107 protein-coding genes (1 of these 107 running past the window's edge) are annotated in these 113,347 nt (G+C 63.5%); 66 read left to right on the top strand and 41 right to left on the bottom strand.

The features are described from left to right. Positions 1-86: 86 nt before the first annotated feature. The 4 genes from ABFX19_RS00775 to ABFX19_RS00760 all read left to right on the top strand — a co-directional run bounded on the left by ABFX19_RS00775 (position 87) and on the right by ABFX19_RS00760 (position 7,206). The gene (locus tag ABFX19_RS00775) at positions 87-911 is read left to right on the top strand and encodes an SURF1 family protein (RefSeq protein WP_277359257.1); all 825 of its coding nucleotides are present in this window, start codon (positions 87-89) and stop codon (positions 909-911) included. Next, positions 908-1,372: a DUF3817 domain-containing protein gene (locus ABFX19_RS00770; RefSeq protein ID WP_277359258.1), complete on the top strand. Its 465-nt coding sequence runs from the start codon at positions 908-910 to the stop codon at positions 1,370-1,372. Before ABFX19_RS00775 ends, ABFX19_RS00770 begins: the two co-directional genes overlap by 4 nt. A gap of 45 nt (positions 1,373-1,417) precedes the next feature. Beyond that, positions 1,418-3,004, top strand: coding sequence for a glutamine-hydrolyzing GMP synthase (guaA, locus tag ABFX19_RS00765; RefSeq protein ID WP_277359259.1), 1,587 nt, complete (start codon positions 1,418-1,420; stop codon positions 3,002-3,004). Positions 3,005-3,123: 119 nt separating this feature from the next. After that, on the top strand, positions 3,124-7,206 hold the full coding sequence (locus ABFX19_RS00760; RefSeq protein WP_346027148.1) for a DUF4011 domain-containing protein: 4,083 nt from the start codon (positions 3,124-3,126) through the stop codon (positions 7,204-7,206). A gap of 69 nt (positions 7,207-7,275) precedes the next feature. On the opposite strand, the gene cpaB is transcribed toward ABFX19_RS00760, so the two are convergent. From cpaB to ABFX19_RS00745, 3 genes are all read right to left on the bottom strand, one after another. Beyond that, on the bottom strand, positions 7,276-7,956 hold the full coding sequence (cpaB, locus tag ABFX19_RS00755) for a Flp pilus assembly protein CpaB (protein WP_277359261.1): 681 nt from the start codon (positions 7,954-7,956) through the stop codon (positions 7,276-7,278). 133 nt (positions 7,957-8,089) lie between these two features. After that, positions 8,090-8,434, bottom strand: coding sequence for an FmdB family zinc ribbon protein (locus ABFX19_RS00750; RefSeq protein WP_277359262.1), 345 nt, complete (start codon positions 8,432-8,434; stop codon positions 8,090-8,092). 99 nt (positions 8,435-8,533) lie between these two features. Beyond that, a complete protein-coding gene (locus ABFX19_RS00745; protein ID WP_346027147.1) occupies positions 8,534-9,205 on the bottom strand; it encodes a 5-formyltetrahydrofolate cyclo-ligase in 672 nt (223 codons plus the stop codon). Between the two features lie 72 nt (positions 9,206-9,277). Here ABFX19_RS00745 and galU point away from each other — a divergent pair, with 72 nt between their 5' ends. The 4 genes from galU to ABFX19_RS00725 all read left to right on the top strand — a co-directional run bounded on the left by galU (position 9,278) and on the right by ABFX19_RS00725 (position 13,089). Further along, entirely contained in the window at positions 9,278-10,180 is a 903-nt protein-coding gene (galU, locus tag ABFX19_RS00740) for a UTP--glucose-1-phosphate uridylyltransferase GalU (RefSeq protein WP_056544238.1), read from the top strand. Positions 10,181-10,188: 8 nt separating this feature from the next. Then, positions 10,189-10,812 (top strand): GNAT family N-acetyltransferase, encoded by a 624-nt coding sequence (locus tag ABFX19_RS00735; RefSeq protein WP_277359264.1) that lies wholly within the window; start codon positions 10,189-10,191, stop codon positions 10,810-10,812. 78 nt (positions 10,813-10,890) lie between these two features. Next, positions 10,891-11,847, top strand: coding sequence for a hypothetical protein (locus ABFX19_RS00730; RefSeq protein WP_346027146.1), 957 nt, complete (start codon positions 10,891-10,893; stop codon positions 11,845-11,847). A gap of 27 nt (positions 11,848-11,874) precedes the next feature. Next, positions 11,875-13,089, top strand: coding sequence for a phosphotransferase (locus tag ABFX19_RS00725; protein WP_346027145.1), 1,215 nt, complete (start codon positions 11,875-11,877; stop codon positions 13,087-13,089). Between the two features lie 214 nt (positions 13,090-13,303). Here the strand turns inward: ABFX19_RS00725 and ABFX19_RS00720 are convergent, their stop codons facing one another. The 4 genes from ABFX19_RS00720 to ABFX19_RS00705 all read right to left on the bottom strand — a co-directional run bounded on the left by ABFX19_RS00720 (position 13,304) and on the right by ABFX19_RS00705 (position 16,612). Continuing rightward, on the bottom strand, positions 13,304-13,975 hold the full coding sequence (locus ABFX19_RS00720; protein WP_277357684.1) for a response regulator transcription factor: 672 nt from the start codon (positions 13,973-13,975) through the stop codon (positions 13,304-13,306). After that, positions 13,972-15,639 carry a sensor histidine kinase gene (locus ABFX19_RS00715; protein WP_346027144.1) on the bottom strand — a complete coding sequence of 556 codons (1,668 nt, stop codon included), beginning with the start codon at positions 15,637-15,639 and terminating at the stop codon, positions 13,972-13,974. The genes ABFX19_RS00720 and ABFX19_RS00715 overlap by 4 nt, the downstream gene beginning before the upstream one ends. Beyond that, on the bottom strand, positions 15,632-16,051 hold the full coding sequence (locus ABFX19_RS00710) for a hypothetical protein (RefSeq protein ID WP_277357682.1): 420 nt from the start codon (positions 16,049-16,051) through the stop codon (positions 15,632-15,634). The genes ABFX19_RS00715 and ABFX19_RS00710 overlap by 8 nt, the downstream gene beginning before the upstream one ends. 66 nt (positions 16,052-16,117) lie before the next feature. Then, positions 16,118-16,612, bottom strand: coding sequence for an Lrp/AsnC family transcriptional regulator (locus ABFX19_RS00705; RefSeq protein ID WP_277357681.1), 495 nt, complete (start codon positions 16,610-16,612; stop codon positions 16,118-16,120). Between the two features lie 149 nt (positions 16,613-16,761). On the opposite strand from ABFX19_RS00705, the gene ABFX19_RS00700 reads away from it, so the two are divergent. The 3 genes from ABFX19_RS00700 to ABFX19_RS00690 all read left to right on the top strand — a co-directional run bounded on the left by ABFX19_RS00700 (position 16,762) and on the right by ABFX19_RS00690 (position 18,893). Next, on the top strand, positions 16,762-18,009 hold the full coding sequence (locus tag ABFX19_RS00700) for an MFS transporter (RefSeq protein WP_277357680.1): 1,248 nt from the start codon (positions 16,762-16,764) through the stop codon (positions 18,007-18,009). Positions 18,010-18,075: 66 nt separating this feature from the next. Next, positions 18,076-18,702, top strand: coding sequence for a winged helix-turn-helix domain-containing protein (locus tag ABFX19_RS00695; protein ID WP_056544257.1), 627 nt, complete (start codon positions 18,076-18,078; stop codon positions 18,700-18,702). Then, entirely contained in the window at positions 18,699-18,893 is a 195-nt protein-coding gene (locus ABFX19_RS00690; protein WP_277357679.1) for a hypothetical protein, read from the top strand. Before ABFX19_RS00695 ends, ABFX19_RS00690 begins: the two co-directional genes overlap by 4 nt. Here ABFX19_RS00690 and ABFX19_RS00685 read toward each other — a convergent pair. Next, the gene (locus ABFX19_RS00685; RefSeq protein ID WP_346027143.1) at positions 18,890-19,378 is read right to left on the bottom strand and encodes an Lrp/AsnC family transcriptional regulator; all 489 of its coding nucleotides are present in this window, start codon (positions 19,376-19,378) and stop codon (positions 18,890-18,892) included. The two genes, ABFX19_RS00690 and ABFX19_RS00685, sit on opposite strands and share 4 nt — an antisense overlap. Before the next feature lie 89 nt (positions 19,379-19,467). Here ABFX19_RS00685 and ABFX19_RS00680 point away from each other — a divergent pair, with 89 nt between their 5' ends. From ABFX19_RS00680 to ABFX19_RS00640, 9 genes are all read left to right on the top strand, one after another. Then, a complete protein-coding gene (locus ABFX19_RS00680; RefSeq protein WP_346027142.1) occupies positions 19,468-20,373 on the top strand; it encodes an N-acetylglucosamine kinase in 906 nt (301 codons plus the stop codon). Between the two features lie 27 nt (positions 20,374-20,400). Then, positions 20,401-20,850 (top strand): NUDIX hydrolase, encoded by a 450-nt coding sequence (locus tag ABFX19_RS00675; RefSeq protein WP_056544268.1) that lies wholly within the window; start codon positions 20,401-20,403, stop codon positions 20,848-20,850. A gap of 200 nt (positions 20,851-21,050) precedes the next feature. Then, positions 21,051-22,136, top strand: a complete 1,086-nt coding sequence (rsgA, locus tag ABFX19_RS00670) for a ribosome small subunit-dependent GTPase A (protein WP_346027141.1) — start codon at positions 21,051-21,053, stop codon at positions 22,134-22,136. Positions 22,137-22,419: 283 nt separating this feature from the next. After that, positions 22,420-23,538 carry an ABC transporter ATP-binding protein gene (locus ABFX19_RS00665; protein WP_346028014.1) on the top strand — a complete coding sequence of 373 codons (1,119 nt, stop codon included), beginning with the start codon at positions 22,420-22,422 and terminating at the stop codon, positions 23,536-23,538. 1 nt (position 23,539) lies between these two features. Beyond that, positions 23,540-24,253 (top strand): ABC transporter permease, encoded by a 714-nt coding sequence (locus tag ABFX19_RS00660; protein ID WP_277357674.1) that lies wholly within the window; start codon positions 23,540-23,542, stop codon positions 24,251-24,253. Then, the gene (locus ABFX19_RS00655; protein WP_346027140.1) at positions 24,253-25,002 is read left to right on the top strand and encodes an ABC transporter permease; all 750 of its coding nucleotides are present in this window, start codon (positions 24,253-24,255) and stop codon (positions 25,000-25,002) included. Before ABFX19_RS00660 ends, ABFX19_RS00655 begins: the two co-directional genes overlap by 1 nt. After that, positions 24,999-25,970 carry an ABC transporter substrate-binding protein gene (locus ABFX19_RS00650; protein WP_346027139.1) on the top strand — a complete coding sequence of 324 codons (972 nt, stop codon included), beginning with the start codon at positions 24,999-25,001 and terminating at the stop codon, positions 25,968-25,970. The genes ABFX19_RS00655 and ABFX19_RS00650 overlap by 4 nt, the downstream gene beginning before the upstream one ends. Before the next feature lie 78 nt (positions 25,971-26,048). Next, positions 26,049-27,266 carry a pyridoxal phosphate-dependent aminotransferase gene (locus ABFX19_RS00645; RefSeq protein WP_346027138.1) on the top strand — a complete coding sequence of 406 codons (1,218 nt, stop codon included), beginning with the start codon at positions 26,049-26,051 and terminating at the stop codon, positions 27,264-27,266. Positions 27,267-27,304: 38 nt separating this feature from the next. Continuing rightward, the gene (locus ABFX19_RS00640; protein WP_277357670.1) at positions 27,305-28,159 is read left to right on the top strand and encodes a polyphosphate kinase 2 family protein; all 855 of its coding nucleotides are present in this window, start codon (positions 27,305-27,307) and stop codon (positions 28,157-28,159) included. Here the strand turns inward: ABFX19_RS00640 and ABFX19_RS00635 are convergent, their stop codons facing one another. Then, complete coding sequence (locus ABFX19_RS00635; RefSeq protein ID WP_346027137.1) at positions 28,160-28,414, bottom strand: exodeoxyribonuclease VII small subunit; 255 nt, start codon at positions 28,412-28,414, stop codon at positions 28,160-28,162. It lies immediately after the preceding gene. Then, positions 28,411-29,739, bottom strand: a complete 1,329-nt coding sequence (xseA, locus tag ABFX19_RS00630) for an exodeoxyribonuclease VII large subunit (protein ID WP_277357669.1) — start codon at positions 29,737-29,739, stop codon at positions 28,411-28,413. The genes ABFX19_RS00635 and xseA overlap by 4 nt, the downstream gene beginning before the upstream one ends. 256 nt (positions 29,740-29,995) lie before the next feature. Between xseA and ABFX19_RS00625 the strand changes: the two genes are divergently transcribed. Together ABFX19_RS00625 and ABFX19_RS00620 are read left to right on the top strand one after the other, a co-directional pair. Further along, positions 29,996-30,838, top strand: coding sequence for a hypothetical protein (locus ABFX19_RS00625; protein WP_346027136.1), 843 nt, complete (start codon positions 29,996-29,998; stop codon positions 30,836-30,838). 101 nt (positions 30,839-30,939) lie between these two features. After that, positions 30,940-32,025, top strand: a complete 1,086-nt coding sequence (locus tag ABFX19_RS00620) for a 4-hydroxy-3-methylbut-2-enyl diphosphate reductase (RefSeq protein ID WP_346027135.1) — start codon at positions 30,940-30,942, stop codon at positions 32,023-32,025. A gap of 22 nt (positions 32,026-32,047) precedes the next feature. On the opposite strand, the gene ABFX19_RS00615 is transcribed toward ABFX19_RS00620, so the two are convergent. After that, complete coding sequence (locus ABFX19_RS00615; RefSeq protein ID WP_346027134.1) at positions 32,048-33,304, bottom strand: DNA recombination protein RmuC; 1,257 nt, start codon at positions 33,302-33,304, stop codon at positions 32,048-32,050. Between the two features lie 97 nt (positions 33,305-33,401). Here ABFX19_RS00615 and ychF point away from each other — a divergent pair, with 97 nt between their 5' ends. Next, positions 33,402-34,487 (top strand): redox-regulated ATPase YchF, encoded by a 1,086-nt coding sequence (ychF, locus tag ABFX19_RS00610; RefSeq protein WP_277357666.1) that lies wholly within the window; start codon positions 33,402-33,404, stop codon positions 34,485-34,487. 101 nt (positions 34,488-34,588) lie between these two features. Further along, a complete protein-coding gene (locus ABFX19_RS00605) occupies positions 34,589-34,960 on the top strand; it encodes a hypothetical protein (RefSeq protein WP_346027133.1) in 372 nt (123 codons plus the stop codon). Positions 34,961-34,981: 21 nt separating this feature from the next. Here ABFX19_RS00605 and arfB read toward each other — a convergent pair whose 3' ends face one another. Then, positions 34,982-35,422: an alternative ribosome rescue aminoacyl-tRNA hydrolase ArfB gene (gene arfB, locus ABFX19_RS00600; protein WP_346027132.1), complete on the bottom strand. Its 441-nt coding sequence runs from the start codon at positions 35,420-35,422 to the stop codon at positions 34,982-34,984. A 291-nt stretch (positions 35,423-35,713) separates the two neighbouring features. On the opposite strand from arfB, the gene ABFX19_RS00595 reads away from it, so the two are divergent. The 3 genes from ABFX19_RS00595 (at position 35,714) to ABFX19_RS00585 (ending at position 40,238) form a co-directional block, all read left to right on the top strand. Continuing rightward, entirely contained in the window at positions 35,714-37,480 is a 1,767-nt protein-coding gene (locus tag ABFX19_RS00595; RefSeq protein WP_277357663.1) for an ABC transporter family substrate-binding protein, read from the top strand. A 197-nt stretch (positions 37,481-37,677) separates the two neighbouring features. Beyond that, a complete protein-coding gene (locus ABFX19_RS00590; protein ID WP_277357662.1) occupies positions 37,678-39,219 on the top strand; it encodes an ABC transporter permease in 1,542 nt (513 codons plus the stop codon). Continuing rightward, the gene (locus tag ABFX19_RS00585; protein ID WP_056544313.1) at positions 39,216-40,238 is read left to right on the top strand and encodes an ABC transporter permease; all 1,023 of its coding nucleotides are present in this window, start codon (positions 39,216-39,218) and stop codon (positions 40,236-40,238) included. The genes ABFX19_RS00590 and ABFX19_RS00585 overlap by 4 nt, the downstream gene beginning before the upstream one ends. A gap of 53 nt (positions 40,239-40,291) precedes the next feature. Here ABFX19_RS00585 and ABFX19_RS00580 read toward each other — a convergent pair whose 3' ends face one another. Beyond that, entirely contained in the window at positions 40,292-40,921 is a 630-nt protein-coding gene (locus ABFX19_RS00580; RefSeq protein WP_346027131.1) for a PH domain-containing protein, read from the bottom strand. A 101-nt stretch (positions 40,922-41,022) separates the two neighbouring features. On the opposite strand from ABFX19_RS00580, the gene ABFX19_RS00575 reads away from it, so the two are divergent. From ABFX19_RS00575 to ABFX19_RS00565, 3 genes are all read left to right on the top strand, one after another. Next, complete coding sequence (locus tag ABFX19_RS00575; protein ID WP_277357660.1) at positions 41,023-42,858, top strand: ABC transporter ATP-binding protein; 1,836 nt, start codon at positions 41,023-41,025, stop codon at positions 42,856-42,858. Positions 42,859-43,044: 186 nt separating this feature from the next. Then, complete coding sequence (typA, locus tag ABFX19_RS00570; protein ID WP_056544321.1) at positions 43,045-44,961, top strand: translational GTPase TypA; 1,917 nt, start codon at positions 43,045-43,047, stop codon at positions 44,959-44,961. Positions 44,962-44,989: 28 nt separating this feature from the next. Continuing rightward, complete coding sequence (locus ABFX19_RS00565; RefSeq protein ID WP_346027130.1) at positions 44,990-45,475, top strand: hypothetical protein; 486 nt, start codon at positions 44,990-44,992, stop codon at positions 45,473-45,475. A 20-nt stretch (positions 45,476-45,495) separates the two neighbouring features. On the opposite strand, the gene ABFX19_RS00560 is transcribed toward ABFX19_RS00565, so the two are convergent. Both ABFX19_RS00560 and ABFX19_RS00555 read right to left on the bottom strand, forming a co-directional pair. Continuing rightward, positions 45,496-45,990, bottom strand: a complete 495-nt coding sequence (locus tag ABFX19_RS00560; RefSeq protein WP_277357658.1) for an ArsR/SmtB family transcription factor — start codon at positions 45,988-45,990, stop codon at positions 45,496-45,498. Between the two features lie 26 nt (positions 45,991-46,016). After that, positions 46,017-46,289, bottom strand: a complete 273-nt coding sequence (locus tag ABFX19_RS00555; protein ID WP_277357657.1) for a putative acetyltransferase — start codon at positions 46,287-46,289, stop codon at positions 46,017-46,019. Between the two features lie 122 nt (positions 46,290-46,411). Here ABFX19_RS00555 and fdxA point away from each other — a divergent pair, with 122 nt between their 5' ends. The 3 genes from fdxA to ABFX19_RS00540 all read left to right on the top strand — a co-directional run bounded on the left by fdxA (position 46,412) and on the right by ABFX19_RS00540 (position 49,300). Continuing rightward, a complete protein-coding gene (fdxA, locus tag ABFX19_RS00550) occupies positions 46,412-46,738 on the top strand; it encodes a ferredoxin (protein ID WP_056544327.1) in 327 nt (108 codons plus the stop codon). Between the two features lie 7 nt (positions 46,739-46,745). Further along, on the top strand, positions 46,746-47,885 hold the full coding sequence (gene dapC, locus ABFX19_RS00545) for a succinyldiaminopimelate transaminase (protein WP_346027129.1): 1,140 nt from the start codon (positions 46,746-46,748) through the stop codon (positions 47,883-47,885). A gap of 131 nt (positions 47,886-48,016) precedes the next feature. Further along, positions 48,017-49,300: a citrate synthase gene (locus ABFX19_RS00540; protein WP_277357655.1), complete on the top strand. Its 1,284-nt coding sequence runs from the start codon at positions 48,017-48,019 to the stop codon at positions 49,298-49,300. 94 nt (positions 49,301-49,394) lie between these two features. Here the strand turns inward: ABFX19_RS00540 and galE are convergent, their stop codons facing one another. Beyond that, positions 49,395-50,408: a UDP-glucose 4-epimerase GalE gene (galE, locus tag ABFX19_RS00535; RefSeq protein ID WP_346027128.1), complete on the bottom strand. Its 1,014-nt coding sequence runs from the start codon at positions 50,406-50,408 to the stop codon at positions 49,395-49,397. Between the two features lie 146 nt (positions 50,409-50,554). Here galE and ABFX19_RS00530 point away from each other — a divergent pair, with 146 nt between their 5' ends. Then, positions 50,555-51,166, top strand: a complete 612-nt coding sequence (locus ABFX19_RS00530; RefSeq protein WP_277357653.1) for a hypothetical protein — start codon at positions 50,555-50,557, stop codon at positions 51,164-51,166. A gap of 6 nt (positions 51,167-51,172) precedes the next feature. On the opposite strand, the gene ABFX19_RS00525 is transcribed toward ABFX19_RS00530, so the two are convergent. After that, entirely contained in the window at positions 51,173-52,042 is an 870-nt protein-coding gene (locus ABFX19_RS00525) for a hypothetical protein (protein ID WP_346027127.1), read from the bottom strand. A gap of 8 nt (positions 52,043-52,050) precedes the next feature. Next, positions 52,051-53,019 carry a 2,3,4,5-tetrahydropyridine-2,6-dicarboxylate N-succinyltransferase gene (dapD, locus tag ABFX19_RS00520; protein WP_277357652.1) on the bottom strand — a complete coding sequence of 323 codons (969 nt, stop codon included), beginning with the start codon at positions 53,017-53,019 and terminating at the stop codon, positions 52,051-52,053. A 118-nt stretch (positions 53,020-53,137) separates the two neighbouring features. On the opposite strand from dapD, the gene dapE reads away from it, so the two are divergent. Continuing rightward, a complete protein-coding gene (gene dapE / locus ABFX19_RS00515) occupies positions 53,138-54,229 on the top strand; it encodes a succinyl-diaminopimelate desuccinylase (protein ID WP_277357651.1) in 1,092 nt (363 codons plus the stop codon). A gap of 50 nt (positions 54,230-54,279) precedes the next feature. Here the strand turns inward: dapE and ABFX19_RS00510 are convergent, their stop codons facing one another. The 4 genes from ABFX19_RS00510 to ABFX19_RS00495 all read right to left on the bottom strand — a co-directional run bounded on the left by ABFX19_RS00510 (position 54,280) and on the right by ABFX19_RS00495 (position 57,574). Continuing rightward, entirely contained in the window at positions 54,280-55,158 is an 879-nt protein-coding gene (locus tag ABFX19_RS00510) for an amino acid ABC transporter permease (RefSeq protein ID WP_346027126.1), read from the bottom strand. Continuing rightward, entirely contained in the window at positions 55,155-55,832 is a 678-nt protein-coding gene (locus ABFX19_RS00505) for an amino acid ABC transporter permease (protein WP_277357649.1), read from the bottom strand. The genes ABFX19_RS00510 and ABFX19_RS00505 overlap by 4 nt, the downstream gene beginning before the upstream one ends. 68 nt (positions 55,833-55,900) lie before the next feature. Further along, positions 55,901-56,743: a glutamate ABC transporter substrate-binding protein gene (locus ABFX19_RS00500; protein WP_277357648.1), complete on the bottom strand. Its 843-nt coding sequence runs from the start codon at positions 56,741-56,743 to the stop codon at positions 55,901-55,903. A gap of 42 nt (positions 56,744-56,785) precedes the next feature. Then, positions 56,786-57,574: an amino acid ABC transporter ATP-binding protein gene (locus ABFX19_RS00495; protein WP_277357647.1), complete on the bottom strand. Its 789-nt coding sequence runs from the start codon at positions 57,572-57,574 to the stop codon at positions 56,786-56,788. Positions 57,575-57,691: 117 nt separating this feature from the next. Between ABFX19_RS00495 and ABFX19_RS00490 the strand changes: the two genes are divergently transcribed. From ABFX19_RS00490 to ABFX19_RS00475, 4 genes are all read left to right on the top strand, one after another. Continuing rightward, complete coding sequence (locus tag ABFX19_RS00490) at positions 57,692-58,474, top strand: LOG family protein (RefSeq protein ID WP_277357646.1); 783 nt, start codon at positions 57,692-57,694, stop codon at positions 58,472-58,474. 3 nt (positions 58,475-58,477) lie between these two features. Beyond that, on the top strand, positions 58,478-58,807 hold the full coding sequence (locus ABFX19_RS00485) for a DivIVA domain-containing protein (protein ID WP_277357645.1): 330 nt from the start codon (positions 58,478-58,480) through the stop codon (positions 58,805-58,807). Next, positions 58,804-59,382 carry a DNA-3-methyladenine glycosylase I gene (locus ABFX19_RS00480; RefSeq protein ID WP_277357644.1) on the top strand — a complete coding sequence of 193 codons (579 nt, stop codon included), beginning with the start codon at positions 58,804-58,806 and terminating at the stop codon, positions 59,380-59,382. The genes ABFX19_RS00485 and ABFX19_RS00480 overlap by 4 nt, the downstream gene beginning before the upstream one ends. 147 nt (positions 59,383-59,529) lie before the next feature. Beyond that, the gene (locus ABFX19_RS00475; protein ID WP_081737717.1) at positions 59,530-59,697 is read left to right on the top strand and encodes a DUF3117 domain-containing protein; all 168 of its coding nucleotides are present in this window, start codon (positions 59,530-59,532) and stop codon (positions 59,695-59,697) included. A 25-nt stretch (positions 59,698-59,722) separates the two neighbouring features. On the opposite strand, the gene ABFX19_RS00470 is transcribed toward ABFX19_RS00475, so the two are convergent. Continuing rightward, positions 59,723-60,361 carry an O-methyltransferase gene (locus ABFX19_RS00470; RefSeq protein ID WP_277357643.1) on the bottom strand — a complete coding sequence of 213 codons (639 nt, stop codon included), beginning with the start codon at positions 60,359-60,361 and terminating at the stop codon, positions 59,723-59,725. A 304-nt stretch (positions 60,362-60,665) separates the two neighbouring features. Here ABFX19_RS00470 and sigE point away from each other — a divergent pair, with 304 nt between their 5' ends. From sigE to ABFX19_RS00455, 3 genes are read left to right on the top strand one after another with little or no spacing between them, the layout of a single operon-like run. Continuing rightward, entirely contained in the window at positions 60,666-61,301 is a 636-nt protein-coding gene (sigE, locus tag ABFX19_RS00465) for an RNA polymerase sigma factor SigE (RefSeq protein WP_277357642.1), read from the top strand. Positions 61,302-61,305: 4 nt separating this feature from the next. Continuing rightward, entirely contained in the window at positions 61,306-62,277 is a 972-nt protein-coding gene (locus tag ABFX19_RS00460; protein WP_277357641.1) for an anti-sigma factor family protein, read from the top strand. Positions 62,278-62,318: 41 nt separating this feature from the next. Continuing rightward, entirely contained in the window at positions 62,319-62,768 is a 450-nt protein-coding gene (locus tag ABFX19_RS00455; protein ID WP_277357640.1) for a twin-arginine translocase TatA/TatE family subunit, read from the top strand. 36 nt (positions 62,769-62,804) lie between these two features. Here the strand turns inward: ABFX19_RS00455 and ABFX19_RS00450 are convergent, their stop codons facing one another. The 3 genes from ABFX19_RS00450 to ABFX19_RS00440 are packed head-to-tail and all read right to left on the bottom strand — an operon-like array spanning position 62,805 to position 65,798. After that, positions 62,805-63,929 carry an Mrp/NBP35 family ATP-binding protein gene (locus ABFX19_RS00450; protein ID WP_277357639.1) on the bottom strand — a complete coding sequence of 375 codons (1,125 nt, stop codon included), beginning with the start codon at positions 63,927-63,929 and terminating at the stop codon, positions 62,805-62,807. Continuing rightward, the gene (locus ABFX19_RS00445; protein WP_277357638.1) at positions 63,926-64,525 is read right to left on the bottom strand and encodes a DUF1003 domain-containing protein; all 600 of its coding nucleotides are present in this window, start codon (positions 64,523-64,525) and stop codon (positions 63,926-63,928) included. Before ABFX19_RS00445 ends, ABFX19_RS00450 begins: the two co-directional genes overlap by 4 nt. After that, positions 64,518-65,798 (bottom strand): magnesium transporter MgtE N-terminal domain-containing protein, encoded by a 1,281-nt coding sequence (locus ABFX19_RS00440; protein ID WP_277357637.1) that lies wholly within the window; start codon positions 65,796-65,798, stop codon positions 64,518-64,520. Before ABFX19_RS00440 ends, ABFX19_RS00445 begins: the two co-directional genes overlap by 8 nt. A gap of 130 nt (positions 65,799-65,928) precedes the next feature. Between ABFX19_RS00440 and ABFX19_RS00435 the strand changes: the two genes are divergently transcribed. Then, positions 65,929-66,819 carry a YflT domain-containing protein gene (locus ABFX19_RS00435; protein WP_346027125.1) on the top strand — a complete coding sequence of 297 codons (891 nt, stop codon included), beginning with the start codon at positions 65,929-65,931 and terminating at the stop codon, positions 66,817-66,819. Between the two features lie 144 nt (positions 66,820-66,963). Here the strand turns inward: ABFX19_RS00435 and ABFX19_RS00430 are convergent, their stop codons facing one another. After that, positions 66,964-68,538: an aminopeptidase P family protein gene (locus ABFX19_RS00430; RefSeq protein WP_277357691.1), complete on the bottom strand. Its 1,575-nt coding sequence runs from the start codon at positions 68,536-68,538 to the stop codon at positions 66,964-66,966. 117 nt (positions 68,539-68,655) lie between these two features. Between ABFX19_RS00430 and ABFX19_RS00425 the strand changes: the two genes are divergently transcribed. Continuing rightward, the gene (locus ABFX19_RS00425) at positions 68,656-69,501 is read left to right on the top strand and encodes a PHP domain-containing protein (RefSeq protein ID WP_346027124.1); all 846 of its coding nucleotides are present in this window, start codon (positions 68,656-68,658) and stop codon (positions 69,499-69,501) included. Here the strand turns inward: ABFX19_RS00425 and ABFX19_RS00420 are convergent. The 3 genes from ABFX19_RS00420 to ABFX19_RS00410 form a co-directional block, all read right to left on the bottom strand. Next, complete coding sequence (locus ABFX19_RS00420; RefSeq protein ID WP_428831017.1) at positions 69,491-70,375, bottom strand: DNA-methyltransferase; 885 nt, start codon at positions 70,373-70,375, stop codon at positions 69,491-69,493. The two genes, ABFX19_RS00425 and ABFX19_RS00420, sit on opposite strands and share 11 nt — an antisense overlap. Further along, a complete protein-coding gene (locus tag ABFX19_RS00415; RefSeq protein ID WP_346027122.1) occupies positions 70,375-71,991 on the bottom strand; it encodes a DEAD/DEAH box helicase in 1,617 nt (538 codons plus the stop codon). Before ABFX19_RS00415 ends, ABFX19_RS00420 begins: the two co-directional genes overlap by 1 nt. Positions 71,992-72,286: 295 nt before the next feature. Continuing rightward, complete coding sequence (locus ABFX19_RS00410) at positions 72,287-73,801, bottom strand: RNB domain-containing ribonuclease (RefSeq protein ID WP_346027121.1); 1,515 nt, start codon at positions 73,799-73,801, stop codon at positions 72,287-72,289. Between the two features lie 68 nt (positions 73,802-73,869). Between ABFX19_RS00410 and ABFX19_RS00405 the strand changes: the two genes are divergently transcribed. Together ABFX19_RS00405 and ABFX19_RS00400 are read left to right on the top strand one after the other, a co-directional pair. Next, on the top strand, positions 73,870-74,595 hold the full coding sequence (locus tag ABFX19_RS00405; protein ID WP_346027120.1) for a ferritin-like fold-containing protein: 726 nt from the start codon (positions 73,870-73,872) through the stop codon (positions 74,593-74,595). A gap of 136 nt (positions 74,596-74,731) precedes the next feature. Continuing rightward, positions 74,732-76,207, top strand: a complete 1,476-nt coding sequence (locus ABFX19_RS00400; RefSeq protein WP_346027119.1) for an HNH endonuclease signature motif containing protein — start codon at positions 74,732-74,734, stop codon at positions 76,205-76,207. An 82-nt stretch (positions 76,208-76,289) separates the two neighbouring features. On the opposite strand, the gene thiE is transcribed toward ABFX19_RS00400, so the two are convergent. Then, positions 76,290-76,940, bottom strand: a complete 651-nt coding sequence (gene thiE / locus ABFX19_RS00395) for a thiamine phosphate synthase (RefSeq protein WP_277357630.1) — start codon at positions 76,938-76,940, stop codon at positions 76,290-76,292. A 147-nt stretch (positions 76,941-77,087) separates the two neighbouring features. On the opposite strand from thiE, the gene thiO reads away from it, so the two are divergent. The 3 genes from thiO to ABFX19_RS00380 are packed head-to-tail and all read left to right on the top strand — an operon-like array spanning position 77,088 to position 79,259. Next, entirely contained in the window at positions 77,088-78,221 is a 1,134-nt protein-coding gene (gene thiO, locus ABFX19_RS00390) for a glycine oxidase ThiO (RefSeq protein WP_346027118.1), read from the top strand. Continuing rightward, positions 78,218-78,466 carry a sulfur carrier protein ThiS gene (gene thiS, locus ABFX19_RS00385; protein WP_346027117.1) on the top strand — a complete coding sequence of 83 codons (249 nt, stop codon included), beginning with the start codon at positions 78,218-78,220 and terminating at the stop codon, positions 78,464-78,466. The genes thiO and thiS overlap by 4 nt, the downstream gene beginning before the upstream one ends. A 1-nt stretch (position 78,467) precedes the next feature. Beyond that, a complete protein-coding gene (locus ABFX19_RS00380; protein WP_346027116.1) occupies positions 78,468-79,259 on the top strand; it encodes a thiazole synthase in 792 nt (263 codons plus the stop codon). Positions 79,260-79,312: 53 nt separating this feature from the next. Here the strand turns inward: ABFX19_RS00380 and ABFX19_RS00375 are convergent, their stop codons facing one another. The 3 genes from ABFX19_RS00375 to ABFX19_RS00365 all read right to left on the bottom strand — a co-directional run bounded on the left by ABFX19_RS00375 (position 79,313) and on the right by ABFX19_RS00365 (position 80,556). Further along, positions 79,313-79,618 carry a hypothetical protein gene (locus tag ABFX19_RS00375; RefSeq protein WP_346027115.1) on the bottom strand — a complete coding sequence of 102 codons (306 nt, stop codon included), beginning with the start codon at positions 79,616-79,618 and terminating at the stop codon, positions 79,313-79,315. A gap of 15 nt (positions 79,619-79,633) precedes the next feature. Continuing rightward, the gene (locus tag ABFX19_RS00370) at positions 79,634-79,858 is read right to left on the bottom strand and encodes a DUF3107 domain-containing protein (RefSeq protein ID WP_056549637.1); all 225 of its coding nucleotides are present in this window, start codon (positions 79,856-79,858) and stop codon (positions 79,634-79,636) included. Positions 79,859-79,935: 77 nt separating this feature from the next. Further along, positions 79,936-80,556: a TetR/AcrR family transcriptional regulator gene (locus ABFX19_RS00365; RefSeq protein ID WP_056549639.1), complete on the bottom strand. Its 621-nt coding sequence runs from the start codon at positions 80,554-80,556 to the stop codon at positions 79,936-79,938. Between the two features lie 176 nt (positions 80,557-80,732). Between ABFX19_RS00365 and moeB the strand changes: the two genes are divergently transcribed. Then, positions 80,733-81,923, top strand: coding sequence for a molybdopterin-synthase adenylyltransferase MoeB (moeB, locus tag ABFX19_RS00360; RefSeq protein ID WP_428830997.1), 1,191 nt, complete (start codon positions 80,733-80,735; stop codon positions 81,921-81,923). 89 nt (positions 81,924-82,012) lie between these two features. On the opposite strand, the gene ABFX19_RS00355 is transcribed toward moeB, so the two are convergent. After that, the gene (locus tag ABFX19_RS00355; RefSeq protein ID WP_277357624.1) at positions 82,013-83,341 is read right to left on the bottom strand and encodes a glutamyl-tRNA reductase; all 1,329 of its coding nucleotides are present in this window, start codon (positions 83,339-83,341) and stop codon (positions 82,013-82,015) included. A 198-nt stretch (positions 83,342-83,539) separates the two neighbouring features. On the opposite strand from ABFX19_RS00355, the gene hemE reads away from it, so the two are divergent. From hemE to hemL, 8 genes are all read left to right on the top strand, one after another. Further along, positions 83,540-84,607 carry a uroporphyrinogen decarboxylase gene (gene hemE / locus ABFX19_RS00350; RefSeq protein ID WP_346027113.1) on the top strand — a complete coding sequence of 356 codons (1,068 nt, stop codon included), beginning with the start codon at positions 83,540-83,542 and terminating at the stop codon, positions 84,605-84,607. Then, on the top strand, positions 84,604-86,046 hold the full coding sequence (gene hemG, locus ABFX19_RS00345; protein ID WP_346027112.1) for a protoporphyrinogen oxidase: 1,443 nt from the start codon (positions 84,604-84,606) through the stop codon (positions 86,044-86,046). Before hemE ends, hemG begins: the two co-directional genes overlap by 4 nt. An 87-nt stretch (positions 86,047-86,133) precedes the next feature. Further along, positions 86,134-86,859: a hydrogen peroxide-dependent heme synthase gene (gene hemQ / locus ABFX19_RS00340; protein WP_346027111.1), complete on the top strand. Its 726-nt coding sequence runs from the start codon at positions 86,134-86,136 to the stop codon at positions 86,857-86,859. Beyond that, complete coding sequence (locus tag ABFX19_RS00335; RefSeq protein ID WP_346027110.1) at positions 86,856-88,058, top strand: ferrochelatase; 1,203 nt, start codon at positions 86,856-86,858, stop codon at positions 88,056-88,058. Before hemQ ends, ABFX19_RS00335 begins: the two co-directional genes overlap by 4 nt. Next, entirely contained in the window at positions 88,055-89,011 is a 957-nt protein-coding gene (gene hemC, locus ABFX19_RS00330; protein WP_346027109.1) for a hydroxymethylbilane synthase, read from the top strand. Before ABFX19_RS00335 ends, hemC begins: the two co-directional genes overlap by 4 nt. Further along, the gene (locus ABFX19_RS00325; RefSeq protein WP_346027108.1) at positions 89,008-89,904 is read left to right on the top strand and encodes a uroporphyrinogen-III synthase; all 897 of its coding nucleotides are present in this window, start codon (positions 89,008-89,010) and stop codon (positions 89,902-89,904) included. Before hemC ends, ABFX19_RS00325 begins: the two co-directional genes overlap by 4 nt. A 3-nt stretch (positions 89,905-89,907) precedes the next feature. After that, complete coding sequence (gene hemB, locus ABFX19_RS00320) at positions 89,908-90,891, top strand: porphobilinogen synthase (RefSeq protein ID WP_346027107.1); 984 nt, start codon at positions 89,908-89,910, stop codon at positions 90,889-90,891. Continuing rightward, positions 90,892-92,214, top strand: coding sequence for a glutamate-1-semialdehyde 2,1-aminomutase (gene hemL, locus ABFX19_RS00315; RefSeq protein WP_346027106.1), 1,323 nt, complete (start codon positions 90,892-90,894; stop codon positions 92,212-92,214). It abuts the gene before it with no gap. Positions 92,215-92,311: 97 nt separating this feature from the next. Here hemL and ABFX19_RS00310 read toward each other — a convergent pair whose 3' ends face one another. The 4 genes from ABFX19_RS00310 to ABFX19_RS00295 form a co-directional block, all read right to left on the bottom strand. After that, positions 92,312-93,157, bottom strand: a complete 846-nt coding sequence (locus ABFX19_RS00310) for a MetQ/NlpA family ABC transporter substrate-binding protein (protein ID WP_277357615.1) — start codon at positions 93,155-93,157, stop codon at positions 92,312-92,314. Between the two features lie 123 nt (positions 93,158-93,280). After that, positions 93,281-94,033, bottom strand: coding sequence for a methionine ABC transporter permease (locus tag ABFX19_RS00305; protein WP_346027105.1), 753 nt, complete (start codon positions 94,031-94,033; stop codon positions 93,281-93,283). Then, the gene (locus ABFX19_RS00300; protein ID WP_277357613.1) at positions 94,030-95,010 is read right to left on the bottom strand and encodes a methionine ABC transporter ATP-binding protein; all 981 of its coding nucleotides are present in this window, start codon (positions 95,008-95,010) and stop codon (positions 94,030-94,032) included. The genes ABFX19_RS00305 and ABFX19_RS00300 overlap by 4 nt, the downstream gene beginning before the upstream one ends. Before the next feature lie 304 nt (positions 95,011-95,314). Further along, the gene (locus tag ABFX19_RS00295; RefSeq protein WP_346027104.1) at positions 95,315-96,001 is read right to left on the bottom strand and encodes a 3'-5' exonuclease; all 687 of its coding nucleotides are present in this window, start codon (positions 95,999-96,001) and stop codon (positions 95,315-95,317) included. A gap of 101 nt (positions 96,002-96,102) precedes the next feature. Between ABFX19_RS00295 and ABFX19_RS00290 the strand changes: the two genes are divergently transcribed. From ABFX19_RS00290 to ABFX19_RS00280, 3 genes are read left to right on the top strand one after another with little or no spacing between them, the layout of a single operon-like run. After that, positions 96,103-96,546: an MGMT family protein gene (locus ABFX19_RS00290; protein ID WP_346027103.1), complete on the top strand. Its 444-nt coding sequence runs from the start codon at positions 96,103-96,105 to the stop codon at positions 96,544-96,546. 2 nt (positions 96,547-96,548) lie between these two features. Then, positions 96,549-99,839 (top strand): ATP-dependent helicase, encoded by a 3,291-nt coding sequence (locus ABFX19_RS00285; RefSeq protein WP_346027102.1) that lies wholly within the window; start codon positions 96,549-96,551, stop codon positions 99,837-99,839. Continuing rightward, positions 99,836-103,330, top strand: a complete 3,495-nt coding sequence (locus ABFX19_RS00280) for an ATP-dependent helicase (RefSeq protein WP_346027101.1) — start codon at positions 99,836-99,838, stop codon at positions 103,328-103,330. Before ABFX19_RS00285 ends, ABFX19_RS00280 begins: the two co-directional genes overlap by 4 nt. On the opposite strand, the gene ABFX19_RS00275 is transcribed toward ABFX19_RS00280, so the two are convergent. After that, positions 103,327-104,370, bottom strand: a complete 1,044-nt coding sequence (locus tag ABFX19_RS00275) for a macrolide 2'-phosphotransferase (protein ID WP_346027100.1) — start codon at positions 104,368-104,370, stop codon at positions 103,327-103,329. The two genes, ABFX19_RS00280 and ABFX19_RS00275, sit on opposite strands and share 4 nt — an antisense overlap. A gap of 133 nt (positions 104,371-104,503) precedes the next feature. On the opposite strand from ABFX19_RS00275, the gene nudC reads away from it, so the two are divergent. From nudC to ABFX19_RS00260, 3 genes are all read left to right on the top strand, one after another. Continuing rightward, on the top strand, positions 104,504-105,481 hold the full coding sequence (gene nudC, locus ABFX19_RS00270; RefSeq protein WP_346027099.1) for an NAD(+) diphosphatase: 978 nt from the start codon (positions 104,504-104,506) through the stop codon (positions 105,479-105,481). Continuing rightward, positions 105,481-107,586, top strand: coding sequence for an ATP-dependent DNA helicase UvrD2 (locus ABFX19_RS00265; RefSeq protein ID WP_346027098.1), 2,106 nt, complete (start codon positions 105,481-105,483; stop codon positions 107,584-107,586). The genes nudC and ABFX19_RS00265 overlap by 1 nt, the downstream gene beginning before the upstream one ends. 112 nt (positions 107,587-107,698) lie before the next feature. Next, positions 107,699-108,157 carry a M48 metallopeptidase family protein gene (locus ABFX19_RS00260; protein ID WP_346027097.1) on the top strand — a complete coding sequence of 153 codons (459 nt, stop codon included), beginning with the start codon at positions 107,699-107,701 and terminating at the stop codon, positions 108,155-108,157. A gap of 59 nt (positions 108,158-108,216) precedes the next feature. Here the strand turns inward: ABFX19_RS00260 and ABFX19_RS00255 are convergent, their stop codons facing one another. Next, a complete protein-coding gene (locus ABFX19_RS00255; RefSeq protein ID WP_346027096.1) occupies positions 108,217-109,641 on the bottom strand; it encodes a zinc-dependent metalloprotease in 1,425 nt (474 codons plus the stop codon). A 299-nt stretch (positions 109,642-109,940) separates the two neighbouring features. Between ABFX19_RS00255 and ABFX19_RS00250 the strand changes: the two genes are divergently transcribed. After that, the gene (locus ABFX19_RS00250; RefSeq protein ID WP_346027095.1) at positions 109,941-111,050 is read left to right on the top strand and encodes a YlbL family protein; all 1,110 of its coding nucleotides are present in this window, start codon (positions 109,941-109,943) and stop codon (positions 111,048-111,050) included. Between the two features lie 163 nt (positions 111,051-111,213). After that, a protein-coding gene (locus ABFX19_RS00245; RefSeq protein WP_428831016.1) for a UPF0182 family membrane protein crosses the window boundary here: on the top strand, positions 111,214-113,347 show its 5' portion. It continues 899 nt past the right edge of the window; 2,134 of the gene's 3,033 nt are visible here — the first part of the coding sequence; its start codon is at positions 111,214-111,216; the stop codon falls past the right edge of the window.

Raw genomic sequence — 113,347 nt, 5'->3', positions numbered from 1 at the left:
CCCAATCACTCGCGCGAGAGTGATCTCGGTCTCCTGAGCAGGGCCGCAATTCGTTCCCTTCAGAGGGCACGAAGTACCGTTAAGGGGTGTTGAAAACCGCGCTCAAGCCGCGATGGATCCTTTCTCTGATCCTCGCTCTGGCTATTGCCGCGCTTTTCGTCCTTTTGAGCCAATGGCAGTTCTCGCGCTCGCAGGATTCCGCGCCGCCTCCTCCGAGTACCACCGAGCAGGTTCAGCCCCTCACCAAGGTCTTTCAGCCGGGCATCCCGATGACCGCCGGCGTGGCAGACCAGATGGTCCGGATGGAAGGCCGCTTCCTGCCGGACACCCGCGTTCTGGTGCAGACACGCCTGCAGGGGGACCGCGACGGACTGTGGGTGGTTTCCGCGTTCGAGGTAGCGGACTCCGGGCTGCCGTCCGCTGTTCTACCGGTCGTGCACGGTTGGGTACCTGAGGCACAAGCCGCGTCAGAGGTGCCCGAACGTGAGGGTGTGGCCGTCGTGCAGGGGAGGTTGCTGCCTACCGAAGCCCCGGCGGTTCAGGTGCCCGTTCCCGGTCAGGTTCCCACCCTGTCCGTTGCGCAGCTCATCAACGTGTGGGATGTACCCCTGATGTATTCCGGTTTCGTTGTTTCCTTTGAGACCGTCATGGACGGCAGCACCGTCCAGCCCGAGGCGCCCCTTGAGGCAGTGACCATTGGTCCGCAGCCGCAAGAGACACCGCTCAACTGGCTCAACATTTTTTATGCCGTGGAATGGTTCGTCTTCGCCGGATTTGCCTTCTTCCTCTGGTGGCGGCTCGTGGCTGACGATCACCGCCGCACGCTGGAAGAGGAAGAGGATCAGGACATCGCGTCGGATCAACACTCTCCGCAACAGCTACAACCCACTACCGACGAGGTAAGAACGTGACCGATTCCGCACCCGCCAAGAGCCCGGCCGGCAAACGCCGCTTCGGTGGAACCCACGCCCAGATCCGATCCGCGCTCAGCTTCTACAAGGTGCTGGCGTACGCGACCGGCATCATGCTGCTGCTCGTCGTGGTGGAGATGGTTGCAAAGTACGGCTTCGGTGCGGAGATCATCGCCGGCGGATCCGCTGGGGCGCTCGGCCTGGTTGAAGAAGCCCAGGTGGACGGCGCCGGCGGGTTCAACCTCTCAACAGCCGTGCTCATCGTCCACGGCTGGCTCTACGTGGTGTACCTGATCGCCGACTTCCGGCTCTGGCAGTTCATGCGCTGGCCGTTCTCCCAGTTCGTGATCATTGCACTGGGCGGCGTCATCCCGCTGCTCTCCTTCATCGTCGAGAAACGCGTCCACCGCCGGGTGGAGGAAGAACTCGCGGCCCACCCCCAAGCCAAGGCAAGGTACTGATTCCATGATGTGCAGCCTCACCCGCACTACCACTAGTGTTGACGCGTGACTACGCCCGCTCCTGCTCCAGAACACCAGCCGGTACTTGTTGTCGATTACGGCGCCCAGTACGCCCAGCTGATTGCCCGCCGCGTTCGGGAAGCGGACGTCTACTCGGAGATCGTTCCTCACACGATCAGCACCCAGGAGCTGCTCGCACGCAACCCCGCAGCAATCATTCTGTCCGGCGGACCGTCCAGCGTGTATGCCGAAGGCGCGCCTCGCATAGATCCTGACCTGTTCGACGCCGGTGTCCCGGTCCTTGGCATCTGCTACGGCTTCCAGGCCATGGCATCAGCGCTTGGCGGCACGGTCGCGAAGACGGGCCTGCGTGAATACGGATCCACCGACGTCGCCGTTTCCGAAGGCGCCCGGTCCATCCTCGAGGGAACCCCTGACCATCAGAATGCCTGGATGAGCCACGGCGACTCCGTTCAGGCTGCACCCGAGGGCTTCGACGTCCTGGCCAGCACAGCCGGTGCTCCGGTTGCTGCGATTGCCCACGAGGGCAAGCAGCTCTACGGCGTGCAATGGCATCCCGAGGTCAAGCATTCGGCACACGGTCAGCAGGTGCTGGAGAATTTCCTGTTCAAGGGCGCCCGTCTGAACCCCAACTGGACCACCGGCAATATTGTCGAGGAACAGGTTGAGCGCATCCGCCAGCAGGTGGGAGACGCACGCGTGATCTGCGGGCTTTCCGGCGGTGTTGATTCGGCAGTGGCTGCGGCTCTCGTGCAGCGTGCGGTGGGCGATCAGCTCACCTGTGTCTTCGTTGACCACGGGCTGCTCCGCGAGGGTGAAGCCGAACAGGTGGAACGGGATTTCGTGGCCGCTACCGGCGTGAACCTCTACGTTGCGAATGAGCAGAAGCGGTTCCTTGAAGCACTCGAGGGCGTCGAGGACCCGGAGACCAAGCGCAAGATCATCGGGCGCGAGTTCATCCGTGCCTTCGAGGAAGCAGAGCGGGCCATCATCGCCGACGCCGAAGCCCACGGCGAGAAGATCCGCTTCCTCGTGCAGGGCACGCTGTATCCGGACGTCGTGGAATCGGGCGGCGGCGAGGGTACAGCCAACATCAAGAGCCACCACAACGTGGGCGGACTCCCGGAAGACCTGCAGTTTGAGCTTGTCGAGCCGCTGCGCACCCTGTTCAAGGACGAGGTCCGCGCTGTCGGTGCCAAGCTCGGACTTCCGGCGGAGATCGTAGGGCGCCAGCCGTTCCCCGGTCCCGGCCTCGGAATCCGCATCGTCGGCTCCATCAACGCTGAACGCCTCGAGCTGCTCCGCAAGGCAGACGCCATTGCCCGAGCCGAACTCACGGCGGCAGGCCTCGACAACGAGGTCTGGCAGATGCCCGTGGTCCTGCTGGCAGATGTACGCAGCGTCGGCGTTCAGGGCGACGGGCGTACCTATGGGCACCCCATCGTGCTGCGTCCGGTCTCCAGCGAGGACGCGATGACCGCTGACTGGTCCCGGCTGCCGTATGAGCTACTTGCCCGGATCTCCAACCGCATCACCAACGAGGTCGACGGCGTCAACCGCGTGGTGCTCGATGTCACCAGCAAGCCGCCGGGAACCATCGAGTGGGAGTGACTTCCGGCCGGCAGCTGTTGCCGGCGGTGGAGGGCGCTTAGCTGATAACAGCGTGAAATCCGACGCCGGCCCGCGTTGCTTGCAGCCTCGGTGGGGCAGCGTCGGCTAGCTTGTAAGACATGCCTATCTGGTCAAGATCAGGCCGTGAGGCCGCAGGGAAGAGGACAACCGTGCCAGTGCAGGATGCCGGGGACTCCGCCGAGGATTTCCTGATTCCGTGGCTTCGCAGGCTGGGGCCGCACGCGGGAACAGATACGCTGCTGCATTTCACGCCGTCGCGCTCCAACAGCATAGACCTCACGCATGCGCATCCGTCCGGCCTTGCGCAGCTTCTGGCAGGCCGCCGGACACGCCTGTCCACCCTGCTGCGCGACCCCGATCAGTACGCCGCCGCCATGAAGGCTGCACGCCTGTTGCGTGCCAAGGTCTACGAACTCGCAACCGAGCGCGGAATCGACGTCGGGTATCTTGCTGCGGGCACCGCTTCGTGGCGGACCATGGACGACGGCGGCCGCACGGACTCGCTGACGGCACCGGTCCTGCTGACCTCCGTTGCACTGACTGTGCACGGATCGCAGGATGACTACGAACTTCAGCTGACGGAGCAGGCGCGGCTCAACCCTGCGCTGGTGCGTACGCTGCAGACGGACCACGGGATCGATTTCAACGCAGAAGCCGTTGCTCAGCTTGCCTACAGCACCGCCCGCTTCGACCCGCATCCCGTGCTGGACCGCCTCCGTGCACTGACCGACAACGTGCGCGGAATGACCATCGAGCATCACATCCTCGTGTCAACGTTCGCTGATCTAGCCGATGTCGGAGCGGACTCAGCTGTCAGCCCGGAGCATCCCCTGCTGTCTGCGCTGATGGACGCTGCCCGGGAAGGCATCGACGCTCCAACAGATGCGGAAGCGCCGTCGCGGGACATGCCGCTTGATGACAGGCATCCGTCCACCGAATTCCTGATCCTTGACGCGGACTCCGGGCAGCAGCGGGTCCTTGACGCGGTAACGGCAGGCGGGTCGGTTGTTGTGTCCGCACCTCCGGGAACAGGCCAGACGCAGACTGCCCTGAACGCAGCTGCTGCACTGGCAGAGCAGGGCAAGAGCGTGCTCGTGGTCGCCGAGCGGCGAGGAACCCTCAACCAGTTCGTGCAGCAACTCGACGCGCTGAATCTTGGCTCGCTCGTGCTGCAACTCAATGCCAACAGCAGCTCCACACAGTTGAAGGATCAGCTGGTTCGGGCCATTGTGCGCAATGAGAAGGCCGTGCAGCCGAAGCTCACGTCCCTGCATGAAACCCTCGTGTCCCACCGGCACAAACTGCTTGACCATGTCCGCTCCCTGCACAACGTACGCTCGCGCTGGGGGTGTTCGCCTTACCAGGCCATGCAGTCCCTCGCCGAACTGACGTCACTGAACCCTGCACCGGCCACCACGGTACGGTTGAAGCGCAGCGTCATGGACAGCATTCCGAACCGCACGGAACTGACCACGCGGCTCCGCCGTGCCGCCGAGTTGGGCGGCTTCAGCAAGGAAGCGACCCACAGCCCGTGGTACGGAGCGAAGCTGCGCAACCGCAAGGAAACCGAGCACGCCCACAGCCTGGCGGTGGACCTGGCCCGGGACATCCCGCTCTTGCGCGAGAAGGTCGGGGCGGTTGCGGCGCACTCGCACATCGAGCTGGGAACCACCTTCGAGGAGTGGGGCGGGCAACTGGACCTGCTGGTCGCCGTGCGCGCCAGCCTGGACAAGTTCACACCGGACATCTTCGATCGACCGGTCACGGACCTCATCTCGGCAACGGCGTCCTCGTCCTGGCGGCGGGAACGCACCATCGAGATGAGTTCGATGACGCGGTCCCGTTTGCGCAGGGTCGCCAAGGAATACGTTCGCCCGGGCGTTCATATTGCAGACCTCCACCAGTCCCTCGTAGAGGTACAGGAACAGCGCACACTGTGGACGAAGTACGCCACCACGGAGCGGCACCCGTCAGTGCCGACGGGGCTGGCGGAGATCAACAGCTTCTACCGCGCCATCGATTCCAAACTTACCGAGCTCACGGCGACGCTGGCCGGCACGCCGGGCGAGCCGCAGCTTTCCGGGATGCCGCTGGATGAGCTGGCAACCCGCCTTTCAGAGTTGGCCCGCGACCGGCAGAGTCTGGCTACGCTTCCCGAGCGCACGCTGCTGCTCGATGAGATGCGGGACAACGGCCTGGGTGAGCTGCTCGATGACCTCTCTGCGCGTGAAGTGGGTGCCCGCCAGGTGGGGGCAGAGCTTGAGCTGGCCTGGTGGCAGTCCGCGCTTGAGGCGATGATCAGCGGTGATGATTATCTTGCAATGTCCGACGGCGCCAGCCTCCGCACGCTTGAGGCGGAGTACCGCCTCGCTGACAATGCGCATGTCGCTTCCGGCGCGAGCCGCATCCGCTGGGCACTCGCTCAACGGTGGCGGGCCGCGCTCGAGACCATGCCCGCCGAAGCCGATCAGCTCCGCGGCCTGCTGCGCGAGGGTGAGCCCGGACTGGACGCCCTCAGCGCGCAGGCCGATGAACTAGTCACCGCACTCATGCCGGTCTGGGCAGCCAGCCCGCTGGTCCTGCCGCTGGTCCTTCCCCAGGGCAAAACGTTCGACGCCGTCATTGTGCTCGACGCCGAATCGATCTCCCTCCAGTCCGTGGTTCCCGCTTTGGCGCGGACACGGCAGGTCATCGCCTTCGGTGACGATCGCCTAGGCGGCCCGCGCAGCTTCACGGTTTCGGTCGAGGACGAGCGCCGGAACACACCTGAGCACCTCCCGAGCGCTTACCAGGCGCTGGCGGCAGTCCTCCCTTCGCTGAAGCTTCGGGAGATCTACCGGGGCGTGGACAAGGATCTGGCCGCCTTCCTCAGTGAACGCTTCTACGGAGATGAGCTGACCCGGCTGCCCTCGGCCTCAGAAGTTTCCGCAATGGAGCGCGCGTTCACCGTCGAGTACCTTGCGGACGGAACCGGCATGCCGAGCTCGGATCACGACGGCGTGGAGAGCGTCGCCGCCGAAGTGAACCGCGTAGTGGATCTGGTCTTCGAACACATCCGAAAGCGGCCGAGTTATTCCCTGGCGGTTGTGACTGCAAGCGCTCGGCACGCCCAGAGGGTCGGCGAGGCTGTTCGGCTTACCATGGCTGACGCTCCGTGGGCAACTGACTTCTTCCTGCCGGGCAATGAGTCTTTCCGCGTTGTGCCCATTGATCGGGCAGCAGGCCTCACCCGGGATGCTGTTATTTTCTCGCTGGGCTTCGGCCGGACGCCGCACGGGCGCGCGCTGCACAATTTCGGGCCTCTCTCAGCGCCGGGCGGGCGTGGCAGGTTTGTCTCCGCGATGACCCGCGCCCGCTACCGGCTGCACGTCCTCACGTGCTTCCGGCCGGAGGACCTGGATCCTGAACGCCTGGGACATGGCGCGCTTGACTTCTACGAGCTTCTGCGTCGGGAACTCGGCGAGGAAGCGGTGCAGAGCTCCGAGGTCCCGACGGAAGCCGCCAACGAAGACCCGCTGGTTGCGGACCTGGTGGAACGACTCCGGCAGCGCGGCGCCGTGGTCCGAAGCAATCACGCCGAGGTGCTGGACATTGTCGCAGCACCCGCTCCGGATGTTGCGACGGCCGATCAAGCTCTGCCTTTTGTTTCACCCGTGGCGATCGAGTCGGACGGATCGGACCGCTACCGTGGGATGACCGTGAGGGAGAGGAGCCGGCTCCGGCCACAGTTGCTCGAACGGATGGGCTGGCGCTACCTGCCGTTGTGGACGATCGAGGTGTTCACTGACCCGGAAGGCTGCGCCGACCGTATCTCCGGATATCTTGGTTTGGAGCAGGCTGACCGTCAGCGTTCGCGCCGGTCAGCACAGGAGCCGCCTGCAGGAAACGGGGAGACAATGGAAACCGGAACCGACAGCACCCAGCCCGAAGACAATGGCGATGCAGCCGGTGGCAAGGCCGGACCCGCCGCCGGAGACACGCCCGGCGATTCCGGGAGCGGGCATACTGCCGGCGCCGCATCCCCTGCAGCCCAGCCCAGCTCCGAGGCAACAACGAGTACCGCACCGCACGGAGATGTCATTCCGCAGCGTGCCGGTGAGGATGACCCGCGGTCCTGGAATGACGACGACGGCAACCATGACGAGTGGCTGAAGGAGCAGAAGCCGCCGCACTGGAGCTAGCATCCTCACTGCGGTGCTCGGGCCGGCAGCCACCATGACTCAGGACCAGTGCGCCACACTGGGATTCACTTACCCGCTGCTGTTCGCCGCGGTAAGCACCAGGTGAACCTGACCCGTGCTGGAGGCTCCGGCCAACGCCGCGGCTTCATCAGGGTTTGCAGCGACGACCACCAGCCCGTCTTCGGTCCCTGACGGGGCCGAGAACGGCCCCGTTCCTGATTCTTCGGACGTCCAGAGCACTGGTAGCCCGCGCGCCAGGACGGTGTTCTTCGCTGACACTTCAAAGCCGTTGCCCGTGCTCAGCACCACGTCCACCCGTTGCCCGGCCGCCACTAGCTGCACGGTTGATGCGTCAGCCGGTCGAAGGGGGACAGCCACCGTGCCCTCAGGGCTTCCGACGAGGAGGCCCGCTCCAACCAGGAAGTTCTGGGCGAGGATATCCCCGGCATAGACAGGCGTTGCCAGCTGCTGTCCGGCGACCAGGTCCGGTGAACCGAATGAGTGTTCCGGGACGGCCGCCTCGGGAAGATGAACAACGGATAGCTGGTCCGCAGTAAGTACCGTACCCACGGGAAGGTCCGCTGACGCAGCAACTACCTGCACGGTGGCCGGATCCGGTGGCAGGAACACTTCAACAGCGACGCCGGCGGCAGCGCAGAGGATGCCGGCAGCCAGCAGGCGCCGTTTTCGAAAGATGAACGCGCGGACCCGGTTCCGGGTCCGGTTGGGAGCGCTGGCGGATTTTCTCATGGACCAACGCTAGGCAGGCAGCCGTGCCAGTGGTCCGGAATGAGCCCCTATGTGGAAAAACCGCCCCGGGAGTGCCGGCTGTGCAGGACAACCGGGACTCCCGACGCGGAAAGCACTCGCGAAAAGATCCGGGCTAGGCCGAAGCCGCCGAGCTGGTTGTCGCGGTTCCCTTTGACCTTGCAGACGACGACGTTGCTGACGACGACGCTGGGGAAGAAGAAGGGGCCTTGCCCTCTGACCCCGACGAGCCTCCAGCCGGCTTGGCCGCCGGGCTGCTGCCCGCCTCGACTGAGGAGGACGTGGCACGGGAGTCCGTTCGGTAGAACCCGGAACCCTTGAAGACAACACCCACGCTGTTGAACTTCTTGCGCAGCCTGCCCTCGCACTCGGGGCAGACGGTCAGGGAGTCATCCGAGAAAGACTGCTGGACGTCGAAGGCATGGCCGCAGTCCCTGCAAGCGTAAGCGTATGTAGGCATGGACAATCCTCCTGGAGAAAGTTGTTCAGTGACGGTCCGGTTGCCCTGGTGACCCAGAAACGTTGGCACTCGACCCGTCCGAGTGCCAATTCTACACTGTCAGCCGGTGGGTGAGGAATGCTGCCCGGATACCTGGAAGAGACCCGAGGGCGTGAAAGCGCCGTGCAGCGGCATATCGAGCGGAGTTGCTTCGACCCTCCCGGCAGGTAGTACTTCCTCGTTGTACAGATAGCCGAGCCTGGCGGCATCCGGCTGTTCGAGGACCAATTGAGCCAGGAACCGGTCGTAGTACCCGCCCCCCTGGCCGATCCTGTTTCCCAGCTGATCCATGCCCAGCCCGGGCACAAGCACCAGGCGGAGCGGTAGCAGAGCCGTGAAACTTCGGCGCTCACCGACCGGCTCCCACAGCGGCGCGCGGGGGCTCTTGGCGAGCTCAACTCCGGGTTGCCAGGACACCCAGCTCAACTGGTACCGCGGTTCACACACCGGAACGACGACGTCGTAGCCCGCCTCAATCAGGGCAGGCAACAGCACCTCGGTGCCGGGCTCCGGAGGAGCTGACAGGTAGGCCGCAATGCACCCGGTGCCCCGCACAGTGCCGGAGTTCAGCCAGGTGAGCACGTGCCTGGCCAGCTCGGCTGCTGCTGTTTGTTGCTCCTGTGCCGCCACGTGGCGGCGCCGCTCACGCAGGGAGCGGCGAAGCTCCTCCTTCATCCGGGAGGCCGGCGTCGGGTTCGGCGAAGACTTCGGCAAAGAAGCGGGTGAGTCCATGCTGGCACTGTACAGCGGGCGTCCGACGTTGCATGTGCATCGAAGGAGCGCCCAATTCTGTAGTGTTGTGGCATGACTGAGCGACCAAGAGTGAACAAGGCCGTCATTCCTGCAGCTGGGCTGGGTACCAGGTTCCTGCCGGCCACCAAGGCGATGCCCAAGGAAATGCTGCCGGTTGTGGACCGGCCGGCCATTCAGTATGTGGTCGAGGAAGCGGTAGGCGCCGGTATCAATGACATCCTCATGATCACCGGGCGCAACAAGAGGTCACTCGAGGACCACTTCGACCGGGTGCCGTTCATCGAGCAGACCCTTGAGGCAAAGGGTGATTTCGAGAAGCTCGCCTCCGTGCGTCGCGCCTCGGAGCTCGGAGACATTCACTACCTCCGTCAGGGGGATCCCAAGGGTCTCGGGCATGCGGTGCTGCGGGCCAAGCTTCATGTTGGGGACGAGCCCTTTGCCGTGCTGCTCGGCGATGACCTGATCGATGAGCGCGATGAACTGCTTGAGACCATGATCGATGTCCAGGCCAGAACCGGGGGGTCCGTGATCGCGCTGATCGAAGTTGATCCCGATCAGATCAGCGCCTACGGCTGTGCTGACATTTCCGGGCTCGACGGTGAGGAATACGTCCGCGTCAACAAGCTGGTTGAGAAGCCCGCTGCTGACGAGGCGCCATCCAACCTTGCGGTCATCGGACGCTATGTCCTGCATCCTCGTGTCTTCGGAGTCCTGGAGGAAACCGGACCGGGCCGTGGCGGCGAAATCCAGCTGACCGACGCTCTGCAGACCCTTGCAGCCGCAGAGGGAGAGGGATCCGGCGTTTATGGCGTTGTCTTCCGCGGCCGCCGGTATGACACGGGGGACAAGCTGAGCTACCTCAAGGCAGTAGTCACCCTCTCCTCCGAACGGGAAGACCTCGGTCCTGACCTGAGGAAGTGGCTGCAGGAGTTCACTGGCTCCTTCGACGGCTAACAACTGACATGTGGGGTCGGTTCACCTGGCCGGTCACCCTTGAAGCCGGCAACCTAGTTCTACGTCCGCTCCGGCACCGCGACAAACGCGAGTGGCTGGAATTGCGTCAGCGCAACCTGGACTGGCTTTCGCCATGGGAAGCGTCCAACCCGGCACCGGGCGGATACTTGCCGACCTACCACGAGATGGTGCGGGCGCTGAATTCGCAGGTGCGCTCGGCCAGTGCGCTGCCGTTCGTGATCGCAGAGCGGCCCGAAGGTGGAGGCAGGCCTGCCATGGCAGGCCAGCTCACCGTGTCAGGAATCGTGTGGGGTTCCGCCCTCACAGCGACACTCGGTTATTGGGTGGACAGGGAGCGGGCGGGCCGGGGAATTGCGCCGACTGCGGTGGCGCTGGCAACCGACTACTGCTTCTGGGAACTCGGTCTGCACCGCATGGAAATCAACATCCGGCCGGAAAACGCTGCCAGTCTCCGGGTAGTCCAGAAGCTGGGTTTCAGGGATGAGGGTATTCGTCGGTCCTACCTGCATATCGCCGGTTCCTGGGCCGACCATCGTTCCTTTGCGTTGACGTCGGACGAGGTTCCAGGCGGTCTTTTGCGCAGGTGGCAGGAGAGAGCGCCGCGGCTCTGACGAACTTCTTGATTTCCCCCTCGGACACACCGCCGCGAATGAGAGACCGAAGGGGCAACTGCTCCTAACGTTTTGTAGGTGGACTTCTCTCTGAACAGCTCAGTCGTACTGGCGGCAATCGTCGGGCTCTGGCTCATCTGGGTGGCCCCCTTCCTGATGCGGCGCCGGCAGCCACTGCCCGTTACCGGCCGCGCACCCATCGCATTTCCAAGCACCGCACACGGAGACGCCGGTTTCCAGAGGAGCGTCATGACAATGTCCGCCGCTGACAATTCACGGCCCGCATCCGCATCCCCGTCTGCCGGGCGCGCAGGTTCAGGGTCCTCGAAGGTGTCAGGCGGCGCACCGGGCCTCCGGATTCACTGGGGCAGGCTCACAATCGCGCTGGTCGGCGCGGTTGCGCTCACAACAGCGCTTGTCACCTCGGTGCTCGCCGTCGTCGGCCTGGCCCCTTCAGTCCTTCCTGTGGTTGCGCTCCTGGTGGCGATCGCCAGCGTCGCAGTGCTGCGCACGCTTGCACTGCGCGGGCGCAGCCGCAGTCCCCAGCAGGTCTCGGCTGCACCGCGGGAGCCGGCAGCCGTCCCAGCCCCGGAACGGCACACAGTGCAGCGGCCCACCACGCTGTTCAATGCCGAGGAGCAGGGAAGCCCCAACACGGCGGAAGAAAGCACACCTCACGACGACGGCGCCTCCGCCACGGTCGCTGCCCCGGTCCAGTTCACTGCAGCCGAGCTGCGCGCAGCGGCACTCGCTGTTGCCGCAGAGTCGGGAGAGAATCCCGCCGGCTCAGGAACGCCCTGGCAGCCCGTGCAGGTACCGAAGCCCATGTACATTGAGGCTCCGAAAGCTGAGCGCGAGGATCCGGCTCCGCTGGACCTGCCCGAGGCGCCAAAGCCCGTGGCAAAGACGCCGATCAAGAACGGTGCCGTCGCGCCCACGACTGCTTCCGCGCCCACGACTGCTGCTCCGCAGGCCGAGACATCAGCTACACCCAAGATGAACCTGGACGACATCCTGCAGCGTCGCCGCGCCTAGTCCGCGGCTGAAAGCCCGAGTGTTTCGTTGACGGAGGCGGAAGAGCTCGCGCTGCTGGAAGGACGGGCCATTGGGCCGGCGCTCGAGGCGGCGGCAGCAGCCCTGACCGGTTCGCTCATCCAATGGTCCCTGAGCGGCATCCATCACCGGCCGGGCGCGGGAGTCACGGGTATTTACGCCATCCGATGCGAGGTATCGGGCGAAATACTGAACGGGTTCCTGTGCGTCACCACCCGTCCGGTACCCGGAACGTTTGCCCGTTCCGTGCGCCTGCACGGTCCGGAAGGCCTGCCGCTCCTGGCCTGGAGCCATCCCAATGATCCGCTGCTTCCTGATCTGGACTGGGCGTGCGATGCCCGCTCTGTTGGTCCCGAACTGTTCGGTGTGCCTGCGGCCACGCTGACAACGTTCGGCTATCGCCCCATGAGGCGGGCAGTGCTTCGGGCCGAGGGCGCGGGGGAGACCCGCTTCCTGAAGGTGCTGCCGCGGGGCCGCGCTGCGGCGCTGTACGAGAGGCACCGGCTACTGCTCGATGCCGGCATTCCCGTTCCACAACCTGCGGAGTCCCCGCGCAGGGATGTGCTGGTCACCAGGCAGGCGTCCGGAACACCACTCGCGCAGCGGCTGCTGGAGGATGGCGCAACCGGTTTTGAGCCGGAAGTTGTGGTCGATCTGCTGGAGCGGTTGCCCCGTGCCGTGTGTGACCTGCCGGCGCGGCGGCCGTGGTCTGCGGGAGTCCACCGCTACGCGGGCGCCGCCACAGCCGTGCTGCCTGACCAATCGGAGCGGATCAAAACGCTGGCTTCCAGGGTGGAATATGGCACCCGCGCAGCACCGGCCGGGCCGGTGGTTCCAACCCATGGTGATTTCTATGAGGGCAATCTTCTGGTCGATGGCGGAAGCATCACTGCTGTTCTTGATCTCGACGGGTTGGGTCCCGGCCACCTGATCGACGATTTGGCATGTTTCCTGGCCCACCTTGCCATGCTGCCCTGCGTTGATGAACGCTACACCGCAGTTCCCGCAGCGCTGGCGCGGTTCCAAAGGGTATTCGAGGAGCGGGTCGACCCCACAGCGCTTAGGGCACGGGCGGCAGGGGTGAGCCTGACTCTTGTAGCGGGTGCAAGGAATTCAGGCCGGAACCAGGCCGGCGGCGGCTGGCGGGAAGGCGCGCTGCAGCGGCTGCTGGTGGCTGAGAACTTCCTGGGTCCGGGCCGCGGTCCGGGTCCGGCTGCTGGATGAGAGTTTTCTCATCAGGGCTTCCTCCTGCTCTCACAATGGATCGCCATGATTGAGCAACGGGACCCGTGGCCGGTTCGGACAGCAGTTGTCCCAACCGGTCACTTCCGAAGGACCCGGGTGCGTCTCCCCCAACCGCGCCCGGGTCCGCCCATGCTGGAACCAGGTGGACGGTGGCCCGAGATCCGGACGCTGATCTCGCGGCGGTAGAGGTGTGTCAGGAAACGTCGGCGACGAGCCGGTAGCCCATACCGCGCACGGTCGCGAAGCGCTCGGCGCCCAGCTTGTTCCGCAAGTAGCGCACGTAGACGTCCACCACGTTGGAGCCGGGATCGAAGTCATAACCCCAGACGCGGGAGAGCAGCTGTTCCCGGCTGAGTACCTGGCCGGGATTGCGAAGGAACGCCTCTGCGAGGGCGAACTCCCGTGCTGAGAGATCCACTTCCTTCCCGTTGACGAGCGCCCTGCGGGACCTCAGATCAAGCTGGAGATCGCCGTGGGAGAGCACGGAGTTGTCGGCGGTCGGGGCTTCCTGCCGAAGGCGCAGGCGCACCCGTGCCAGCAGCTCTTCAAATCGGAAGGGCTTGGACATGTAGTCATCCGCACCGCCCTCCAGCCCCGCCACGGTGTCATCGACCGAGCTGCGCGCCGAGAGAATGATGACCGGAGTGCTGTTCTTGGACTCCCGGAGCCGGCGCAGCACGGTGAAACCGTCTTGGTCAGGCAGCCCGAGGTCCAGCACTATGAGCTCGAAGTCTCCCGTCTGCGCGAGCTGGTACCCATCCCGCCCGTTATCTGCCACGGTCGGCACGTAGCCGGCGGAACGCAGGCCCTTGGCCACGAAGGAGCTGATACGGTCTTCGTCCTCAACGATCAGGATCTGGCTCACGGACGTTCTTCCTCAGCGGTGGTCGGGGTGGAGCCCAGCGGCAGGGACGGGATCGCCATAGTGAACGTCGAGCCCTGCCCGGGTGCAGACCGAAGCTCAACGGCACCCCCATGTGCCTCCGTAATAGCGCTGACGATCGTGAGGCCGAGACCGGCGCCTTCGGTGCGCTTGCTGCTCGGCCCACGTTCGAAGCGATCGAAGATCCTCTTCTGGTCCTCACGGGCGATGCCCGTGCCTTCGTCGCGCACCCAGAGCCACGCGCCGTCGTCGTCCTTGCGGGAGCCGATCGCTATGGTGGTTCCTTCCTCCGTGAATTTCACCGAGTTGGCCACCAGCTGCAGCCACGCCTGGGTGATCCTGCGTGGATCCAGCACTGCAATTGCCTCCGCCCGCGAATCGATGATCCAGCGGCGGGCCCCCAGTGTCCGTGCCTTGTCCATCACATCGTCGGTCAGTCTGCCGAGATTTACAGGTTCGGGGCGCACGAAGTTCGGCCCTGCTATGCCGGCGAGGGTTACGAGGTCATCCACCAGCAGGCGCATCCGGTCGAGCTCATCCAGGGCGATGTCGCGCACCGCCTGGACATCCCTCGGGTCTGACGAGTCCTGCAGCTCCAGGTGCCCCTGCACAATGGTGATCGGCGTGCGCAATTCGTGACCGACGTCGTCGAGCAGTTGGCGCTGTGAGGTGAACGAGCCCTCCAGGCGGTCGAGCATGGCGTTGACCGTGCGGGTCAGGTCGGAAAGATCATCATTGCCGGTCACCTCGATCCGCTGCGAGAGGTCCGTGTCCGTGATGCGCTGCGCAGTTGTGCGGACCCTGCGGATAGGATCGAGCAGCTTGCCGACGAGGAGGAATCCTACGACGCCGATGAGCGCCAGCGTGGCGAAGCTGATCAGCGCATAGGTGCCGAAGGTCCGGTTCAGCTGCTGGTGCTCCGCCTCGGCATCAAATCCCAGTACGAAGAAGGTCGGTTGGGTATCATTCGCGAGCATGACCGGGGCCACCAGAACCCGGTAGTCGGTGAAGGCGGTACTTACCGACTGAATGGTTACCTGATCCGGCGGCGCTACATCGGTTACATAGTTGACCAGCTCCGGATCATCCTCAAGGCGGACGTCGACCTCCTCGTTCGCGAAGAAAATCACCTGGTCACCGCGTACCGCCATCATTCCTTCATTGGGCTGGGTCAGCGTGCGCTGCATGAGGAGGTAGACCAGCTGGTCCGCCTCCACGAACGGCTCCAGTGTGTCGGGATCAATACCGGTTGCCAACAGGGTTTCCAGCTCCTGGAAGCTGCGGGCCAGTGATTCATCCATCTCGCTGTTGAGGTCGTTGCGCTGCAGTGCGTAGGCAGTGGCGCCGGCGAGCAGCAGCCCCAGCGCGCTGAGTACCAGCATTGCCGCCAGCACCCGGGTGCGCACCGATGAGTATCCGCGCAGCGACTGGAGGATACGGGTCCGGAGTCCGGGTTTGCCCTCGCGTTCGCCAGCTGCAGCGGGAGCGTCTGGTTCCACCACGTGCGGCAGCTTCACGAGGATCGTCGGTTCAGCGGACGGGGGAGGGCCCAGCGCCATCCGCTCCGTGGGTGGTGCCTCACCCAGTGGCGGCAAGGCCGGGCCCGTTGCGGGACGGGTGGATGCTCCGGCGTCGGGCCTAGTCATCATCTACCTCGCCGTCATCCTCAATGCCGTCATCGCCGCCGCGTCCCCGACCTCTGTCGTCATCGTCGTCCTGGATCACGGGCGGCGGGGCGGGAACAACAGCGGGTGGCGGCGAGGCCGCTTCCGTAGGTTCGACAGTCGCTTCGGCCGAGGGCTCCGGCGCGGGAGGGGCGGGCACTTCCGAGGGGGAAACGGACGGAGCCGCGGTGCTTGCCGGGGTGGGAGTTTGCGTGGGGCTAGGCGAGGGAGTGCCCGGAGGCGCCGGTACCTGCGTGTCGGTCACGCCTACGGCTGGACCCAGGTTCTCCGGTGCAGGCCCGCGCAACGAGCCGATCATCGCCACGCCAACCGCAACAACAGCTCCCGCGCTGGCTGCGGTAATGAGCCAGGTATGCACCTGTGACCGTTTCATGTACCAAGTATCCCCACACATCATGAGATGCAGATGAGAACCGAAGCGGCTATTTCCGGGCGGCGATCAGGATTCCGAAGACGGTTTGGCCTGTGACTTCTCGGCAAGCAGCCGGTCAAGCAGAGGCTCCACGCGGTACGGGATGTGTTCATGCAGGGCGAGCACTGTCTCGGTTCGGATTACGCCCTTGATGCGCAGGACCGACCGTAGCGCTGACTGGAGGTGATGGGTGTCTTTCGCCGCCACCCGGCACCATACGTCGCCACGGCCTGAGATCTCATGAACCTCGAGCACCTGTTCCAGCGTGCGCAGTGCCGAGATGACACCGTCCAGTTCCCGGTGGGTTACTTCGATCGTGACGAAAGCGACGACGTCGTACTCCAGCCGCGCAAGGTCCAGTTCCCTTCCGCTCCTGCGCAGGATGCCTGATCTGAACAGCCGCTGCATCCTCGCCTGCGCGGTGTTGCGGGCCATGCCGAGAGTCTCGCTGAGCTGGCTGACCTGCGAGCGCGGTTCGTGGACCAACTCGCGGAGGAGACGGATGTCTGTTCGGTCCAGCATGCGTACAACTCCTCGTTCAGCCCACCGGGGAGCCTAATCTCCCACGAATTTTGAGCACGATGATCAGAGTATGCCGAATTCAGCTGCCACGCTAACCCCCAGACCTCACCATCAATAGGAGGAATGGTAGGAATCGGCGGAAGGTGTACATGAGCGTCATCAGCGAATTGCGGATGCGTCCTGCAACCGCGCAGTCTCCCCGCTGGGACGCATCAAGGCGCACACGGCTCGGCCTCACCGTCGTCGTGCTGGCCACGCTGCTGGTGGGGGCCAATCTCGCGACCCCGCTATACCCGCTGATCCGCGCCAACCTCGGCCTCAGCGCCTTCGATACGACGGTAGCGTTCTCCGCGTACGTTCTGACCCTTGTCGCGGGCCTGCTCCTGGTCGGTCACTGGTCGGACCATATCGGGCGCCGGGCTGCACTGGTGCTCGCCGTCCTCACCGGCGTAGTGGGTGTTGTTGTGTTCGGCACAGCCACATCGCTGCCCATGCTGGTCCTGGGCCGCTGCCTTCAGGGAGCGGCAGTGGCGTGCGCTACCGGCGCCAGTTCTGCAGCGCTGCGGGATCTGTTGCCGCACCGTCCGGAATGGGCGTCACGCTTTACGCTGGTTGCGTCCGCGGGGGGAGTGGCTGCAGGGCCGATCGTGGGCGGACTCCTGTCCCTGCTTCCCGAGCCGACAAGGGTTCCGTTCGGGATCTACGCCGTCTTCCTCGCGCTGCTTCTGATTCCATTGGTGCGCCTCGATGCCCGCCCCGCGATCAAGCCCGCGCTGCCTGCCCGCCCATTGTCCGCATTGAAGCCAAGACGCCCAGCGGTGTCCAGGACCGCGCGCAGGGCGTTCTGGTCCGCTGCCGCCGTCGGCTTTCTCAGTTTCGCCGTGTTCGGCTTCTCGCTCAGCCTGGCACCGACCTATGTCACCGCCATGGCCGGAGAGGTCAGCAGGCCTTTGGTGGGCGTGCTTGCCGGGCTGGTCCTGGCGGTCTCGGCTGCGAGCCAGCTATTCCCGCAGGGCGCAGCGAAACCCGCGCAGGCCGGAGCAGTTGGGCTGCTCATTATGGCGGGCGGGGTCGCGCTTGTTCCGCTCGCGGGCAGTGTGGGCAGCGTTTCCCTCTTTGTTGCCGCGTTGGTTCTTGCTGGAGCGGGGCAGGGGATCGCCTTCCGAATCCTCTTCAACGCGGTCGCGCAGCAGGTTGAAGGCTCCCAGCATGCACAGATCATCAGCACCGTCTATGTGATCACCTACCTCGGAAGCGCCGTCCCGGTGCTTGGTTTGGGCCTCGCCGTGGATGCACTGGGGCTGATGACTGCGGTCACTTTCTTTTCGGCTGTGATTGCGGCTGCCTGCGTCGGTATGGCGATTTACCTTCGCCGAAGCGCTGCATCAAAGGCCTGAATCTACAAAGAAAATATTTGCAAAGAAAGCATTGCAAAGGAATCTTTGCAGATGTATTCTCCTCTCATGGAGTCTGCCAAACCGAACGATCGCACTGTCGATATCAACGCTTTGAAAGCGCTGACGCATCCACTGAGGATCCAGCTTTTGAACGCATTGTCGCAGTTCGGTCCGCAGACTGCCAGTGCGCTCGCAGCCCGGCTCGGGGAGTCGAGCGGGTCCACCAGCTACCACCTGAGGCAGTTGGCGCGGCACGAGCTTGTCCGTGAAGTGGAAGGTCGGGGATCAGCGCGAGAGCGCTGGTGGGAGCGCCCACCCGGTGCCCTCAACCTCTACTCCAGTGAAATGGCGCATGATCCCGGTACCCGGGAGGTTGCCGCAATCGTCAATCGGGAGTTCAGCCATAATCGGGCCGCGCTGCTCGAGGACTACATGGAACGCGGTCCGTTCGTACTGCCGGAGGAGTGGCTGGATGCCTCGGTCATCTCCACCATCAACGCCCGTCTCACCGCTGCCCAACTCGCTGAGCTGTCGGATGAGCTGATGCGCCTTGCACGCGACCTCTTCGAAAAGTACCGGCCGGACGGCAATGCTTCGCCGGACGCCAAGGCCGTGCAGATCCACCTGAACACCTTTCCGATCGTCCAGGGCCAGTTCCCTGAGCCTGCTTCCCGAAAAGAGCACACGCCATGACCACGCTTGCCGGTCTCTACCCACCAGCACAACCCTCCGGATTCGAAGCCCTGCTCATTGCTGTTGGCCGCTGGCTCGTCAGCACAGGCGAACGGCGCGCTGCGCAGGAACACACGATGGTTGACCACCGTGCACACGAGGACCGTCTCCGCGACGGAACGGCTCTCCGTCATTCAGGGCTGTGGCTCTAGCCCTCTCCGGGCAGCAGGCCCGCGTTGCCCTCCATGCGGTTGAAGATCAGGGTGGTCTCCGTATGTCCTACCACCGGATCGGTGGTGAGGTAGTCCAGTACCCAGTCTCGCAGGGCGTCCGTGTCTGCCACCGCGAGGTGAATGAGGTAATCCACCGCACCTGAAACATGGTACGTGGCGACCACCTCGGGGAGTGCGGGCACGCGGGAGGTGAACCTGTCGATTTCCTCGCGGTTGTGCCCATTGAGCTGCACGGAGATCAGGGCCTGCACAGCACGGCCGATTGCGGCCAGATTCACCTCGGCGTGATAGCCGCTGACGACTCCGCGCTCCGTTAGCTGGCGGGTCCGGAGCAGCGCAGTGGATGGTGCAACGCCCACCTTCTCGGCGAGCTGCGCATTGGTGATCCGTGCGTCAGCGAGCAATTCCTGCACGATTCGACGGTCCACCGGATCCAGTCCGTCCGGTTTGCCACTGTTCGTCATGCGGGTGCTCCTGCCTTGCCTGAGTTCCTGCCTGTGGTCCTGTCTGCGGGAATTCCTCCAGCCTACCGGCGGTGCGTAACCTTGTGCTCATGCCAGAGCACAAGCACGAAAACCCAGCTGCCGACGTCGTCGGTCTCGATATCGGCGGTACCAAGACCCACGGGGTGCGCTGGAGCGCAGGTGTTGTGGCCGCAGAAGCAAAGAGCGGGAGCGCTAATGTCCAGAACGTCACAGCGGAGGAAGCGGCGCGGAACCTCGCAGAGCTCTTCACAGCCTTGGGCGGGCAGGTGGGTCACGTCGTGGCGGGGTCGGGCGGCGTGGATACCGACGACGACGCCGGCGCCCTCCGACAGCTGATCGCCGGGCAGGTGCCGAACGCCCGGATCGACGTTGTCCATGACACCCGCCTGATCCTTGCCGCCGGCGCAGCCTCCACCGGAATTGCGGTCATCGCGGGCACGGGGTCCGTGGCCTGGGGGCTGGACGGCGGGGGTCGGCAGGCGCGCTCAGGCGGCTGGGGGTACCTGCTCGGAGACGAGGGCAGCGGCTACTGGGTGGGCAGGGAAGCAGTGCGCGCAACGCTCCACCGCTTCAACCGCGCAGAACCGCTGGGGGTGCTGGGCGAGTCGGTTCTTGAGGCCACCGGCGCGCAGAAACCCGAAGAACTCATAGCCCTGTTCCACCGGCCGTCGGGTAGGCGCTACTGGGCAGGTCAGGCGCACCTGGTGTTCAAGGCCGCTGGGGCCGGCGACAGCGGCGCCCAAAGGATCATCGACGACGGCGCACGTTATCTGTGTGGGCTGGTTGCCGACGTGGCCTCGGTTCTCGGAGCACACAGTCCGGTCATCATCGGCGGAGGGCTCGCCGTGCATCAGCCAAAGCTGCAGGAATTGATCAAGGCCGGGCTCGAGAAAGACGGCTTCACAGATGTGCGCTTCCTCAGCGTGGACCCGGTGCACGGCGTGGACTACCTCCTGCGAACGGGCGCGCTGTAGCCGGCGGGCAGGTTTACACTGGCGTTCATGGCGCAGGAATGGGACACCCGGGTAGGAGCGTATGCCGTCGTCGTGCGGGATGGAATGATTCTGCTCGCGCACTGGAACGAGCACGGCAGGCAGGGGTGGACGCTACCGGGAGGCGGGCTGGAACTGGGAGAGGATGCGCCAACCGCCGCCGTCCGCGAGGTGCTGGAGGAGACCGGCTACGTCGTCGAACTCGAGGAGCTCCTGGGCGTCGACAGCCTGCACATTGCGCCGGAGGATAGGCTGAACGGTTCCGGCAGGCCGATGCACGCGCTGCGGATTGTCTACCGAGCGCACGCGGTTTCCGGTGAGCTGGTCCACGAACTGGATGGCTCCACTGATGAAGCGGCCTGGGTGCCGCTTGCTGAGGTGCCCAATCTGACACGCGTCGAACTCGTTGACACAGCGATCCGGCTCTCTTACCAAAGCCCGGGCCGGGCGCTACTATAAAACTCTTCCGCTTCCTACCCGGCGGACCACACACGCGATCGATTGCCCTCGAGGCTGACGGAGGTGACGTTATGAACACGGTTTCCATTGCTGCATCCTGCCTGACAGCTGCACGCACCGCCCTCGTCATAACCTCCGCCTCCCGCCCGCAATCGCACTGATTCTTTCCGTGGTGGAAGGCTCCTGAAGAAGGACTTTCCTTGAACACGCTTTCCGAGTACGGCTTTACCGACCGCATCCGCGATCTCTTTTCCTTCACCTTCCCATCCGCCGTTCCAACACCAGGTCACCCTGCGCTCGAACCGGCGCGTGCAATCCGTGCCGACAGGGGGCGGGTCCTGCTCATCACCGCCAACGGACCGCTGCACGTGGACACCGATGGCACAGTGGTCACCGGTGACTGGGTGGCGCTGGCACGAATCTCTGACGACGACGCAGCGCCTCCCGCCGTCGTCGGCCTCCTGCCGCGCTACTCAACTTTGCAGCGCAAGAAAGCGCACGATCCGCTGTCCGAAGCGCAGGTCCTCGCGGCCAATGTTGATTTGGTGGGAGTGGTGGTGCCGATCGACCGTCCGCTCTCGGCCAACCGGCTTGAACGGACCCTCGTGGCCGCGTGGGACTCAGGCGCTGTGCCCCTTGTCATCCTGACCAAAGCCGATCTGAGCAGCCGGTTCGACGAGGTTGTGGGCCAGACCGTCGAGCGCGCCCGCGGCGTGGAGGTCTTCACGACCTCCGCCGAGGCCGGGGACGGCCTTGATGCCCTTCACTCGAGGATCGGCGTGGGAAGCACCCTGGCGCTGATCGGTCCCTCGGGCGCCGGCAAGTCGACACTGATCAACGCGCTGGTGGGTTGTCACGCCCAGGACACCGGGGAGGTGCGTGCGGGTGACGGAAAGGGACGGCATACCACCACGGTGCGGGAGCTCATTCCGCTGGGAGCCGGCTCGGTGCTCATGGACACTCCGGGCGTGCGGGGGTTCGCCCTGTGGGATGCGGAGGACGGGCTGGAGGCGGTCTTCGGTGATATTGAGGAGCTCTTCGGACACTGCCGGTTCACGGACTGTGCGCACGGTTCCGAGCCCGGGTGCGCCGTCCAAAACGCTCTTGGCACGGGTGAGCTGGAGGAGCGCCGCTGGTTGAGCTACCAGAAGATGCAGCGCGAGCTTGCCGGCCTTCACCGCCGCCAGAGCGTCGCAGAGCAGCGCCGGCACGGCCGTTCCTTCCACCGCATGGCAAAGGAAGCGGCGCTCGCGAAGGACTTCCGCAATCGCTTCCGCGAGGGATGAGGCACCCCGAATTGTCGGCTCACAACCGCGCCCGTTAACAGGGAACCGGTTCCGTGTTAACGATTCGAGACAAAGTTTCCGTCCGGGCCATACAAGCGCTTGTGCACAACGAACGCCTAGCTAGACTCAACAAGGTGATGCCCCTGCCAAGCGTTTTCGCGCTTGCCGGGTAAGCAGAATCGCCAGGGAACGGCCGCGGGTCGGGCCCGACGTCGATGAAAGGTATGGCTTCATGACCGGCGAGACTTCAGGCCCCGGCGCGGGCAGTTCCAGCCCCAGGGCAATGATCCAGTTCCGTAACGTGTCCAAGAACTATGGCGGTGGCACGGCCGCTGTGGAGAACCTCAGTATGGACATTGATCGGGGAACAATCACGGTCCTCGTGGGGCCATCGGGCTGCGGCAAAACCACGTCCCTGCGCATGATCAACCGGATGGTGGAACCAACGTCCGGGACCATCCTCGTTGACGGCCAGGACATCGGCGGGCAGCGCGCATCAGAGCTGCGACGATCAATGGGCTACGTCATGCAGTCTTCCGGGCTGTTGCCGCATCGCACCGTGCTGGACAACATCATGACTGTGCCGCGGTTGAATGGCGTGGCCAGGACAGCTGCACGGAAGCGGGCAGCTGAGCTGCTCGACGTCGTCGGCCTCGCGCCGGCCCTCGGAAAGAGGTACCCCGGCCAACTGTCGGGCGGCCAGCAGCAGCGTGTCGGCGTTGCACGCGCACTTGCTGCGGACCCGCCGGTCCTCTTGATGGATGAGCCCTTCAGCGCAGTTGACCCGGTGGTGCGCCACGAACTTCAGGAAGAGCTGCTGCGGCTCCAGCGGGACCTCGCCAAGACCATCGTTTTTGTCACTCATGACATCGATGAAGCCACCATTCTCGGTGACAAGGTGGCAGTTTTTGCCACTGGTGGCCGGCTGGCCCAGTACGCGGCGCCGGAAGAGATTCTGCGCGCGCCCGTGGATGATTTCGTGGCCGGATTTGTGGGCAGGGACCGCGGGTTCCGCCGCCTTTCTTTCCAGGACGGCGGTGGCGTGCAGGTCCACCCCATTGAGACGGTGAGGGTAAGCCGGCTTGCAGATCCGAGCGTCTCCGTCGATTCCTCCTGGACCCTGGCGGTCGACGACGATGGACGCCCCCAGGGATGGGTGCCGAGGGCGATGCAGGACGCCGTCCGATCGGCGCAGGACCTGGTGCCTGGCGGTTCGCTGTACCGCCGTGGTGATTCGCTTCGCCGCGCTCTTGATGCGGCGTTGTCCGCGCCGTCAGGCCTGGGCGTGACAGTCGACGATGATGGCCGGGTCCTCGGTGTGGTCCAAGCGGCCGAGGTCCTTGAGCTCATCGAGGAGGCGCGACTGGACCGCGGCCGTACCGATCACAACACGGCGGTCTGACATGCAGTGGTTCATCGACAACTTCTCCTATATTGCGGAGCTCACGGGATACCACCTCGTGCAGGCCATCCTGCCCCTGGTCCTCGGTGTCATCATTGCGGTTCCGGTTGCACAGGCGGCCCGGCTCAGCAAGCCGCTTGGGGGAGTGATACTCACTACGTCCGCACTGCTGTACACGGTGCCATCGCTTGCCATGTTCGTGCTGCTTCCGCTCATACTCGGAACGCAGGTCCTGGATATGATCAACGTCATCGTCGCGCTGACCATCTATGCGGTGGCGCTGCTGGTCCGGTCAACGTTGGATGCGCTCAATTCCATTGACGACGGCGTCCGCCAGGCAGCGGTCGCAATGGGCTTCACCCCATTGCGCCGCTTCCTGACCGTGGACCTGCCGTTGTCCATTCCAGTGCTGTTCGCAGGCCTGCGGGTGATCTCCGTGACCAACATTTCGCTGGTCAGCGTAGGCGCGCTGATCGGTATTCCAAGCCTCGGCACCCTGTTCACCGACGGGTTGTTCAGATCCTTCCCGACTGTGATCGTGATTGGGATAGTCGTGACTCTCGTCCTTGCCCTCGTCATGGACCTGATGCTGGTGTTGCTCGAACGGCTGCTCACTCCCTGGGCGCGGCTGACGAAGGTCACCGCTGACCCGATGACCGTGACGAATGAAGCGAACCTTTCTGCAGATGCCTCACGTGCGGGAGGTGTCTACTGATGGACTACTCAAGCAGTAACCTGCTGGTCCAGATGTTCGAGTGGCTGACGTTCGGGCCGAACTGGAGCGGACCCGGTGGAATCCCGGTCCGGGTGATCGAACACCTGTGGTACACAGCGCTCACCATCCTTATTGCCGCTGCAATCGCCGTGCCGGTCGGCCTGATCGTGGGGCACACGGGGAAGGGCCGCATCATCATTGTTTCCGGCGTCGGAATCCTGCGCGCCCTCCCCACCCTGGGCGTTCTCATCCTGTTCGTGCTGCTGGCAGGCCTTGGACTGATGCCGCCGATCTGGGCACTCGTGCTCCTCGCCGTCCCGCCCATCCTCGCGGGCGTCTATGCAGGAATCTCATCGGTGAACCCTGCAGTCGTGGACGCCGCCCGAAGCATGGGGATGAACGAAGCGCAGGTCTTGTTCCGGGTGGAGGTTCCCAACGGGCTCCAGGTGATCCTCGGTGGCTTCCGCGCAGCCGTCCTTCAAGTGGTGGCGACGGCCGCCGTCGTCGCTTTCATCAATCTGGGAGGGCTGGGAGTCTTCCTGATCGAAGGCACCCAGCTGCGGGACAACGGGCGCCTCTTCGGCGGTGCCGTGGTGATCGCCGTTGTCGCCATTGCCGTTGACGGCGTGATGGCACTGCTTCAACGATTTGCTGTCTCGCCGGGCCTGCGCACATCGCGCACGCCGGCGGAATCACCAAAGACCGGTGGGCAGGAAGCCCACGTCAGTTCACAAGGAGGAACACCATGACCACAACATCCACGCGCGGCTTCCGCCGCAGTCTGCTCGGGTTGACCGCAGGGCTAACCGCGGCGCTTGCCATGACTGCCTGCGGGGTCAACTCAGACCCGCAGGGTGGAACGGAGAGCGAAGGCGCGGAGGGCAGCAGCGGTCCGCTGACCGTCGGTTCGGCAGACTTTCCCGAGAGCCAGATCATTGCCGAGATCTATGCAGGTGCGCTCAATGCCGCGGGCATCGAGGCTGACACCCAGCTCAACATCGGATCGCGTGAGATCTACTACCAGGCGCTCGTCGACGGATCGGTTGACATCATCCCCGACTACAGCGGAAACCTGCTCCTCTTCCTGGATTCGGAAGCAACCGCGGAGTCGGCAGAGGACATCATCGGCGCGCTGCCCGAAGCGCTGGAAGCGGAGTCGCCCGATGTCAACCTCGGGGTCCTGGAGCCTTCTGAAGCCCAGAACAAGGACGCCATGGTGGTCACCTCTGCAACGGCTGAGGAATACGGTCTGACGTCGATCGAGGACATGGCCGAAGTCTGTGACCAGTTGGTGATCGGCGCGCCGAGCACCTTCTCTGAACGTGCTTACGGCCTGCCCGGCCTGGAAGAGAACTACGGTTGCGTGCCGAAGTCCTTTGAACCCATCAACGACGGCGGCGGCGCAGTGACGCTGGAAGCGCTGCTGAATGACACCATCCAGGTTGCCGACATCTACACCACGACACCGTCGATCGCCGACAATGATCTTGTGGTGCTGGAAGACCCGGCCAACAACTTCATCGCCCAGCAGGTGCTCCCGCTGGTGAACCTGGATACGGTTGGCGAGGAAGCACGGGAGGTGCTGAACGAGGTCTCCAGCATGCTCACCACGGAGGACTTGATCAACCTCAACCGCGAGGTGAGCGGCGACGAAAAGCGCAATCCCGCAGATGCCGCCGCTGACTGGCTCGAGGAAAAGGGTCTGGCCGGCGAGTAACGCCGTTCGCCCGGGCATGCCCCAGTCGCATTCATCACAATGCGGTGGGGCAGGCCCGGGCTATGGCATTCTGGGTTGATGGCCGATTTCAAGCAATCCAACAAGCTGCACAACGTCCTCTACGACATTAGGGGGCCACTGCTTGAGCACGCCAAGTACATGGAGGCGGAAGGCCACCGCATCCTCAAGCTGAACATCGGCAATCCCGCGCCCTTTGGGTTCGAAGCGCCGGACGCGATCCTCGTCGACATGATCCGCCACCTGCCCAATGCGCAGGGCTACAGCGATTCCCGAGGAATTTTCTCCGCCCGAACGGCAGTGGTTCAGTACTACCAGGGCCGCGGGATCCAGAATATCGACGTGGATGACGTCTATCTGGGCAACGGCGTCAGCGAACTCATCACGCTCTCGCTGCAGGCCCTGTTGAACAACGGCGAGGAAGTCCTGGTGCCAACGCCGGACTATCCACTGTGGACCGCTTCGGTCAGCCTGGCGGGCGGAACAGCGGTTCACTACCTCTGCGATGAGAGCAACTCCTGGTGGCCGGACGTCGAGGACATCGAGTCCAAGATCACCCCGCAGACCCGGGGGATCGTTCTGATCAACCCGAACAATCCCACGGGCGCTGTCTACCCGCGCTCAGTGATCAAGCAGATCGTGGATCTCGCCCGGCGCCATGACCTCATCATCTTTGCCGACGAGATCTACGAGAAGATCCTGTACGACGACGCCGTGCACGTGAACGCTGCCTCAGTCACCGGCGACGACGTCCTGTGCCTGACCTTCAGCGGCCTGTCCAAGGCCTACCGCATCGCCGGGTTCCGAAGCGGCTGGATGGCCATCTCGGGGCCCAAGCATCGCGCTGCCGATTACATCGAGGGCATCAACCTGCTCGCTAATATGCGCCTGTGCGCTAACGTGCCTGCTCAGCATGCTATCCAGACTGCCCTTGGCGGATACCAGAGCATCAATGACCTGATCCTTCCGGGCGGCCGTCTCCGCCAGCAGCGTGACAAGGCGCATGAGTTGCTTAATGCAATCCCCGGCGTTTCCTGCGAACTGGCACAGGGTGCGCTGTATCTGTTCCCGCGGCTTGATCCCGAGGTCTACCCCATAAAGAGCGACGAGCAATTTGCGCTGGACCTGCTGAAGCAGCAGAAGATCCTGATCTCGCATGGGACCGCGTTCAACTGGATCAACCCGGATCATTTCCGTATGGTCACCCTGCCGAGCGTCGAAGACATCGAAGACGCGATCGGTCGTCTGGCGGAGTTCCTGAGTACGTACAAGCCCTGATCCGTGCGCCCCGGCGGGCGCCTCAACGAGGAGGTTCCATGCACGTAGTACCCGATTTCAGCGTTTCGCCCACGCAGGCGCTGCTTGCGGGACCGGATGTGGATCTCGCACGGATAGACCCGCACTCGACACCGGGTTTCGACGGCAACAAGCAGGAGGGGAAGGCGCGTCTCGAAGCGGGCAAGAAGGGCTTGTCCGAACTGCAGGAGAAGCTGTTCGCGGAGAGCCGGTTCGGCAGTTCGATCTCCGTCCTGCTGATTCTGCAAGCCATGGACACGGCGGGCAAGGGCGGCATTGTCCGGCATGTGGTGGGGGCAGTGGACCCGCAGGGTGTGGAGCATCATGCCTTCAAGGCACCGACGCCCACTGAGAAGAAGCATGACTTCCTGTGGCGGATCCGGAAGGAGCTTCCCGGTCCGGGAATGATCGGCGTTTTCGACCGGTCACACTATGAGGATGTCCTGATTCATCGGGTGCGCCAGCTGGCAACGCCGGAGGTGATTGAGGCGCGGTATGACGAGATCCGGGATTTTGAGGCGGGCCTGGTGGATTCCGGAACGCGCGTCGTAAAAGTGATGCTGCACCTGAGCAAGGAAGAGCAGAAGGAACGTCTGGCGGAGCGGCTAGAGCGTAAGGACAAACATTGGAAGTACAACCCGGGGGATCTGGACGAGCGGGCGCTCTGGGATGAATACCAGCACGCGTACCAGGTTGCCATCGAACGGACGAGCACTCCGGATGCGCCCTGGTTTGTAGTGCCGGCTGACCGGAAGTGGTATGCCCGGATAGCGGTCCAGCAGTTGCTGACTGACGTGCTTGCCGGAATGCAGCTCAGTTGGCCGAAAGCGACTTTTGACGTTGCCGCAGAGAAAGCGAAGCTCGCCGCTACCTGATCAGCTTTCGGATGCGCCCGGTGCATCGGTCTGGTCGCGTGCCGCCGCGAGCCGTTTGCGTGCGCCCTCCAGCCATCGTTCGCAATGGTCTGCGAGGGCTTCGCCCCGTTCCCACAACGCAAGGGACTGTTCCAGGCTCACTCCGCCTGCCTCGAGCTGGCTGACCACCTTCACCAGCTGCTCACGGGCTTCTTCATAGCTCAGCTGGGAAACATCGGTTGCTGCTTCTGTCACCTTCGCCGGAGATTCGGTCATTTCTGGTCCTCGCTGGTGGGAGATTCGATGATGGGCTTCTTCGAAGTTTCGGAACGGGCGCTGATTCGTCCACCCGCCACCCTGATGGCGAGCAGGGAATCCAATGGTGCCTGATCGGGGGTCCGGACTACATCGCCCTCCTCGTTCTGCACCACTGCATAGCCCCGGTCCAGGGTGTTCTGCGGAGAGAGGGACCTCACGTGGGCGCGAAGGTGGGAAACCCGGTCTGCTTCTCGTGCTACTGCACCTTCAATTGCCATGGTGCTGCGGTCACGCAGCCGTACCAGGTCATCATGGCGGACGCTCACCATTCCGGACGGTTGGGCCAGCACAGGGCGGGAGCGCAGATGTGCCAGCCGCTCAGTCTCGCGGGACATCAGTTGGTCCACGCAGCGTGAAAGCTGCGCCCGTGCCTGCCGGATGCGCTGCAACTCCTCGCTGACGTCGGGGACAACGCGCTTAGCCGCATCCGTTGGCGTTGAGGCCCGAAGGTCCGCCACGTCATCCAGGAGCGGATGATCAGCCTCATGACCGATCGCGCTGACAATCGGCGTGGTGGCCGCTGAGACCGCCCGGACCAGATCCTCATTGCTGAAGGCCAGAAGATCCTCCAGCGAGCCGCCGCCGCGGGCAATGATGATGACATCGACCTCCGGCATATGGTCGAGTTCCAGCAACGCCGAACGAATCTGCGAGACGGCGTTGACGCCCTGCACAGCAACCTCGCGTATCTCAAACTCGACTGCAGGCCAGCGCAGGCGGGCATTCTTCAGCACGTCTTTCTCCGCATCGGAATCGCGTCCCGTGATGAGGCCGATCCGGTGGGGGAGCGCCGGGAGCGCACGTTTCCGATGCGACGCGAAAAGTCCTTCGGCCGAAAGAGCCTGGCGTAGCCGCTCTATTCGCGCAAGCAGGTCACCCAGACCGACCGGCCGAATGTCCCATGCCTGCATTGACAGGCGCCCTGTCTTCACCCAGAAGTCCGCTTTGAGTCTGGCTACCACCCGGGAGCCACGCTCCAGGGGCATGGTGAGCCGATCCAGAACTGTGCCCCAGACCGTGAGCGACAGCGAGATTTCAGCATCAACATCACGGAGGGTGACAAAGCACATGGAACCGCGCTTGTTGAGTTCAATAACCTGCCCTTCAACCCAGGCGGCGGGGGCGCGCTCGATATGGGCTTTCAGCTTCTCGGAGAGCACATGGAGCGGCCAGGGCTGATCAGCCGAGGTTTCCCCCGCCGTCTCGGGAAGGGTTGTCGGATCCGTGGACACGGAGGAGTCAGCTGTGACCACGGTGCCTACCGGCGCGCCGTCGTGGTTCATCAAATACCGCTTCCTTCCAATACAAGACCCGCCCTATCAGCCTGTCCGGCACTCGTCACCTGCCACCCTCGCGTCACACGGAGGGGACGAGCTGGTGCCGTGCCACTGGTTAATGTTTATCAGGTGCTCCTGACAACGGTTGAACCCGGACCGCAATGTGCAGGAAGAAAGTTTCCGCCCGCCGGTGCCGCCGCAACGACGGCCCCCGCGGGCGCAGGCATAATCGTAGGATCGTCAATCAAGGGAACGGGAGCTGATGAGAACAGCCGGATCGGCCTTCTTTGTCCTGTTTGCACTGATGCTTGGTGTGGTGGCCCTGCCCAGTGCCTGGCTCGCTTCCAATGTGGTGGCCGAAGACGGCTTCGTCCAGCTGACCGCGCCTCTTGCTGACGATGCAAAATTCACGGGTACGCTCGCAGGTGCGCTTGCGGAGGAAGCAACAGCCAGTGTCGAGCTGCCCCCGGGAGTGGCGAACGCGGTGGAGCCGGTGGTGCGGGACGTAGCGCAGGGCATTGCACAGTTGCCCGACTTCGATCGGGCCTGGCAGGACACCCTGCGGCGCTCACATGGCCTGACTTTCGGAGGGCAGGAGCAATTAGATGGTGACTCCGGTGGTCCCGCGGTGTTCACCCTCGACGTTGCACCGCTCGTAGGCCTGGTGACTGCCGAACTTGGCGGTCAATTCGGAGTCGATGTACCGGAACCCGAGCGAACTCTGGTAAATATCGGTGGCACAGACCCGTTTGATCTCGGGGAGAGGGCAGAAACTGCCGCCGACCTGTGGCCGGCACTTGCGATCGCGGCCGGCGTGGGAGCCGTTCTCGCCCTTGTACTGGCTCGTCGTCGAAGCACAACGCTCGCTCTCCTCGGACTCGGAATCCTGCTCACTGGTGGGGTGCTGTGGATCGCCTCCGGTTTGGTGCCCGGCCTGGCGAACCAGGTTGGGGATGAAAGTGCAGTGGCCGACGTCTTCAAGGCCGCGCTTGCCGAGCGCGCAGCATCCAGCTTCCAGGAATGGTGTCTCGCGGCGTTGGCAGCGGGGATCCTGCTGCTGGTCGCGGGCGTCGTGGGTCGGCTGCTCAGTGGGTCCCGCCGCTAGCACCGCACCTCCTACTTTTCTGCTCACTGAAGCGCTCGGCTCTGAGCGGACAGCACCCATGCCCCGCCGGGCGGAGATGTGCGGGCCGTTAGCATGGAGGTATGTCCTCCACAGCTGTATCGGTACCCATGCCCATGGTGCCCCGGAACCGGCGCTCGCCGGAAGAAGTCCACGCCGCTGCACCGGTTGCCGGCCAACGCAAGGTACTCCTGGCTGCGCCCCGCGGATACTGCGCGGGCGTTGACCGCGCCGTCATCGCCGTAGAGAAGGCACTGGCACACTACGGGCCGCCGGTGTATGTGCGGAAGCAGATCGTCCATAACCTTCACGTGGTGTCCACGCTGGAGGAGAAGGGCGCCATCTTCGTTGAGGAGAACGACGAGGTTCCGGAAGGAGCGCTCGTGGTGTTTTCTGCACACGGAGTCTCGCCCGCGGTGATCCGGTCAGCAGAAGAGCGCAACCTGCGGACCATCGACGCAACCTGTCCGTTGGTGACCAAGGTCCACCGTGAGGCAGTACGTTTCGCGCGGGATGACTTCGACATCCTTCTGATCGGTCACGATGGCCATGAAGAGGTTGAGGGAACCGCCGGCGAAGCCCCTGAACATATCCAGATAGTTAACGGACCTGAAGACGTGGACAAGGTGACGGTCCGCGACCCGAGCAAGGTGATCTGGCTCTCCCAGACCACGCTCAGCGTCGACGAGACCATGGAGACTGTGGCGCTGCTGAAGGAGCGGATTCCTACGCTGCAGGATCCTCCCAGCGACGACATCTGTTACGCCACGTCGAACCGGCAGGCGGCCATCAAGAAGATTGCGCCGGACGCGGATCTCGTCATTGTGGTTGGCTCGGCGAACTCCTCCAACTCCGTGCGGCTGGTCGAGGTAGCGCTTGAGTACGGAGCGAAGGCTTCACACCGCGTTGACTTCGCCAATGAAGTGGATGAGTCCTGGTTTGAAGGAGTGTCCACGGTCGGAGTCACCTCAGGCGCTTCCGTGCCCGAGAATCTGGTGCAGGACGTCCTGCGGCTGCTCGCCGATTATGGTTACGCGGACGTCGAAGAAGTGGTTACTGCAGAAGAGGACATCATCTTCTCGCTGCCGAAGGAAATACGGGCAGCGCTGAAGGCCATGGGAGATCCCTCGAGCGGGCTCGGCGGCCGGGGACAGCGACCCACTTCCTGACGCCTCTCCAGCAAGCCGTAAGTTACGCCGTTCGCTCTGCGGGTTCGTCCCCCGATTCTGTATCGATGAGTTCCTGCGCGCTCAACAGCCGGGGTGTGGTCTCCACCGGCTTGGTGGTCAGCTCTGAGGCGCTCGCGTCCGTCTCAAATGCGTTGATCCGGCGCGCGGTGGGAAGCACCCGGGATTCCAGTGTGCCGACAAACGAGTTGTACTTCTCGACCGAGCTCTTGAGCGAACTGCCCAGACGGGTGATGTGTGAACCCATGGTGCCCAGCCGTTCATACAGTTCCCGTGAGAGGTCATACAACTCCTTGGCATTTTCCGTGAGGACATCCTGACGCCAGCTGAACGCGACCCCCTTCAGAATCGCGAGCAGCGTCACGGGGGAGGCCAGCACCACATTCCGCGCGAAGGCGTAGTCCAGCAACGCCGGGTCCGTTTGGAGTGCGCTCGACAGCACCGACTCGAGCGGAATAAAGCACACCACCAGATCGGGGGAATTGTCGGTCCCCTCCCAGTACTTTTTCCGCGCCAGCGTATCCACGTGTGAGCGAACCGCCTTGACGTGCTGGGTCAGGAGTTCGCTGCGGCGCGATTCCTCCGCACCATTGCGCTCTTGGTTCTCTCCGCCCGGCTGTCCTTGGGCTTCCAGATAAGCGTCCAGCGGGACCTTTGAATCGACGACGATCTGCTTGTTCCCCGGCAACTGGATGACCATGTCGGGACGGACAAGGTTGGAGGATCCCTCCCGGGACGCGATGGTGAGGGTAGCCTGCTCGGAGAAATCCACACGGGCGAGCATGCCTGCGGCTTCCACAATCCGCCTCAGCTGCACTTCACCCCAATGCCCGCGGGCGGTGGTGCTGCGCAGCGCGGAAGCCAGCGAGTGGGTTGTGGACAACAGCTTCGAATCCGATAGCTGTGCCTCCTGCAGCTGCTGCGCGAGCTGACCAAACTGATGCGCACGCTCCCTTTCCAGGTGACCCACGTGCGCCTGCACTTGACCGAGCTTGTCCGCCAGCGGTGCAATGGCACGCAGAACCGACTGGTCCTGACCGGACTGTTCGAGAAGCTGCCGGTTCTGTGCGAGCAGGATCCGGTTCTCCGCTTCTGCCGCGGCACGGGCAGACACCGCCGTGCCAAGGCGGGTGCCGGCGTCGTCCATGTCATTGCGCAGCCCGGCAAGGACCGGGCGCAAGAGCACGACGGCGATACCCGCACCGAAGACCAGCCCCAGCACTGCGGTGAGAACTACGAGAAGAAGAGTGTTTCCGTCCATTTCTCTACCATGGCAGGTGCCTCCGACAATTCCGGGATAGGTCGGCTCCGCGGGGCTCCGCGCCGACGCCTCGTCCACGACGGTAGACTGTTTTCCCGTGGCTCTTACTATTGGCATCGTCGGACTGCCCAACGTCGGCAAATCAACCCTCTTCAACGCTCTCACCAGGAACAACGTCCTGGCCGCGAACTATCCGTTCGCAACGATCGAGCCGAACGTCGGAGTTGTCAGTCTTCCGGACCCGCGCCTGGGAAAGCTGGCCGAACTGTTCAGCTCTCAGCGCGTGCTGCCCGCAACGGTGTCCTTCGTGGACATCGCAGGCATCGTCAAGGGAGCCTCGGAAGGTGAAGGCCTCGGTAACCAGTTCCTCGCAAACATCCGCGAAGCTGAAGCCATTGCGCAGGTAGTGCGTGTCTTCGACGACCCGGACGTGGTGCATGTGGACGGCGCCGTGAACCCGGTGTCCGACATGGAGACCATCAACACCGAACTCATCCTCGCGGATCTTCAGACGCTGGAGAAGGCAATCCCGCGCGTTGAGAAGGAGGTGAAGATCAAGAAGCGCGAGGCTGCGCAGCTGACTGCAATGCAGGCGGCGCAGGGTGTCCTCGAACGCGGGGATACGATCTTCGCTTCGGTCGCAAGCGACAAGCTCGAGATGGAGCATCTGCGGGAGCTGAGCCTGCTCACGGCCAAACCGTTCATCTACGTGTTCAATGCCGATGACGCCGTTCTCGGCAGCACTGAGCGTCAGAACGAGCTGCGCGCCCTGGTCGAACCCGCTGACTGCATTTTCCTCGACGCCAAGCTCGAAGCCGATCTGGTCGAGCTGGATCCGGAGGAAGCGCGTGAAATGCTGGAGATGAACGGACAGGAAGAGTCCGGACTGGACCAGCTTGCCCGCGTTGGGTTCCACACCCTCGGGCTGCAGACCTATCTCACGGCCGGTCCCAAGGAAGCGCGTGCCTGGACCATCCGCAAGGGCGCGACTGCCCCGGAGGCGGCCGGAGTCATCCACTCAGACTTCCAGCGCGGATTCATCAAGGCCGAGGTGGTTTCCTTCAATGACCTGGTCTCGGCCGGTTCCATGGCCGAAGCCAAGTCTCGCGGCAAGGTCCGTATCGAAGGCAAGGAATACATCATGGTCGACGGCGATGTGGTGGAGTTCCGATTCAACGTTTGATGTCGGGAGGACCGGGGCCGGAAACCGGCACTGGTCCGCCCATTGTGTCGGTGGCCCTTTCCGAGCATCGGGAGACATCCCGCGTCCCATATCCTTAACTGGTGGTTACGCGACGTGAGGCAGCTCAGATCCTTGATATTCCGTTGGAGATGGCACACCGTCACGGAATCCCTGCCCGGCTCTCAGACGCTGAGTTGTCCGAGCTTTTGCACAATCCACCGGTCTGGCTCGTTCAGTCCAAGGAAAACCGGACGAGTAATCGAGCCGTCTGGGTCCACCTGACCTGTGCGGTCTGTGGTTTCTCGGAAGCCGCGCGGCCCAAGAAGTGGTGGCCGCCGTTCACTTACGTTTGTTGCGCCCACCATTCCCTCGATGAAATCCCACCGGTAATTCCGGGTCTGGTTCGCAGCGAGTACGACGGAATTGGCAGCCGGTTCGTCGGCATCGTCGATGTAGCGGTGCCTGTTCCCTGACCTCCCTTGCCCGGAAGTGATTCAGCCGGGACGTGGGCGCCTCCGATTCTGCTTGATCTCGGACCGCCCACGCTTGTCTTCCAGTCGGCGAAGTTGTGACCCTTGTGTACGTCGGGTTGGACGACGGATGGTCGTGGGAGCGACGGCCTCGCGGAGGAGCTCGGCCAGCCGTTTCCTTGCCGCCGTCCGATTGCGTCGCTGGGAACGGTGCTCAGCAGCGCTGATCGTGAGCACGGTGCCCGACAGCCGGGCGGCCAGTCGCGCGAGGGCGAGTTCGCGTTGTACCTCAGTTAGAGCTGTCGTAGTCCCGAGGTCGAGACTGAGTTGGACACGCGAGTCCGTAGTGTTGACGCCTTGGCCTCCTGGTCCAGACGCATGGGAGAACTGCTCGAGCAGTTCTCCAGCCGGCACTGTGAAGCCCTGAGGCGCGCCGGGACCCGGGAGTACGTGCAGGCTATCCACACCTGCAAGTCTGCCGTATTCGGAAGAGTTCAGCCCAGGCTGCGCATGGTATCGGTCGATGACTGTGCCGGGCTGCAACTGGAGCCGCACCGTTGCCATGCCGTGCCCTGATGGGAAAATTTGGTTGCATCTCGGTAACAACCATCAACACGCTTTGCTTTTGATACCAAGCAGTAATAAATACCCCTTAGGCTTTCTGCATGTGAGGCACGCCACTTTGAATCAAAGTGCGTGTCAGTCCTTTGTAAAACCATGAAGGACATCTTCCACAACATGAAACAAGGAGGCGGAATGCGTTTCGGACGTACTTCCAAAGCCGTAGGTGTAGCTGCGATAGCTGCACTTGCACTGAGCGCCTGCGCCGAAAGCGGCGGCGGCGAAGATCCCGGCACAGGCGGCGAGGGCGAAGCATCAGGCGGCGCCGTAACCGTTGCCGAGGTCAACCCTTTCACTTCGTTCAACTCTGACAGCGCCACTGGCAACGTCGACATCAACGGCAAGGTCAGCTACCTGACGCATCAGGACTTCTACTACGTGAATGACGCGCTCGAGGTCATCCGCAACGAAGAATTCGGCACCTATGAGGTGACGTCTGAGGATCCGCTCACCGTTGAGTACACGATCAATGAAGGTGTTGCCTGGTCAGATGGCGAGCCCGTCGATGCCGGCGACCTTCTGCTGTCCTGGGCCGTACAGTCGGGTCATTTCGATGATGAAAACCCGGAAGCTGAAACCGGAACCACCTACTTCGCCTACGCCGGTGCCACCGACGGACTCGGACTGACTGGTCTTCCTGAAATCAGCGAAGACGGTCGAACCATGACGCTCGAATACACCGAGCCGTACGCTGATTACGAAATTGCGTTCGGCATCCTCGACACCCCGGCGCACGTTGTTGCCACCGGTGGCGGACTGGCTGATGAGGACGCCCTGGTCGAACTGATTCAGACCGCTCCCGCAGGAGATCCTGAGAGCCCCGAGGATCGTCCCGAGCTGCAGGCGGTAGCTGAGTACTGGAACACAGCATTCGACACCACCACGCTGCCGTCTGATCCGGCACTCTACCTGTCGAACGGTCCATACATCGTTCAGGACATGACTCCTGACCAGTCCATGACGCTGGTCCGCAACGAGGACTACGCCTGGGGCCCCGAGCCCGCACTGGATGAAATCACCATCCGCTACATCGGTGATGCCAACGCCCAGGTCCAGGCTCTTCAGAACGGCGAGGTTGACATTGTTCAGCCGCAGGCCTCCGCTGACACCCTTGCCTCCCTCGAGGCAATCGACGGAATCCAGATCCTTGAGGGCGAAGAGCTTTCCTTCGACCACATCGACCTGAACTACTCCGGCGTGTTCGAGGATGAGAATGTTCGCCGTGCGTTCATGTACACCATCCCTCGTGATTCCATCGTCGAGTCGGTCATCGGCCCGCTGGATCCCGAAGCTGAGCCCCGCAACTCCCAGATCTTCGACATCGGAACGGAAGGCTACGACGCCGCTGTACCGGTCAACGGATCGCAGGAGTTCGCTGAGCCCAACATCGACATGGCCAAGGAACTGCTGGCAGGTGCAACCCCTGAGGTTCGCATCATGTACAACGCTGACAACCCGAACCGTGTTGACGCCTACACACTGATCGCGGAGAGCGCCGAGCAGGCTGGCTTCACCGTGGTTGACGGCGGGCTTCCCGGCAACGAATGGGGATCAGCCCTCGGCGGCGGAACCTATGACGCAACCATCTTCGGCTGGGTCAGCCCTGGCGTTGGAGTGAACGGTGTGCCCCAGCTGTACGGCTGTGACTCCGCCTCGAACTTCAACGGCTTCTGCGATGAAGAAGCACAGGCCGCCATGGATGAGCTGATTGTCACCATCGATCCGGCAGAGCAGCAGGAACTCCAGATCGTCGTTGATACCCGTCTCTTCGAGACCGGCTATGGTCTGCCCCTGTTCCAGTCCATCGGCATCAACGCCGCGGATGAGGCCGTACAGGGTCTGACCTTCAACCCGGGTCTGGTTGGAGTTTGGTGGAACTTCTGGGAGTGGTCGGTAGCCTAAACAGCTCCGCACCGCCCACGTTCACTAGCTAATCGAAAGCGCTGGGGTCGCACTACTGGCCCCAGCGCTTTCGGGTGCTCAGGCACTTCTGCAGTGATTGGCAAGTGCCAAATTTCGACTAAACGTAACGTGGATTACACTCAGTCCGACATGTCGGGCACAACCCGCTTCCTAAACCCCTGAGGCCAAAAAAGACTATGTTGACGTACATTGTCAGGCGGCTGATCGCCGCCGTACTCATTCTTTTTGGCGCTTCGTTCCTCGTGTACATCCTGACTGCATATTCAGGAGATCCACTCGCGGATCTGCGCCAAAGCAACGCCCCCAATCGTGAGCAGCTCATCCAGCAGCGAATCGATCTACTGGATCTCGATGTGCCGCCCATCCTGCGGTATTTCTCCTGGGTATCCGGCGCAGTTCGCTGCGTCGTCCCGTTCGCACTCACCTGCGATCTCGGCAACAGTGTGACCGGTATTGAGGTGACACAGCTCCTCGGTCGTGCAATGGGGCAGACCATCATGCTCGTCACTGCCGCCACCATCCTTGCCATTGTCATTGGCATCACGCTGGGCATCGTGACCGCGCTCCGGCAGTACAGCGGACTCGATTACGGTGTCACGTTCATGGCGTTCCTCTTCTTCTCGCTGCCGGTGTTCTGGGTTGCTGTTCTCCTGAAGGAGTTCGGGGCAATCGGATTCAACAACTTCCTGAGTGAACCGGACATCAGCTTCTTTGCCACAATGGTGTGCGGGCTGGTTGGCGCATTCCTCTTTTACCTGAGTACGTCAGGATCCCTGAAGCGCCGCCTTCTGTGGGCAGCGATCGGATTTGTCTTCGCCTTCGGCATTATCTGGTTCCTCGACCTCACCGGTTGGTTCCTCACGCCCGGCTTTGGACCGATTGTCGTGGCTCTCCTCTCGGTCGGCATCGCCTACGGCGTGACCCTGCTGACTGCCGGCCTGAAGAATCGCAAGGCCCTCTACAGCTCTCTGATCGTCGTCGCGATCGGAATTGTCGCGTACTTCGCGGTGCAGCCCCTGTTGGACCGTGCAACGCTCCTGATGGTGGTTCTGCTCGGTGTTGCCACCGTCCTGGTCGGCCTCGTCGTCGGATACTTCATGGGCGGTTACGACAAGCGTCAGAACATGACAGCAGCGGGGCTCACCGCGTTCCTGATGGGGTTCCTGATCCTGCTGGACCGCTTCATGCAGGCGTGGCCCTCCTACTTCAACAACAACCGGGTCAACGGCCGTCCAATCGCGACAATCGGTGCCTCCACCCCCAACCTCGAAGGAGACTTCTGGGTGCGGGGACTGGACACGTATACGCACCTGCTGCTTCCCACGATTGCCCTGATGTTGATCTCCCTTGCGGGTTACAGCCGCTATTCACGGGCGTCGATGCTGGAAATCATGAATCAGGACTACATTCGTACCGCAAGGGCGAAGGGCCTGGGGGAACGCACGGTCGTGATGCGTCACGCATTCCGCAATGCGCTCATTCCGCTGGCCACGCTCGTTGCCTTCGACATTGGTGCGCTCATCGGCGGCGCCATCATCACCGAGCAGGTGTTCGCCTTCAGCGGCATGGGCCAACTGTTCGTTCAGGCACTAGGACGGCAGGACCTCAATCCGGTCATGGGAGTCTTCCTGATCACGGGCATTGTTGCCCTGGTCTTCAACCTGGTGGCCGACCTCGTCTACTCCGTTCTTGACCCGCGAGTGAGGGTGAAAGCATGAGCACTGCAGCACAAGAATCAAAGCGATCGAAGCAGCCTGAGGCGAGAGGCCTCAGTCAGGGCCAACTGGTCCGCAAGCGTTTCTTCGGCCACACTGCCGCTGTGGTCAGCATGGTCATTTTTGCGGGCGTCGTCATCATGGCGTTTACCTCAGTGGGCTATGCCGGAATTCCCGGCTGGTGGAAGTGGGACTACGTGGAAACACCGCCACTTGCCAATCCCACGGGTGCACCCACCTGGACACTGCCGTTCAATTTTGGTGACCATCCCTTTGGGCAGGACCGCGTGGGGCGCGATCTCTTCGCCATGACCATGCGCGGTGCGCAGCTGTCCCTGATTGTGATGTTCCTGATTGGACTCGTGGGCGGCATCATCGGCGTCGTTATTGGTGGTGTGTCCGGATACTTCCGCGGCTGGGTGGAAACGCTGCTGATGCGTCTCACTGACGTCATCATCATCATCCCGCTGGTGATCATCGCAGCGGTGCTGGGCACGTTCGGCAACTCCATTTCTGGGCCGGGCACCTTCTTCGGGGCGATCTTCGGCGGCAGCGCCGGCGTGATCCTACTGGGAGTCTTCGTCGGATTCATCATCTGGACCGGCCTCGCGCGTTTGGTCCGCGGTGAATTCCTCAGCCTTCGCGAACGGGAGTTCGTCGATGCAGCCCGCATCGCAGGCGCTTCCAACTCGCGGATCATCTTCAAGCACATCGTGCCGAATGCCGTGGGCGTGATCATCGTTAACACCACGCTGGTCATGGCGTCCGCGATCCTGCTGGAGACGGCGCTGTCCTTCCTCGGACTCGGCGTCCAGGCTCCTGATATCTCGTTGGGTAGCCTCATCAGTGCCAATCAGGCGGCGTTCAGCACCCGCCCGTGGCTCTTCTGGTGGCCGGGTCTGTTCATTGTGATCATCTGCCTGTCGATCAACTTCATCGGTGACGGGCTGCGAGATGCCTTCGACCCCCGGCAGAAGAAGTTCAACGCCAAGAAGGCTGCAGAACCTAAGAAGCCGGCCTGATGAACCGCATACTCTTTGGTGCCCGGCTCAGCGCCGGTCGCGCCGGTCTGCTGTCACTGCAGGGCGAAGGTAATGACGCTCAGCAGCAGCAGGCCGGCGATCACGCCAAGCGGTTGCCAGTTGATGCGGCGCTCCACCCGCGCTGCCTCGGTAGCGTCAACGTCGATCAGACCGCTGTCCACACGCCGTTCCCACTCGGATCGGACCAGCAGGGCAGCAAGGCCGGAATCGGTGTTGCTGAGGTCCCCGGGGCGAACGCTTCCACCCGCTCCGTAGCTGGTGCCCGGAAGGTTCTGCATGTGCTCCGGCTTGCCCGCGTGGGTTCCGCGAACTCCGGGAGCAGGCGCAGCCCAGGCGCTGTAGCTGCCGCTCGGCGTGACGAGCTTCAGTGCGTACTTGGTGTCGACGTGGATGAGGCCGGCCCACGGAACATCAACGGTCTGGACCGGGTTGCGCAGTTGAACGCCGGTAGGCCCGACAACCACCGCCGGAAACCAGAACAACCACCATGCCACGGCCGCTACCGCGAGCAGCGGCGCGGCAGTAGCGAGCGCCTGCAGTCCGGACGTCACAACGGAGGCGATCAGACCCATCGCGACGACGGCGCCCGCAATCGCGAGTATCCAGCGGCTGCTGCGGGGGCGGAAGACAGTGGTCTGGATCGGACCGGTAGGCGAGTTCATCCCCCCATATTTCCAACATTTAGTGTCAGCGCAGTAATCAGCGGGAAAACAGCCCGCCCAAAAGCGCCGTACGCACGGTCACACAGTGGAAGGACAGCACTATGACCCACGACATCATTGACGGCAACGGGAGCAATGATCCAACGGAATCCGCTCGCGGACCGGTGCTCGAAGTTCGAAACCTCAGCGTCGACTTCGGGGTGGAGAAGGAATGGGTCCCGGCGGCCATTGACCTGAGCTACTACGTGAACGCAGGTGAAGTGCTTGCGATCGTCGGGGAGTCCGGGTCAGGCAAAAGCGCAAGCTCGATGGCGCTTCTCGGGCTCCTGCCCAGCAACAGCCGTGTCACCGGAGAGGTGATACTGAACGGCAGGTCAATCCTCAATCTTTCCCCGGGGAAGATGAGGGAGGTGCGCGGCAATGACGTCGCGGTCATCTTCCAGGAGCCGATGACGGCGCTGAACCCCGTGTACACGGTCGGGTTCCAGATCGTCGAGACTCTGCGTCTGCACAACGCAATCTCGCCCGATGAGGCGAGGGAGCGCGCCCTCAAACTGCTGGACATGGTGGAGCTTCCTGATCCCGAGAAAGCCTTCCGTTCCTACCCCCACCAGCTCTCCGGGGGACAGCGGCAGCGCGCCATGATCGCCCAGTCACTCTCGTGTGATCCCAAGCTCCTCATCGCAGATGAGCCCACCACCGCACTCGACGTGACAGTCCAGGCCGAAATCCTCGACCTGATGCGCAACCTGCGCAACAAGCTCGACAGCGCCATCGTGCTCATCACCCACGACATGGGAGTTGTCGCGGACCTCGCAGACCGCATCGCCGTCATGCGTCAGGGCGTCATTGTGGAATCAGGCACGGCAGAGAAGATTTTCAGCCGGCCCGAACATCCCTACACCCAGGATCTGCTCGCAGCTGTACCACACCTGGGCCAGGGAGCAGAGGGCGGCGGTGACGACGTCGACATCACCGCGGCCCTTGCAGCAGCAACCAAATCGGAGCTGGCCGGCGTAGACGCTGAAGAGCTTCAGCGCCGGGAGCGGGTTGTCCTCCAGGGTCTGGAGAAGGAAGTTCAGGCAGAGCGGGAGAGCAGGGGAGAAGCAGTACTCGACCTGGTGAATGTGGCCATCGAGTACCCCAAGCAGGGCCGGGTTCCGGCCTTCCGTGCGGTTGAGAACGCAACCTTGAGCATCCGTCCAGGCGAAGTCATGGGATTGGTGGGGGAGTCCGGATCGGGCAAGACCACCATCGGGCGCGCAGCGGTCGGGCTCCTTCCCGTTGCCGAAGGAGCGCTCAAGGTCGTGGGTACTGACATCTCCGGTCTCAAGCCCACCTCCCGGGAACTCGGCGCAGTTCGGCGCAGCGTCGGCATGGTGTTCCAGGATCCGTCCTCGTCACTGAACCCCCGGCTGCCCATCGGTGAAAGCATCGGCGAACCGATGTTCCTCGCCGGAGAAGCCAAGGGCTCCGCCTTGCAGAAGCGCATCGAGACACTGCTCGACCAGGTGGAGCTTCCGCGTGCCTACCGGAACCGCTACCCGCACGAGCTCTCAGGTGGGCAGAAGCAGCGCGTCGGCATCGCGCGCGCGCTGTCGCTGAAGCCCAAGCTCATGGTTGCTGACGAGCCCACGTCCGCGCTGGACGTGTCCGTCCAGGCCAAGGTGCTAGAGCTGTTCCAGAACCTTCAGAAGGAAATGGGTTTTGCCTGCCTGTTCGTCACCCATGACCTCGCGGTGGTGGACGTTCTTGCCGACCACATCTGCGTGATGCGGCGCGGCAGGATCGTCGAGCAGGGTACCCGCGACCAGATTCTGCGCAACCCCCAGGATCCCTACACGCAGCGGCTCCTTGCGGCTGTGCCGCTGCCGGATCCGGAGAAGCAGCGCGAGCGACGTGAGCTGCGCGCGCAGCTCCTGGCCGCAGCCGAGTAGCCAGCTTCCACGAACGACGACGGCGCCCGCTGCGGTGGGTGCCGTCGTCGTCGTTTAATGTGCCCGTTAGGCCATCTTTTGCCTAGCGCTTAGACTGGTAGTAGTGCGCGCTGTGCTGCCCGCTTCCATTTTCCCCCGGCACCTCCGCAATCCCGACGAAATCCCCGACGAAACGAGTCATTCCGCATGTCTGTATCCACGAGCAACACTGCAATCCGCAGTGACCTTCGCAACGTTGCCATCGTGGCGCACGTAGACCATGGCAAGACGACGCTCGTTGACGCGATGCTGAGGCAGACCAATTCCTTCGCCGCCCACAACCATCTTGAGGACCGGGTCATGGACTCGGGGGACTTGGAGCGCGAAAAGGGCATCACCATCCTCGCCAAGAACACCACCGTGTTCTACGACGGCCCATCGGCTGAGGGCGAAACAATCACCATCAACGTCATTGATACGCCCGGCCACGCTGACTTCGGCGGCGAGGTTGAGCGCGGACTGTCAATGGTAGACGGCGTGGTCCTGCTTGTTGATGCCTCCGAGGGCCCGCTGCCGCAGACCCGCTTTGTGCTGCGCAAGGCGCTGGCCGCGAAGCTGCCGGTTGTCCTGCTGGTCAACAAGACCGACCGTCCGGACTCCCGCATCGACGAGGTAGTCAGCGAGTCCATGGATTTGCTGCTCGGTCTTGCTTCGGACCTGGCCGATGAGGTTCCGGATCTCGACCTTGACCTCGTGCTCAATGTTCCTGTGGTCTACGCCGCAGCGCGAGCTGGAGCGGCGTCTCTGGAACAGCCGGCAGACGGCACCGTCCCGGAGAATGACAATCTTGAGCCGCTCTTCAAGACCATCATCGATCACATCCCCGCGCCGCGGTACAACCCGGAGGGCGTCCTGCAGGCTCACGTCACCAACCTGGATGCCTCGCCGTTCCTTGGCCGCCTCGCTCTGCTCCGTATCTTCAACGGGACGCTCCGCAAGGGCCAGCAGGTAGCCTGGGCCCGCCAGAACGGTGAACTGAAGACCGTCAAGATCACCGAACTGCTCGCCACCAAGGCCCTGGACCGCGTCCCCACCGAATCCGCTGGACCGGGAGAGATTGTTGCTGTAGCCGGTATCGAGGACATCACCATCGGTGAAACCCTGACCGACGTCAACAACCCGCAGCCCCTTCCATTGATCACCGTGGATGATCCGGCTATCTCCGTCACCATCGGTATCAACACCTCGCCGCTGGCCGGGAAGGTCAAGGGCGCGAAGGTTACTGCGCGACAGGTGAAGGACAGGCTTGATAAGGAGCTGATCGGCAACGTATCGCTGAACGTTCTACCCACCGCCCGCCCGGACGCCTGGGAGGTCCAGGGACGTGGAGAGCTGGCGCTGGCCATTCTTGTGGAGCAGATGCGCCGCGAGGGTTTTGAGCTGACCGTCGGCAAGCCGCAGGTTGTTACCCGGACTGTTGACGGGAAAATCCATGAGCCCATGGAGCACATGACCATCGACGTTCCCGAAGAGTACCTTGGCGGTGTTACCCAGCTGATGGCGGCACGCAAGGGCCGCATGACCAACATGTCCAACCACGGCACCGGTTGGGTTCGGATGGAATTCATCGTTCCGGCTCGGGGGCTCATCGGTTTCCGTACCAAGTTCCTGACGGACACCCGCGGCGCTGGAATCGCGTCCTCCTACTCCGAGGGCTACGAGCCGTGGGCAGGGGACATCGAGTACCGCACCAACGGATCGATGATCGCGGACCGCGCCGGGGTGGTCACCCCGTTCGCCATGATCAACCTGCAGGAACGCGGTTCCTTCTTTGTGCAGCCGACCTCCGAGGTGTACCAGGGCATGATCGTCGGCGAGAACTCCCGCGCCGATGACATGGAAGTGAACATCACCAAGGAAAAGAAGCTCACCAACATGCGTGCCGCTTCCTCCGACACCTTCGAGAACCTGACGCCTCCCCGCAATCTCACGCTCGAGGAATCACTCGAATTCGCGCGGGAAGACGAGTGCGTCGAGGTGACTCCGGAGTCCATCCGCATCCGCAAGGTGGTCCTCGATCCCAACGAGCGCATGCGCGCTGCCCGTTCACGCGCCCGCGCCTAGCAGGCGTAGGCAGTTGCCGGCTCCCGGCATGCAGGTGAACAAACAGAAGGACGACGACGGCGCCAATCCGGCCGCCGTCGTCGCTCCTTCTGCCCGTAGCGGCGACCGCCCGCGCGGAGTCCTCGCCTCCGTCCTCGGCGGCTCACTTGCGGCTGTGCTTGGCACCGCGCTTCATGCCCATATCTGGTACGTGAACGGTGTCGGGATTCCGGCCGGTGCGCTTGTCTCTGTAGTGCTTGCGACCAGTATTGCCGTGTTCGTTGCCGTGGCTGCCCGCAGCATCTTTTTCGCAGCCCTGACCGGAGTAGTCGCGTACATCCTGGTGGGGCTCGCGGCTTCTTTGTCCGCCGGTGCCCTTATCGCTGCCGGCGTTGAGGTGGAGGGCGCGCTTCCGCCTGTGGCCATTGCCGGCTATGTCTGGGTGGTGGGACTGGCCGTCGGAACGGTTGCAGCCGTTGCCCTGTCCTGGTGGGCGTTGCGGCCGTCAGCCCGTCCTGAAGCCGAAGCTCTGTAACGAAGCTCTGTAGTACTGTCTCAGTCCGCGGTGCGGTCTATGTGGTGGGCCAGCATGATGGAGGTCGCGGTGCCGTCCTCGTCCGATTCCCGCCGGGCGTATTCCTCGAACACGTGGCGGATCTTCTCCATCATCTCGGCGCGGTTGGCGTCATTGAGCCGCACTCCAAGACGCCACACGTCGATCTCCGAGGGGTTCAGCCCGTCTATTTCCTGAAGGAACGTTTCGACGAGTACAGGGGCCGCGTTGGGCATGCGGCTTCCCCACGACAATCCGGTGGCGCGATAGGGGATTTCCTTCGCGCCGCGATTGCCCGTCCGCGGCTCCTCGGCCTTCAAAAACTCGGTGGCGAGCAGAGTCCGCACATGGTGCAGCGCCGTGGCGGGGTTGAGATCCAACACCTCGGCGATTTCCTTATTGGTGCGTGCCTTATGCAGGCAAAGCCGGAGGATCCTGAGCCGGACGGGGGAGCTCAGCGCCCTGCCTCGTGCCTGGACGTCCTCATCTGTTTCCATGATTTCCAGCATACGTCAGCAGGCGCTTACTGATTGAATTTAGTCAATCGCGAGGTTGGCCCTACTGCGGGAGTTCTCGGACCGCGCCGCGGAGGTGGGGGAGGCACCGGTTTGGCGGCCGTCACGGCAACCAGCGGAACGACGACGTCCCCGCGCCTTCCTGAAATGGTGCAGGACAGATCGTCCCGTGCAGCCAGGTTGCCGAGTGCATCGGTGAGGCCGCCTTCGATCCGATACCGGACAACAACGCGGGTTCCCAACGGCAGGGAAGTCAGCAGGTGTGCGGCGGAGCTGGACATGGGCATAGCCTGTCATATTACGGTGGGCGCCGGTGGATGCCGGTCCCAACTCCTGTTGCGTTAAGCTGGAAGAGCGACGAAGAGCCGTTAGCGGCACCAGAATCCTAGGGAAGGCGTGGGAAGTGACCTACGTAATCGCACAGCCGTGCGTGGATGTGAAAGACAAGGCCTGCATTGAGGAATGCCCGGTTGATTGCATCTATGAAGGTGAACGCTCGCTGTACATCCACCCGGATGAGTGCGTGGACTGTGGGGCGTGCGAGCCGGTGTGCCCGGTCGAGGCGATCTACTACGAAGACGACACCCCCGATGAGTGGGCCGAGTACTACAAGGCCAACGTCGAGTTCTTTGATGATCTCGGGTCGCCGGGCGGCGCCGCCAAGCTTGGCAACACCGGGAAGGATCACCCGATCATTGCGGCCCTGCCGCCGCAGAACCAGGAAGCGTGACGTTAGCGTGACACCCAACCGGGCCTTCGGGCTCGACCTTCCGGACTACCCCTGGGATGCCATGGCACCCTACATCGAGGAAGCCCGGAAGCATCCGGACGGCGGGGTCAACCTCTCAATCGGAACTCCCGTGGATCCCACGCCGGAGGTTGTCCAGCGTGCGCTCCGCGACGCATCGAATGCGCCCGGTTACCCCACCACTCACGGCACGATCGAGCTGAGGGAATCAATCAGCGAGTGGTACCGCCGTCGTCGTTCTGTTCTTGGTCTTGACCCGGCAGATATTCTGCCAACGGTTGGTTCCAAGGAGCTTGTTGCGTGGCTGCCCACGTTGCTGGGGCTGGGAGCGGGCGATGTCGTTGTGCGTCCCACGGTTGCCTATCCCACCTATGACATGGGAGCCCATTTCGCCGGTGCAACACCGGTGGCCGCGGACTCGCTGGCTGAACTGGATCCGGGCACGCGGGCGCGGGTGCGGCTGGTCTGGCTCAATTCTCCATCGAATCCCACCGGCGCGGTCCAGGACGTTGAAGCCCTGCGTGCCATGGTCGACGCCGCCCGTGGACTAGGCGCGATGGTTGCCTCCGATGAGTGTTACGCCGAACTGGGCTGGGGCGCCTGGGATCCTGCCCAGGGTGGGAACCCGGTGCCCAGCATCCTCGATGCACGGGTCAGCGGAGGGTCCACCGAACAACTGCTGTCCGTCTACTCGCTGAGCAAGCAGTCGAACCTCGCCGGTTACCGGGCCGCGTTCGTGGCCGGTGACAGCGCGGTGCTGGCTAACCTCATCAACTCGCGAAAGCATGCCGGAATGATCGTGCCGTATCCGGTGCAGGAAGCCATGCGCGCAGCGCTTTCGGATGACGCTCATGTCGCCGCGCAGAAAGACCTGTACCGGGCTCGGCGGGAGCAACTCATACCGGCTCTCGAGGCCTTCGGGCTGACCATCTCCGCATCCAACGCCGGCCTGTACCTCTGGGCGACGGCGGGGGAAGACACCTGGCTGACGGTGAGGAGATTCGCGGAGCTGGGCATCATCGTTGGTCCCGGCACGTTCTACGGTGACGCCGGGAACGGGTTCGTCCGGGTGGCGCTCACGGGTTCGGATGAGCGGGTCGCTGCCGCGGCTGCCCGGCTCACCGCGTGAGACCGTGTTGCTATTGCACAACAACGCCTCAACCGATTAGTGCTGAAGGCGTTTGTGCCGGTAGCGTTTTAGCTGACTGAGCTGATCCAGCAATTTCGCATGCTTTTCCATAAGCTCCACAAGGAGAGTCAATGACTGAGCACAACGGCGCCTCACTCCAGTATGACGGAGGAAGCCTGAGCCTCCCGCTGATCCAAGCGGCAGAGGGCAACCACGGGTACGATGTCTCGAAGCTGCTCAAGCAGACCGGTGCCGTTACCTTCGATCCCGGTTTCATGAACACCGCGGCCACCACCTCAGCAATCACGTACATCGACGGCGATCAGGGCATCCTGCGCTACCGCGGCTACCCCATCGACCAGCTCGCCCAGCATTCGAGTTTCCTTGAGGTTTCCTACCTGCTCATCTATGGGAACCTGCCAACACCGACTGAGCTCGCCGCCTTCGATAACCGCATCCGCAGGCACACGCTCCTCCACGAGGAGCTCAAGGGCTTCTTCGGCGGATTCCCACGGGACGCCCACCCCATGCCGGTGCTGTCCTCAGCTGTCTCGGCGCTGTCCACGTTCTACCAGGACTCCCTGGACCCGTTCGACGATGAGCAGGTGGAGCTGTCCACGTTCCGCCTGATGGCGAAGCTGCCGGTCATTGCCGCGTACGCGCACAAGAAGTCCATCGGCCAGCCGATGCTGTACCCGGACAACTCCATGAACCTAGTGGAGAACTTCATGCGTTTGTGCTTCGGCCTCCCTGCCGAGCCCTATGATCTCGATCCCACCATGGTTAAGGCGCTGGACCTCCTGCTGATCCTTCATGCGGACCACGAGCAAAACTGCTCCACCTCCACCGTCCGTCTGGTGGGAAGCTCGAACGCCAACATGTTCGCTTCCATTTCCGCCGGCATCAACGCGCTATTCGGCCCGCTGCATGGCGGCGCCAATGAAGCCGTCCTGAACATGCTCCGGGAGATCAAGGCCAAGGGCATGCAGCCCGAGGACTTCATGGAGAAGGTCAAGAACAAGGAAGACGGCGTGAAGCTCATGGGCTTCGGGCACCGCGTCTACAAGAACTATGATCCGCGGGCCAAAATCGTCAAGGCCACCGCCCACGACATCCTTTCAAAGCTCGGCGGCAACGACGAGCTTCTGGACATCGCAATGCGCCTCGAAGAGAAGGCCCTTGCTGATGACTACTTCATCGAACGCAAGCTCTACCCGAACGTGGACTTCTACACCGGCCTCATCTACAAGGCGATGGGCTTCCCGGAGAAAATGTTCACCGTCCTCTTCGCGATCGGACGCCTGCCGGGGTGGATCGCGCAGTGGCGCGAAATGATGCAGGATCCGCAGACCAAGATCGGCCGTCCGCGCCAGCTGTACACGGGCGCCGGGGAGCGGCACTACCCCGCACGCTAGAAGTTCCAAACGCAGTAACAGCACGACGACGGCCGGTTACCTCCGCAAGGAAGGTGACCGGCCGTCGTCGTACTTCACGTTGCCGTGGCCTTGGCTAGGAGGCGTATCCCTGCGGGTTGTTCTTCTGCCAGCGCCAGTGGTCCTCGCACATCTGGTCCAGTGACTTATGCGCGGACCACCCAAGGTCTGCCAATGCTGACGAAGGGTCCGCATAGCTGACGGCTGCGTCTCCCGGCCGCCGGGGAGCGAATTCGTAGGGGATCTCGTGGCCGGCCGCCCTGGAGAAGGCTGCGAGCACCTCAAGCACCGATGAGCCGTTACCTGTCCCCAGGTTCCAGCGGTGCACCCCGGAGTGGGAGGTGAGAAAGTTCAGGGCAGCTACGTGGCCGTCCGCGAGATCCACCACGTGGATGTAGTCGCGGACGCCCGTGCCGTCCGGGGTCGGGTAGTCATTGCCGAAGACCAACACCTTCTCCCGTCTGCCGACCGCCACCTGTGCCACGAAGGGCAGCAGGTTGTTCGGGATACCCGTTGGATCTTCGCCGATCCGCCCTGACTCATGCGCACCCACCGGATTGAAGTAACGCAGCAGCGCGATGTTCCAGCGGGCGTCGGAGGCACCGACGTCGCTCAGGATGTCCTCGATCTGCTCCTTGGTGCGCCCGTAGGGGTTGGTTGCGTCCAGCGGCATTTTCTCGATGAGGGGTACCTCTTCGGAAGCGCCATAGACGGTGGCTGAGGAGCTGAAGACCAGGGTGCGCACGTTGTGGCGGTCCATGGTGCGCAGCAGGTTCAGGGTTCCACCCACGTTGTTGTGGTAGTAGAACAGCGGCTTCTCCACTGATTCACCGACGGCCTTCAGCCCGGCGAAATGGATTACGGCCTCGACGGCCTCGGCTTCGAACACGGCGTCGAGCGCGTGCTCGTCGAGCAGATCCACCTTGCGGAAAGCCACCTCGCGGCCGGCCAGCTCCTCCACCCGCCTCAGGGCGGTTTCGCTTGAGTTGTAGAGGTTGTCCACTACGACGACGTCGTGGCCCGCCTCCAGGAGTGCAAGTGTGGTGTGCGAGCCAATGTAACCGCTTCCGCCGGTGACGAGTATCTTCATGGGTTCAAGCCTACCGACCAGCGGTATTTCGGACCCAAGTGAGTCACCAGGCTCTTGCTCTGGAGACGTCGGGGCTATCGGTCTACCCTTGGAGGATCACGCGCGAGCCGGTTCGGGTTATGCCGGCGGAGAGGCGGGGACACCGCATGCACGTCAATGGAGCGCCCTCCTGGAAAGTGGGAGCCGGTACGTCTCTGGCCATGTGCTTCGCGCTGTATCTGCGGGACTGCGCCGGCCTCGGTGTGATCGGCAAGCCTGCAGTATCGCCGGTGAAGCCGCCTGTCCGCTGCCTGAATCCGCGCCAGGTGGTCCACGCCGCCGGCGGCGTTCCTGCGCTGCGGGTGGAGTGGGAGGCCTGGTGGTACCAACTGGTTGCCGGATACGGAAACGGTACGGTACTTCCTACGCCGCCGGACTTCCCGGAGCTTGACTCCATGCCCGCCCTTCAGCGCCTCACCCACGCTCACTATGGGACCGCATTGGAATGGACGCAGGAGCGTGACGCATCCTGGTGCGAGCGCGAACAACAGCGCATGCACGACGTAGGTCAGCGGCGGTTCGGTGATCTCGTCCGGGAACGCGAACTCGAACTTGGACGGCCCGCGAGGAACTTCTCGCTCTCCGTGGTGGAGCTGCCGCTGAGCGAAGACCGGGCCTGGTATGTCGAACCGGACATGCTCATTCTGAGCGAGGACCTCTACGACGACGAAGCGACCTTCCGGAGCTATGTCCAGCCGGTGGTGGAGATCATCGCGTAGCGCCTGCTAGGCGGCGACCTCGGCAAGGGTGATCAGCACCTGCCCGGTCTCAGTTTCTGCGGTGGTCCAGCCGCCGTCGGCCCGGTTCCACTGCAGTCCCGCATGGGAGACGGAGGTGATGCCCAGTTCCTTGGCATTGGCCACCGCAAACTGTGCCGCGGCCCACCCCTCTGATCCGGAGGCGCTGGTCACGAGACCCTTTTCGGTTGCAGCTGTGGGTAGGGCTGGAAAGACGGCTGCGAAGCGTTCGGTCACCGCTGCCGCGCTGCCTGATGCAACGGGCTTACGCAGTACGCAGTTCAGCGAGGCGGGGGATTGGCCCGTCAGCGCTGAGGCGAACGCGCGCGCCTCAGGCTCGTGATCGGCATAAGCGTCCGGGTAAGCGCTGCGCTGAACGAGCTGCGCGGCTTCCGTGATGGGCAGACTCTGATATCCCGGAACGGTGACCAGCTCATCGTAGAAGGCGCCGGCAGCGTAAATGGGATCCTGCACCTGCTCCTCGGTACCCCAGCCCTGGGACGGACGCTGCTGAAACAATCCCCGGGAGTCCGGCCCCGCCTGGTCACCGTAGTCCAGATTTCGCAGGCCCGATTCCTGGACGGCGGTGGCCAGCGCAATCGATACCGCGCGCGGCGGCAGGCCACGGTTCACGGCTACTCCCGCGATGGTGGATGCGTTTGCGGCCTGCTCCGGCGCCAGCTCATAGGTATCCGTACCGACGACGGCGCTGCACCGCTCACGGACCAGCACCTCAGAGGAGTTCAGTTGACTGACGGCCAGGTAGGCTCCACCGCCGACCACCGCCGTCAACAGCGTGAGGACACCGGCTGCGCGAAGGCGGCGCCGTCGTCGGGCCTGCTTCTTGGTCTGGAGCACTCAAATCCCTAGTTGGCGTGGAGCGCAGCGTTCAGTGCGATGCCCTGCCCCGAGCGCTGCCGGGCTTCGACGACGCCGGTGGTCGAGTTGCGGATGAAGAGCACTCCGGACTGCCCCGAGAGGTCGGCAGCCTTGGCGATCGAGCCATCCGGGAGGGTCACCTTGGTTCCTGCCGTGATGTAGAGGCCGGCCTCCACCACGCAGTCGTCACCGAGGGAGATACCGATGCCGGCCTGTGCGCTGAGGAGGCAGCGCTCGCCGATGCTGATGCGTTCCTTGCCGCCGCCTGAGAGGGTACCCATGATCGAGGACCCGCCGCCGATATCGGAGCCGTTGCCCACGACGACGCCGGCGGAAATGCGTCCCTCGACCATTGAGTGGCCCAGAGTTCCGGCATTGAAGTTGACGAAACCTTCGTGCATGACGGTGGTCCCCTCGGCGAGGTGTGCGCCCAGGCGAACCCGATCGGCGTCGGCGATCCGAACGCCCGAGGGCATCACGTAATCGACCATGCGTGGGAACTTGTCCACGCCGTACACCACCACCGTGCCGCGGGAACGCAGGCGCAGGCGGGTGGTTTCGAAGTTGTTGACGGCGCACGGGCCGAAGTTTGTCCACACGACGTTCGCGAGCAGTCCGAAGAGGCCGTCGAGGTTTATGCTGTTCGGCTGGACGAGCCGGTGCGAGAGCAGGTGGAGCCGGAGGTAGGCATCCGCTGCGTCGGCGGGCGCGTCGTCGAGCGAAGACACGGTGGTGACTACTTCCTGGGTCACTCCGCGCAGCGCGTCCGGCGCTGCAATAGCCGCTAGTTCGCTGCGCAGCGCATCGGCCTCGCCTGAAGCGTCGCCAAGAACCGGCTGCGGATACCAGACATCTAGTGTCGTTCCGTCTTCAGCCAGCGTGGCCAGGCCGACGCCGAAGGCGGTCCGCGTGGAGGTCTCGGAGGGGGTCAGGGAAGCAGAAGCCGTTTCAGTCATGGCTTCCATTCTACCGAGTAGCTGTTACCGGCTCCCGCCACATCGCCCAGTACGCACGCCCGGCTTCCCACCCCTCGCTTCGCTCGGCGCGGGGCGGGAGGCCAGTACGCTGGGGATCATGACAGCTTCCGACAGCGCGCGCCTTGATCCCTTCGCCGATGTGGCTCAGCTCACCGCGGACATCATCGACATCAACAGTGTCTCGGGTAACGAACGGGCATTGGCTGAAGAGGTGGAGGGGATCCTTCGCGCGTGTTCCCACCTGGAAGTGGTCCGGGACGGTGATTCGCTGATCGGCCGCACCAACCTCGGCCGTGCCGAACGGGTCATCCTGGCCGGTCATCTCGATACTGTGCCGCTGCCGCATGTGCCAGGCTCCCGCGGTACCGTCCCGAGCACCTGGGAGGGCGAGGTTCTCTATGGACGCGGTGCCACCGACATGAAGGGCGGAGTCGCCGTCCAGTTGGCGCTTGCTGCCGCGCTGACAGAGCCGTCCCGGGACATCACCTACGTCTTTTATGACCATGAGGAAGTCGAGGCATCCCTCAGTGGACTGGGCCGGTTGGCCGAAAGGTATCCGGACTGGCTCGAGGCGGATTTCGCGGTGCTGCTCGAACCCACCAACGGCACTGTCGAAGGCGGCTGCAATGGAACGGCCCGCTTCAATGTCACGACGACGGGGCGCGCCGCCCACTCTGCACGGGCCTGGATGGGGGAGAACGCCATTCACGCAATGGCGGAGGTGCTTGTTCGGCTTCGGGACCACGAGCCGGCCACGGTATCGGTGGACGGACTGGATTTCCGGGAGAGCCTCAATGCTGTCCTGATCAGCGGTGGCACCGCGGGGAATGTCATTCCCGATCGTGCCGTTGCCGAGGTGAATTACCGGTTTGCTCCGGATAAGACCCCCGAGGACGCCGAAAAGTATGTGCGTGACCTGCTTGCTGGTTTTGAGGTGGAGCGGACGGATGCGGCAGCCGGCGCGCGCCCCGGGCTGAACCATCCAGCTGCCGCTGCCTTCGTCGCTGCAGTCGGTGGGGAGCCGAAGCCGAAGTACGGCTGGACCGACGTGGCGCGTTTCAGCGCACTCGGCATACCCGCCGTGAACTTCGGTCCCGGCGACGCGCTCCTTGCACACTCGGACGACGAACACGTCCATGCAGATGCTGTCCGTACCTGCCTCAAGGCATTAAGCGACTGGCTCGCCTAGACCTGAGGTCGAGGCGAGCCAGTTGTTCGACGGAGGAATCTGCGTTTGGTCTAACCGGCGTTAGTCGGGTCGGTCAAAAGTACTTTCTCGTTCTTTTCCTTACGGGTCTTTCCGCCGGTCCTGAAGCTCAATCGGCCGGAGAGCTTGGTGGCGAAAGTGGTCAACATGAAGTTGATGATGATAAAGATCACCGCAGCGACGATGAGGGCCTGGAAGATGTTTCCCTCGCCCGATCCCAACCGACGGGAGTAGGCGAGTAGCTCGGAGTACGTGATAATGTACCCCAGCGCTGAGTCTTTGAGGATGACGACAAACTGGCTGACTAGTGCAGGCAGCATGGCGACCAGTGCCTGTGGAACCTCGATCGAGCGCAGCGACTGACTTCTCGTCATACCGATCGCCAATCCTGCCTCTCGCTGTCCTTTCGGGAGGTTGAACACGCCGGACCGCACGAGTTCAGCGATGACCGAACCGTTATACAGCGTGAGTCCGAGGACTACCGCAGCGAACGGCGAGTCCTGCGGACGGAGGAGGTCAAGGGTGCCGAGGAGCAACCAGAAGAAGATCATCATGAGGAGCACGGGTACTGCCCGGAAAAATTCGACGACGATTCCGCTGATCCACCGGATGACCGCAACATGGGAAAGTCGACCCAAACCGAAGATCAAACCGAAGACGATAGAGGTGACAACCGAGATAGCGGCCGCACGGAGGGTGTAGAGCAGCCCCTCGAGCAGGAAGAACCGCCAGGTGTCCCACTCCAGGAATGGAGTCCATTTTTCGGGCGCAAACTGCCCCTGAGCGGCCAGTGCCATGATCAGATAGCCGATGAGTCCGACAATCAGAACGGCACCGATGATGTTGCCGATCAGTATATTGCGACGGGACTTCGGGCCCGGCGCATCAAACAGAACCTGCTGTACGCTCATCGTGCCACCGCCAGTTTCTTCGAAGCCCAGGTTGTGAGCAGGCCGATTGGGATGACGAGAATGACGAATCCGAGCGCGAATGTGAAGAAAATTGGATAAATAACGTCGGAGCGGAACTCGATCATCTCCTTCATCACCGTTGAGGTCTCGATGGCAACTGATCCCGCTGCCGCGACCGTCGAATTCTTGATGAGCGCAATCAGTACGTTACCGAGCGGCGCAATCGCCCCTCGGAACGCCTGCGGGAGAATGATCAGGCGGGCAGCCGGCATGAAACTGAGACCTATTGCACGGGCCGCTTCAGCCTGGCCGAGGGGGACCGTGTTCACTCCGCTGCGAATAGCTTCACAAACGAAGGCTGCGTGGTAAATGGCAAGCCCGAGGATAGCGATCCGGAAGAGGCTGACATTGAGGTCTTCAGCAAGCGTGAAGCCGAGTTGGCCGAACAGGCCGAGGAACCCGAAGGCGAGGATGATCGTCAGGGGCGTGTTCCTGAAGATGTTGACGTACGCCGCGCCGAGCCATTGCAGGCTCGCGATGGGTGAGATTCGCATGAGCGCGAGAAGCGTGCCCAGCAACAGCGCCCAAACCCCAGCCCACAGGGTCAGCTGAATATTGACCCAGAATGCCCCGAGGACATCGTATTCGACCAGGAGGGACAGATAGTCCTCCATTTATTCGGCCTCCCATACATAGATGAGCGGTGGGACAGCCGGAGCCGCCCCACCGCGATGAGTGTCAATCAGACGCAGTCATCGGGCGTCGGCGGGTTCAGTTCCGAGTTCGGCTCGTAGTCAACGCCTTCAAGGTTGTTCGCCAGTGCTTCTTCCCAGGCGCCTTCTTCGATCATCTTCTCGATCGCCGCGTTGATGTCCGAGCAGAGCTCGCTCCCCTTGGTGAGGCCGACTCCGTAGCGCTCCTCCGAGAAGGTGTTGCCGACAACCTTGAAGTCGCCGCTTTCCGCATTGGCAGCGAGACCGGCAAGGATGATGTCATCGGTGGTGACGGCGTCAATAGCACCGCTCGCCATGACGGAAACGCACTCGGCGTAGCCTGGCTGCTCGACAAGGTTGACGCCGGGGTACTCTTCCTTGATCTTGGTCGCCGACGTTGATCCGGTGACTGAGCAGAGGTTCTTGCCCTCAAGATCTTCAGGACCGGAGATGTCGCTGTCCGCAGGAACCAGCAGGTCCTGACCGGCAATGAAGTATGGACCGGCGAAGTCGACGGTTTCCTTGCGGGTGTCCGTAATCGAGTACGTTGCGAAAATCATGTCAACCTGCTCGTTGGCCAGCATGTTCTCGCGGTTGGCCGAAGGGGCTTCCACCCATTCAATCTGGTCTTCGCTGTAGCCGAGCTCGCCTGCTACGTACTTGGCCACATCGACGTCGAAGCCGGTGTACTCGCCGCCCTCGTCGAAGCCGAGGCCGGGCTGATCGAACTTGATGCCAATGCGTACGGAATCAGCAGCTGCTTCGCCGGTGCCTTCTCCGCCGCCTTCAGGCTCGCCTCCGCCGCCGCAGGCGGACAGGGTGAGTGCGGCAGCCGCGGCCATCGCCAATGCGCCGTATCGTGTTTTTCGCATGATTTCTCCTCGCGTTATTTCCTGATGGGAATTCGTAGGTGGTCAGTGGGCAAGGATTTTGCCGAGGAAGTCCTTGGCGCGATCACTTTGCGGATTGGTGAAGAACTCTTCCGGGGTGGCCTGTTCAACGATCTGGCCGTCAGCCATGAAGATCACGCGGTCGGCAGCTTTGCGGGCAAAGCCCATCTCGTGGGTGACCACAATCATGGTCATCCCTTCCTTGGCCAGTGCAACCATGGCATCCAGGACCTCATTGATCATCTCCGGGTCCAGCGCGGACGTCGGTTCATCAAACAGCATCACCTTTGGCTGCATGGCGAGGGCCCGTGCAATGGCGACGCGCTGCTGCTGGCCCCCGGATAGCTGCGCGGGGAGCTTCTGTGCCTGGTTGTCCACGCCAACGCGCTTCAGCAGCGACATCGAAAGCTCTTTCGCTGCGGCGGCCTTCATCCCCTTGACCTTCACAGGGCCGAGAGAGACGTTCTCGAGGATGGACTTGTGCGCGAACAGGTTGAAGGATTGGAAGACCATGCCGACATCAGCACGGAGCTTAGCCAGGGCCTTGCCTTCTGCCGGCATTTCCTTCCCGTCGATCCGGATCTCGCCGTTGTCGATGGTTTCCAGACGGTTGATGGCGCGGCAGAGCGTGGACTTGCCTGATCCGGAGGGGCCGATCACCACCACCACCTCGCCGCGGGCAACTTCGAGGTTGATGTCCTTGAGTACATGCAGCTCACCGAAGTGCTTGTTGACGTTCTTCAAAGAGACGAGAGGCTGTGCTGACGAGTTGGACGCGGACGTTGGCGTGCTCGACTGTGTGTCACGAGTCATAGAAAGAAATGTAGCGAAGAATTCCCGACCGGCGATACAGCGGCTGGCCGAAAGTGGAAATCGTGATTCAAGAGCAACCAACGCGGAAGGGTCCCTGCGGCGGTTAGCCTTGGGTATATGAGTCCCCACAGCGGCACAAACGATCAGCACACCGGCCCTCCCGCGGCACCGGCGCGGCGTCGCGGACAGGTAGAACTCCGTCGGGACCAGGCGAGCACGGCGCAGTCCGATCAGTACCTGTTGGACTCCGATGAGGAAACCCCCTTCACCAAGACTGATCCCTGGCGGGTCCTGCGGATCCAAAGCGAATTCGTGGAAGGTTTTGGAACCCTGTCCGAATTGGGTCGGGCGATCAGCGTTTTTGGCTCCGCGCGGACTCCGAGGGATTCCCCGTACTACGCAATGGGTGAAGAAGTGGGACGGCTCCTGGTGGAAGCCGGGTACGCCGTCATCACCGGCGGCGGCCCGGGTGCAATGGAGGCTGCGAACAAGGGTGCCTGCGAGGCCGGCGGTGTTTCCGTGGGGCTCGGCATCGAACTGCCCTTCGAACAGGGCATGAACGAGTGGGTGGATCTCGGCATCAACTTCCGCTATTTTTTCGCCCGCAAGACAATGTTCGTCAAGTACGCACAGGGCTTCATTGTGTTGCCCGGAGGCTTCGGAACCCTGGATGAGCTCTTTGAAGCGATGACGCTGGTCCAGACGCAGAAGGTCACGTCCTTCCCGATCGTACTGATCGGTTCCGAGTTCTGGGGTCCGCTGTGGAACTGGGTGCGGAACACGCTGCTCGCCAACGGAATGATTTCGGAGAAGGACCTGTCACTGGTTCACCTGGTCGATGACCCGGCCGACGCCGTACGTGCCGTACTCGCTGATACAGCACGGCACACCGGGCCCTAAGCCATGACGGTTTTCCTCGTTGTGGTTGCGGTTGCGGCAGTGGGCGCCACTGCGTTCTTCGCCGTCGGGCGTGGGTGGCCCCGCGGGAGCGGGTCTTCAGGAGGAGAGCCCGGAGCCCTTCCCGGCCTGGTTGAACCGACGCCTTCCCTGCCGCCGGTCCTGCTCCCGGAACACCCGAGCGCTACGGACATCGGCAGTGTCCGCTTTTCGCTTGGGCTGCGTGGGTATCGCATGGATCAGGTGGACGAGGTCCTGGACAGTCTGGCAGCCGCCCTCGCCGAACGCGATGCTCTCATTGAAGCACTACAGGAGCAGAACCGGGAGCGCCGGTGAGCGCGGTCAGCGGCAGCGATGGCCGCCTGCGGTGCGGTTGGGCAGTGTCGAGCGCGGACTACGAGGCCTACCATGACAACGAATGGGGACGCCCGGTCACGGGCGAGGCTGCGCTCTTCGAAAGGATCAGTCTCGAAGCGTTCCAGTCCGGGCTGAGCTGGATCACTATCCTCCGCAAGCGGGAGAATTTTCGTGTGGCTTTCGCCGGATTCGAACCGCGGAGAGTTGCCGCTTTCGATGACGACGACGTCACACGCCTCCTCGGCGATGCAGGCATTGTGCGCAACCGGGCCAAAATCCTCGCAACCATTGCGAACGCCCACGCGCTCCTCGCGTTGCCCGCGGGCACAACGCTTGGAGGAATCCTGGACGCGCACCGGCCGGCGCCGAAACCAGCGCCGCAAGCACTCACCGATGTTCCCGCCGTAGTGCCGGAGTCTGTCGCGCTTGCGAAAGAACTCCGATCCCGCGGGTTCCGCTTCGTCGGTCCCACCACCGCCTATGCCATGCAGCAGGCAACCGGATACGTCAACGATCACCTTGCGTCCTGCTGGGTGAGGAACAATTCAGCGTAGCGGTGTGATGGGCGCCGCACCTGCGATTAGCTCGGCACGCACTTCTGCGGGATAATAGGGAAAGGACGAGCGTACGGGGGAGTCTCCGCCGTGCAATGTTGACCGCGGCCTTCGTCCGGTCGCGCACCGTGGAAGGAAACTACTTAGATGGCTGCGATGAAACCCCGTACCGGTGATGGACCCATGGAGGTCACCAAAGAGGGACGCAGCCTCATCATGCGGGTTCCGATCGACGGCGGTGGACGCCTCGTCGTCGAGCTCAACGCTGAAGAAGCAGGCAAGCTCAAGGATTGCCTGCTCACGGTAACGGGTTAGAGAACCAGGGTTTTCAGGCGGAAGTTCAGGCCGGCATCTTGACGGCCATCAGGAGACCATTCCCGGCCGGCACCAGCGTGCTGACCAACTGATCGTTAGTGCGCAGCGTCTTGCCTACCTGCCGCAAGGTGTTCGTGGAGGCGTCCCGTACCGCGGGGTCGGCAACCTTGCCACCGTCAAGGGCGTCGTTGATCAGAATCAGTCCTCCGCGCTTCAACAGACGGACTGCCTGGTCAGCGTAGAGCGGAAGGTTGGCCTTGTCCGCATCGATGAAAACAAGGTCGTAGGCAGCATCGGTCAAGCGGGGAAGTACGTCGGCTGCCCGCCCGGAAATAGTCCGGGTGCGGTTCGCCGGAATTCCTGCCTCGGCATAGGCCTCGCGTGCAGCCCGAAGATGGTCTACATCCGAATCGATAGTTGTCAGCACTGAGTTCTGGCCCATGCCGCGCAGCAGGCATACGCCGGAAACACCCGCCCCGGCGCCGACTTCCACCACGGTCATCGCTTTTGACGCAGCAGCGAGTACCGTCAGAGCCGCCGCAATTCCCGTACTGACGGGGGAAACTCCGAGCTCGTGGGATCGGTCCCTCGCCCGGAGCAAAACATCATCTTCAACGGGCAGGCCTTCCGTGTAGGACCAATTCGCCTGCTTCTGCGCGCTCATGATGTTCCGTTCTGTCCAGGAGCCAAAGGGTGATCGTAGCCGTCCGGGCTACCGGACGCCGCCGCTTCCAGCCTACTGCCGATCCGGCATGGGCACCGGTAACGCCGTTTCCGGACAGCCCCGCGCCCCGGAGACTCGCGCCATTTATTCAGCGGGCTCTCAGCTACATCCGGCACCATGAATATGCAAGAGATGCGATCCGAGGCATCCAAAAGAGGCAAAGCCCCGAATACCATATGCACGCGGTTCCGGCTCTATAGGCGGGCATCGCGCACATTCAATCGAGGGCGAGAGGAGAAGGTCGATGTCTACTTCGCGCATAGTGGCACCAGCAGGGAACGCCACCACCGGAGAGCACGATCAGGAGGTATCCGACTGGGTCCCTCCAACATGGGAGGAAGTGGTCAGGGACCACTCACCAAAGGTCTACAGGCTTGCATACCGGCTGACTGGCAACAAGTATGATGCCGAGGACCTCACGCAGGAGGTTTTCGTGCGTGTCTTCCGTTCGCTTGCTAACTTCAAGCCCGGAACGCTGGACGGCTGGCTTCACCGCATCACCACCAACCTCTTCCTGGATCAGGCACGGCGCAAGAATCGCATCCGCTTCGATGGGCTTGCCGATGATGCCGAGAATCGCCTGCCCAGCACCCACCCCAGCCCGGAACGCAGCTTCGAATTCAACAACCTCGACCTCGACGTACAGGCGGCCCTTGAGGAGCTGCCGCCGGACTTCCGTGCTGCTGTTGTCCTGTGTGACCTGGAGGGACTTCCGTATGACGAAGTTGCGCGCGCGCTCGGCGTCAAGCTCGGTACTGTGCGCTCTCGGATCCACCGTGGCCGCACCATCCTTCGGGAGAAACTTGCCCACCGGGATCCCCGGCAGTCCGAATCCGCCCCACCCCGCCTCAGCCTGCCGCGCATAGCAGGTGCCCGCTAGATCCATGCGCCACCCAACCCGTTTCCTGATCGACTATGTGGCGGGCGAGCTCAGTCTGGCTCGTCAGTGCGCCGTCGAGAAGCACCTGCTTCGCTGCAACCAGTGCCACGAAGTCGTGGAGCAGGAACAGGCTATCCGCCGGCGGCTGAGGAGCACATCCACCCCGGGACCGTCCGAGGAGCTGTTCGAGCGTATTCTGCGCAGATCCACGGAGCAATCGGGTGATGTGTCTCAGCCTCGAGCTGCTGGAATTTCGGCGACTCACCTCACTCTCGATGAGAGCGTCCCCGTCGACGAGCCGTTCATGCACCGCAACCGTGCCGTCATCGCCGTGGGCAGCGCACTCGCCGTCGCCGCAGTAGCAACGCTCACGGCCGCGTACGCGCTTGGATCGGAGGTGAACGCCGGTGACCTGACGGCTGCAGGCGGTTCAGCGTCGGTGACGGAAAGCTTCCAGACCGTGGCAACAGCCGCGCCGGCCACTTTGACCTCCACGCAGATTGACCAGCTGCGTGACGACGGCTGGTTCTGTCCCGAGTTGCAGACGCTCGGTTTCGATCTCGTCCGCGCTGAAGCGCTTGAGATCGAAGGCAGGCCCACCCTGCAGTTGGAACTCTCCGACGGAAGCCATTCCCTGACCATTTACGAACAGCGCGGCGGGACCGAGGGCATGGAGGCCGCTCCGGTCAATGCGGCAACCGGCAACACCGTCGAAGAGGATGGATTCGAGGAGATCGGCGGGGCAGAACAGACGGTTTGGCTGCATCCGGGTCGCGCGTGGCAGCTTGTGATCGATTCCGGTTCCGCCACGTACACAGTGGTCTCCACCCTGCCCGTCGCCGACATGCCGCGTGCGGTCAGCCAGTTGATGTTCAATGAACACTCCCAGCTGGCCTATTCACGCCCGGATGCACCGAGCGACCCCCTGAGCCGCATCCTCCGCGGGCTTGGGAAGCTGGCGCAGCCGGCGCCGTGACGTAAATAGATTCAGGGTTGTCCTGCAGGTAGGCTTCGAAGGTGTTTGGAATCAACGGATACGAGTTCCTTCTTTTGGCGCTCATCGCTGTCATCGTCCTTGGTCCCGAACGGCTGCCCGAATACGCTTCCCAACTTGCGCAATTGGTCAAGGGGCTGCGCCGGATGGCCACCGGAGCCCGCGAACAACTTCGTGAAGAAGTAGGCACCGAATTCGACGACGTCGACTGGCGCAAGCTCGACCCACGCCAGTATGATCCGCGGCGCATCATCAAGGAGGCCCTTCTTGATGACATCGAAGACGCCATCAAACCCGTCAGTGAAAACGGCTCGAAACCCCAGTCCCGCTCAATCGCAGCTTCATCCGGAGCAACGGCGAACGGTGCAGCTTCAGTCAACTCGCCGGAGGGCACCGCACCGGCGCAGACTCCGGTCAGCTCCCCACGCCTGAGCGCCGGTCAGGCCGCCCCTTATGATCACGAGGCCACTTGAAGCGCTCCCCAGGGAATTTTTGCGTCGTCGAACGGCTCAGGTTCCCTTAGGAGTAACCTTCAGCAGTTTCTCGCTCAACCCGCGGGGCCGCACGGCCAGGGCAGAAGCAATCCGGTTCAACTCCTCTGACGCTCCGGTACCCCGTGCCAGAACCACGGGCTGCCCCTTGTCCCCGCCCTCCCTCAACGCAGGTTCAAGCGGGATACTGCCGAGAAGAGCGACGTCATACCCGACCGTCGTGGTGAGTCGGCGCGCAAGCTCGGCGCCGCCGCCGCTGCCGAACACCTCCATACGCTCACCGGAGGGAAGCTCGAGCCATGACATGTTCTCGACGACCCCCGCAACCTTCTGCCCAGTCTGCACGGCCATGGAGCCCGCCCGTTCTGCGACGTCCGCAGCCGCGGACTGGGGAGTCGTGACGATCAGAAGTTCGGCGTCAGGAAGTAGTTGCGCCACGGAGATAGCGATGTCGCCTGTCCCGGGCGGCAGGTCCAGGAACAGAACATCAAGATCACCGAAATACACATCCTGCAGGAACTGCTCCAGAGCACGGTGCAGCATGGGTCCACGCCATGCAACAGCCTGGTTTCCGGCGACGAACATGCCGATCGAGATTGCCTTGACCCCATACGCCACCGGAGGCAGGATCATCTCGTCCACCCTCGTGGGAGACTGGCTGATCCCCATCAGTCCCGGTACCGAGAATCCGTAGACGTCCGCATCCACGATTCCGACCCGAAGGCCCCGCGCAGCCATCGCCGTCGCAAGGTTCACCGTAACGCTCGACTTGCCAACTCCGCCCTTGCCGCTTGCAACGGCAAGAACCCGCGTGAGCGAGCCCGGCTCATTGAAAGGGATCCCACGTTTCGCTCCGGGGCCGCGCAGCCGCTCTTTCAGCGCGTCGCGCTGGTCCTGGGTCATCACGGCCAACTCCACCGATACTCCGGTGACGCCGGGCAGTCCACCAACCGCGGCTTCGACATCCCGGGTAATTGTGTCGCGAAGCGGACATCCCGCGATGGTGAGCAGGACGCGTATGGTGATGGCGCCGTCGTCGTGCGTTGTAATGCCCTCCACCATGCCCAGCTCGGTGATAGGACGCCGAAGCTCCGGATCAAGAACCTTCCCCAGCGCAGCGAGGACCGCAGATTCCTGCGTCACTGCCGGTCCTTGCGCACCGGCGGCACCTGAGGGAGGGAAACGGTGGCGTCGGAGACCCTGCGTTTGGACCTGCGCTGGGGCGGTGCATCCTGCCCGTCTGCTGACTCGAGCAGTTCTTCCATGACCGAGCGCAGCTCGGATCTGACGAAGTCCCGTGTGGCTACCTCGCGCAGGGCGATGCGCAGTTCCGCAATTTCCCGCGTGAGATATTCAGTGTCCGAGAGGTTGCGCTCCGCGCGCTGCCGGTCCTGCTGCAGCGAGACGCGGTCGCGGTCATCCTGGCGGTTCTGGGCCAGCAACAGGAGCGGAGCGGCGTAGGAGGCCTGGAGGGACAACATCAGCGTGAGCAGCGTGAAGCCGATCGCTGCGCTGTCGAATCTCCAGTCCTCGGGAGCCCAGCTGTTCCAGGCCAGCCACACGGCGACGAACACCGTCATGTAAAAGAGGAACTGCGGCGTGCCCATGAATCGCGCGAAGTTCTCGGTTGCACTTCCGAATGCGTCAGGGTTGGGGCGCAGCCTGGGCAGCAACCGGGCGCGGCTTTCGCGCGGTGTGTCCAGGCCGCTCGTGGTCGCAGTTCTGGTTCTCTCAGCCATTTGTGCCTCCCCGCGTCAGGTCAGGCGTGACATCCTGGGCACGCCAGTCTTCGGGGAGCAGGTGATCCAGAACGTCGTCAACGGTCACCGCCCCCACCAATCGGCCATCGCCGTTGACAATCGGCAATGAGTTCAGGTTATAGGTTGCGAGAATCCGGGAAACCTCGCTGATATTCGCCTGGTCGCTGACGGGCTCCAGATCGGTATCGACGATATTGCCCAGGGGCTCCGGCGGCGGATAACGCAACAGCTGCTGGATGTGAACCACGCCGAGGTAACGGCCGGTCGGAGTTTCCAGCGGCGGGCGGCAGACGAAGATGGAGGACGCCAGCGCCGGTGTCAGCTCCTCCCGGCGCACGTGCGCCAGAGCCTCGGCAACGGTGGCTTCCGGAGGCAGGATGACCGGGACGGGCGTCATGAGGGATCCCGCAGTGTCCTCTTCGTACTGCAGGAGGCGGCGGACGTCCTTCGCGTCATCCGGCTCCATAAGCTGAAGCAGCTCCTCTTTCTGATCCTCCGGCAGTTCATTCAGGAGGTCGGCGGCGTCGTCAGGATCCATTTCTCCCAGTACGTCGGCCGCCCGTTCCCGGTCGAGCGACGACAGAATCTGTACCTGGTCGTCGTCGGGCAGTTCCTGGAGAATGTCAGCGAGGCGCTGGTCCTGGAGCTCGCCCGCCACTTCAATGCGGCGCTTGTCGCTCATTTCATGGAGCGCGTCAGCGAAGTCTGCGGCCTTCAGGTCATCATGCTGGGCCAGGAATGTTGTTGCGGCCTGCGGCTCATCTGCAGCGCCATGGTAGGCGTCGAGCCAGTCGATGATGAGCCGCTCACCGCGGCGCAGGCCCCGAAGCCGTGACTGCGGGCCGCCGCGGCGAACGAAAATCTGGGACACGTGCCAGTCGCCGGAGCGGTCCTTCTCCATGGCGACGTCTTCAATTGTGGCTTCACCGCTGCCGTCGCGGAGTGTGATCCTGCGGTCGAACACCTCGGCGACCACGAGCCGCTCCGCGCCGCGCTGGTCAAAGCGGCGGAGATTGACCAGTCCGGTGCAGATGATCTGCCCTGCGTCGATGGACGTGACGCGTGTCATTGGCACGAAGACGCGCTTTTTCCCGGGAACCTCGACCACCAGGCCCACCACCTGCGGCACAACCGCTGGTCCGCGGTCCAGCACGACGGCGTCACGAAGGCGCCCGAGACGGTCTCCGAGCGGGTCGAAAACGTCCAGGCCCAGTAGGCGTGCCACGAATACGCGCGTTGGGTTGCTGCTCACATCCTCAAGGCTACTGCCGTTGCGGCACCAGAGCCGTATCGCGTGACAGCCCGCACAGCGCAGCGCCGGGAGAAGTTCACCGCGAGCGATACGGCGACACGGTGGGAGGTATCTAGGCAACAATGAAAGTATGTCAAACGTTTTTGGACGAACTGCCTCACGCGATGAGGGCCGTACGCTGCCGAAGGGCGAGACCATTGGCCGGTACGACTCCTATCTGGATGCGCAGAAGGCGGTGGACTACCTCGCAGACAGCAAGTTCCCGGTGCAGCAGGTTTCGATCATCGGCAATGACCTCAAGACCGTGGAACGCGTGACCGGACGGCTCAGCTACCCGCGGGTTGCACTCGCCAGCGCAGCGACCGGCGCGTGGTTTGGCCTGTTCGTCGGTTTTATCCTGACGCTTTTCGGCGGGGACTCGACGTACCTGCCGATCCTGTCCTCCATGGCGCTCGGCGCCGTTTTCTGGGTGCTGTTCGGCGTGATCGCCTATGCGTTCCAGCGGGGTAAGCGTGACTTCACCTCCACCAGCCAGGTTGTGGCCACCAGCTACGACGTTCTCGTCGATCCCGCCGTTGCAGGCGAAGCGCGGCGGATGCTCCAGCAGCTTCCCATGAACTCGCGTCCACAGGGAGGTGCGGGCGTGTCCTCACAGCCGTGGGGAACGCCGCCTCAACACAACCAGCACCCGCAGCAGGGCCAGCCGCCGGTCCAGCCTCCGCAGCGTCCGGAAGGCTGGAGCCAGCCGCCGGCCCAGCCGCCGCATGTGCAGGCACCGGAGTCCGCGAACGGCGCCACGTCCGCTGAAACGTCCGAATCCGCCGAAGGTGGCGAGGAACAGCAGGCCGCCAACAAACGCTCCACCCGCGGCCAGTTCCCCGATCTGCCGGACGGCAGGCCGCAGTACGGAGTGCGCGTAGAGGCCCAGCCCGTCAAGGAGCAGCCTGAGCAGGCCGAACCGGCAGGTCAGGACGCGCAGGATGGGCAGGACACGCAGCCACAGGAATCCCGCAAGGAATAGCTGGAATGCGTCGCGTGAAAACCCGGCGCTTACGAACAAGGAAGGCGGACAGCTACGGCTGTCCGCCTTCTTCTTTTCGTGCGTTCTTCGTTTTACGCCATGTTCGTTGAATCCGCATTCATCGAGTGGGTGCGGATCCAACCACTACTCGCCGGTCGGGCTGTAGATGCCTTCCATCCAGGCTTCGACATCGTCGGGCTCACGGGGGAGCGCCGAGCTGAGGTTGACCGGACCGTCCGCCGTCATCAGGATGTCGTCCTCGATCCGGACGCCGATGCCTCGGTACTCCTCGGGAACTGCAAGGTCCTCGTCCTTGAAGTACAAGCCGGGTTCGATGGTGAAGACCATCCCCTCCGTCAGGGTCCCGTCCAGGTAAAGCTCACGTTTGGCCTGGGCGCAGTCGTGCACGTCCATACCGAGGTGGTGGCTGGTGCCGTGCGGCATCCAGCGGCGGTGATGCTGGCCTTCTGGCGAGAGCGCCTCCTCCAGCGGAACCGGAAGGAAACCCCACTCATCCAGCCGTTCAGCCAGGACGGCCACAGCGGCGGCATGCACTTCCCGGAACTTCACGCCAACCTTTGCGGCGGCGAAACCGGCGTCCGCGGCGTCCAGTACGGCCTGGTAGACCCTGCGCTGAATCTCCGAGTATTTCCCATTGACCGGCAGTGTCCGGGTTATGTCCGCGGTATACAGGCTGTCTGCTTCGACGCCGGCGTCCAGGAGCAGCAGGTCCTCAGCGCCCACCTGCCCGTTATTGCGGATCCAGTGGAGGATCGTGGCATTGTTTCCCGAGGCTGCGATGGTGTCGTAACCGAGGTCATTGCCTTCCTCCCGGGCGCGCGCGAAGAAGGCTCCTTCGACAACGCGCTCGCCGCGGGGATGCGTGATGGCGCGCGGCAGTTCCTTGACCACCTCGTGGAAGCCGTTCACCGTTGCCTCCACAGCCTTGCGCATCTGCGCGATCTCCCAATCGTCCTTGATCAGGCGGAGCTCGGACAGGGCCTCCGCGAGCTTTGCGTCGAGCTCGTCGGAGGCCTCCAGGTCCACGGAGGTGTTGATTCGGGAGGTGTCCACCAGGGCGTCCGCGTTCAGGTCTACTTCACGCAGCAACCGGATCCGGATGCCACCGATTTCGACAGCACCCGCGTCCTTCGTGATTGCCGCTTCAAGATCGGCAAGGTCGGCTGTTTCCAGGACCAGCAGCGCGCGCACTTCCGCGCGGGAGAGCCGGGAACCGATCCAGAATTCGCCGTAGCGTGCGTTTGCATAAAATTCCGCGCTGTCCCGGCCGGCCAGTTCACGGAAGTAAAGCGTGGCATGGTGATTGCCGCCGTCGTCGCCCTTGCCCTCTTCGGCAGGTTCCATCACCAGCACTGCGTCCGGCTCGTGATCCAGGCCGAGCCCGGTCAGGTGGGCAAATCCGGAGTGCGGCCGGAAGCGGTAATCGGTGTCGTTGGAACGGACCTTCAACGGCCCGGCGGGAATGACAAGGCGCTCACCCGGGAACTGGCGGGAGATTTTCAGGCGACGCTGGGCGGCGTACCGCGCAACCTCAGCCTCCGCGGGGAGATCAGTACCTTTTGCGGCCCAACTGGAGCTCATGAAGGCCTTGAAAGCATCAGAATCCGGGCGTTGGGACCGGTTCTCGTTGCGACTGGACAGCGGCTGTTCCTCCGGTGTGACAGGTGTGGCGTCACTGCCGGTGCCGGTCGGGGTCATGGTTACTGCCGATGGGGTGTTCTCTGCTGTACTCACCACACCATGGTCCCACCGGCGGAGAAATGAGCCAAACATCCGGCACCGCCGACACGAGCGGAGCGGGCGTACAGTTGTTTGGTGAGAATTGACCTGCACGCCCATTCCAACGTCTCAGACGGCACTGAAAGTCCTGCGGACCTCATGCGCGCTGCCGCGGCTGCCGGTCTGGATGTCATCGCGCTGACCGATCATGATGCGACCGCCGGATGGGCAGCGGCCACGCAGGAGGCACGGAATCTGTCGCTGGTACTGGTGCCCGGGATGGAGGTGTCCTGCCGCACCGATACGGGTATCAGCGTGCACGTGCTGTCCTACCTGCATGACCCGGAGCACCCGGGCCTGCTCGCTGAGATCGGACGCTCCCGGGACGCTCGGCTTACCCGGGCCGAGCGCATGGTCGAGAAACTCGCCGCCGACTATCCCATTTCCTGGGCGCACGTGCTTGAACATGTTGCTGACGGCGCGACTATCGGGCGGCCACACATTGCGGACACTCTGGTGACGCTGAACGTTGTCGGCACGCGGAGCGAAGCATTCGCGAACATGCTCAGTGCACGCTCGCCCTACTGGGTGAGCCACTATGCACCCCACCCGGCAGACGCCGTCGCACTGGTCCGCGAAGCCGGCGGGGTTCCGGTGTTCGCCCACCCCGTGGCGTCCGCACGTGGGCGGATTGTGGATAGTGCAACCACCGGCGAGATGATCGATGCTGGTCTGCTCGGCCTGGAAATTCATCACAGGGACAATCCTCCGGAGGGGCGGGAGGAGCTTCAACGCATCGCTGCCCGGCACAATCTGCTGGTGACGGGATCCAGTGACTACCACGGAACGGGCAAGCCGAACCGGCTGGGGGAGAACGTTACGAGTCCGGAGATGTTCGCACGCCTGGAGGAGATGGCGACCGGAAGCAGCGTCATCCGGTAGGGGGTGCCAACCATGGGCCGAGGCGCCGGGTCATCACGTCGATTGCCTGTTCATTGCTGTCCACGCAGACGAAGCGCCGCTCAAGTTTGCCTGCGACTGCGCCAAGCGTTCCGGAGCCCGCGAAGAAGTCCAGGACCCAGTCTCCCGGCCGGCTGCTGGCAGCCACCGCACGGCGAACCAGGCCCTCAGGCTTCTGGGTGGGATAGCCGGTCTTTTCCTTGCCCGTCGGGGAAACGATGGTGTGCCACCAGACGTCAGTGGGCAGCTTGCCGAGGGCGACCTTCTCCGGTGTGACGAGACCCGGCGCCATGTACGGCTCACGATCCACCTCGGCACTGTTGAAGTAGTACCCGGACGAGTCCTTCACGTACACCAGGATGTTGTCGTGTTTGGCGGGCCAGCGGCTCTTCGCGCGGGCACCGTAGTCGTAGGCCCAGATGATCTCGTTGAGGAAGCATTCGCGACCGAACAGGGCGTCCAGCATCACCTTGGCATAGTGCACTTCGCGGTAGTCCAGATGCACGTAGAGTGTTCCGTCCGTTGCCAGCAGCCGCCACGCCTCCGCCAGGCGGGGCGCAAGGAACTCCCAGTAGTCCTCGAACGCATCGTCGTAGCTCGCGAGCATGCCCTTGACGGTGGAGTAGCTGTGCCCCTTGAATCCGACGCGGTCCCCGGCTCCGGGCGCGCTGCGGACCATCGAGGTCTGCTGCCGGCGCTGAGCGCGGCCGGTATTGAACGGCGGATCCACGTAGATCATGGCGAAGGAGTTGTCCGGCAGCCGGGAAAGGTATTCCAGGTTGTCTGCCTGCACCACAAGGTTGGGTCCATCCGGCCGCCAGGCCGGATGGACCGGTGTTGCTTCCACGCTATTGATCAGCTGTCTGCAGCGGGCTTGGGGATCACTTCGCCGTTGCGCCGACGCGTACGGGACCGGTTGCGTTTGGGCCGCTCGGACCCTTCGGTCCGGTCCGCTTGCCTTGGACCGCTGTCCGCAGAGCGGTCCTCACCGGCTGAGCCGGATCCACCGGTACGACGACGACCGCCTGCCTTTTCATCGGAACCCCGCCGCCCGCTGTTGCCGCCGGAGCGCGCGCGGTCGTTTGTGCGGTTCTTTTTGCCGGTCTCGCCGAGATCCTCGAGCTTCTCGGCGTTGATGCCGGCCAGCTTCCGCTGCGCGCGGGGCAGCCGGCCCTTGGTGCCCTCGGGGATGTCAAGGTCCGTGTACAGGTGCGGTGATGAGGAGTAGGTTTCAACCGGTTCCGCCTGGTCGAGGCCGAGGGCCTTGTTGATCAGGCCCCAGCGCGGAACATCATCCCAGTCCACGAAGGTGACGGCGGTGCCCTTCTTGCCGGCTCGCCCCGTACGTCCCACGCGGTGCAGGTAGGCCTTCTCATCCTCCGGGCACTGGAAGTTGATGACGTGGGTGATGTCCTCTACGTCGATACCGCGGGCCGCAACCTCGGTGGCCACCAGGACATCGATTTTGTCACCGCGGAAGGCCCGCAAGGCCTGCTCGCGCGCTCCCTGGCCGAGGTCGCCGTGGATGGCGCCGGCCGCGAAGCCGCGGTCGATCAACTCCTCCGAAAGCTTGGCGGCCGTGCGCTTGGTCTTGGTGAAGATGATGGTGCGTCCGCGTCCGCGGGCCTGGAGGATGCGGGCGACCACCTCGTCCTTGTCCAGGTTGTGCGCACGGTAGATAACCTGGCGGATGTCCTTCTTGGTGGCGCCGTCGTCCTCGGGGTCAGCGGCGCGGATGTGCGTCGGGTGGGACATGTAGCGGCGCGCCATGGCAACGACCGGGCCGGGCATAGTGGCCGAGAACAGGAGCGTCTGGCGCACCGAGGGCGTTGCTGACATCAGGGTCTCGACGTCCGGGAGGAACCCAAGGTCCAGCATTTCGTCGGCTTCATCCAGCACCACGATGCGGACGTTCTTGAGCGACAGGATCTTCTGGCGGTACAGGTCGATCAGGCGTCCCGGTGTGCCCACCACAACTTCGGTTCCGCGCTTGAGGGCCTCGATCTGGGGCTCATACGCTCGGCCACCGTAAATGGTGACGATGCGGGCATTGCGCTTTGCCGCAGCCTTCGTCAGGTCAGCGGCAACCTGGACGGCAAGCTCACGCGTGGGTACGACGACAAGCGCCTGCGGAGCACCTGGCGCCGGAAGTTTGTCATAGCCGTCATCCGACGGGCCCACCACGCGCTGCAGCGCGGGCACGCCGAAACCGAGTGTCTTGCCTGTTCCAGTCTTGGCCTGGCCGATGATGTCGTGGCCGCCGAGGGCAATGGAGAGCGTCATGGCCTGAATGGGGAAGGGATGCACGATCCCCGCGTCCGCAAGGGCTTCGACGATATCGGGGCGGACATTGAAGTCAGCGAAGGTCTCAGGAGTTTCCTGATGCGGCTCTTCAGTGGTGACGAGGGTTTCTTCTACGAAGATTTCGTCGTCGCTGTTGTCTGCATGGAGGTGGTGGTTGTCTGTGGTCACTCTTACTACCGTTTCGATTAGGCACTGCCGCCGCGCAGGCTCAACGCCGGGCCCGAAAACAGGGGCCCGCTCGGAGCAGGACGAGGCAGGGCGTCCAGTGGAAGCCGATCGCGGGCTAACAACTGCGTCTCGGAAGCGGAACGTTCCGCTTCCGAGCTGGGAAGACTAAGATCGCGTAGGTATTGCGGGTCGATTGCAGGGAGGCCGCCTGTTCGTTGAACTGCGGCCCACCGCGTTCGGAAACTGAAACTAAGTTCTTAAGAACGACCGGGCATCCATTACTACGCGTTCAAGTCTACCCTGCCACACTTTCACTTTCCGACGGCGACTCCTCCTGCCGAACGCTCCGCACCAGTTCAAAGCGCAGTTCCCGCCGGGCGATATCAGCGGTGACCAACCTGACACGCACCTCATCGCCGGCCGTCATGACGCCGTCGCACCGTGCCTCGACCGCAGGGTCAGCGACCTGAATGACTCCGTGCGGCGCGCCGTTACCGTTGGCGGTGACCGACGCGTCCGGTAACGGCTTCGAGCCCGTGATGACGACGGCGTCGAACTCCTCGCCCACGCGGTTGCTCAGCAATGCTGCCTCCACGGCAGCGATCGCGCCGCTCTCCAGTCGTGAAGCCAGCTGATTCGAGGACGACATCAGAGCATTCAGTTCCGGAAGGGCATTCCGAACCCAGTCGGGAACATCCCTGCCGGCACACAGCGCTTCGCAGGTCACCAGGACAAATCTGTCCACCAGGCGCCTGAGAGGTGCGGTGGTGTGGGCATAGGGTGCGGCGATCGCCGCCTGCTCAACTGACTCGGGAATAGCGCCGTCGAACGATGTATAGCCGGCGCCGCGAAACAGTGACGCAGCAGCATGCATGAGTGAAAGCTGGCGCGGATCTGAGGTGTCGAGGCTGCGCAGGAATTCGCCGTAGGGGACGTTCGCGGGCCAGGAGCGCCCGAGCGCGCGGGCCTGGTGCCGGAACCGGGCAAGGGACGTCTCGTCAGGGGCCGGCATGGTGCGGAGTATCCCCACGCCTCCCTCGAGCATGATTTCGGCGGCCGCCATGCCCGTCATCAGCGAAAGCTGTGCGTTCCAGTCTTCAGACGCAAGGGGCGGGCGCGTGACGATGAAGTAGCGTTCGCCGTCGTGCGCGATTTCCTGCTCCGGAAGGTTCAGGCTTGCGCCGCCGCGCTCCTTCTCGAGTGCGATGCGCTTGGTTCCAATCTCCTTCAGGAGGGTCAGGTTCTCCGCGGCGCCGCCTGAGTCGAGGTCTTCCTGCACCTGGTCGTAGGTGAGTTGCGCACGGCTCCTGACCACAGCACGCCCGACGACGACGGACTCCACCTGTGCGGCCTCGTCCAGTTCGAACTCCCAGACGAAGGCGGACCGGTTCCTGCCCGGCAACAGGCTGGCTGCGTCCTCAGCGATTTTCTCCGGGTGGAGGGAGATGCGGCCGTCCGGTGCGTACATGGTCTGGCCGCGAAGGCGGGCTTCCGTGTCTATCGCACCGCCCGGTGCCACGAGGGCGGGAACATCCGCAATGGCGTACCAGACGCGGTAGCCGGATCCGGCGCGCTCCAGGTGAAAGGCTTGATCCAGATCGGTTGATCCGGGAGGGTCGACTGTGATGAAGCCGAGACCGGTGAGGTCACGTTCCGGCGGTACGAATGAGTCCACAGCAGCCTTCGCCTCCGCCAACACCTCAGGCGGGAAGTCGGCGCGCAGTTCCAGTTCCTGCCGGAGGCTTTCCAGCGCTGCGGTGAGCTGTACCTGGGAGTCCCGGTTGCTCAGATCCAGATGAGAATACGGCACAGTGCCCACCGTAGTACACAGTCAGCTGGAGCAGCGGAAGGAATCGGCGCGCGGGTACCCTTGTTCCCATGACTGCCTTGCATCCGCCTTCCCCGTCGAGCCCTTCGCCAGCATCCCCGGCGGAGAGGGCCGGCACCGGGTTGGGGCCGCTCAATCAGTTTGTTGTCGACCTGTTCGGCGTCATGGCTTATGGCGAGCTTTCGGCGTTTGAGCGCTTGTCCTCGGATGCTCGTTTCTCCCCGACCCTGCGGGACCGGGCTGCGCTGGGACGGCTTGCCGTGACGGAATTCGAGCACTTCGAGATGGTCAGCGCGCACCTTGCGGGCCTCGGTGTTGACGTTGAAGAGGCAATGCGGCCCTTTCAGGCATCGATCGACTCCTTCCACGAGCGGACCCGCCCGGCTGACTGGTACGAGTCGCTGATGAAGGCCTACGTCATTGACGCAATCTCCGGTGACTTCTACAGCGCGCTCGCTGAACACCTCGACGACGACACGCGGGAGATTATTGCCCGTATCCAGTCAACCGCCGAGCAGGGAGGTCTGCTGCAGCCACGGTTGAAATCAGCTCTTTCCGACGATCCCCGGCTCGCTTCGCGGCTTGCGCTGTGGGGACGCCGCCTGGTGGGGGAGGCGCTGACCCAGGCACAACGCGTGGGCATCGAACGCCAGTTCCTGGGCGGGCTCCTGTTCAAGGGCTCTTCTGCGGATCATGAACGGCAGACTGCCCAACTCTTTGCGCAACTCACCCGTAATCATTCGCGCCGTATGAGTTCGTTGGGGCTAACGGCCTGAGTGGAGCTACCCGCGACGTGGGGGTGTTCAGCGGTTGGCGATTCCTTCACTGGCATGTGGATAAGTTTGTTCCACTAGTCCTGCACATTGGTGGTTTTCGGTCGCGGTTAGTACACGTGTTCGATAAAATTTTGGTATGGCCGTCGCACTGCTCGAACCTCGCCCGGAGGATGCTTCCGTCCTGGGTGGAATGCGTTCGGACCTACAGGTCTTTGCGCAGCAGCTGGAATCGACATACCTGACGCTTAGCCCGCAGGAGGCCGCGGTGACCCTGGTGGAGGTCGAGCAGCTCTCCAACCTGGTCGATCACTTGCAGACTGTGGTTGCCCGTGCCGCTGAGGACCACCAACTCGCTACCGTTGACGCCCTAGATCCGTACAAGAACACTGCGGACTATTTGCGGGCGAAAATCGGTATCAGCCGCTCCGAAGCGAACCGCCGGTTACGGCTGGGTCACGACGTCCTGCCCGAGGTTCCCGGGCCGGGAGCCGCGCTCGTACCGGCCCTGGGTGTGCTGGCTGAAGCGACCAAGGTCGGTGCGCTCAGCAGCCGTGCTGCGACCATCATCCGCAACTCCGTACACCGGGTGTCCACTGTCGCGACCGGCCGTGAGCTGGATGCCATGGAAGAGCACCTGGTCCGCCAGGCCGTCGAGTCCGACGAAGACGTCCTACGGGCCCTCGCCCAACGCTGGGAAGACATCATCGACCAGGACGGCCAAGAGCCCACCGAAAAAACCCTCCGCGCACGCCAGGGTGTGTTCCTGCGCGGCAGACGCCACGGCCTGCACTTCATGGAAATCGGCGCCACCGACGAACAATACGAACACCTCATCACCGTCATGAACACCGCCACCAACCCCAGAACCCACAGCACCACTGGCAACGGAGACCGCACGACCGACGGAGACGGCACGACGGACCGCGGCAAAGAAGCTCTAACCAGTCCGGGCCAACCGACCCGTGAACAGAACCTGCTCGACGGACTCGTCTCAGCATGCCGGATCGCGCTAACAGGTGATGGTCTTCCAGCGACCGGAGGACACCGACCCCAGGTAATGGTCACCATCAACTACCGCGACCTCCTCAAAGACCTGACAAGCAGCGGACACGACGGGCACGGTGGACACGACGGGCATTCGGTCTTCGCCCAACAGATAAGCGCCCGCAGCATCCGCAAACTCGCCTGCGACGCCGACATCCTCCCGCTCGTCCTCGGCGGGAAGGGGCAGGTCTTGGACATTAGCCGTGCCCAACGTCTCTTCCCACCGCATCTGCGACGGGCGCTCGTGGCCAGGGACAAGGGGTGCGCGTTCCCCGACTGCACCACGCCCGCAACCTGGTGCGAAGCCCACCACATCATTCCCTGGGCTGCAGGCGGGACCACCAACATCAGCGACGGCGTGCTGCTCTGCACCCGACACCACCACCAGATCCATGAGGGAAATTGGACAGTCGAATCAGTCCACGGAATCCCCTGGTTCACACCACCCAAATACCTCGACCCGCAACGAACACCCAGACGCAACCGCTACTGGCAAGTAGAACAAGCCATCCACAACCACCTCGCGCGCTCTGACACCGGCACGAGCTCCAACGCAGAGCCACCCTGACCAACGGCACCGCCCCGGCGCCGGCGGTGCGGGCTGGCGCGGGCGCTGGTTGTGGGGGACACACCGGTTGCGGAGACTACAGCTAGGCGGGAAGTTGTGCCCGGAGCTTCGCCGCCGCTTCCTGCGGATCATCCGCCTCGGTAATGGCCCGGACCACGACCACTCGCGCCGCGCCAGCCGCCACCACCTCTTCTACGTTCAGCAGATCGATTCCGCCAATGGCAAACCAGGGCTTCAACGCCAAACCCTCACGGGCCCGGTCCGCCTCCAGCCGCGCAGCTTCGCGCACCAGTTCGAGGCCCACGGCGGTCCGCCCGGGCTTGGTCGGCGTGGCCCAGACCGGGCCAGTACAGAAGTATCCGACGTCGTCGTTCGCTGCAGCACCGGCCACCTCCGCAGGTGAGTGCGTCGAGAGCCCTATGGTGCCGCCGTCGTGCAGGAATTGTTGCGCGAGCGCAGGAGGAAGGTCCCGCTGCCCAACATGCAGTACCGGGGCGCCGCTGACCGCGGCGATGTCTGCGCGGTCATTGACGGACCAAAGCTTCCCGTGTGCAACGGCGGATGCACGCAGCACCGAAAGCAGCTCGAGCTCCTGTGCGGCTTCCAGGGACTTGTCCCTTAATTGGATGATGTCTACGCCGCCCTCGAAGGCAGCGTCAACGAAAGCGTCGAAGTCTTTTTGCTGTGGTCTCGAATCCGTGCACAGGTAAAGGTGGGCAGCGCTCAGTTTCATACCCCTACAATAAGGGGGTACTGCGGGAGCCGTGCCGCGTCCGGGAATCACCGGTCTGCCACACGGCTGAGAGGGCGTCCGACGCCGACCGCGTTGTGAGAACAACGAACCTGATCCGGATCATGCCGGCGTAGGGAAGGACTCCTGGTGGAGAAACACGTGGACGTCGCTGTGATCGGCGGGGGCATCATTGGGCTTGGGATCGCCTGGGAAGCGATCCGCAGGGGGCATTCGGTCGCACTGGTGGACCCGGATCCCGCAACCGGCGCCACTCAGGCCGCGGCAGGCATGATCGCCCCGGCCAGCGAACTGCATTACCGCGAAGAGCACCTTCTCGAGCTCACGGTGGACTCCGCATGTCGCTACCCGGACTTCCTTTCCTCCCTCGCCTGGACGGGAATTGATCCCGGCTACCGCAAAACCGGCACCCTGGTCCTGGCGATCGACGGCGCCGACCGCACCGCACTCGCTGACCTCCGAGACGTACAGACCCACCATTCCCTGTCCGTTGAACAGGTGTCCCTCCGCGAGGCACGCCGGTCGGAGCCAATGATCGGACCAGCTGCCACCGCGGCGTTCTCCGCGCCGGACGACCACCAGGTCGATCCGCGGAAGCTGGCCGCAGCGCTGCTGGCTGCCCTCGGCGAACGCGGACGCCTGGTCCAGGCACGAGCCTCCGGCCTTGATTATGACGGCCGTCGTGTGACAGGCGCGATCCTTGAAGACGGCAGCGTCCTTCCGGCCCGCCACACTGTCGTTGCGAACGGTCTTGCGGCCGCACAACTTGCAGGGCTGCCGTGCCGGCTTCCGCTGCGGCCAATCTACGGTGACATCCTCCGCCTACGGGTACCCGCTGCACTGCAGCCGCTGCTCAGCCACACCGTTCGCGGTCTGGTGCGTGGTACGGCCGTCTATCTGGTTCCCCGCGCGGATGGAACCGTTGTACTCGGCGCAACAATGCGCGAGGACGGCAACAGCGGCGTGTCAGCAGGGGGCGTCTATCAACTGCTGCGCGACGCCCGCCAGCTCGTTCCGGCCGTTGCTGAGCTTGAACTAGAGGAAGCGCTGTGCCGCGCACGTCCCGGTACGCCGGGCAACGCGCCGCTGCTCGGTATTGTCCCCGGAGCTGACGGACTGATCATTGCAACCGGCTTCTTCCGCCACGGAGTACTGCTGACGCCGGTGGCGGCCGCGCTATGCGTGGACCTGCTGGAGGGCAAACCGTGCCCGCCGGGCCTTGAGCGGTACAGGCCGGATCGTTTTGAGGAAGGACAAGCATGAACGCATTGGCCAAAACCGTCACCGTGAACGGGGTGCAATCAGCTACCCTCGCCCTGGACCTGTTGCATCTCGTGGCCGAGCTCACCAGCAGAAATCTGACACCTACCGGGCAACCGGCTGACGGGTCACGCCTTGGTGTGGCCGTGGCGGTCAACTCGGCGGTCATTCCGCGTAGCGAGTGGTCCGGCTGGGAACTGACTGAGGGCGACGACATCGAACTCGTTACTGCCGTACAGGGAGGATGACATGGACCCGAGCACAACGCTGAGCGCCGACACCCTCGTAATCGACGGAATCCCGTTGAACTCCCGGCTGATCATGGGAACCGGGGGAGCGCCCAGCATGGAGGGACTCGGTGAGGCGCTCGCTGCATCAGGGACGGAACTGACCACCGTCGCAATGCGCCGCTACACACCGGAAACAGGAGCATCGCTGTTCCAGCTCCTGCACTCGCAAGGGATGCGTATCCTGCCGAACACCGCCGGATGCTTCACTGCGCGTGAAGCCGTTCTGACTGCTGAGCTTGGCCGGGAGGCACTGGAAACCAACTGGGTCAAGCTCGAAGTCATCGCCGACGAGCACACCCTGCTGCCGGACGCCCTGGAATTGGTGGAAGCAGCCGAAACGCTGGTGTCCCGCGGGTTCACCGTCTTTGCCTACACGAACGACGATCCCGTCCTCGCCCTGCGACTTGAGCAGCTGGGTGCAGCCGTGGTCATGCCGCTGGGTGCACCGATCGGCACAGGACTGGGCATCCTGAATCCGCACAACATTGAGCTCATCGTGTCCCGCGCAGGAGTCCCCATTGTGCTCGACGCCGGAATCGGCACGGCGTCGGATGCGGCCTTCGCGATGGAGCTGGGCTGTGACGCGGTTCTCCTGGCCACAGCGGTAACCCGCGCCCAGGACCCCGTGGCAATGGCGGCCGCGTTTCGGCACGCTGTTCTGGCTGGTCGTCTGGCGTCACGGGCAGGAAGGATACCCAAACGTGAGCATGCGCTCGCTTCGTCACCACACGATGGCCGCGCTGATCTCTAGCTGCACCGATTAGCTGTGCCTCTTGGCTGAATCGCCTAGCGGAAGTCAGCTGATCAGCGCCGCTTGAGAATTGCAGTCATGGCCTCTGCGTCTGCCTGCTCGCGGTGACGGCCGAACCGCCAGGCGGCACACGCGGTCACGATGGTTGCTGCAACCAGCGGTAGGAGCCAGACCATCCAGAACAGATCAGGATGGTATCCCAACCCCGCGAACTGCAGAATGATCCACAGGATCAGCGCCGAGCTGAGGGAGATCCCGGGAAGCAGCAGCATTCCATATCGATGATGTCGCCGGTCAGCAAACCAGGCGAAGAAACCGATGGAGATGGCGACGCCGGTGACCACAATCACCGAAACCATGGAGGATCACTCCGGCTAGAGAGCGCCGAACCCGATGCGGCGCGACTCGCTCTCGCCAATCTCGACGTAGCCAAGAACACCGGCGGGAACGATGACCTGGCGCCCCTTGGAATCGGTCAGGCGAAGTTCTGCGCCACCGTTCATTGCTTTGCTGACCACATCGGCAACTTCGTCTGCCGTCTGGTTCGAATCGAGCACAATCTCGCGGTTGACGTTCTGAACGCCGATCTTGATCTCCACAGCTAAAGCCTTTCGTTGACGAGCAAATGACTCTCGGAGGTGCACACCCGGCGCCTCTGAACTAAGGGAAATGTAACTTACATTTCTTTGGGGAACCGACTAATTCCGCGCCAAGCTAAACGGTAGACGAGCTCACTGGCTGCATCGATGTCGAGGCTACCGTCCGTCTCCAGCCAGTATCGGGCGCTGACCTGCGCCATGCCGGCCATAGCCCGCCCAAGCAGGGTTGCCTCCAGATGGGAAAGCCTCGTGTCTCCTGAGATGACGCCGGCGATCTCGTCAGCGAAGCGTGCATTGAATGCTTCAAGGCGGCGGCTGACATCAGGGTCGTTATTGAGGTCCGATTCGAAGACGATCCGGTGGGCCTGGCTGTCCTGCGCGATGAACTGGAAGTATGCGCGCATAGTGGCGTGCACGCGCATCTTGTTGTCCGTGGTGGACCGCAACGCCTCGACCAGCAGTTCGGTCAGCGATGCTAGATGGCTTTCCAGCAGTGCAAGGTACAAGTCCCTTTTCCCGGGAAAGTGTTGGTACAGCACCGGTTTGCTGACATGCGCAACTTCGGCGATCTCATCCATTGCCGCGCCGTGGTATCCATTCGCGACGAACACCTCATGGGCGGCGCTCAGCAATTGCCGCCGCCGCTCGTCCCGCGGCAGCCGGGTGGCTTTTCCGTTTGCCGGTGCCTCTGAACTCACGTGTCTGGGCTTTCGGTTGTGTGTCTCATACGGACTTGAATCCCCAGCCGTGCAGCGGGGTTCTCCAGTCTACTGCGCAACGGGCGGCAACGGGCCCTGACGGCATCCGAGTGGGTCGTGCAGTGGACGCCGCAACAGTGTTACGCAACAGGCAGCCCGTGGGCATACATTGAAGCATGCGTCCTTTGACTCTTTCCCCCGGCCCGTTGGTGGAACCCCTTGCCGAGCTCAGCAAGGAAGAGATAGAGCGGTATTCACGTCACCTCATCCTTCCGGAGTTCGGACTTGAAGCCCAAAAGCGCCTCAAGAACGCGCGGGTCCTGGTGATTGGTGCCGGCGGCCTGGGCTCACCTGCGATCCTCTATCTTGCCGCGGCCGGAGTCGGAACGCTCGGAATTGTGGATGACGACGTCGTCGACGTCTCCAACCTGCAGCGGCAGGTAATTCACGGGGTGGGCAATGTCGGCCAGACTAAAGCGAGCTCGGCCGAGCAAAGCATCGTGGACCTCAATCCGCACGTAGCGGTGATCCGGCACGAGGTACGTCTGGACAACAGCAACGTCCTCGAAATTTTTTCCGGGTATGACCTGATCCTTGACGGTACGGATAATTTCGCTACCCGCTACCTCGTCAGCGACGCCGCAGAGATCCTCGGTAAACCTTATGTCTGGGGCTCCATCCTCCGTTTCGACGGTCAGGTGAGCGTCTTCTGGGCCGAGCCGTCGGTGGGAGGCCCCAGTTATCGTGATCTCTACCCGGAAGCGCCTCCGCCGGGTGCAGTTCCATCCTGCGCTGAAGGAGGCGTGCTCGGTGTGTTGTGCGCGCAAATCGGCTCAGTGATGGTCAACGAGGCGATCAAGCTGATCACCGGGATCGGTTCAACGCTTTTGGGACGGGTACTGATTTTCAATGCACTCGACATGACGTGGCGCGAACTGCGGGTACGCAGAGATCCTTCCGCTGCGCCGATCACTGAACTCTCGGACTATGAAGCGTTCTGCGGCCTTACGCTGAACACTGAGCAGGAACCGGAAGAATTGCCCTCGATTACCGCCGCACAACTGGAGGAACTGCTGAAGGAACGTGCTGCGGGTAGGCGTGACTTCGACCTGATAGACGTGCGCGAACCGGGCGAATATGACATTGTCCGCATCGAAGGAGCCACTCTAATGCCCCAGAACCGGATCCTTTCAGGCGAGACAGAACTCGACACTGCCCGGGAAATGTATGTCCACTGCAAAGCCGGCAGCCGTTCCGCCAATGTCGTCCGGCATCTTCGCGAACAGGGTGCGGGCAAAGTCTATAACGTGGAGGGCGGAATCCTGCAGTGGGTCCATGACGTCGAACCGGAGAAACCTGTGTACTGAGCAGTACACACCACTACTAAGCAGCGCTAAGCGCGTGCCGAGAGACGCCGACGGTATGGAGCAATACCGGGGTACTGCCGCCCGAAACTTCAGACAGTTCCGGTGCGGGCTTCCAACTCGTGAACAGGACAGCTCTGTTCCGGCGGCGGTGCAGCGGCGTCCTCAGGTTCGATCCCGTACAGGGCCTCCAGTGCAGAGGTGTAGTCTTCCTGCCGTCCCTCCGCGGCGAGCTGCCGCGCACGAACCGTGGGAACGTGAAGGAGTTGGCGGACCATCCGGCGCAACGCAAACTCCACCTCTTCTGCTGCAGCGGTGCATCCGTGCTGCGCACGGACACGGGCCATCTCGGCGTCGAGCACCTGTTGAGTGTGCTTGCGAAGGGCCACGATTGCAGCATCAACGGACCGCGAAGCGGCCTGTTCCTGGAAGGCCTCGGCCGCACCGGACACCAACTCACCGGCCTGGCGAAGTGATTCCGCCTGTTCTTCAGGTGCGGCCAGGCGCACCGACTCCAGGGTGATGAGTTCCACGTTCTGCACAGAAGCCACCTCGGGATCGAAGTCGTGGTTCAGTGCGAGGTCTACGATCACGAGGGTGCGGTCAACGCCTTCCCTCAGTTGCTGCATGTCGGCAGCGCTGACCCGGCGTTCACTGCCGCTGCAGCCTATGACGACATCCGCGCGAGTGAGCGCACCGGGCAGTGCTTCGTCTGAGAGGGCGGTTCCGCCGCGCGTGGCGACAAAACCCTCAGCCCGCCCCGAGGGGGAGTAGACGGAAACATCTGTGCAGCCGCGTTCGCGGAGGAGTGCCATGGTAGCTCCCGCGTAGGCGCCGGTACCAAAGACAACCACTGACTTCTCCGAGAGGTCGCGGGTACTTGAGAGGTCCGCAGCGAGGTCGAGGGCAACCGAGACAATGGAGCGTCCGCGCGCTCCGAGGGCGGTTTGCGCCCCGACATCACGGGCAGTACGGGAGGCTGCCTGGAAGAGCCGCACAAGACCGCCGCTGGCGGTTCCCGTGCTTTGGGACTCGACGAGCGCACGACGCACCTGGCCAGCTATTTCCCGTTCGCCGACGACGGCGGAATCCAGCCCTGCGCTCACGCTGAAGAGGTGGCGCGGTACATCCTGCCCGGTGAGGGTGGTGAATGATCCGGAGACCTTGCTCTTCGGCAACCCGGAGGTGTCACTGATTGCTGCAATAAGCGATGAGCGGGCTGCCTCGATATCCGCGTCAGAGGTGGCCTCGCCGTAGATTTCAAAGCGGTTACAGGTGGCAAGCGATACCGCGCCGGCAAGCGCCGGGCTGTCTTGAAGCGCGGATGAAGCAACCTGGGCGGCCCCGACGCTCAGCCGGGCGACCGTCTCCAGGTCGATATCCGAGTGGGTCGCGACCAAGGAAAAGTAATTCACAGCCATTCCAGCATAGCCAAGACGGGCATCGGGACCCTAATAGGGTTGCCTAACTCACCAAGGTCCTTACAGCGTCGGAATCCGCGCCCTTGAGCGGAAGTGAAGGCGGATGGCCGCTTCGGTTCGTCCCTGCAGGAAGGTGATTTCGACCACCAGCGAGGAACGCGGTTATCCAAGCGGGTCGAACTTCGGCAGAATCGACCCATGACCCTCAGCGCAACGCACCCCCTGACGGACGGAACGACGTCGGAGTCTCCGCTTATCCAGTCCTACCTCGGCCGGACACCGTCCCGCAGACCCGTCTGGTTCATGCGGCAGGCGGGACGCTCGTTGCCGGAGTACCGCGCGCTGCGGGAGGGCACAGCCATGCTTGACGCCTGCCTTGATCCCGCCATGGCCGCCGAGATCACCCTGCAGCCTGTGCGGCGCCATGACGTCGACGCCGCCATCTTCTTCTCCGACATCGTGATCCCGCTCAAGCTCGCGGGCGTGGACGTGGACATTGTGCCCGGTGTTGGCCCCGTTCTGGGAAGCCCCATCCGCAACGCGGCGGACATCGCAGCGTTACCTGAACTGACGGACCGGGCACTGAATCCGATCCGGGAGGCGGTGGCCCGTACCGTCGCTGAACTGGGAAGCACGCCGCTGATCGGCTTTGCAGGCGCTCCATTCACGCTCGCTGCCTATATGGTCGAGGGCAGGCCGTCCCGCGATCACCTGGGTCCCCGCACCATGATGCACGCGGATCCCGATGCCTGGCGGGCACTCACCGAGTGGGCGGCAGACGCCTCCGGCCTGTTCCTGCGGGCGCAGCTGGAAGCCGGCGCCAGTGCCGGTCAGCTGTTCGATTCGTGGGCCGGATCGCTGGGGCTAGACGACTACGTAGAGCACGTTGCGCCGGCGTCATCCCGTGCGCTCGATCATATCCGTGACCTCGGAGCACCGCTCGTGCATTTCGGAACGGGCACCTCGGAGCTCCTGGTGGCCATGCGGGATGTCGGCGTCGATGTGGTGGGAGTGGACTACCGCCTTCCGCTCGACGAAGCCAACAGGAGACTCGGCGGAACGGTCGCGCTGCAGGGCAACATCGATCCAGCTCTCCTCTCGGCACCGTGGGAGGTACTCGAAGCGCACGTACGGGCAGTGCTGGAAGCGGGATCGTCTGCTCCCGGTCACGTGGTCAACCTCGGGCACGGCGTTCCGCCCGATGCTGACCCCGAGGTGTTGACCAGGGTAGTTTCACTCATTCATTCGGTGCCGCCGAGCCGATGAGCCGAGGGAAGCAGGTCGAGGCTGGCCCCGCTGTCGTCATCATCGGAGGCGGGATCGCCGGATTGTGCGCTGCGCGGGAACTGGTGGTGGCGGGTCTGCACGTGACCGTGCTTGAATCCTCTGCGGTGTTCGGAGGGTCCGTAGCCAGCCATGAACTGGCCGGACTAACGCTCGACGCCGGTGCGGAGTCGTTCTCGACCCGCTCCGACACTGTGCCGGCTCTGGCGCGTGAGCTCGGACTGGGCAACTTGATCCGCACCCCGAATGGGGCCGGTGCGTGGCTGTACCTGCGGTCAGCGGAGAGCGGGTCCACCGCGGTCCCGCTGCCACAATCCGGAATCCTTGGGATACCCGCGGATGTGCGCGATCCTGCGCTGCCCGGGCTGATCGGGCGTGCAGCGAGCCTCAGGGCGGGCCTGGACCGTGCGTTGCCCCTGGGCAACCTGCTGAACCAGGATCAGCTCAGCCTCGGTGCGGTGGTACGCGCCCGGATGGGGCCGGAGGTGCTGAAGCGGTTGGTGGCTCCCGTCGTCGGTGGTGTGCTCTCGGCTGATCCTGATGACCTCGATGTCGACGCGGCCGCCCCCGGATTACGGGCGATGATGCGTAAGCACGGATCGCTCGGCGCGGCAGTGGGCGCCATGCGGAAAGCTGCGCCGGCGGGCACCGCCGTCGCGGGTCTTGAGGGTGGGATGCACCAGTTGGCGTCTGCGCTGTCCCAGCGCCTGGAGCGTGACGGCGCAGTCCTTCGGGCATCGGAGCGCGTGCAGCGCGTGCAGCGCACTGCCAACGGTTGGACCGTGACCACCCGGACCGGCGCTATGCAGACCGATGCCGTGGTGGTTGCAACTGACGGTCCCACCGCCGTCGACCTGCTGACGCCGACGGTACCGGGACTGGCCGACGACCGTCCGGCTGTGGTACCGGCGGTGGCTCTGGTCAGCCTGGTGGTTGATGTGCCGGAGCTCGATGCGGCGCCGCGCGGGACGGGCGTGCTGGTAGCCAGGGATGCGCCCGGTATGCGGGCGAAGGCGTTGACTCACGCCACCGTCAAGTGGCTGTGGTTGGCCGAGCGGGCAGGCCCGGGAAGCCACGTGCTGCGCCTGTCCTTCGGTCGCGGCGCAGTTGACGACGAAGCGGCACAACAACCCGACGCTGACCTCTATCTGGCCGCCTTACAGGATGCATCGGCGCTTCTTGGGGTCGAGATCACGCAGGCGGACGTCGTCGACTGGGATGTGGTGCGTTGGACCAACGCACTGCCGCACGCCACGCTGGGGCACCGGGACCGGGTTGCCCGCATTCGCGCTGCGGCAGCCGCTGAGCCCGGGCTTGAACTCACCGGTGCATGGCTTGCGGGCACGGGGCTGGTAGCGGTGATCGACAATGCCCGTGACCGCGGGGCTGCACTGGCCAGGCGCCTGCTCGTGGATCGTTGACACCCGGCGTTGTGAGATTGGTAACCTTCTACTGACTGTAGAACTCTCTAATTTTTATTTGCCTGTTGACAGGAGCAGACTGGATCCATGAGCGAAAATGCGGGCTATAACCACGTGCAGAGTACCTCCGCCAGCCACACGTCGCAGAGCGGTGAGGACACTGGAACGGATCAGTTCTACACGCTCTGGACAGTCTTCAAACGGTCGGCCGGGGCTCCGGACAACGGCGCAGCGCTCGAAACTGCCACTTCCGAACTCGAGGCAGCAGGCGTCAGCGTCCGCGGCTTCTATGACGTCTCCGCCATGCGTGCAGACGCAGACATCATGATCTGGCTCCACGGTTCCCAGGCGGAGGATCTCCAGAGCGCCGTCCGTACCCTCCGTCGGACGGCAACCCTCGCCGGTGCAGACATCGCGTGGTCCGCCATGGGCGTACACCGTGATGCCGAGTTCTCCAAGAGCCATTCGCCCGCGTTTGCCCGCGGAGTGGCGCCGGCGGAATGGGTCTGTGTCTATCCCTTTGTGCGGTCCTATGACTGGTACATCCTTCCCAGCGAGGAACGCCGCGAAATGCTCTACGACCACGGCATGAAGGGGCGCAAGTTCCCCCAGGTGCTCTCTAACACGGTGTCCTCGTTTGCCCTTGGCGACTGGGAATGGATTCTGGCCCTGGAAGCTCCCGAGCTCGTGGATCTGGTGGATCTCATGCGCCACTTGCGGGAAACCGAAGCCCGGCGGCATGTCCGCGAAGAAGTTCCGTTCTACACGGGCCGGCGGATCAACGCCCGGGAAGTAGCAGAGGTACTCCGATGAGCACGTCCACGTTCAATCCACTTGACGGCGTCGATGAAAACGGACGGATGGCACCGAAGAATTACGACGCGATCGTGCTTGCGTCCTTTGGCGGCCCCGAAGGCCAGGATGATGTCATTCCCTTCCTCCGCAACGTCACCCGCGGCCGCGGCATCCCCGACGAGCGTCTGGAAGAGGTCTCGCACCACTACCGGGCCAACGGCGGCATTAGTCCGATCAACCAGCAGAACCGCGAACTGAAGGCCGCGATGGAGGCAGAGCTTGCCCGCCGCGGCATTGACCTGCCGGTGCTGTGGGGCAACCGGAACTGGGCCCCCTTCATTGCGGACACCCTGAAGGAAGCGTACGACGCCGGTCACCGCCGCATCCTGGCCGTCACCACCAGTGCATACTCCTGCTACTCCAGCTGCCGGCAGTACCGGGAGGACCTCGGTATGGCGCTGGTTCAAACTGGGCTGGCCGGCCGGCTTGAAGTGGACAAGGTCCGCCAGTACTTCGATCACCCCGGGTTTGTGGAGCCGTTCGTCGAGGGAGTCACCCGCGGGTTGAAGTCCGTTCAGGAACGCCTCGCCGCAGACGGCGAGTCCGGGGCTCCGGTGCATATCATGTTCGCCACCCACTCCATTCCCACCGCTGACGCCGAAGCCGCCGGCCCCCGGAACGAAGCCGGCGGGCCGGTCCTCGATGAGGGCGCCTACGTTGCCCAGCACCTTGCCACTGCGCAGGCTGTACTAGACCGCGTGCCGGCGGCGGCAGATTCCGAATGGTCGCTCGTGTACCAGTCGCGATCGGGGGCACCGCACGTGCCATGGCTGGAGCCGGACATCAACGACGCCCTGGGTGACCTCGCGGCCACCGGTGTCAAGGGTGTTGTCATCGTGCCGCTGGGATTCGTGAGTGACCACATGGAGGTTGTCTGGGACCTTGATACCGAGGCGATGGAAACCTGCGCGGAACTGGGTTTGGTAGCCGAGCGCGTTCCGACGCCCGGCACGCATGCGAAATTCGTCAGCGGCCTCATTGACCTGGTCAGCGAGCGCACCGCGGACAACACCATCATCGAGCGGCCCTCCACCACGGACCTTGGTCCCTGGTATGACGTCTGCAGGCCCAACTGCTGCGCAAACCGCAGGGGAGAGAAGCCCACTGTAGCCGGTGCCGATTCCACCGTCGGGCTCCCGGGAGCAGAACAGGCATGACCCCGGCCGTGCGGGTAGGAACCCGTGCCAGTGCGCTCGCGCTGACGCAGACCACGACGGTGGCGGAATCGCTCGCAGCTCTGGGCGAATTCGGCTACGAGCTCGTGCGCGTGAGCACCACCGGCGACGTCAACCGTGCGTCACTGTCCCAGATCGGCGGCACCGGTGTCTTTGTGGCAGCCCTTCGCGAGGCACTGCTGGATGACAACTGCGACGTCGCGGTCCATTCCCTCAAGGATCTACCGACAGGGGAAGCCGAAGGCCTTACCGTTGCGGCTGTCCCCGAACGCGCCGATATCCGGGATGCACTGTGCGCCCGCGACGGACTGACACTGGCCGGGCTGCCCGAAGGCTCCAGTGTAGGGACCGGTTCTCCGCGACGCGCTGCACAGCTCAGGGCTGCCCGTCCTGACCTTTCCATCATCGATATCCGCGGCAATGTGGATACCCGCCTGGCCCGGGTCGCCGGCCTGGTGGATGGCGGACCGGGGGACCTCGACGCCGTGGTGCTGGCCGCTGCGGGCCTGACGCGCCTCGGCCGCCAGGGGCTCATCACGGAGTATCTGGCGACCGAATTGATGCTGCCCGCGCCGGGGCAGGGCGCACTGGCTGTCGAATGCCGCTCCGACGACGCCGGTGCCTCCGTTTTCGCCCAGGCTCTCCGACAGTATGATCACTTACCCACCCGACTCGCCGTTACGGCTGAACGGGCGGTTCTGCGCAGGCTCGAAGCCGGATGCACGGCTCCTATCGGCGCCCATGCCACAGTGACTGACGACGTGCTGACCCTGGAAGCTGTGGTGTGCAGCGCAGACGGCGGCCGCTTGCTGCGCCGCACAGAAATCACCGCGGACCTTTCAGTGGGTGGAGCAACCAGCGCCGGCGTCGTGCTGGCCGAAGAACTGCTCGCGAACGGTGCGGCGGAAATTGCCGGGCTCAGCGCGGATCTATGACCGTCGGTCGCACTAACGGTGATCTGTCAGGACTGACCGTCGCGCTGCTCCGGAGTGCGGATCGGGGTGCCGCAATGGCAGCGGAACTGACCCGGCGTGGCGCAAAGACGCTGTTGGTTCCGCTGATCGACTGGGAACTTCCCGCAGATACCGCTGAGTTGGACCGGTTCCTGGATGCTGCAGATTCCTACGATTGGCTGGTGCTCACGAGCGTTACAACCGTGCGCGTTCTAGCGCAGCGGGCACGCGTTCGGCGGGTTTCCCTGTCATCGCTCATCGGTTCCGTAAAGGTAGCCGCCGTTGGAGCCGCTACCGGTGCTGCGCTCGCGGAACTCGGAGTGAACGTTCAGCTGACCCCAGAGCAGGACCAATCTGCTGAAGGGCTTCTGGCAGAACTGCCTGCGCAGCCGGCTCGTGCCCTGCTGCCCCAATCGGATCTTGCCGCCGACACGCTGCGGGCAGGCCTGGCCGGCCGCGGCTGGATGATCGACGCGGTCACCGCCTACGTCACTGTCGGTTATCCCGCTGCTGCCGAACGGCGGGTCAGTGCCGTCAACGACGGTGCTGACACCGGCGACTCGGTCGACGGCGATACCGTCAACGCCAACCCCGGCGAGCCGGCAGGAACTGTCACGCAAAAGGAATTGTTGGGCGACCTTCGGCAGGGAAGAATCGACGTCGTCGTTCTCACGTCACCCAGCATCGCGGCCCGGCTGCATGCCATGATGGAATCGCTGCCCTGCACCGTGGCAACGGTCGCCATCGGGCGCCGCACGGAGCGGGACGCGTCAGCGCTGGGAATGCGGATCGACGCAACAGCATCCGCCCCCAGCCCGGCAGGAATTGCAGATGCGGTGAGCACCGCCGTCGTCAATCATCGGAAGAGGAACTAACGCATGAGCTTCCCTCAACACCGGCCCCGCCGGCTGCGCTCCACCCCGGCAATCCGCCGGCTGACGGCGGAGAACCGGCTCAGTCCGGCAGAGCTGGTTCTGCCGGCATTCATCCGTGAAGGACTGACCGAGCCCGTCCCTATCAGTTCGATGCCGGGAGTGGTTCAACACAGCTCGGCCACCCTGAAGCGTGCTGCAGCGGAAGCCGCCGGGCTTGGCATCGGAGGCATCATGCTCTTCGGCATTCCTGCGCACCGTGACGCGACAGGGAGCGCGGGAATCGATCCCGACGGCGTCCTCAACCGCGCCATCGCTGATGTCCGCTCTGAAGTGGGGGATGCCCTCGTCATCATGAGCGATGTGTGCCTGGATGAGTTCACCGACCACGGCCACTGCGGTGTGCTGGCGGACGACGGTGCCGTGGACAATGACGCAACGCTGGAACTCTATGCGCAGATGGCGGTTGCCCAGGCCAACGCGGGCGCGCACGTGCTCGGCCCGTCCGGGATGATGGACGGCCAGGTGGGTGTCATCCGCCGCGCCCTTGATGATGCCGGTCATCCGGAGATCTCCGTGCTGGCTTATGCGGCCAAGTACGCTTCCGCGTTCTACGGTCCTTTCCGGGAGGCTGTGGACTCGCAGCTGACCGGTGACCGCCGGACGTACCAGATGGATGCGGCCAACCGCCGGGAAGCGCTTCACGAGGTGCAACTGGATCTCGAGGAAGGCGCTGACATGGTGATGGTCAAGCCGGCAATGAGCTACCTCGATATCGTCGCGGACGTGGCTGCTATGTCGCCGGTTCCGGTTGCCGCTTACCAGATCTCGGGCGAATACGCCATGATCGAGGCTGCTGCCGCGAACGGCTGGATTGACCGTCGTCGTTCCATTGAGGAGTCAGTGCTCGGTATCAAGCGTGCGGGAGCGCAGATCATCCTCACGTACTGGGCCACCGAGCTCGCCACCTGGCTGAAGGAGAGCAAGTAAATGACACACTCCGAGGATCTCTTCGCGCGGGCACAGACGCTCATGCCCGGCGGGGTGAATTCGCCGGTGCGGGCCTTCGGCTCCGTGGGCGGCACTCCCCGCTTCCTCGTGTCGGCACAGGGTCCATACGTGACTGACGCCGACGACCGCCGGTACGTTGACCTGGTGTGCTCCTGGGGGCCGGCGCTGCTCGGGCATGCCCATGCCGCGGTGTTGGACGCAGTCCATCAGGCGGCTGATCGCGGGCTGTCCTTCGGCGCGTCCACGCCGGCTGAAGCCGAATTGGCGCAGCTGGTGCGGGACCGGGTGTCCGCCGTCGAACGCATCCGTATGGTTTCCACCGGCACTGAAGCGACCATGACCGCGGTCCGCCTGGCGCGCGGGTTCACGGGCCGCAACCTCATTGTGAAGTTTGCCGGCTGTTATCACGGTCACCTGGACGGGCTGCTCGCGGCCGCCGGGTCGGGGGTTGCGACACTGGCACTCCCGGGATCCGCCGGCGTGACGGACGCGACTGCAGCCGAGACGCTTGTGCTGCCGTACAACGATGTTGAGGCGGTGGAAGCCGCTTTTGCCGAGCACGGAGCTTCCATCGCGGCGGTCATCACCGAAGCTGCCCCGGCCAACATGGGCGTAGTCGAACCCGCCCCCGGCTTCAATGCGGCGCTGTCCAGGATCACCGCAGAGTACGGTGCGCTCTTCATCATGGACGAGGTCCTCACGGGCTTCCGAGTGGGTCCAGGCGGCTACTGGGGCCTTGTCGGCGAGGGCGAGGGGTGGTCCCCGGACCTGCTGACATTCGGCAAGGTGATCGGTGGCGGGCTTCCTGCCGCTGCGCTCGGTGGCCGAGCGGACGTCCTGGAATACCTGGCGCCGCTGGGACCGGTCTATCAGGCGGGCACACTCTCCGGGAACCCGCTGGCCATGGCGGCAGGAGTTGCCCAGTTGACCCACGCAACCGACGAGGTCTACCGGCACATCGACGCCCGCTCCCTGGAGCTCTCCGCCGCGGTATCGGAGGAACTGTCCCGGGCCGGCGTCGACCATTCAGTCCAGCGTGCCGGGAACCTGTTCAGCATCGCCTTTGGGACGTCCGAGCGCGGCGTGGTGAACTACGCCGACGCCCAGGCGCAGGAAACGTTCCGGTATGCGCCGTTCTTCCACTCCATGCTTGAATCCGGCGTCTACCTCCCGCCGTCGGTGTTCGAAGCGTGGTTCCTTTCCTCGGCCCACGACGACGCCGCGATGGAACTCATTGTGTCGGCGCTGCCGGCCGCCGCGCGCGCCGCAGCTGCCGCAGGAGCGACGCCCCCGGGCGTCTAGCTTTCACGCGGTCTTCATCCAGGGCGCAGGAATGGCCGGTCGCCCCCAGTGGGGCGCCGGCCATTCCTGTTCTGTATCTGTGGAAGCGGGGGAAGTCCTAGAAGGCGGGAGCTACGTCACCGCTCGGCCAGGTTTCTTCGATGTACTGCTTGACCTCGGGGGAGTGCAGCAGCTCCTCGAGCTTGGCGATGCGTGCATCACCCTCGGAGGAGGTGTTCCAGGCGAGGAAGTTCGCATACGGGTTGCTTTCGACGGACTCCACAATGAGGGCGTTCTCCGTGCTGAGACCGGCGTCCAGAATGTAGTTTCCGTTGATGATGGCAAGATCTACGGTCGGATCCTGCAGATCATTGAGCAGCAACTCCGGCTGATTCTCGATGAACTCGAGACCCTTGGGATTCTGCTCCTCGGTCAGCGACAGGACGGAGGCCTCTGCTTCGATGTTCTCCAGCAGGCCGGCTTCCTGCAGGAGCGTGAGGGCGCGCGCCTGGTTGGAGGGGTCATTGGTGATGGCTACGCGACCCCCGTCGGGGATAGCCGAGACGTCGTTGTGCTTTTCGGAGAAGGCAGCGTAGGGCTCGATGTGCACGCCCTCACCATGGGCGAACTCATAGCCCTGGCTCTCGACCTGGCTCTCGAAGTAGGGCAGGTGCTGGAAGTAGTTGGCATCCAGGTCGCCTTCGCTCAGCGCGATGTTGGGAGTGGTGTAGTCGTCGAACTCCTGGATCTCGAGCTCAATGCCGCTGCCTTCGGCCAGGTTGTCACGTACGAACTCCAGAATCTGGGCGTGGGGTACCGGGCTCGCGCCTACGGTAACCGTAGCCGGGCTGGCGGGATCGAGGGTTTCGACGGCGGCGGCCGGAGCGCTGTCGCCCGCTCCGCACGCTGAGAGGGCAAGAAGAGCGGCCAGTCCGGCGGCTGCCAGCGAAAACTGCTTACGCATGTTCAGTGCGTTCCTTTCGTAGTACCGGCGGCCGGGGTTATCCGGGCGCCGGGTTCAAGACGGCTGGCGGCTACCGGCCGTCGTCGGCCGCGCCTGAAAAGCGCGGCAAGTTGTGGGTCAGTGTCAGACTCCGACGACGTTTGCGGCTTCTGCGCGACGGGCCTGTCTGCTGCGGCGGGCACCGGCCGTGGCCGCTGTTCGGTGGTCCGCCCGCTGGGCAAGCCGGTCCCCGATGAACTGAATGATCTGCACAATCGCGACAATGATCACGATAATGACCACCATCACTGTGGTGTCGAACCGTTGCAGGCCATAGTTGTAGGCCAGTCTGCCCAGGCCTCCGCCACCGATGATTCCTGCCATGGCCGAGTACCCCACGAGAGTGACGAGGGTTGTCGTGAATGCAGCAATCAAGGACGGAAGGGCCTCGGCGATCATGACCTTGGTGATCACCTGGAGACGGGTGGAACCCATGACAAGGGCGGCGTCAATCTTGCCTGGCGTGACGTCACGCAGGCTCGTCTCCACAAGACGGGCAAAGAACGGGATGGCTCCGATACTCAGCGATACTGACGCAGCAACGGGACCGATCGAGGATCCGGTCAGGAACCGGGCCAGCGGAATCAGGGACACCATGAGGATCGCGAAGGGAATTGACCGCGTGATGTTCACAACCACATCGCTCACAACGCGGTTTGTCACCGGCATGGGACGCAGGCCTCCCGGGCTGCTGGTATGCAGAAAAACACCGAGCGGAAGTCCGATCAGCAGCGTGAAAAATCCCGAGATACCGATCATTTGGAGAGTCGCGAGGAACTCCTCCGGCAGCGCTTCTGTAATTCCAGGGTTCTCGAAAAGATTGTCGAGGAAATTCATGCCGCAACCTCCACGTGCACGCCGGCGTCTTCGAGATAGGCGGTGATTTCGCTGATAGGCCTCGGGGAATCAACTTCAACGCGTAGCCTGCCGAAACGGGAGCCTGCGAGTGTCTCCACCGTTCCTGCGATGACGTTCACACTGGCATCAAAGCGCCGGGTCAGTTCGGAGAGGACCGGCGCTGAAGCGCTCCTTCCGACCAGCAACAGGTCCAGCTCGGGTAGAGACTGATTCACGGCGGTGGAGGGCAGCGGCATCAGGGATTTGCCCAGGGAACCGGTGCGGTTACCGACAACGTCCTGAAGGGGACCGTGCTCGATGATGCGGCCGCGCTCAAGCAGGGACACCGAATCGCAGATCCGCTTCACCACGTGCATCTCATGCGTGATGACCAGGACCGTCAGGTTCAGCGTGTGGGTGAGGTTGCGAATGAGCGTGAGGATGTCCTCAGTGGTGGCGGGGTCGAGCGCCGAGGTGGGCTCGTCGCACAGCAGCACGTCCGGATCCGAAGCCAGCGCCCGGGCGATTCCTACGCGCTGCTTTTGGCCGCCGGAGAGCTGGGAGGGGTAGGCGTCTGCGAATTCTGCGAGGCCGACCAGGGAGAGCAATTCGCCGACCTTCCGGGCGATCTCCCCCTTTGGGGTCTTCACCAGCTCCAGGGGATGTGCAACATTCTGGGAGGCCGTCCTCGAGTCCATGAGGTTGGCATGCTGGAAGACCATGCCGATACGACGCCTGGCTGTCCGGACTTCGGAATCCTTGACGCGCGTAAGGTCCCGGCCGTCAATGACGACTGAGCCGGACGAAGGGCGGTCAAGAAGGGTCAGGCACCGGACGAGAGTTGATTTGCCTGCGCCCGAGTGTCCCACAATGCCGTGGATTGAACCTTTGGGCACTGAAAGGGTGACATCGTCCAGAGCCGTGATGGTTCGCTCGCCCTGGCGGTAGGTTTTGCGCAGGTTGGTGACTGTAATCATTGGTCCTCATGCTGTGTGGGGCTCCGCAGGATCGGCTGCGGATCCCCTGCTCCGGCGAGCAGGGAAGAAGTATTGTCAGCGCGCCGTTCGGGAGGAAGCGGCAGCCGGGGCCGCCGGGGAACCGGCCGTGGCAGGCGCGCATCGATGCTCTGCAATTCTGGCACGTGTGAAAGATCCGGCTGAAATTTAGTGCTGAGGATCACTGATAAGGCATTGTTGTCGTAATTTATGCCCGTTTCGTCGAAGATTGTGCGGCTTCTAGGTGGTGGCTGAGTCAGCCTGGGCGCCGGTATTCCGTTTGCACTCACGAGGCGATCGCCGGCCACTGGCCCTCCACCACTGCATCCGGATTGCTGCGGCGGAGGTATTCCTGGAAACTTTCGGCCTGCCGGAGCGCCCAGGTCATCTGGAACTCATGCAGCTCCGAGGCAGGTTTGCGCAGGTGCGGGAACCGCTCCGCCAGGACCGCGGCCACGCCGAGAGTCGCCAGGACATCGGCGGATGAAGTATGCGCGTTCTCCAACGGGACGCCGTAATGCGCGCACATGGCGGTGAGAGTTCTTTTTCCCGGCCGGAAGCGGTCTGCGTGCTTGTCCATCACGTACGGGTCCAGCACCGGAAACGGGTTGGGTGTTCCAACACCATGGCGCACACCCTCACGTGCGAGGACCGTGAAGTCATAGCGCGCGTTGAAAGCAAGCACCGGAATTCGGTCCCGGAAGAACCCGAGGAGGACGGCTGCAATCTGGCTCACTACGCGGGAGGCAGGGGACCCGTACGCTTGCGCCGTCTGGTTGGCAATGCCATGGACGGCAGTGGCCTCGGGTGGAATGTCCACCCCGGGATCGGCCAGCCACTCATGATGCTCCTGAACCTCGCCGCGGCCATCGACGAGGATGATCGAGGCCGTCACGATACGTGCGGTGAGGGGATCGCGGCCGGTTGTTTCAAGATCGAAGGCCGCCCGGGGACACATGTGCCAGCTGTTCATGGCTCCGACGCTATCCGGGGGCTCTGACATTTCCGTTTCTGCTGTTCGTCGGCACCCGGGAGCCGTCCAGGCTGCTGTTCGCTTGTCGATAGTCTGGGTTGGTGCACGAGAAAGGTCTGGACTATGACGAGGCGGTCCTCGACGTCGTCAGCCTGATTCCCTCAGGGAAGGTGCTGACGTATGGCGATATCGCCGTGATCCTTGAAAAGGGCGGCCCGCGTCAGGTTGGAGCGGTCATGTCGCGCGGAGGCGCCGATGTTCCGTGGTGGCGCGTTCTCCGCGCTGACGGTAAGCCGCCGCTGGGGTTGGAAGCTACCGCTGTCGGCCACTATCTGGACGAATCAACGGCGTTGCGGCCCGTGGCCGAACGGAGTCGGGAGGCGGGCGGTTCCGCCGGGTGCCGGGTCGATGTGCAGAAGTCCCGCTGGAATCCCGGGCCGGCAGAGCAGGCCGCGCTTCAGCGCATCCGTGCCGACTTTCACGCTGCGGTTCCAACCTGGGACGAGGGTCCACCCGAATTGTCGGAGCCGGATGATGGGCTGTAAGCATGAGTAGCTCTCCGCGCGTCGACGCAGTTCGCCTACCCGCCGCTGGCCTGCGGTTGCCGGCCAATGCCGGGCAGGCACTGCCCACCCCGGTCCTCAGCGCCGAACAACAGGAGGTGCTGGCCCTGGGCCCGGGAGAGGGCCCGGTGCTTGTCCTTGGCGGTCCGGGAACCGGCAAGACGCAGCTGTTGGTGGAGACCGCGGTCAGCCGGGTTCTGGACTCAAAGGTGGAACCTCACCGGATCCTCATCATGGCGCCCACCAGGATGGCCGCAGCACGCCTTCGGGATGAGGTCACTTCCCGTCTGGACCGCAGCGTAAGCGCGCCGCCGGCACGTACCTGGTCGTCCTACGCCTTCGACCTCATCCGTCGAGCCCGCGTGGCAGGGCTGCTGCCCGAGCTGACCCGTTCTCCCCGGCTGCTTTCCGGCGCTGAACAGGACCTGATCATCAAGGAACTCCTGGAGGGCCATCGCCTATCGGGTCAGCTGGAGGCGCGATGGCCTCCGGGATTACGGCTCGCTCTTGGAACAAGAGGTTTCAGGCAGGAGATTAGGGAGCTCTTTGACCGTGTGAGCGAGTACAGTGTGCATGCTGAAGAGCTTGCTGACTTCGGGCGCAGGTTTGATCGACCCGAATGGGTCGCCGCAGCAGCCCTCTACAGTGAGTACCGGGACATTCTGGACCTCCGGATGCCGGAGGCTTTTGATCCCGCCGGAATCCTGACCGCCGCGCGGGGCATCCTTGAAACCAATCCCGGATTCTGCGTTGAGGAACGCAGTAAATATTCCCTGATCCTGATCGATGATTATCAGGAGTCCAACACGGCCATGCACGCGCTGTGCGGCGTTCTTGCCGAGGGAAAAGATGCTTTGATTACCTCCTGCCCCGACACCGCAGTACAGGGCTTCCGTGGTGCCCGTCCAGAGCTTGCCGCGCGGTTGCACGAGGTGCTTGGTGGGGTCCGCACCGTGCAGCTGACCACCTCCCACCGCCTGTCCGGGATGCTTGCATCGGGCTGGGCATCGATTGCGGCGAGGACGCCTGTGAGCGGAACGCCTGTGGGCTACCGAAGGCTGACAGAGCCAGGTGAAGCCGCTGCAGTCAAGGCACAGGCCGATGCTGACACTCCAACAGCCGGAACTCTCTCCGTTCACGTGGTTGACTCTGGTTTCCATGAGCAGCGCTACGTTGCGCAACGGATTCTGGAGGCACATGTTGATGACGGGCGGAGCTTTGACCAGATCGCCGTTATCACCAGGACGGGCACGCAGGTTACTGAGCTTCAGCGGTACCTCGCGGGCCAGGACATCCCCGTCAGCGTCCCGCCGGCCGAGCGTGCTATCCGCGATGAACCGGCAGTCCGGCCATTGCTTGACATCCTCGCCGCCGTGACGGGAGTGAGAGAGCTTGATGCGGAATTGGCCGTTTCACTCATGACATCCCGGATCGGCGGGGCCGGGCCGCTTGAGATTCGCCGCCTGCGTCAACTGCTGAGGCAGGAGGAACGGCTGGAAGGGGGAGCAAGGAACTCTGACCAGCTGATTGTCGATCTTCTGGCTGAGGCTTCGTTTGATGACCCCAGGGCGCAACTCCGCCCGGTCCGGCGGCTGCATGGGATGCTGAGCGCTGGTCGTGACGCGTTGCAGGATGAGGCGAGTACGCCTGAAACAGTGCTGTGGGCGGTGTGGTCCGCATCCAGGCTCTCCTCCCGATGGGAAGAGGCTGCAGTCCAACAGGGAGCGTCAGCGGCACGCGCGGACCGGGATCTCGATGCCGTTGTTGCACTGTTTCAGACGGCCGAGCGTTACGTGGACCAGATGCCGGGGGCACCCACAACCGGTTTCCTGGAGTACCTGCTGAGCCAGGAGCTTCCAATGGACACGCTCGCAGCACGCGCCCAGAAAGGAGCCGCCGTCGCGGTCATGACACCGGCCGCTGCGGCCGGCCGCCAATGGCCGGTAGTGATCGTGGCTGGCGTACAGGAGGGGGTATGGCCCAATCTCAGGGTCAGGGGAGAGCTGCTGGGCTCAGGTGATTTGGTTGCGCTTCTGGAGCATGGCCGGGACTTCCGGTATCACCGTGATCCGCTTTCCCTGATGCAGTTGACTCGGGCCGACGAACTGCGAAGTTTTTCGACCGCGATCAGCCGTGCGTCCGAAGAGTTGGTCTGCGTGGCGGTTTCGTCGGAAGATCAGCAGCCTTCTTCCTTCCTGGAAATCCTCGACCCGCTTCCGCCCGGTACTTACGAGCGCCCCCGAACGGAGGTGAAGCGTCCGCTGACCCTGCGTGCGCTCGTTGCAGAGCTGCGGAAGTACGCCCAGCAACCTGAACGAAATGCCGACACCGCTGCCGAAGCCGTCCGGCACCTCGGAAGGATGATGCTCCACGAGCCGCGGGTTCCGGGTGCAGATCCCGCACAGTGGTGGGGCCTGTCGGCGCTCTCTACGTTGGATCCGGTCATTCCCCCTGATGCCGTCATACCGGTCTCACCCTCGAAGGTGGAGGCGGTACTGGCCTCACCTCTGAACTGGTTTGTCTCGGCGGCTGGAGGAGAACGGCCCACTGACTTCGCCAGGTCACTGGGGACGCTCGTCCACTCCATCGCACAGGACATGCCGGACGCCACGGGAAACCAATACGTCGCGGAACTGGCCCGCCGCTGGCCCGCCCTCGGTATGAAGGACACCTGGGAAACCAAGGCGGACCTCCGGCGTGCCGAGGAAATGGTGAGGAAGCTCGGCGCTTACCTCGTGGAGATGAGAAAGTCCGGCCGCACATTGGCCGGCACTGAGGTGAGCTTCAGCGTTGACCTGCCGGTGATTGTTGAAGGCGGAGAGCGGCAGGCGCGCCTCCGCGGGCAGATCGACCGCCTCGAAACTACCCATGATGGCGGACTATTCATTGTGGATCTCAAGACCGGGAGGAAAGCCCCAAAGGATTCCGATATGCCGGCCCACCCGCAGCTTGCCGCGTATCAGGTCGCTGCCAGTGCGGGCGGGCTCGCCGACAATCCCGGAATGGTTGCAGAACCCGCGGAAATACAGACGCTAGGGGGAGCCGCGCTCGTGCACCTTGGCACAAGTGCCAAGTCCCCCAAGGTTCAGGATCAGCCCGCCCTCGGGCCAGAGGACTCCTGGCCGCAGGAGATGATTCAGCAGGCTGCTGGACTGATGTCTGCGGCTGAATTTGAAACCGTCCACGACCCCAGCCGGTCAGCGTACGGCGGCGCCGGGTGCCGGCTGCCGGAGATTTGCCCGCTGTGCGTTGAGGGAAGGCAGGTAACCGAATGAGCCTGGAAGCGGCACACCTCCGGGCGACTGATACTGCGTCGGCGGATACTGCGTCAATGTACTCCGCGGAAGCATTGGCTCAGCTCCTTGCCGGCGGGACCAGCGCGGACATCCTGTACCCGACCGGAGAGCAGACCCGCATCATCGAAGCTCCGCTTCAGCCTCTGCTGGTGATCGCCGGGGCAGGGTCCGGAAAGACCAAAACCATGGCCGACCGCGTGGTGTGGCTCGTTGCAAACGGTCTGGTTCGGCCTGATCAAATCCTGGGCGTCACCTTCACCCGTAAGGCGGCCGGTGAGCTCGCTGCCCGCATCCGGCAACAACTTCAGGCGTTGTACCGTGCCCAGGGAGAGAGCACTCTTGAGTCAGGGGAGGACCGCCTGGAACCCACCATCTCCACCTATCACTCCTACGCCAATGGAATCGTGCAGGACTACGGTCTACGCCTCGGCGTGGAGCGCGATGCCGTCATGCTTGGCACGGCGCAGTCCTGGCAGCTGGCAGGCAGAATCGTTGAATCCTACCGGGGCCCATGGGAACACCTGTCGGCGGCGAGGACAACGCTGACCGGAGCTGTTCTCACCATGGCTTCGGAATGTGCCGAGCACCTTGTAGACCCTGCGGCAGTGAGGGTTTCACTGCTCGAGCAGATCGACTCAGTAGCGGCCCGCCCCTACCTGCTCGGAAAGCCGAAACCGTCCACGCAGGGCGCACGCGATCTGCTGAATAAACTGCGGACCCGTGTCACTGTCACTGAGCTGGTGGAACAGTACGCAGCAGCGAAAAGTCAGGGCGGGCAGCTTGATTACGGTGACCTTGTGTCGCTGGCCGCACGTATCGTCAGCGAAGTGCCGCAGGCGGTCGATGCTGAGCGGCAGAAATACGCAGTTATCCTACTCGACGAGTTTCAGGACACCTCGCATGCACAGATGGTCCTCTTCGCCAGGCTGTTCGGTGACGGCCGGTCGGTGACGGCGGTGGGAGATCCGCACCAGTCCATCTACGGGTTCCGTGGGGCATCAGCCGGTCAGCTGGGGACATTCAGGTCACGATTCCCGGTGCACACCGGTGCCCGGCTGGAGCCAGCACCCATGGTTAATCTTTCTGTGGCGTGGCGGAACTCCACGAGCATCCTTGCGGCGGCCAATGCAGTGGCTGAACCGCTCAACGTACCGCCTCCATGGCTCGGCCCGCAGCACCAGCTGATGGTTCCCGCTCTGTTAGCGAGGCCAAAGGCACCGCTGGGAGAGGTGTATCTTGCGCGCTACCGCAGCGAAAGCGCCGCTGCGCCGCAGGACCCATCCGCACCGGACAATCCGCAGACCAATGAGGCGGCTGCGATGAGCCGCATCATTCAGGAGCAGCGGCGTCGGTACTTCGATCTGGACGACGACGGTCGGCCGCTGCGCCCGACCATCGCCGTTCTTTGCCGCGGGCGCCGGCAGTTCGAGCCGTTACGGCAGGAACTGCAGTCGCTGGGGATACCGGTCCAGGTCATTGGATTGGGAGGACTCCTTCGCACGGCGGAGATCATCGAGATCCTCTCAGTGCTTCGGGTCCTCGGGGATCCGGAACGGTCAGATGCGATGCTGCGGCTCCTCGCCGGAGCACGCTGGCGCCTCGGCAGCGCAGACCTGATGGCGCTCGGTGATTGGGCACGGCAACTGGCCTACGATCGGGAGCTCCGGATAAGTCAGCTCCGGGTGGGCACCGGAAAGCCTGATGCGCAGGAAGGCGCTGCCCACCAGGGCAATACCCGGGATTCAGCCGTGTCTGAGCCTGAGCAGCTGCCAACGCCAACGGAAGACGCAGAGCCGGCCAGCCTTGTTGACGCCGTTGATCACCTTCCACCAGTGGGCTGGGTATCAGGCAGCGGGCGCACTCTTTCTGAAACAGGAAGGGAGCGCCTCGTACGTCTGCGGGACGAACTGCGCGGGCTGCGCCAGTCAGTGGGAGATGACCTGCATAGCCTCATCGGTGAAATCGAGCAGACACTCCTGCTGGATATTGAGCTTGCTGCCAAGCCTGGAGTGAGCGTGCACGAGGCCAGGCGCAATCTCGACGCGTTCGCAGACGCCGTCAGCGGGTTCGTCTCGACGTCGGACCGCATTGACGTTCAAGCCTTCCTTGCCTGGCTGGAGGCCGCTGACTCTGAGGAGGATGGATTACCTGTCACAGCGCTGGAGACAAGCAGGGAAGCCGTTCAACTACTGACAGTGCACGCTGCCAAAGGTCTCGAGTGGGACGTGGTGTTGGTGCCGGGGATGAATGAGGGTTCTTTTCCGAGCGGAACCGGATCGCGCTGGAGCTCGGGAGATGCTTCGGTACCGTGGCCGCTTCGCGGCGATGCCGCAGAGCTGCCGCAGTGGGATTGGGACCAACCTGACCAGAAGTCCTGGCTTGACAGCGAAAAACTGTTCGCTGAGGACGCCCTGACCCATACTGAACGTGAGGAACGGCGGCTCGCCTACGTGGCACTTACACGGGCACGCCATGTCCTCGTCTGTTCGTCGTCGGCATGGGGAGGAGGGCGCTCCAAACCGACGGCGCCGTCCCGCTATCTGGAACGGCTGCGGGAACTCGCGGCGGCCGGTGAACCGGGATACCGGGAACTGGCCTGGATCGAAGACGTCGCTGTGGGCGCTGACAATCCCGCTCGTGCACACAGCGACAGGGCGATCTGGCCAATCGATCCCCTACGCCGGCGCCGCGGCGGAATGGAGCTGGCTGCGGCGGCTGTTCGGGCAGCGGCGGATGACCTGCGCCATGGTTCTGGCCCTGAACCGGGCACCGAAGATATTGACTTACCGGGACGCTGGAGTGATGAGGTCCGGAAGTCGCTGGCGCGGCAGCAGGGCAGACTTGCCTCCGTACCGGTTGAACTTCCCACCCATATCTCCGCCTCCCTGATGGTCGAGCTCACAGAGGATAGCGACGGCGTTGCACGGCGGTTGCGACGGCCTGTGCCACGGCGTCCGGGAACCGCCGCCCGGCGCGGAACGGCATTCCACGCGTGGATCGAAGAATTTTACGGAACAACAGGGATGCTCGATCTAGGCGAGTTTCCAGGCGCGGCCGACTCCTTCGTGGACGACGGCCTGCAGCTTGAGCAGCTTGCCGAAACGTTCCGGCAGTCGATGTGGGCGCAGCGGGTGCCGTACGGCATTGAAGTGCCCGTGGAAACACGCGTTGGGTCCGTTGTTGTCCGCGGCCGGATTGATGCGGTCTTTCAGGACGACGACGGCACCTGGGACCTCCTCGACTGGAAGACCGGGCGGCCTCCGGCGCCGGCGGACCGTGAAGCGAAAGCAATCCAGCTGGCGATCTACCGGCTGGCATGGTCTCGTCTGAAAAACGTGCCGCTCGCTGGTGTTCGGGCAGCGTTTTACTACGCAGCGGAAGATCAGCTGGTTCGGCCACACGATCTCGCGAGCAGTGAAACATTGGAAGCAATTGTGCGGAAGGCGACGAGCGCCGGGTCCGGCGGTTAGGGGCGCGGAATTATGGGGAGAGCGGAAGTTTCGAGATTTTCCGGGTCCTGTGGAGCCGCTGCGACCTCAGCGTCGTCATCCCTGCTCACGAAGTCTTCATCCCCAGCGTTGGCGGCCAGTGCGGCTTCCTCGGCGGCGAGATCGGCGGAGAGTGAGCGCATCATCTCTTCGGCTTCGCTGACCATGCCGTCGTCGCCGAGGGCCAGGCCGCGAACCATCCACTGTGCCAGCGCAAACTCCGCTGCCAGCGCGGCGCGCCGCAAGAGATGCTCGTCCGCGGCATCGGGGCGGGCGCTGACATAGGCCTCGTGCACCTCGTCGGCGAACTCGGTGTCCTGCGTTGCGGCGAGCCAGGCGAAATCATCCGCGGGGTCGCCGATGGAAAGGTCCGTCCATCCTGCCACCGCACAGACGCGGCCCGCCGCAAGGAGCAGGTTGTCTTCGTGGATGTCGCCATGGACCACGGTGGGATTGAATCGCCAGAGTGAGACATCCTCCAGCGCGTGCTCCCAGCGACGCAGCAGATCCGAGGGGATTCTGCCGGTGGTAGCGGCCTGATCCAGCTCGTTGAGCCGGCGCTGCCGTACTTCGTTCGCTTCATACGCAGGCAGGTCGGCTTCGTTGACGAGGGTCCTGGGCAGTTCGTGGATCGCAGCGATTGCGCGGCCGATTTCCCTGGCCAGTTCACGACCGCCCTTTGCGAGCTCATCGAGAGACCGCGGTGATCCTTCAATGTGGGAGTACACGAAGGTGCGAAGGTCACCGAGCCTCACGGTGCCTGCAACGTGAGGAATGAGGAACGGGAGCTCAGCACGAACAGCGGGAGTGAACGCACGCAGTACCTGCAGTTCCGTCTCCAGGCGCATGCTGGCCTCGGCGTGCCGTGGTGCGCGAACGCGCCACTGCTTGCCGGAGTCATCGATCAGTAGGGCTGACTCGAAGTCGGCGGGATCATCGGGGGCGCTGGAGACGCCGGTCGGGGCAAGGCCCGGCACGGCCGCGCTGGCAAGGGCCGCAAGTTCCATCGGTGAGCGTTTCACATCATCCACCGTAAGCGCGCGAGGTCACCGGCTCGAATGTCCAGCAACGGCGAGTCGCCGCTCACCCCCACTATTCCTCCAGAAAAGCCCTTTCGAATGTCTTTTTGTGGGCGCGGGACCGTACCGTAGAAATATGACCCAAGCCGTCGGCATGCAGGCAGCCGCAATCGCAAGCCTCCCACCACTCGGATCTCTGCCCCTGGCACGCGGCACGGCAGACCGCGGCTCAACCTTCCGCATCACCCCTGACCTCTTCGATCAATTGTGGGACCAACCGGAAACCCGCATCCTGCATCTTGCCCGCAGGCGTTCTCCCTTTCGCAACGGCAGGCTCGTGCTGAGCCCTGTTGCGGAAGTGGAGCGTCCGAAGAACCCTGTTTATCTGGGAAGTACGGTGGAAACAACGGCGGACATGCCGGCAGGAACACACATCGTGCTGGTGGAGCATGAAGACGTTCAACCCGCGCTCGCGGCTGACGAGGACTGGATCGGATTGCGTGACGCCGCATCGGATTTGCCGGCACAGGAATCCGGGTTGTTCGTGGAGGCGGTGGCCATCTCCAACTGGCACGCCACCCATACTCACTGCCCCCGCTGCGGACAGCCCACCGAACCGATCGACGGAGGTTGGGTGAGGCGTTGCCCTGCCGATGAAAGCCTGCACTATCCCCGAACTGATCCGGCCATCATCGTCACCGTGACGGACGAGGAAGACCGCCTGCTGCTGGGCTCCTCCGCTGCGTGGCCCCAGAACCGGTTCTCTACGCTCGCAGGTTTCGTCGAGCCAGGGGAATCGCTGGAGGCAGCCGTCGTGCGGGAGGTCGAGGAAGAATCAGGAATAGTTGTTCACTCGCCCACGTACCTCGGCTCCCAGCCCTGGCCGTTCCCTGCGTCCTTGATGCTCGGATTCACGGCGAAGGCAGCACATGCACGTCCGGTGCCTGACGGCGTCGAAATCAGGGACGTGCGCTGGTTCAGCAGGGAAGAACTGTTCGCCGGTCTGAAGGAGGAGCGGTTGTCCGTTGCATCCGGTGCCTCCATTGCACGAGCATTGATTGAACACTGGTACGGCGGTCCTTTGGAGGAAGAGCCATCCGCCGGGAGACCATAGTGGACGGCTCGGTCGAAGAGAAGATCCTCGCCGGTCTGGACAATGAACAGCGGGCGGTGGCCTCCCAACTGAGTGGCCCGCTCTGTGTTCTCGCAGGAGCCGGAACAGGCAAAACACGCGCAATCACGCACCGCATCGCCTACGGCGTACACACAGGCGTGTACAAGCCTCAACAGGTCCTTGCGGTGACTTTCACTGCGAGGGCTGCCGCCGAGATGCGCACCCGGCTCCGCGACCTCGGAGCACAGGGAGTTCAGGCACGCACTTTTCACGCGGCAGCACTCAGGCAGCTGCAATACTTCTGGCCCCAGGCGGTCGGTGGAACCCTGCCCGCCCTTGTCGACCACAAGGCCCAGCTCATCGCCGAAGCCTCGCGGCGGCTGAGGCTCAGCACCGACCGCGCCACAATCCGCGACCTTGCTGCTGAAATTGAGTGGGCCAAGGTATCCATGCTGACACCGGATACCTATGTCGAGTCCGCGAACGGCCGGGCGGAACCGGCAGGCATGGATGCCACAACTGTGGCCCGGCTGTTCAGTGCCTATGAAGACCTCAAAGTGGACCGCAACGTCATCGATTTCGAGGACGTGCTGCTCATCACCGTCGGCATCCTGCAGGAAGACCCGAAAGTGGCAGCAACAGTGCGCGGGCAGTACCGGCACTTTGTGGTGGACGAATACCAGGACGTTTCGCCGCTTCAGCAGCGGCTCCTGGATCTGTGGCTGGGCGAACGGGAAGAGCTTTGCGTAGTGGGTGACGCCAGCCAGACCATCTACTCGTTTACTGGTGCCACCAGCTCGCACCTCCTGAATTTCACCGGCAGGTACCGGCAGGCAGAAGTCATCAAGCTCGTCCGGGACTACCGATCGACACCACAGGTCGTCAATCTCGCCAACGCACTGCTCGCGGCGCGCACTGCGGAAGCCGGGCGCCGCGGCGGGACGGGCACGTGGGCCACGCCACTTCAACTCATTGCACAGCGCCCGCCCGGCCCGGCTCCTACCTTCACGGAGTGCAGCGATGACGAGGCTGAGGCAGCGGAGGTCGCCCGCCGGATTTCCCGCCTGCTCAGTGACGGCGTGCCCGCGAGCGAAATCGCGATCCTCTACCGGACCAATGGCCAGTCCAGCGTCTATGAGCAGGCGCTCGCCGCCGCGGGAATCGGCTACCAGTTGCGGGGTGCCGAGCGGTTCTTCGCCCGACGTGAAGTGCGCGACAGCCTGCTGCAGCTGCGTGCTGCAGCACGGGTGGCAACAGATGACGACGTCCCTCAGCTGGTCCGCGATGTCCTCGCGTCCCTGGGTTACACCCAAGTTGCACCGCAGAGCTCCGGCGCTGTGCGGGAGAAGTGGGAATCGCTCGCTGCGCTAGTATCGCTTGCCGACGAGCTTCACCAGGCCCGCGCAGCGCAGGGTTTCACGCTGCAGGATTTCGTCGCCGAGCTTGAAGAACGGGCAGCAGCACAACACGCCCCCACGGTTCAGGGCGTAACGCTTGCATCGCTTCACTCGGCGAAAGGCCTTGAGTGGGACGCGGTGTTTCTGGTGGGATTGAGCGAGGGATTGATGCCGATTTCCTTCGCCGACACTCCTGACGCAGTCGACGAGGAACGTCGCCTCCTCTATGTCGGCATCACTCGTGCACGCAAGCACCTTGGCCTGTCCTGGTCCACATCCCGCACCCCGGGCGGCCGCGCGTCACGCAAACCATCCAGGTTCCTGGATGGTCTTCGCCCGGATTCCGGAGGCACGCGTCCATTCCGGCAGCCCATACCCCGCCGGGAGCGGAAGGTATCGGCGCCAGCGCACTGCCGCACGTGCGGGAAGGTGCTGGGTTCTGGGGCAGAACGAAAGATCGGGCGCTGCAGCGACTGCCCGGCGAACTACAGCGAGGAGACGTTTGAAGCACTGCGCCAGTGGCGTCTGAACGCCGCGCGTGAAACTGACGTCCCCGCATTCGTTGTCTTCACGGACGCCACGCTGGTAGCCATTGCAGAAGCCCGCCCTGATTCACTGGAGAAGCTTGCGCAACTCGCGGGGGTGGGGCCGGCCAAATTGGACCGCTACGGAGAGTCGGTGCTGAGTGTCCTCGCGGAAAGAGCCTAGCGGCCCTCAGGATCGATGGGCAGCCGAGGAGGAGAAGCTCCCCATCAGCTCGGATACTGCACCCTATCCGGTGGAAGTGCGCCGCTCGGCCCGTCGCCGCAGAACCGTCAGTGTGGATCTGCGGGACGGAGTTGCGGTCGTTTCGATTCCAGCTACTTTCACCGCCGGACAGGAAAAGCAGTGGGTCGAACGAATGGTTGCCAAACTTCACGCAAAGTCCGTCCAGCCCACGCACTCGGATACCGGGCTGGTCGAGCGCGCTGCAGAATTGTCGGCTCGGTTCCTGGGAGGACGCGCGAGGCCCAACAGCATCCGGTGGGTTACCAACCAGAATTCGCGCTGGGGATCTGCCACTCCGGCTGCCCGGGCCATCAGGCTGTCGCACAAGCTTCAGGGAATGCCGGATTGGGTCATCGACTATGTGATCCTGCATGAGATGGCGCACCTGATCGAGCCTTCACACAACGGGACCTTCTGGGCGCTCCTGGACAATTACCCTCACACTGAAACAGCCAAGGCGTTCCTGCTTGGCGCGGCTTACGCGGCGGACCACGGACTCAGCGGACGCTAGCTCCCACTACCTAGTACCGACAGGACCGCTTGAGGGGCTGACCGGCAAAACCTACCCACTCAACGCGGGTCGTCGTCCTTGTTTGTTGGACCGCCGTCGCCCTCTTCCGAGTCAGTTTCGTCTGTCGTCGCCGGATCCTCGTCAGCAGGGGGCTCGAACCCGCCCGCCAGCAGCTTCTCCAGCGCTGCATCCACGTCGGCGTCGGCGGATTCGGCCAGTTGGCGCCGCTTGCTGAAGCCCGCCGGATCATCGAGATCCTCCGGCGTAGGCAGGAGATCAGGGTGCTGCCAAATTGCATCCCGCCCGTCAATCCCGCGCTCCTGACGCAATTGGTTCCAGAGGGCTGCCGCATCGCGGAGACGTCGGGGACGCAACTCGAGGCCGACAAGTGACGCAAAGGCGTTTTCTGCCGGTCCTCCCGTTGCCCGGCGGCGCCGAACCACTTCGCGCAACGCGACCGATGAGTCGAGATTGGCGGTAGCGGCCGCGGTGAGCTCATCCACCCAGCCTTCAACAAGCGCGAGCGTGGTTTCCAGCCGGGCGAGTGCGGCGTCCTGCGAGGGTGTGCGCTCGGGCATGAAAACACCCTCGGAAAGGGCGCTCTGCAGTGACTCCGGATTCGACGGGTCTATGTCGCGGGCAACTTCCTCGATCTTCGACATGTCGATATGGATTCCGCGCGCGTAGCTCTCGATTGCGCCGAGCAGGTGTCCGGTCAGCCAGGGCACCTGCGTGAAGAGCCGCACATGGGCAGCTTCCCGGACGGCAAGAAACAGTCGAACATCATATTCGGAGATGTCCAGGCCCTGCCCGAATGCGGCGACGTTGGCAGGCAGGAGCGCCATGCTGTTCTCCGCCAAAGGTATGCCGATGTCCGTGGAACTCACCACGTCGCGGGACAGTGCGCCGACAGCCTGGCCCAACTGCATTCCGAACATCGCGCCACCCATGTTCTGCAGCATGGACGCGGCTCCGCCCATCATGGTCTTCATCTCTTCCGGCATCTGCTCGGTGATCGCGTTGGAAAGGGCGAGGGCGATGCTGGTCGCCACCGGTTCAGTCAGCCGCTTCCAGGTCTCCATTGTTGCCTCGACCCATTCCGCGCGGGACCACGCTTTCCCAAGGAGAGCGGTGGACGGGAAGTCGGTGACTGGATCCAGCCACATTTCTGCCAGCCGCAGTACCTCGTCAACTTCACGCTGGTCCTTGCTGCCCACCGACGGGTCGCCGCCCGTCGCAGCTGCACGGCGCGCCTGATCCCTGGCCATCGTCCAATTCACTGGGCCTTCAGACTGTGCGGAAAACATGGCCTGGACCTGCTGCATCATCATCGCCATGGCCTGCGGATCATTGGGAAGACCGGCCGCCTTCGCGATCTCCTGGGGGTTCATGCCCTGCATGTTGCCGCCCATCAAGCGTTCGAGCATCTCGGAAAGCGGATCCTTGGGAGTGTCGTCGTCGTTGTTCGACGGATTGGAGCTCATCGATACCACCGGTCCTTGATCGAAACTTGGTCGGATTGTGCTCGTATGGTGCTGAATGGGAGCAAACCCCGGCACTTACAGTTGCCGTAGCGAGCTGCAGCACTGGTCAGTCAGGATCTCAAACGTTACCGGCACGTCCCAGACTTGTCCCGCACGTCCTGCGCGAGTTCGCTCTAGGCAAAGCAACGTTTGTTCCGATGCAAAGCGCGCAGAGCGGGCTTGTAGGCTTGGCATGTGAAGCCCTGACATCCCGTCCGCCGGGGTGACCTGCGGCGCCCCCAATCCAAAGGTGACATCCGTTGACCCAGCCGCTTTCCCAGGACACCAACAGGCCAAAGCATGATGCCGTGAAAAGGGATCCCCGCTTCACCGTCATGGCGGTATCGGGGCTGCTCGCGCTGGGCCTCGGGGCAACGGCTGTTCTGTTGCCGTCTCCCTACGTGGTCGAGTCACCCGGTCCCACTTTCAACACCATCGGGGAGGTTAACGGTGAACCGTTGATCACCGTCGAAGGCAGGGAAACCTTCCCGACGGACGGTGCGCTGGATTTGACCACCGTCTTCGTCGCCGGAGGACCGGGGCAGACAATCAGCGTTTTCGATGCTTTCCGTGCCTGGGCGGATCCCGCACAGGCAGTCACACCGCGCGAACTGGTCTACCCGCCGGATGTCTCGGAATCGGACATTGAGGAGCAGAACGCGGAGGCTATGACATCCTCGCAGGAATCCGCAGTGGCCGCTGCGCTCGCTCACCTGGAAATTCCGTACGGGGAGACGCTCTCAGTCGTAGGCTTCGCCCCGGACTCGGCCGCTGAAGGCATTCTTCAGGAAGGCGACCAGCTCACCCTCATCGACGGCGAGCCTATCGAGTCGCTGGAGCCGTTGAAGGAAGCCTTGAATGCAGCGGGTGGAAAAAGCGTTGACATCACTGTGGCCCGAAACGGTGAAACGGTGGTGGAGTCCGTGAAGCCGCTGCTGGGGGAGTCCGGCGACTATCAGCTCGGCGTCTTTCTGATGTCCGAGTTCGAGTTCCCCTTCGAGGTGGACATTGCCCTGAACAATGTCGGCGGCCCGTCTGCCGGCATGATGTTCGCCCTCGGGATCGTCGACACCCTGACCGAGGGGCAGCTCACGGGCGGGAGGCACTTCGCCGGAACCGGAACGATCGACTCATCCGGTGCCGTCGGGCCCATTGGAGGCATCCGCCAAAAGCTAGTTGGTGCCAGTGAGTCGGGTGCCGAGGTATTTCTTGCGCCCGCCGCAAACTGCACTGAAGTTGTTGGCCATATTCCCGACGGTCTTCGCGTCATCCGCGTGGAAACCCTGGACGACGCCGTCACCGCCGTCCGGACGCTGGGAGAAGATAACGACGACGGCGCGCAGCTCCCCTCATGTGAGGATCCCGCCTGACAGGCATAGCCGGGTTGGACACGATTGAGAAACGATTCCGGGGCGCCGCGGTTCAGGCGGAACTGAATTGTGTGGGCCAGACGTGCACAGGGCAGAATGAACAACAGTGGACCGTGCGCCGCTGCGCATCCAGCACTCCCGTACCCCCAAGGATGAGGTAATAGTGACATCCGGACCTGACCGCCCGTTCGGCAGCAGACCAAGCCAACCATATTCCTCCCCACCCCGGCGGCGTGGGCCGCTGGTACCGACCCTGATCGTTCTCGGTCTGCTCGTCGTCGGCTTCGTGTATTTCTCACAGGTTTATGCCGATGTCCTCTGGTACAACCAGCTGGGCTTCCTCGAAGTATTTGTCACCGAGAACCTCTCGCGGATCGGCCTGTTCGTGGCGGCCTTCCTCATCATGGGCGCAAGCGTTTACTTCAGCTTGCGTATCGCCTACCGTTCACGGCCCATTTACGCTCCCGACAGCAGCGTCCAGGACAACCTGAACCGCTACCAGGCCCAGCTCGAACCGATCCGCAGACTGCTCATGATCGGCATTCCCGTTGTGCTCGGCGCGTTTGCGGGAACCGCAGCGTCTTCACAGTGGGAACGGATGCTCCTGTTCTTCAATTCGGAGCCCTTCGGAGAGACGGACCCGGAATTCGGGCTGGACATCGGGTTCTACGTCTTCACTTTGCCGTTCCTGAGCTTCCTGCTCGGGTTCCTGGTGAGCGTCATCGTCATCAGCGGGATCGCCGGAGTACTGACGCATTACCTGTACGGTGGCATCCGCCTTGAGGAGAAAGGTCTCTTCACGAGCAAGGCAGCCCGGACGCACATCGCGGTACTGGCTGCACTCTTCCTGATCCTGCAGGGCGTCAACTACTGGCTTGACCGCTACTCCACCGTCATCAGCAGCGACGGTAAATGGGCTGGCGCTCTCTACACCGACGTGAACGCAGTCATCCCAACCAAGGCGATTCTTGCCGCCGCCGCCATCATTGTTGCGGTCCTGTTTATCATTTCCGCAGTGATTGGCCGGTGGCGCCTGCCCGTGATCGGTACGGCCATGCTGGTCATCACTGCTATCCTCGCCGGCGGCGTATACCCGTGGGTCATCCAGCGGTTCCAGGTTGTTCCGTCGGAGTTCAGCCGGGAAGAGCCGTTCATTGAGCGCAACATCGAGATGACTCGAGCTGCCTACGGCCTGGACCAGGTGCAGGTCAATGACTATGGGGTTGAGGAAGTTCCCCAGGAGGGAGCGTTGAACGAGGACGGCGAGACAACAGCCAACATCCGCCTTTTGGACCCCAACCTTGTGAGCGACGCTTTCAGCCAGCTCCAGCAGTTCCGCCAGTACTACCAGTTCCCGGAGATCCTGAACGTCGACCGCTACGAGATCGACGGCGAGATCGAGGACACCGTTATTGCAGTCCGCGAACTGAACACCGCGGGTGTTCCGGATGGCTGGATCAACGAGCACGTCTACTACACGCACGGCTACGGCGTGGTTGCAGCAGCCGGTTCAACCGTGGAACCGGACGGGCGCCCCGAGTTCATTCAGTCAGGTATCCCGACCACGGGCCTGCTGGGGGATGAGAGCACGTTTGAGCCGCGCATCTACTTCGGTGAGGAATCACCGGAGTATTCGATCGTCGGTGCTCCAGAGGGAGCCACGCCACTTGAGATCGACCGGCCCCAGACGGAGGAATCCGACCAGGAGGCCCGCAGCACGTTCCTGGGCGACGGCGGCCCGCAGGTGGGAAACTTCTTCAACCGGCTGGTGTATGCACTCAAGTTCCAGTCCACGGATCTACTCCTGTCGGACCAGGTAACGAGCGAATCCCAGATCCTGTATGACCGTGATCCCGTTGAGCGCGTGGAGAAGGTTGCCCCTTACCTCACGCTGGATAGCAACACCTACCCGGCCATCGTTGATGGGCGCGTCAAATGGATCATCGAGGGTTACACCACAACGTCCGACTACCCGTACTCCACTCAGCAGGAACTTCAGTCCGCCACAGTGGATTCCCTGACCGCCGAAGGTGTCGCCACCGCCTTGCCTGCTGAGCAGGTGAACTACATCCGTAACGCGGTGAAAGCCACGGTTGACGCCTACGATGGCTCGGTTGATCTTTACGCCTGGGATGATCAGGACCCCATTCTGAAGGCCTGGCAGAAGGTGTACCCGACGTCGCTGCAACCGTACAGCGAGATGTCGGCTGACCTGATGGCGCACGTACGGTACCCGGAGGACCTCTTCAAGGTCCAACGGGAGCTGCTCGCGCGCTACCACGTGACAGAGACCCAGC

This window comes from Arthrobacter parietis (assembly GCF_039530425.1).
GTDB classification, from domain to species: Bacteria; Actinomycetota; Actinomycetes; order Actinomycetales; family Micrococcaceae; genus Arthrobacter_D; species Arthrobacter_D parietis.
Note: the sequence above shows the minus strand (reverse complement) of the source record. Positions and strands in the feature narration are given on the sequence as shown.

What these genes read in the sequence shown, in the direction of transcription:
- ABFX19_RS00560 (WP_277357658.1), bottom strand. Translation starts at nt 45,990, where the DNA reads ATGGAAACAGATGAGGACGTCCAGGCACGAGGCAGGGCGCTGAGCTCC.
- ABFX19_RS00500 (WP_277357648.1), bottom strand. Translation starts at nt 56,743, where the DNA reads ATGCGAAAAACACGATACGGCGCATTGGCGATGGCCGCGGCTGCCGCA.
- ABFX19_RS00635 (WP_346027137.1), bottom strand. Translation starts at nt 28,414, where the DNA reads ATGACCGAATCTCCGGCGAAGGTGACAGAAGCAGCAACCGATGTTTCC.
- ABFX19_RS00530 (WP_277357653.1), top strand. Translation starts at nt 50,555, where the DNA reads ATGCACGTCAATGGAGCGCCCTCCTGGAAAGTGGGAGCCGGTACGTCT.
- ABFX19_RS00310 (WP_277357615.1), bottom strand. Translation starts at nt 93,157, where the DNA reads ATGCGTAAGCAGTTTTCGCTGGCAGCCGCCGGACTGGCCGCTCTTCTT.
- sigE (WP_277357642.1), top strand. Translation starts at nt 60,666, where the DNA reads ATGTCTACTTCGCGCATAGTGGCACCAGCAGGGAACGCCACCACCGGA.
- ABFX19_RS00405 (WP_346027120.1), top strand. Translation starts at nt 73,870, where the DNA reads ATGACTGCCTTGCATCCGCCTTCCCCGTCGAGCCCTTCGCCAGCATCC.
- ABFX19_RS00665 (WP_346028014.1), top strand. Translation starts at nt 22,420, where the DNA reads ATGATCCAGTTCCGTAACGTGTCCAAGAACTATGGCGGTGGCACGGCC.
- ABFX19_RS00280 (WP_346027101.1), top strand. Translation starts at nt 99,836, where the DNA reads ATGAGCCTGGAAGCGGCACACCTCCGGGCGACTGATACTGCGTCGGCG.
- galE (WP_346027128.1), bottom strand. Translation starts at nt 50,408, where the DNA reads ATGAAGATACTCGTCACCGGCGGAAGCGGTTACATTGGCTCGCACACC.
- ABFX19_RS00645 (WP_346027138.1), top strand. Translation starts at nt 26,049, where the DNA reads ATGGCCGATTTCAAGCAATCCAACAAGCTGCACAACGTCCTCTACGAC.
- hemL (WP_346027106.1), top strand. Translation starts at nt 90,892, where the DNA reads ATGACACACTCCGAGGATCTCTTCGCGCGGGCACAGACGCTCATGCCC.
- ABFX19_RS00505 (WP_277357649.1), bottom strand. Translation starts at nt 55,832, where the DNA reads ATGGAGGACTATCTGTCCCTCCTGGTCGAATACGATGTCCTCGGGGCA.
- ABFX19_RS00700 (WP_277357680.1), top strand. Translation starts at nt 16,762, where the DNA reads ATGAGCGTCATCAGCGAATTGCGGATGCGTCCTGCAACCGCGCAGTCT.
- ABFX19_RS00660 (WP_277357674.1), top strand. Translation starts at nt 23,540, where the DNA reads ATGCAGTGGTTCATCGACAACTTCTCCTATATTGCGGAGCTCACGGGA.
- ABFX19_RS00485 (WP_277357645.1), top strand. Translation starts at nt 58,478, where the DNA reads ATGACGGTTTTCCTCGTTGTGGTTGCGGTTGCGGCAGTGGGCGCCACT.
- ABFX19_RS00695 (WP_056544257.1), top strand. Translation starts at nt 18,076, where the DNA reads ATGGAGTCTGCCAAACCGAACGATCGCACTGTCGATATCAACGCTTTG.
- dapE (WP_277357651.1), top strand. Translation starts at nt 53,138, where the DNA reads ATGACAGCTTCCGACAGCGCGCGCCTTGATCCCTTCGCCGATGTGGCT.
- ABFX19_RS00380 (WP_346027116.1), top strand. Translation starts at nt 78,468, where the DNA reads ATGGACCCGAGCACAACGCTGAGCGCCGACACCCTCGTAATCGACGGA.
- ABFX19_RS00655 (WP_346027140.1), top strand. Translation starts at nt 24,253, where the DNA reads ATGGACTACTCAAGCAGTAACCTGCTGGTCCAGATGTTCGAGTGGCTG.
- hemG (WP_346027112.1), top strand. Translation starts at nt 84,604, where the DNA reads ATGAGCCGAGGGAAGCAGGTCGAGGCTGGCCCCGCTGTCGTCATCATC.
- hemC (WP_346027109.1), top strand. Translation starts at nt 88,055, where the DNA reads ATGACCCCGGCCGTGCGGGTAGGAACCCGTGCCAGTGCGCTCGCGCTG.
- dapD (WP_277357652.1), bottom strand. Translation starts at nt 53,019, where the DNA reads ATGACTGAAACGGCTTCTGCTTCCCTGACCCCCTCCGAGACCTCCACG.
- typA (WP_056544321.1), top strand. Translation starts at nt 43,045, where the DNA reads ATGTCTGTATCCACGAGCAACACTGCAATCCGCAGTGACCTTCGCAAC.
- ABFX19_RS00490 (WP_277357646.1), top strand. Translation starts at nt 57,692, where the DNA reads ATGAGTCCCCACAGCGGCACAAACGATCAGCACACCGGCCCTCCCGCG.
- ABFX19_RS00305 (WP_346027105.1), bottom strand. Translation starts at nt 94,033, where the DNA reads ATGAATTTCCTCGACAATCTTTTCGAGAACCCTGGAATTACAGAAGCG.
- ABFX19_RS00400 (WP_346027119.1), top strand. Translation starts at nt 74,732, where the DNA reads ATGGCCGTCGCACTGCTCGAACCTCGCCCGGAGGATGCTTCCGTCCTG.
- ABFX19_RS00470 (WP_277357643.1), bottom strand. Translation starts at nt 60,361, where the DNA reads ATGAGCGCGCAGAAGCAGGCGAATTGGTCCTACACGGAAGGCCTGCCC.
- ABFX19_RS00620 (WP_346027135.1), top strand. Translation starts at nt 30,940, where the DNA reads ATGTCCTCCACAGCTGTATCGGTACCCATGCCCATGGTGCCCCGGAAC.
- ABFX19_RS00495 (WP_277357647.1), bottom strand. Translation starts at nt 57,574, where the DNA reads ATGACTCGTGACACACAGTCGAGCACGCCAACGTCCGCGTCCAACTCG.
- moeB (WP_428830997.1), top strand. Translation starts at nt 80,733, where the DNA reads ATGCGTCCTTTGACTCTTTCCCCCGGCCCGTTGGTGGAACCCCTTGCC.
- thiS (WP_346027117.1), top strand. Translation starts at nt 78,218, where the DNA reads ATGAACGCATTGGCCAAAACCGTCACCGTGAACGGGGTGCAATCAGCT.
- hemE (WP_346027113.1), top strand. Translation starts at nt 83,540, where the DNA reads ATGACCCTCAGCGCAACGCACCCCCTGACGGACGGAACGACGTCGGAG.
- ABFX19_RS00595 (WP_277357663.1), top strand. Translation starts at nt 35,714, where the DNA reads ATGCGTTTCGGACGTACTTCCAAAGCCGTAGGTGTAGCTGCGATAGCT.
- hemQ (WP_346027111.1), top strand. Translation starts at nt 86,134, where the DNA reads ATGAGCGAAAATGCGGGCTATAACCACGTGCAGAGTACCTCCGCCAGC.
- ABFX19_RS00750 (WP_277359262.1), bottom strand. Translation starts at nt 8,434, where the DNA reads ATGCCTACATACGCTTACGCTTGCAGGGACTGCGGCCATGCCTTCGAC.
- cpaB (WP_277359261.1), bottom strand. Translation starts at nt 7,956, where the DNA reads ATGAGAAAATCCGCCAGCGCTCCCAACCGGACCCGGAACCGGGTCCGC.
- ABFX19_RS00685 (WP_346027143.1), bottom strand. Translation starts at nt 19,378, where the DNA reads ATGACGAACAGTGGCAAACCGGACGGACTGGATCCGGTGGACCGTCGA.
- xseA (WP_277357669.1), bottom strand. Translation starts at nt 29,739, where the DNA reads ATGAACCACGACGGCGCGCCGGTAGGCACCGTGGTCACAGCTGACTCC.
- ABFX19_RS00355 (WP_277357624.1), bottom strand. Translation starts at nt 83,341, where the DNA reads ATGGCTGTGAATTACTTTTCCTTGGTCGCGACCCACTCGGATATCGAC.
- nudC (WP_346027099.1), top strand. Translation starts at nt 104,504, where the DNA reads ATGACCCAAGCCGTCGGCATGCAGGCAGCCGCAATCGCAAGCCTCCCA.
- ABFX19_RS00745 (WP_346027147.1), bottom strand. Translation starts at nt 9,205, where the DNA reads ATGGACTCACCCGCTTCTTTGCCGAAGTCTTCGCCGAACCCGACGCCG.
- ABFX19_RS00325 (WP_346027108.1), top strand. Translation starts at nt 89,008, where the DNA reads ATGACCGTCGGTCGCACTAACGGTGATCTGTCAGGACTGACCGTCGCG.
- ABFX19_RS00475 (WP_081737717.1), top strand. Translation starts at nt 59,530, where the DNA reads ATGGCTGCGATGAAACCCCGTACCGGTGATGGACCCATGGAGGTCACC.
- ABFX19_RS00510 (WP_346027126.1), bottom strand. Translation starts at nt 55,158, where the DNA reads ATGAGCGTACAGCAGGTTCTGTTTGATGCGCCGGGCCCGAAGTCCCGT.
- ABFX19_RS00575 (WP_277357660.1), top strand. Translation starts at nt 41,023, where the DNA reads ATGACCCACGACATCATTGACGGCAACGGGAGCAATGATCCAACGGAA.
- ABFX19_RS00590 (WP_277357662.1), top strand. Translation starts at nt 37,678, where the DNA reads ATGTTGACGTACATTGTCAGGCGGCTGATCGCCGCCGTACTCATTCTT.
- ABFX19_RS00580 (WP_346027131.1), bottom strand. Translation starts at nt 40,921, where the DNA reads ATGAACTCGCCTACCGGTCCGATCCAGACCACTGTCTTCCGCCCCCGC.
- ABFX19_RS00640 (WP_277357670.1), top strand. Translation starts at nt 27,305, where the DNA reads ATGCACGTAGTACCCGATTTCAGCGTTTCGCCCACGCAGGCGCTGCTT.
- ABFX19_RS00295 (WP_346027104.1), bottom strand. Translation starts at nt 96,001, where the DNA reads ATGAACAGCTGGCACATGTGTCCCCGGGCGGCCTTCGATCTTGAAACA.
- ABFX19_RS00690 (WP_277357679.1), top strand. Translation starts at nt 18,699, where the DNA reads ATGACCACGCTTGCCGGTCTCTACCCACCAGCACAACCCTCCGGATTC.
- ABFX19_RS00300 (WP_277357613.1), bottom strand. Translation starts at nt 95,010, where the DNA reads ATGATTACAGTCACCAACCTGCGCAAAACCTACCGCCAGGGCGAGCGA.
- ABFX19_RS00460 (WP_277357641.1), top strand. Translation starts at nt 61,306, where the DNA reads ATGCGCCACCCAACCCGTTTCCTGATCGACTATGTGGCGGGCGAGCTC.
- ABFX19_RS00760 (WP_346027148.1), top strand. Translation starts at nt 3,124, where the DNA reads ATGCCTATCTGGTCAAGATCAGGCCGTGAGGCCGCAGGGAAGAGGACA.
- ABFX19_RS00675 (WP_056544268.1), top strand. Translation starts at nt 20,401, where the DNA reads ATGGCGCAGGAATGGGACACCCGGGTAGGAGCGTATGCCGTCGTCGTG.
- ABFX19_RS00715 (WP_346027144.1), bottom strand. Translation starts at nt 15,639, where the DNA reads ATGACTAGGCCCGACGCCGGAGCATCCACCCGTCCCGCAACGGGCCCG.
- ABFX19_RS00680 (WP_346027142.1), top strand. Translation starts at nt 19,468, where the DNA reads ATGCCAGAGCACAAGCACGAAAACCCAGCTGCCGACGTCGTCGGTCTC.
- ABFX19_RS00585 (WP_056544313.1), top strand. Translation starts at nt 39,216, where the DNA reads ATGAGCACTGCAGCACAAGAATCAAAGCGATCGAAGCAGCCTGAGGCG.
- ABFX19_RS00555 (WP_277357657.1), bottom strand. Translation starts at nt 46,289, where the DNA reads ATGTCCAGCTCCGCCGCACACCTGCTGACTTCCCTGCCGTTGGGAACC.
- ABFX19_RS00335 (WP_346027110.1), top strand. Translation starts at nt 86,856, where the DNA reads ATGAGCACGTCCACGTTCAATCCACTTGACGGCGTCGATGAAAACGGA.
- ABFX19_RS00735 (WP_277359264.1), top strand. Translation starts at nt 10,189, where the DNA reads ATGTGGGGTCGGTTCACCTGGCCGGTCACCCTTGAAGCCGGCAACCTA.
- ABFX19_RS00445 (WP_277357638.1), bottom strand. Translation starts at nt 64,525, where the DNA reads ATGGCTGAGAGAACCAGAACTGCGACCACGAGCGGCCTGGACACACCG.
- ABFX19_RS00430 (WP_277357691.1), bottom strand. Translation starts at nt 68,538, where the DNA reads ATGACCCCGACCGGCACCGGCAGTGACGCCACACCTGTCACACCGGAG.
- hemB (WP_346027107.1), top strand. Translation starts at nt 89,908, where the DNA reads ATGAGCTTCCCTCAACACCGGCCCCGCCGGCTGCGCTCCACCCCGGCA.
- ABFX19_RS00565 (WP_346027130.1), top strand. Translation starts at nt 44,990, where the DNA reads ATGCAGGTGAACAAACAGAAGGACGACGACGGCGCCAATCCGGCCGCC.
- ABFX19_RS00705 (WP_277357681.1), bottom strand. Translation starts at nt 16,612, where the DNA reads ATGCTGGACCGAACAGACATCCGTCTCCTCCGCGAGTTGGTCCACGAA.
- ABFX19_RS00255 (WP_346027096.1), bottom strand. Translation starts at nt 109,641, where the DNA reads ATGAGCTCCAATCCGTCGAACAACGACGACGACACTCCCAAGGATCCG.
- galU (WP_056544238.1), top strand. Translation starts at nt 9,278, where the DNA reads ATGACTGAGCGACCAAGAGTGAACAAGGCCGTCATTCCTGCAGCTGGG.
- ABFX19_RS00540 (WP_277357655.1), top strand. Translation starts at nt 48,017, where the DNA reads ATGACTGAGCACAACGGCGCCTCACTCCAGTATGACGGAGGAAGCCTG.
- ABFX19_RS00625 (WP_346027136.1), top strand. Translation starts at nt 29,996, where the DNA reads ATGAGAACAGCCGGATCGGCCTTCTTTGTCCTGTTTGCACTGATGCTT.
- ABFX19_RS00375 (WP_346027115.1), bottom strand. Translation starts at nt 79,618, where the DNA reads ATGGTTTCGGTGATTGTGGTCACCGGCGTCGCCATCTCCATCGGTTTC.
- ABFX19_RS00650 (WP_346027139.1), top strand. Translation starts at nt 24,999, where the DNA reads ATGACCACAACATCCACGCGCGGCTTCCGCCGCAGTCTGCTCGGGTTG.
- ABFX19_RS00435 (WP_346027125.1), top strand. Translation starts at nt 65,929, where the DNA reads ATGTCAAACGTTTTTGGACGAACTGCCTCACGCGATGAGGGCCGTACG.
- thiE (WP_277357630.1), bottom strand. Translation starts at nt 76,940, where the DNA reads ATGAAACTGAGCGCTGCCCACCTTTACCTGTGCACGGATTCGAGACCA.
- ABFX19_RS00615 (WP_346027134.1), bottom strand. Translation starts at nt 33,304, where the DNA reads ATGGACGGAAACACTCTTCTTCTCGTAGTTCTCACCGCAGTGCTGGGG.
- ABFX19_RS00710 (WP_277357682.1), bottom strand. Translation starts at nt 16,051, where the DNA reads ATGAAACGGTCACAGGTGCATACCTGGCTCATTACCGCAGCCAGCGCG.
- ABFX19_RS00285 (WP_346027102.1), top strand. Translation starts at nt 96,549, where the DNA reads ATGAGTAGCTCTCCGCGCGTCGACGCAGTTCGCCTACCCGCCGCTGGC.